This is a genomic window from Ornithinimicrobium sp. INDO-MA30-4 (assembly GCF_021535045.1).
Lineage (GTDB): Bacteria > Actinomycetota > Actinomycetes > Actinomycetales > Dermatophilaceae > Ornithinicoccus.
Genome location: NZ_CP091056.1, coordinates 799876 through 910334, shown reverse-complemented (window position 1 = coordinate 910334; position 110459 = coordinate 799876). Strand labels below are relative to the sequence as shown.

Annotated in this window: 120 protein-coding genes, 4 tRNA genes and 29 pseudogenes (1 of these 153 running past the window's edge); 103 read left to right on the top strand and 50 right to left on the bottom strand. The window is 62.2% G+C overall.

Annotated elements, in window-relative coordinates; all coding sequences use genetic code 11:
• The 3 genes and pseudogenes from L0A91_RS05320 to L0A91_RS17265 form a co-directional block, all read right to left on the bottom strand.
• Positions 1-688 (bottom strand): annotated as a pseudogene (locus tag L0A91_RS05320) (ABC transporter ATP-binding protein) (it extends 109 nt beyond the left edge of the window).
• Between the two features lie 110 nt (positions 689-798).
• Positions 799-1188, bottom strand: a complete 390-nt coding sequence (locus L0A91_RS17270; RefSeq protein WP_260115301.1) for an aldo/keto reductase — start codon at positions 1186-1188, stop codon at positions 799-801.
• 14 nt (positions 1189-1202) lie between these two features.
• Positions 1203-1772 carry an aldo/keto reductase gene (locus tag L0A91_RS17265; protein ID WP_260115300.1) on the bottom strand — a complete coding sequence of 190 codons (570 nt, stop codon included), beginning with the start codon at positions 1770-1772 and terminating at the stop codon, positions 1203-1205.
• Between the two features lie 70 nt (positions 1773-1842).
• Between L0A91_RS17265 and L0A91_RS05310 the strand changes: the two genes are divergently transcribed.
• The 7 genes from L0A91_RS05310 to L0A91_RS05290 all read left to right on the top strand — a co-directional run bounded on the left by L0A91_RS05310 (position 1843) and on the right by L0A91_RS05290 (position 5911).
• The gene (locus tag L0A91_RS05310; RefSeq protein WP_235246128.1) at positions 1843-2301 is read left to right on the top strand and encodes a DUF2231 domain-containing protein; all 459 of its coding nucleotides are present in this window, start codon (positions 1843-1845) and stop codon (positions 2299-2301) included.
• Between the two features lie 57 nt (positions 2302-2358).
• Positions 2359-3330, top strand: a complete 972-nt coding sequence (locus tag L0A91_RS05305; protein ID WP_311198029.1) for a carbon-nitrogen hydrolase family protein — start codon at positions 2359-2361, stop codon at positions 3328-3330.
• 94 nt (positions 3331-3424) lie between these two features.
• A complete protein-coding gene (locus L0A91_RS18445) occupies positions 3425-3706 on the top strand; it encodes a hypothetical protein (RefSeq protein WP_311198028.1) in 282 nt (93 codons plus the stop codon).
• On the top strand, positions 3658-4413 hold the full coding sequence (locus L0A91_RS18440; protein ID WP_311198027.1) for an FAD-dependent oxidoreductase: 756 nt from the start codon (positions 3658-3660) through the stop codon (positions 4411-4413). Before L0A91_RS18445 ends, L0A91_RS18440 begins: the two co-directional genes overlap by 49 nt.
• A complete protein-coding gene (locus L0A91_RS18435) occupies positions 4410-4862 on the top strand; it encodes an FAD-dependent oxidoreductase (RefSeq protein ID WP_311198026.1) in 453 nt (150 codons plus the stop codon). The genes L0A91_RS18440 and L0A91_RS18435 overlap by 4 nt, the downstream gene beginning before the upstream one ends.
• A 137-nt stretch (positions 4863-4999) precedes the next feature.
• Entirely contained in the window at positions 5000-5500 is a 501-nt protein-coding gene (locus tag L0A91_RS18430; RefSeq protein ID WP_311198141.1) for an inositol monophosphatase family protein, read from the top strand.
• A gap of 129 nt (positions 5501-5629) precedes the next feature.
• A complete protein-coding gene (locus tag L0A91_RS05290; protein ID WP_235246538.1) occupies positions 5630-5911 on the top strand; it encodes an inositol monophosphatase family protein in 282 nt (93 codons plus the stop codon).
• On the opposite strand, the gene L0A91_RS05285 is transcribed toward L0A91_RS05290, so the two are convergent.
• Positions 5826-6203 carry a DUF2304 domain-containing protein gene (locus tag L0A91_RS05285; protein WP_235246127.1) on the bottom strand — a complete coding sequence of 126 codons (378 nt, stop codon included), beginning with the start codon at positions 6201-6203 and terminating at the stop codon, positions 5826-5828. The genes L0A91_RS05290 and L0A91_RS05285 overlap by 86 nt on opposite strands.
• A gap of 13 nt (positions 6204-6216) precedes the next feature.
• Positions 6217-6898, bottom strand: a pseudogene (locus L0A91_RS05280) (glycosyltransferase family 2 protein).
• Here L0A91_RS05280 and L0A91_RS05275 point away from each other — a divergent pair.
• The 6 genes and pseudogenes from L0A91_RS05275 to L0A91_RS05255 all read left to right on the top strand — a co-directional run bounded on the left by L0A91_RS05275 (position 6897) and on the right by L0A91_RS05255 (position 10857).
• Positions 6897-7537 (top strand): annotated as a pseudogene (locus L0A91_RS05275) (acyltransferase). The pseudogenes L0A91_RS05280 and L0A91_RS05275 overlap by 2 nt on opposite strands.
• Positions 7538-7548: 11 nt before the next feature.
• A pseudogene (locus L0A91_RS05270) lies at positions 7549-8648 on the top strand (DegT/DnrJ/EryC1/StrS family aminotransferase).
• Positions 8645-9655, top strand: a pseudogene (locus tag L0A91_RS05265) (Gfo/Idh/MocA family protein). Before L0A91_RS05270 ends, L0A91_RS05265 begins: the two co-directional pseudogenes overlap by 4 nt.
• On the top strand, positions 9652-9894 hold the full coding sequence (locus L0A91_RS18425; protein WP_311198025.1) for a hypothetical protein: 243 nt from the start codon (positions 9652-9654) through the stop codon (positions 9892-9894). The pseudogene L0A91_RS05265 and the gene L0A91_RS18425 overlap by 4 nt, the downstream one beginning before the upstream one ends.
• Positions 9869-10537 (top strand): glycosyltransferase, encoded by a 669-nt coding sequence (locus tag L0A91_RS05260; protein WP_397333802.1) that lies wholly within the window; start codon positions 9869-9871, stop codon positions 10535-10537. The genes L0A91_RS18425 and L0A91_RS05260 overlap by 26 nt, the downstream gene beginning before the upstream one ends.
• A complete protein-coding gene (locus L0A91_RS05255; RefSeq protein ID WP_235246125.1) occupies positions 10534-10857 on the top strand; it encodes a hypothetical protein in 324 nt (107 codons plus the stop codon). The genes L0A91_RS05260 and L0A91_RS05255 overlap by 4 nt, the downstream gene beginning before the upstream one ends.
• Positions 10858-10880: 23 nt before the next feature.
• Here L0A91_RS05255 and L0A91_RS05250 read toward each other — a convergent pair whose 3' ends face one another.
• The gene (locus L0A91_RS05250) at positions 10881-11450 is read right to left on the bottom strand and encodes a dihydrofolate reductase family protein (protein ID WP_235246124.1); all 570 of its coding nucleotides are present in this window, start codon (positions 11448-11450) and stop codon (positions 10881-10883) included.
• A 109-nt stretch (positions 11451-11559) separates the two neighbouring features.
• Between L0A91_RS05250 and L0A91_RS05245 the strand changes: the two genes are divergently transcribed.
• Positions 11560-11910, top strand: coding sequence for a DnaJ family domain-containing protein (locus tag L0A91_RS05245; protein ID WP_235246123.1), 351 nt, complete (start codon positions 11560-11562; stop codon positions 11908-11910).
• Here the strand turns inward: L0A91_RS05245 and L0A91_RS17260 are convergent.
• Both L0A91_RS17260 and L0A91_RS05240 read right to left on the bottom strand, forming a co-directional pair.
• A complete protein-coding gene (locus L0A91_RS17260; protein ID WP_260115299.1) occupies positions 11900-12028 on the bottom strand; it encodes a hypothetical protein in 129 nt (42 codons plus the stop codon). The genes L0A91_RS05245 and L0A91_RS17260 overlap by 11 nt on opposite strands.
• Entirely contained in the window at positions 12025-13053 is a 1029-nt protein-coding gene (locus tag L0A91_RS05240; protein ID WP_235246122.1) for a hypothetical protein, read from the bottom strand. The genes L0A91_RS17260 and L0A91_RS05240 overlap by 4 nt, the downstream gene beginning before the upstream one ends.
• Positions 13054-13163: 110 nt before the next feature.
• On the opposite strand from L0A91_RS05240, the gene L0A91_RS05235 reads away from it, so the two are divergent.
• Positions 13164-13397 carry a hypothetical protein gene (locus L0A91_RS05235; protein WP_235246120.1) on the top strand — a complete coding sequence of 78 codons (234 nt, stop codon included), beginning with the start codon at positions 13164-13166 and terminating at the stop codon, positions 13395-13397.
• Positions 13394-15052 (top strand): ABC transporter ATP-binding protein, encoded by a 1659-nt coding sequence (locus L0A91_RS05230; protein ID WP_235246119.1) that lies wholly within the window; start codon positions 13394-13396, stop codon positions 15050-15052. Before L0A91_RS05235 ends, L0A91_RS05230 begins: the two co-directional genes overlap by 4 nt.
• On the opposite strand, the gene L0A91_RS05225 is transcribed toward L0A91_RS05230, so the two are convergent.
• A complete protein-coding gene (locus tag L0A91_RS05225; RefSeq protein ID WP_235246118.1) occupies positions 15032-15181 on the bottom strand; it encodes a hypothetical protein in 150 nt (49 codons plus the stop codon). The genes L0A91_RS05230 and L0A91_RS05225 overlap by 21 nt on opposite strands.
• Here L0A91_RS05225 and L0A91_RS05220 point away from each other — a divergent pair.
• From L0A91_RS05220 to L0A91_RS05200, 5 genes are read left to right on the top strand one after another with little or no spacing between them, the layout of a single operon-like run.
• Positions 15176-16036 (top strand): glycosyltransferase, encoded by an 861-nt coding sequence (locus L0A91_RS05220; RefSeq protein ID WP_235246117.1) that lies wholly within the window; start codon positions 15176-15178, stop codon positions 16034-16036. The genes L0A91_RS05225 and L0A91_RS05220 overlap by 6 nt on opposite strands.
• Positions 15918-16391, top strand: coding sequence for a glycosyltransferase (locus L0A91_RS05215; protein WP_311198023.1), 474 nt, complete (start codon positions 15918-15920; stop codon positions 16389-16391). The genes L0A91_RS05220 and L0A91_RS05215 overlap by 119 nt, the downstream gene beginning before the upstream one ends.
• Positions 16388-16861 carry a hypothetical protein gene (locus L0A91_RS05210; protein ID WP_235246115.1) on the top strand — a complete coding sequence of 158 codons (474 nt, stop codon included), beginning with the start codon at positions 16388-16390 and terminating at the stop codon, positions 16859-16861. Before L0A91_RS05215 ends, L0A91_RS05210 begins: the two co-directional genes overlap by 4 nt.
• An 8-nt stretch (positions 16862-16869) precedes the next feature.
• Positions 16870-17058, top strand: coding sequence for a hypothetical protein (locus L0A91_RS05205; RefSeq protein WP_235246114.1), 189 nt, complete (start codon positions 16870-16872; stop codon positions 17056-17058).
• Positions 17058-17561: a hypothetical protein gene (locus tag L0A91_RS05200; protein WP_235246113.1), complete on the top strand. Its 504-nt coding sequence runs from the start codon at positions 17058-17060 to the stop codon at positions 17559-17561. The genes L0A91_RS05205 and L0A91_RS05200 overlap by 1 nt, the downstream gene beginning before the upstream one ends.
• Here the strand turns inward: L0A91_RS05200 and L0A91_RS18420 are convergent.
• Genes L0A91_RS18420 through L0A91_RS18410 form a run of 3 tightly spaced genes read right to left on the bottom strand, consistent with a single transcriptional unit; the run spans position 17524 to position 18553 of the window.
• Positions 17524-17832 carry a UDP-N-acetylglucosamine 2-epimerase gene (locus tag L0A91_RS18420; protein WP_311198022.1) on the bottom strand — a complete coding sequence of 103 codons (309 nt, stop codon included), beginning with the start codon at positions 17830-17832 and terminating at the stop codon, positions 17524-17526. The two genes, L0A91_RS05200 and L0A91_RS18420, sit on opposite strands and share 38 nt — an antisense overlap.
• Positions 17802-18215 carry a UDP-N-acetylglucosamine 2-epimerase gene (locus L0A91_RS18415; RefSeq protein WP_311198140.1) on the bottom strand — a complete coding sequence of 138 codons (414 nt, stop codon included), beginning with the start codon at positions 18213-18215 and terminating at the stop codon, positions 17802-17804. Before L0A91_RS18415 ends, L0A91_RS18420 begins: the two co-directional genes overlap by 31 nt.
• Positions 18188-18553 (bottom strand): UDP-N-acetylglucosamine 2-epimerase, encoded by a 366-nt coding sequence (locus L0A91_RS18410; RefSeq protein WP_311198021.1) that lies wholly within the window; start codon positions 18551-18553, stop codon positions 18188-18190. Before L0A91_RS18410 ends, L0A91_RS18415 begins: the two co-directional genes overlap by 28 nt.
• Positions 18554-18938: 385 nt before the next feature.
• On the opposite strand from L0A91_RS18410, the gene L0A91_RS05185 reads away from it, so the two are divergent.
• The 6 genes and pseudogenes from L0A91_RS05185 (at position 18939) to L0A91_RS19605 (ending at position 24193) form a co-directional block, all read left to right on the top strand.
• Positions 18939-19541 (top strand): glycosyltransferase, encoded by a 603-nt coding sequence (locus L0A91_RS05185; RefSeq protein WP_397333801.1) that lies wholly within the window; start codon positions 18939-18941, stop codon positions 19539-19541.
• A 103-nt stretch (positions 19542-19644) separates the two neighbouring features.
• Positions 19645-19779 carry a hypothetical protein gene (locus L0A91_RS17255; protein WP_260115298.1) on the top strand — a complete coding sequence of 45 codons (135 nt, stop codon included), beginning with the start codon at positions 19645-19647 and terminating at the stop codon, positions 19777-19779.
• Complete coding sequence (locus tag L0A91_RS05180) at positions 19776-20060, top strand: hypothetical protein (RefSeq protein WP_235246112.1); 285 nt, start codon at positions 19776-19778, stop codon at positions 20058-20060. The genes L0A91_RS17255 and L0A91_RS05180 overlap by 4 nt, the downstream gene beginning before the upstream one ends.
• 28 nt (positions 20061-20088) lie before the next feature.
• Positions 20089-20847 carry a hypothetical protein gene (locus L0A91_RS05175; protein WP_235246111.1) on the top strand — a complete coding sequence of 253 codons (759 nt, stop codon included), beginning with the start codon at positions 20089-20091 and terminating at the stop codon, positions 20845-20847.
• A 71-nt stretch (positions 20848-20918) separates the two neighbouring features.
• Positions 20919-22228: pseudogene (locus L0A91_RS05170) on the top strand (nucleotide sugar dehydrogenase).
• Positions 22225-24193, top strand: a pseudogene (locus tag L0A91_RS19605) (DUF6541 family protein). The pseudogenes L0A91_RS05170 and L0A91_RS19605 overlap by 4 nt, the downstream one beginning before the upstream one ends.
• On the opposite strand, the gene L0A91_RS05150 reads toward L0A91_RS19605, so the two are convergent.
• The 5 genes and pseudogenes from L0A91_RS05150 to L0A91_RS05130 all read right to left on the bottom strand — a co-directional run bounded on the left by L0A91_RS05150 (position 24190) and on the right by L0A91_RS05130 (position 29463).
• A complete protein-coding gene (locus L0A91_RS05150) occupies positions 24190-24885 on the bottom strand; it encodes a glycerophosphodiester phosphodiesterase family protein (protein WP_235246106.1) in 696 nt (231 codons plus the stop codon). The pseudogene L0A91_RS19605 and the gene L0A91_RS05150 overlap by 4 nt on opposite strands.
• Before the next feature lie 100 nt (positions 24886-24985).
• Positions 24986-25774, bottom strand: a complete 789-nt coding sequence (locus tag L0A91_RS05145; RefSeq protein ID WP_235246105.1) for a spermidine synthase — start codon at positions 25772-25774, stop codon at positions 24986-24988.
• An 83-nt stretch (positions 25775-25857) separates the two neighbouring features.
• A pseudogene (locus tag L0A91_RS05140) lies at positions 25858-27385 on the bottom strand (helix-turn-helix domain-containing protein).
• Between the two features lie 137 nt (positions 27386-27522).
• Complete coding sequence (locus L0A91_RS05135; RefSeq protein ID WP_235246104.1) at positions 27523-28827, bottom strand: HRDC domain-containing protein; 1305 nt, start codon at positions 28825-28827, stop codon at positions 27523-27525.
• A 75-nt stretch (positions 28828-28902) separates the two neighbouring features.
• Positions 28903-29463: a DUF3000 domain-containing protein gene (locus tag L0A91_RS05130; RefSeq protein ID WP_311198020.1), complete on the bottom strand. Its 561-nt coding sequence runs from the start codon at positions 29461-29463 to the stop codon at positions 28903-28905.
• A gap of 157 nt (positions 29464-29620) precedes the next feature.
• Between L0A91_RS05130 and hemE the strand changes: the two are divergent.
• The 4 genes and pseudogenes from hemE to hemQ all read left to right on the top strand — a co-directional run bounded on the left by hemE (position 29621) and on the right by hemQ (position 32742).
• Positions 29621-30577, top strand: a pseudogene (hemE, locus tag L0A91_RS05125) (uroporphyrinogen decarboxylase).
• Complete coding sequence (gene hemG, locus L0A91_RS05120) at positions 30574-31245, top strand: protoporphyrinogen oxidase (RefSeq protein ID WP_235246103.1); 672 nt, start codon at positions 30574-30576, stop codon at positions 31243-31245. Before hemE ends, hemG begins: the two are co-directional and overlap by 4 nt.
• Positions 31191-32023 (top strand): annotated as a pseudogene (locus tag L0A91_RS05115) (FAD-dependent oxidoreductase). The gene hemG and the pseudogene L0A91_RS05115 overlap by 55 nt, the downstream one beginning before the upstream one ends.
• The gene (gene hemQ, locus L0A91_RS05105; protein WP_235246099.1) at positions 32020-32742 is read left to right on the top strand and encodes a hydrogen peroxide-dependent heme synthase; all 723 of its coding nucleotides are present in this window, start codon (positions 32020-32022) and stop codon (positions 32740-32742) included. The pseudogene L0A91_RS05115 and the gene hemQ overlap by 4 nt, the downstream one beginning before the upstream one ends.
• Before the next feature lie 39 nt (positions 32743-32781).
• On the opposite strand, the gene L0A91_RS05100 is transcribed toward hemQ, so the two are convergent.
• From L0A91_RS05100 to L0A91_RS05085, 4 genes and pseudogenes are all read right to left on the bottom strand, one after another.
• On the bottom strand, positions 32782-33132 hold the full coding sequence (locus L0A91_RS05100) for an SRPBCC family protein (RefSeq protein WP_235246536.1): 351 nt from the start codon (positions 33130-33132) through the stop codon (positions 32782-32784).
• Positions 33133-33260: 128 nt separating this feature from the next.
• Positions 33261-33685 (bottom strand): annotated as a pseudogene (gene msrB, locus L0A91_RS05095) (peptide-methionine (R)-S-oxide reductase MsrB).
• Positions 33686-34098: 413 nt separating this feature from the next.
• Positions 34099-34428, bottom strand: a complete 330-nt coding sequence (locus L0A91_RS05090; RefSeq protein WP_235246097.1) for a TfoX/Sxy family protein — start codon at positions 34426-34428, stop codon at positions 34099-34101.
• A gap of 234 nt (positions 34429-34662) precedes the next feature.
• Positions 34663-35229 carry a hypothetical protein gene (locus tag L0A91_RS05085; protein WP_235246096.1) on the bottom strand — a complete coding sequence of 189 codons (567 nt, stop codon included), beginning with the start codon at positions 35227-35229 and terminating at the stop codon, positions 34663-34665.
• 279 nt (positions 35230-35508) lie between these two features.
• On the opposite strand from L0A91_RS05085, the gene ligD reads away from it, so the two are divergent.
• The 5 genes from ligD (at position 35509) to L0A91_RS05060 (ending at position 39357) form a co-directional block, all read left to right on the top strand.
• Positions 35509-36546, top strand: a complete 1038-nt coding sequence (gene ligD, locus L0A91_RS05080; RefSeq protein ID WP_235246095.1) for a non-homologous end-joining DNA ligase — start codon at positions 35509-35511, stop codon at positions 36544-36546.
• Between the two features lie 52 nt (positions 36547-36598).
• Positions 36599-37495, top strand: a complete 897-nt coding sequence (locus tag L0A91_RS05075) for an ATP-dependent DNA ligase (protein ID WP_397333800.1) — start codon at positions 36599-36601, stop codon at positions 37493-37495.
• 164 nt (positions 37496-37659) lie between these two features.
• Positions 37660-38679 carry a S9 family peptidase gene (locus tag L0A91_RS05070; RefSeq protein WP_235246094.1) on the top strand — a complete coding sequence of 340 codons (1020 nt, stop codon included), beginning with the start codon at positions 37660-37662 and terminating at the stop codon, positions 38677-38679.
• Entirely contained in the window at positions 38673-38900 is a 228-nt protein-coding gene (locus L0A91_RS05065) for a lysophospholipase (protein ID WP_235246093.1), read from the top strand. The genes L0A91_RS05070 and L0A91_RS05065 overlap by 7 nt, the downstream gene beginning before the upstream one ends.
• Positions 38901-38955: 55 nt before the next feature.
• Complete coding sequence (locus L0A91_RS05060; RefSeq protein ID WP_235246092.1) at positions 38956-39357, top strand: VOC family protein; 402 nt, start codon at positions 38956-38958, stop codon at positions 39355-39357.
• Positions 39358-39525: 168 nt separating this feature from the next.
• Here L0A91_RS05060 and L0A91_RS05055 read toward each other — a convergent pair whose 3' ends face one another.
• Entirely contained in the window at positions 39526-40281 is a 756-nt protein-coding gene (locus L0A91_RS05055) for a dihydrofolate reductase family protein (RefSeq protein ID WP_235246091.1), read from the bottom strand.
• 45 nt (positions 40282-40326) lie between these two features.
• Between L0A91_RS05055 and L0A91_RS05050 the strand changes: the two are divergent.
• Positions 40327-41210, top strand: a pseudogene (locus tag L0A91_RS05050) (PPK2 family polyphosphate kinase).
• A gap of 73 nt (positions 41211-41283) precedes the next feature.
• Here L0A91_RS05050 and glgX read toward each other — a convergent pair.
• Positions 41284-43521, bottom strand: a pseudogene (gene glgX / locus L0A91_RS05045) (glycogen debranching protein GlgX).
• Between the two features lie 192 nt (positions 43522-43713).
• Here glgX and L0A91_RS05040 point away from each other — a divergent pair.
• The 4 genes from L0A91_RS05040 to L0A91_RS05025 all read left to right on the top strand — a co-directional run bounded on the left by L0A91_RS05040 (position 43714) and on the right by L0A91_RS05025 (position 44936).
• Positions 43714-43786 (top strand) — tRNA-Gly (locus tag L0A91_RS05040).
• Positions 43787-43810: 24 nt separating this feature from the next.
• Positions 43811-43881: transfer RNA gene (locus L0A91_RS05035), tRNA-Cys, on the top strand.
• Between the two features lie 26 nt (positions 43882-43907).
• Positions 43908-43982, top strand: a tRNA-Val gene (locus tag L0A91_RS05030).
• A gap of 207 nt (positions 43983-44189) precedes the next feature.
• Positions 44190-44936 carry an alpha/beta fold hydrolase gene (locus L0A91_RS05025; protein WP_235246090.1) on the top strand — a complete coding sequence of 249 codons (747 nt, stop codon included), beginning with the start codon at positions 44190-44192 and terminating at the stop codon, positions 44934-44936.
• Here L0A91_RS05025 and L0A91_RS17250 read toward each other — a convergent pair.
• Positions 44933-45064 carry a hypothetical protein gene (locus L0A91_RS17250; protein WP_260115297.1) on the bottom strand — a complete coding sequence of 44 codons (132 nt, stop codon included), beginning with the start codon at positions 45062-45064 and terminating at the stop codon, positions 44933-44935. The two genes, L0A91_RS05025 and L0A91_RS17250, sit on opposite strands and share 4 nt — an antisense overlap.
• Positions 45065-45198: 134 nt before the next feature.
• Entirely contained in the window at positions 45199-46560 is a 1362-nt protein-coding gene (gene gdhA, locus L0A91_RS05020) for an NADP-specific glutamate dehydrogenase (protein ID WP_235246089.1), read from the bottom strand.
• A 306-nt stretch (positions 46561-46866) separates the two neighbouring features.
• Between gdhA and L0A91_RS05015 the strand changes: the two genes are divergently transcribed.
• Positions 46867-47457, top strand: a complete 591-nt coding sequence (locus L0A91_RS05015; protein ID WP_235246088.1) for a TVP38/TMEM64 family protein — start codon at positions 46867-46869, stop codon at positions 47455-47457.
• A gap of 107 nt (positions 47458-47564) precedes the next feature.
• Here the strand turns inward: L0A91_RS05015 and L0A91_RS05010 are convergent, their stop codons facing one another.
• The 6 genes and pseudogenes from L0A91_RS05010 to L0A91_RS04990 form a co-directional block, all read right to left on the bottom strand.
• The gene (locus tag L0A91_RS05010; protein ID WP_397333850.1) at positions 47565-47984 is read right to left on the bottom strand and encodes a siderophore-interacting protein; all 420 of its coding nucleotides are present in this window, start codon (positions 47982-47984) and stop codon (positions 47565-47567) included.
• Positions 47985-48076: 92 nt separating this feature from the next.
• Positions 48077-48313: pseudogene (locus L0A91_RS05005) on the bottom strand (siderophore-interacting protein); the annotation flags it as partial.
• 553 nt (positions 48314-48866) lie between these two features.
• Positions 48867-49205 (bottom strand): Dyp-type peroxidase domain-containing protein, encoded by a 339-nt coding sequence (locus tag L0A91_RS17245; protein WP_260115296.1) that lies wholly within the window; start codon positions 49203-49205, stop codon positions 48867-48869.
• Positions 49206-49234: 29 nt separating this feature from the next.
• Complete coding sequence (locus tag L0A91_RS05000) at positions 49235-49939, bottom strand: Dyp-type peroxidase (RefSeq protein ID WP_260115295.1); 705 nt, start codon at positions 49937-49939, stop codon at positions 49235-49237.
• Between the two features lie 156 nt (positions 49940-50095).
• The gene (locus tag L0A91_RS04995) at positions 50096-50701 is read right to left on the bottom strand and encodes a copper chaperone PCu(A)C (RefSeq protein ID WP_235246087.1); all 606 of its coding nucleotides are present in this window, start codon (positions 50699-50701) and stop codon (positions 50096-50098) included.
• Positions 50702-50747: 46 nt separating this feature from the next.
• Complete coding sequence (locus L0A91_RS04990) at positions 50748-51326, bottom strand: hypothetical protein (protein WP_235246086.1); 579 nt, start codon at positions 51324-51326, stop codon at positions 50748-50750.
• A 180-nt stretch (positions 51327-51506) separates the two neighbouring features.
• On the opposite strand from L0A91_RS04990, the pseudogene L0A91_RS04985 reads away from it, so the two are divergent.
• Together L0A91_RS04985 and ctlX are read left to right on the top strand one after the other, a co-directional pair.
• Positions 51507-53035, top strand: a pseudogene (locus L0A91_RS04985) (peptide chain release factor 3).
• 153 nt (positions 53036-53188) lie between these two features.
• A complete protein-coding gene (gene ctlX / locus L0A91_RS04980) occupies positions 53189-54121 on the top strand; it encodes a citrulline utilization hydrolase CtlX (RefSeq protein WP_397333849.1) in 933 nt (310 codons plus the stop codon).
• 31 nt (positions 54122-54152) lie between these two features.
• Here the strand turns inward: ctlX and L0A91_RS04975 are convergent, their stop codons facing one another.
• Positions 54153-54458 carry a DUF427 domain-containing protein gene (locus L0A91_RS04975; RefSeq protein WP_235246084.1) on the bottom strand — a complete coding sequence of 102 codons (306 nt, stop codon included), beginning with the start codon at positions 54456-54458 and terminating at the stop codon, positions 54153-54155.
• Positions 54459-54532: 74 nt separating this feature from the next.
• Between L0A91_RS04975 and L0A91_RS04970 the strand changes: the two genes are divergently transcribed.
• The 3 genes from L0A91_RS04970 (at position 54533) to L0A91_RS04960 (ending at position 56255) form a co-directional block, all read left to right on the top strand.
• Positions 54533-54970: an alpha/beta fold hydrolase gene (locus L0A91_RS04970; protein ID WP_235246083.1), complete on the top strand. Its 438-nt coding sequence runs from the start codon at positions 54533-54535 to the stop codon at positions 54968-54970.
• Entirely contained in the window at positions 54922-55785 is an 864-nt protein-coding gene (locus tag L0A91_RS04965) for an OsmC family protein (RefSeq protein ID WP_235246082.1), read from the top strand. Before L0A91_RS04970 ends, L0A91_RS04965 begins: the two co-directional genes overlap by 49 nt.
• Positions 55786-55874: 89 nt before the next feature.
• Entirely contained in the window at positions 55875-56255 is a 381-nt protein-coding gene (locus L0A91_RS04960) for a universal stress protein (RefSeq protein ID WP_235246081.1), read from the top strand.
• 69 nt (positions 56256-56324) lie between these two features.
• On the opposite strand, the pseudogene L0A91_RS04955 reads toward L0A91_RS04960, so the two are convergent.
• Together L0A91_RS04955 and pta are read right to left on the bottom strand one after the other, a co-directional pair.
• Positions 56325-57521: pseudogene (locus tag L0A91_RS04955) on the bottom strand (acetate/propionate family kinase).
• A 4-nt stretch (positions 57522-57525) separates the two neighbouring features.
• A pseudogene (gene pta, locus L0A91_RS19600) lies at positions 57526-59585 on the bottom strand (phosphate acetyltransferase).
• A 170-nt stretch (positions 59586-59755) separates the two neighbouring features.
• Between pta and L0A91_RS04945 the strand changes: the two are divergent.
• From L0A91_RS04945 to L0A91_RS04935, 3 genes are all read left to right on the top strand, one after another.
• Positions 59756-60574, top strand: a complete 819-nt coding sequence (locus L0A91_RS04945; RefSeq protein ID WP_235246079.1) for an aminotransferase class IV — start codon at positions 59756-59758, stop codon at positions 60572-60574.
• 39 nt (positions 60575-60613) lie between these two features.
• Positions 60614-60687: transfer RNA gene (locus L0A91_RS04940), tRNA-Val, on the top strand.
• Positions 60688-60906: 219 nt separating this feature from the next.
• Positions 60907-61317, top strand: coding sequence for a hypothetical protein (locus L0A91_RS04935; protein ID WP_311198017.1), 411 nt, complete (start codon positions 60907-60909; stop codon positions 61315-61317).
• Between the two features lie 127 nt (positions 61318-61444).
• On the opposite strand, the gene L0A91_RS04930 is transcribed toward L0A91_RS04935, so the two are convergent.
• The 3 genes from L0A91_RS04930 to L0A91_RS04920 form a co-directional block, all read right to left on the bottom strand.
• Positions 61445-61843 (bottom strand): helix-turn-helix domain-containing protein, encoded by a 399-nt coding sequence (locus tag L0A91_RS04930; protein ID WP_235246078.1) that lies wholly within the window; start codon positions 61841-61843, stop codon positions 61445-61447.
• Positions 61844-61948: 105 nt separating this feature from the next.
• The gene (locus tag L0A91_RS04925) at positions 61949-62443 is read right to left on the bottom strand and encodes a carbonic anhydrase (RefSeq protein WP_235246077.1); all 495 of its coding nucleotides are present in this window, start codon (positions 62441-62443) and stop codon (positions 61949-61951) included.
• Positions 62444-62666: 223 nt separating this feature from the next.
• Positions 62667-63809 (bottom strand): N(5)-(carboxyethyl)ornithine synthase, encoded by a 1143-nt coding sequence (locus tag L0A91_RS04920; protein ID WP_235246076.1) that lies wholly within the window; start codon positions 63807-63809, stop codon positions 62667-62669.
• Between the two features lie 505 nt (positions 63810-64314).
• On the opposite strand from L0A91_RS04920, the gene L0A91_RS04915 reads away from it, so the two are divergent.
• Together L0A91_RS04915 and L0A91_RS04910 are read left to right on the top strand one after the other, a co-directional pair.
• Positions 64315-65610, top strand: coding sequence for a DUF6884 domain-containing protein (locus L0A91_RS04915; RefSeq protein ID WP_235246075.1), 1296 nt, complete (start codon positions 64315-64317; stop codon positions 65608-65610).
• Between the two features lie 453 nt (positions 65611-66063).
• Positions 66064-66753: a hypothetical protein gene (locus L0A91_RS04910; protein ID WP_235246074.1), complete on the top strand. Its 690-nt coding sequence runs from the start codon at positions 66064-66066 to the stop codon at positions 66751-66753.
• A gap of 114 nt (positions 66754-66867) precedes the next feature.
• On the opposite strand, the gene L0A91_RS04905 is transcribed toward L0A91_RS04910, so the two are convergent.
• Complete coding sequence (locus tag L0A91_RS04905) at positions 66868-67809, bottom strand: hypothetical protein (protein WP_235246073.1); 942 nt, start codon at positions 67807-67809, stop codon at positions 66868-66870.
• Positions 67810-67841: 32 nt separating this feature from the next.
• Between L0A91_RS04905 and L0A91_RS04900 the strand changes: the two are divergent.
• Positions 67842-68576, top strand: a pseudogene (locus tag L0A91_RS04900) (DUF3387 domain-containing protein); the annotation flags it as partial.
• A gap of 83 nt (positions 68577-68659) precedes the next feature.
• Here L0A91_RS04900 and L0A91_RS04895 read toward each other — a convergent pair.
• Genes L0A91_RS04895 through L0A91_RS19595 form a run of 4 tightly spaced genes read right to left on the bottom strand, consistent with a single transcriptional unit; the run spans position 68660 to position 70489 of the window.
• Positions 68660-69121 carry a hypothetical protein gene (locus L0A91_RS04895; RefSeq protein ID WP_235246072.1) on the bottom strand — a complete coding sequence of 154 codons (462 nt, stop codon included), beginning with the start codon at positions 69119-69121 and terminating at the stop codon, positions 68660-68662.
• Positions 69115-69774, bottom strand: coding sequence for a hypothetical protein (locus L0A91_RS04890; RefSeq protein ID WP_235246070.1), 660 nt, complete (start codon positions 69772-69774; stop codon positions 69115-69117). The genes L0A91_RS04895 and L0A91_RS04890 overlap by 7 nt, the downstream gene beginning before the upstream one ends.
• 2 nt (positions 69775-69776) lie before the next feature.
• The gene (locus tag L0A91_RS04885) at positions 69777-70166 is read right to left on the bottom strand and encodes a hypothetical protein (protein WP_235246069.1); all 390 of its coding nucleotides are present in this window, start codon (positions 70164-70166) and stop codon (positions 69777-69779) included.
• A gap of 8 nt (positions 70167-70174) precedes the next feature.
• Positions 70175-70489 (bottom strand): DUF262 domain-containing protein, encoded by a 315-nt coding sequence (locus tag L0A91_RS19595; RefSeq protein ID WP_397333799.1) that lies wholly within the window; start codon positions 70487-70489, stop codon positions 70175-70177.
• Between the two features lie 467 nt (positions 70490-70956).
• On the opposite strand from L0A91_RS19595, the gene L0A91_RS04880 reads away from it, so the two are divergent.
• The 3 genes from L0A91_RS04880 (at position 70957) to L0A91_RS04870 (ending at position 71987) form a co-directional block, all read left to right on the top strand.
• Positions 70957-71130 carry a hypothetical protein gene (locus L0A91_RS04880; RefSeq protein WP_235246068.1) on the top strand — a complete coding sequence of 58 codons (174 nt, stop codon included), beginning with the start codon at positions 70957-70959 and terminating at the stop codon, positions 71128-71130.
• A gap of 77 nt (positions 71131-71207) precedes the next feature.
• Positions 71208-71504 (top strand): hypothetical protein, encoded by a 297-nt coding sequence (locus tag L0A91_RS04875; protein WP_235246067.1) that lies wholly within the window; start codon positions 71208-71210, stop codon positions 71502-71504.
• A gap of 339 nt (positions 71505-71843) precedes the next feature.
• The gene (locus tag L0A91_RS04870) at positions 71844-71987 is read left to right on the top strand and encodes a hypothetical protein (protein WP_235246066.1); all 144 of its coding nucleotides are present in this window, start codon (positions 71844-71846) and stop codon (positions 71985-71987) included.
• A gap of 4 nt (positions 71988-71991) precedes the next feature.
• Here L0A91_RS04870 and L0A91_RS04865 read toward each other — a convergent pair whose 3' ends face one another.
• Both L0A91_RS04865 and L0A91_RS04860 read right to left on the bottom strand, forming a co-directional pair.
• Positions 71992-72660, bottom strand: a complete 669-nt coding sequence (locus L0A91_RS04865; protein WP_235246065.1) for a hypothetical protein — start codon at positions 72658-72660, stop codon at positions 71992-71994.
• Positions 72661-72665: 5 nt separating this feature from the next.
• Positions 72666-72791, bottom strand: a complete 126-nt coding sequence (locus L0A91_RS04860) for a hypothetical protein (protein WP_235246064.1) — start codon at positions 72789-72791, stop codon at positions 72666-72668.
• A gap of 606 nt (positions 72792-73397) precedes the next feature.
• Here L0A91_RS04860 and L0A91_RS04855 point away from each other — a divergent pair.
• The 6 genes and pseudogenes from L0A91_RS04855 to L0A91_RS04840 all read left to right on the top strand — a co-directional run bounded on the left by L0A91_RS04855 (position 73398) and on the right by L0A91_RS04840 (position 76595).
• Positions 73398-73673 carry a type II toxin-antitoxin system VapB family antitoxin gene (locus tag L0A91_RS04855; RefSeq protein ID WP_235246062.1) on the top strand — a complete coding sequence of 92 codons (276 nt, stop codon included), beginning with the start codon at positions 73398-73400 and terminating at the stop codon, positions 73671-73673.
• Complete coding sequence (locus L0A91_RS04850) at positions 73670-74152, top strand: type II toxin-antitoxin system VapC family toxin (protein ID WP_311198016.1); 483 nt, start codon at positions 73670-73672, stop codon at positions 74150-74152. The genes L0A91_RS04855 and L0A91_RS04850 overlap by 4 nt, the downstream gene beginning before the upstream one ends.
• Complete coding sequence (locus L0A91_RS19590; protein WP_397333798.1) at positions 74145-74606, top strand: hypothetical protein; 462 nt, start codon at positions 74145-74147, stop codon at positions 74604-74606. The genes L0A91_RS04850 and L0A91_RS19590 overlap by 8 nt, the downstream gene beginning before the upstream one ends.
• Positions 74576-75226, top strand: a complete 651-nt coding sequence (locus tag L0A91_RS19585; protein WP_397333797.1) for a hypothetical protein — start codon at positions 74576-74578, stop codon at positions 75224-75226. Before L0A91_RS19590 ends, L0A91_RS19585 begins: the two co-directional genes overlap by 31 nt.
• A pseudogene (locus tag L0A91_RS19580) lies at positions 75136-76146 on the top strand (aminoacyl--tRNA ligase-related protein). The gene L0A91_RS19585 and the pseudogene L0A91_RS19580 overlap by 91 nt, the downstream one beginning before the upstream one ends.
• 134 nt (positions 76147-76280) lie before the next feature.
• A complete protein-coding gene (locus L0A91_RS04840; protein WP_235246061.1) occupies positions 76281-76595 on the top strand; it encodes a hypothetical protein in 315 nt (104 codons plus the stop codon).
• 18 nt (positions 76596-76613) lie between these two features.
• On the opposite strand, the pseudogene L0A91_RS04835 reads toward L0A91_RS04840, so the two are convergent.
• Positions 76614-77044: pseudogene (locus L0A91_RS04835) on the bottom strand (nitroreductase family deazaflavin-dependent oxidoreductase).
• A gap of 53 nt (positions 77045-77097) precedes the next feature.
• On the opposite strand from L0A91_RS04835, the pseudogene L0A91_RS04830 reads away from it, so the two are divergent.
• From L0A91_RS04830 to L0A91_RS04735, 20 genes and pseudogenes are all read left to right on the top strand, one after another.
• Positions 77098-77660: pseudogene (locus tag L0A91_RS04830) on the top strand (HIT family protein).
• A complete protein-coding gene (gene pgsA / locus L0A91_RS04825) occupies positions 77654-78265 on the top strand; it encodes a phosphatidylinositol phosphate synthase (RefSeq protein ID WP_235246060.1) in 612 nt (203 codons plus the stop codon). Before L0A91_RS04830 ends, pgsA begins: the two are co-directional and overlap by 7 nt.
• Positions 78262-79086, top strand: a complete 825-nt coding sequence (locus L0A91_RS04820) for a phosphatidylinositol mannoside acyltransferase (protein WP_235246059.1) — start codon at positions 78262-78264, stop codon at positions 79084-79086. The genes pgsA and L0A91_RS04820 overlap by 4 nt, the downstream gene beginning before the upstream one ends.
• 220 nt (positions 79087-79306) lie before the next feature.
• Complete coding sequence (locus tag L0A91_RS19575) at positions 79307-80185, top strand: glycosyltransferase family 4 protein (RefSeq protein WP_397333848.1); 879 nt, start codon at positions 79307-79309, stop codon at positions 80183-80185.
• Between the two features lie 29 nt (positions 80186-80214).
• Positions 80215-80670: a hypothetical protein gene (locus L0A91_RS04800; protein ID WP_235246058.1), complete on the top strand. Its 456-nt coding sequence runs from the start codon at positions 80215-80217 to the stop codon at positions 80668-80670.
• Positions 80667-80831 carry a hypothetical protein gene (locus L0A91_RS04795; protein WP_235246057.1) on the top strand — a complete coding sequence of 55 codons (165 nt, stop codon included), beginning with the start codon at positions 80667-80669 and terminating at the stop codon, positions 80829-80831. Before L0A91_RS04800 ends, L0A91_RS04795 begins: the two co-directional genes overlap by 4 nt.
• 130 nt (positions 80832-80961) lie before the next feature.
• On the top strand, positions 80962-81810 hold the full coding sequence (gene pdxS, locus L0A91_RS04790; RefSeq protein ID WP_235246055.1) for a pyridoxal 5'-phosphate synthase lyase subunit PdxS: 849 nt from the start codon (positions 80962-80964) through the stop codon (positions 81808-81810).
• Positions 81804-82415, top strand: coding sequence for a pyridoxal 5'-phosphate synthase glutaminase subunit PdxT (gene pdxT, locus L0A91_RS04785; RefSeq protein ID WP_235246054.1), 612 nt, complete (start codon positions 81804-81806; stop codon positions 82413-82415). Before pdxS ends, pdxT begins: the two co-directional genes overlap by 7 nt.
• Before the next feature lie 71 nt (positions 82416-82486).
• Positions 82487-83256, top strand: a pseudogene (locus tag L0A91_RS04780) (YebC/PmpR family DNA-binding transcriptional regulator).
• Positions 83257-83324: 68 nt separating this feature from the next.
• The gene (ruvC, locus tag L0A91_RS18390; RefSeq protein ID WP_311198014.1) at positions 83325-84173 is read left to right on the top strand and encodes a crossover junction endodeoxyribonuclease RuvC; all 849 of its coding nucleotides are present in this window, start codon (positions 83325-83327) and stop codon (positions 84171-84173) included.
• The gene (locus L0A91_RS18385) at positions 84098-84349 is read left to right on the top strand and encodes an OB-fold domain-containing protein (protein WP_311198139.1); all 252 of its coding nucleotides are present in this window, start codon (positions 84098-84100) and stop codon (positions 84347-84349) included. The genes ruvC and L0A91_RS18385 overlap by 76 nt, the downstream gene beginning before the upstream one ends.
• Positions 84350-84387: 38 nt before the next feature.
• Positions 84388-84624, top strand: a complete 237-nt coding sequence (locus L0A91_RS18380) for a hypothetical protein (protein WP_311198013.1) — start codon at positions 84388-84390, stop codon at positions 84622-84624.
• A pseudogene (gene ruvB, locus L0A91_RS04765) lies at positions 84621-85704 on the top strand (Holliday junction branch migration DNA helicase RuvB). The gene L0A91_RS18380 and the pseudogene ruvB overlap by 4 nt, the downstream one beginning before the upstream one ends.
• Positions 85705-85831: 127 nt before the next feature.
• Positions 85832-86149 (top strand): preprotein translocase subunit YajC, encoded by a 318-nt coding sequence (gene yajC / locus L0A91_RS04760; protein WP_235246053.1) that lies wholly within the window; start codon positions 85832-85834, stop codon positions 86147-86149.
• A 7-nt stretch (positions 86150-86156) separates the two neighbouring features.
• Complete coding sequence (locus L0A91_RS04755) at positions 86157-87155, top strand: SecDF P1 head subdomain-containing protein (protein WP_235246052.1); 999 nt, start codon at positions 86157-86159, stop codon at positions 87153-87155.
• Positions 87152-87937: a preprotein translocase subunit SecD gene (gene secD, locus L0A91_RS04750; protein ID WP_235246051.1), complete on the top strand. Its 786-nt coding sequence runs from the start codon at positions 87152-87154 to the stop codon at positions 87935-87937. Before L0A91_RS04755 ends, secD begins: the two co-directional genes overlap by 4 nt.
• The gene (gene secF / locus L0A91_RS04745; RefSeq protein ID WP_235246050.1) at positions 87937-89112 is read left to right on the top strand and encodes a protein translocase subunit SecF; all 1176 of its coding nucleotides are present in this window, start codon (positions 87937-87939) and stop codon (positions 89110-89112) included. The genes secD and secF overlap by 1 nt, the downstream gene beginning before the upstream one ends.
• Positions 89109-89399 (top strand): phosphoribosyltransferase family protein, encoded by a 291-nt coding sequence (locus L0A91_RS18375; protein WP_311198012.1) that lies wholly within the window; start codon positions 89109-89111, stop codon positions 89397-89399. The genes secF and L0A91_RS18375 overlap by 4 nt, the downstream gene beginning before the upstream one ends.
• Complete coding sequence (locus L0A91_RS18370; protein ID WP_311198011.1) at positions 89396-89527, top strand: hypothetical protein; 132 nt, start codon at positions 89396-89398, stop codon at positions 89525-89527. The genes L0A91_RS18375 and L0A91_RS18370 overlap by 4 nt, the downstream gene beginning before the upstream one ends.
• A gap of 166 nt (positions 89528-89693) precedes the next feature.
• Positions 89694-92019: pseudogene (locus L0A91_RS04735) on the top strand (RelA/SpoT family protein).
• On the opposite strand, the gene L0A91_RS04730 reads toward L0A91_RS04735, so the two are convergent.
• The 4 genes from L0A91_RS04730 to L0A91_RS04720 are packed head-to-tail and all read right to left on the bottom strand — an operon-like array spanning position 91976 to position 95476.
• Complete coding sequence (locus L0A91_RS04730; RefSeq protein ID WP_311198138.1) at positions 91976-93175, bottom strand: M18 family aminopeptidase; 1200 nt, start codon at positions 93173-93175, stop codon at positions 91976-91978. The pseudogene L0A91_RS04735 and the gene L0A91_RS04730 sit on opposite strands and share 44 nt — an antisense overlap.
• 17 nt (positions 93176-93192) lie before the next feature.
• Complete coding sequence (locus L0A91_RS18365) at positions 93193-93669, bottom strand: hypothetical protein (RefSeq protein ID WP_311198010.1); 477 nt, start codon at positions 93667-93669, stop codon at positions 93193-93195.
• Positions 93579-94766, bottom strand: a complete 1188-nt coding sequence (locus tag L0A91_RS04725; RefSeq protein ID WP_235246049.1) for a DUF349 domain-containing protein — start codon at positions 94764-94766, stop codon at positions 93579-93581. Before L0A91_RS04725 ends, L0A91_RS18365 begins: the two co-directional genes overlap by 91 nt.
• Positions 94763-95476, bottom strand: coding sequence for a peptidylprolyl isomerase (locus tag L0A91_RS04720; protein ID WP_235246047.1), 714 nt, complete (start codon positions 95474-95476; stop codon positions 94763-94765). Before L0A91_RS04720 ends, L0A91_RS04725 begins: the two co-directional genes overlap by 4 nt.
• 160 nt (positions 95477-95636) lie before the next feature.
• On the opposite strand from L0A91_RS04720, the gene L0A91_RS04715 reads away from it, so the two are divergent.
• The 13 genes and pseudogenes from L0A91_RS04715 to hisE all read left to right on the top strand — a co-directional run bounded on the left by L0A91_RS04715 (position 95637) and on the right by hisE (position 105344).
• Positions 95637-96272: an MBL fold metallo-hydrolase gene (locus tag L0A91_RS04715; protein WP_311198009.1), complete on the top strand. Its 636-nt coding sequence runs from the start codon at positions 95637-95639 to the stop codon at positions 96270-96272.
• A 10-nt stretch (positions 96273-96282) separates the two neighbouring features.
• Positions 96283-97686: a histidine--tRNA ligase gene (gene hisS / locus L0A91_RS04710; protein ID WP_235246046.1), complete on the top strand. Its 1404-nt coding sequence runs from the start codon at positions 96283-96285 to the stop codon at positions 97684-97686.
• Between the two features lie 84 nt (positions 97687-97770).
• Positions 97771-98070: a YerC/YecD family TrpR-related protein gene (locus tag L0A91_RS04705; RefSeq protein WP_220122562.1), complete on the top strand. Its 300-nt coding sequence runs from the start codon at positions 97771-97773 to the stop codon at positions 98068-98070.
• A 48-nt stretch (positions 98071-98118) separates the two neighbouring features.
• Positions 98119-99027: an ATP phosphoribosyltransferase gene (gene hisG, locus L0A91_RS04700; protein ID WP_235246045.1), complete on the top strand. Its 909-nt coding sequence runs from the start codon at positions 98119-98121 to the stop codon at positions 99025-99027.
• Positions 99024-100328: a histidinol dehydrogenase gene (gene hisD / locus L0A91_RS04695; protein ID WP_235246044.1), complete on the top strand. Its 1305-nt coding sequence runs from the start codon at positions 99024-99026 to the stop codon at positions 100326-100328. The genes hisG and hisD overlap by 4 nt, the downstream gene beginning before the upstream one ends.
• The gene (gene hisC, locus L0A91_RS04690) at positions 100325-101458 is read left to right on the top strand and encodes a histidinol-phosphate transaminase (RefSeq protein ID WP_235246043.1); all 1134 of its coding nucleotides are present in this window, start codon (positions 100325-100327) and stop codon (positions 101456-101458) included. The genes hisD and hisC overlap by 4 nt, the downstream gene beginning before the upstream one ends.
• On the top strand, positions 101455-102561 hold the full coding sequence (gene hisB, locus L0A91_RS04685; RefSeq protein WP_235246042.1) for a bifunctional histidinol-phosphatase/imidazoleglycerol-phosphate dehydratase HisB: 1107 nt from the start codon (positions 101455-101457) through the stop codon (positions 102559-102561). The genes hisC and hisB overlap by 4 nt, the downstream gene beginning before the upstream one ends.
• 128 nt (positions 102562-102689) lie before the next feature.
• Positions 102690-103145 carry an imidazole glycerol phosphate synthase subunit HisH gene (hisH, locus tag L0A91_RS04680; RefSeq protein ID WP_235246041.1) on the top strand — a complete coding sequence of 152 codons (456 nt, stop codon included), beginning with the start codon at positions 102690-102692 and terminating at the stop codon, positions 103143-103145.
• A gap of 13 nt (positions 103146-103158) precedes the next feature.
• Positions 103159-103296, top strand: a pseudogene (locus tag L0A91_RS19570) (HisA/HisF-related TIM barrel protein); the annotation flags it as partial.
• A gap of 1 nt (position 103297) precedes the next feature.
• Positions 103298-104016 (top strand): annotated as a pseudogene (locus L0A91_RS04675) (HisA/HisF-related TIM barrel protein).
• Positions 103913-104705 (top strand): annotated as a pseudogene (hisF, locus tag L0A91_RS04670) (imidazole glycerol phosphate synthase subunit HisF). The pseudogenes L0A91_RS04675 and hisF overlap by 104 nt, the downstream one beginning before the upstream one ends.
• 226 nt (positions 104706-104931) lie before the next feature.
• The gene (locus tag L0A91_RS04665; RefSeq protein ID WP_235246530.1) at positions 104932-105087 is read left to right on the top strand and encodes a phosphoribosyl-AMP cyclohydrolase; all 156 of its coding nucleotides are present in this window, start codon (positions 104932-104934) and stop codon (positions 105085-105087) included.
• Positions 105027-105344: a phosphoribosyl-ATP diphosphatase gene (gene hisE / locus L0A91_RS04660; protein WP_235246038.1), complete on the top strand. Its 318-nt coding sequence runs from the start codon at positions 105027-105029 to the stop codon at positions 105342-105344. Before L0A91_RS04665 ends, hisE begins: the two co-directional genes overlap by 61 nt.
• A gap of 14 nt (positions 105345-105358) precedes the next feature.
• Here hisE and L0A91_RS04655 read toward each other — a convergent pair whose 3' ends face one another.
• Positions 105359-105973 carry a hypothetical protein gene (locus L0A91_RS04655; RefSeq protein ID WP_235246037.1) on the bottom strand — a complete coding sequence of 205 codons (615 nt, stop codon included), beginning with the start codon at positions 105971-105973 and terminating at the stop codon, positions 105359-105361.
• Between the two features lie 92 nt (positions 105974-106065).
• Here L0A91_RS04655 and xerD point away from each other — a divergent pair.
• The 8 genes and pseudogenes from xerD (at position 106066) to L0A91_RS19555 (ending at position 110458) form a co-directional block, all read left to right on the top strand.
• Positions 106066-107011, top strand: a pseudogene (gene xerD, locus L0A91_RS18360) (site-specific tyrosine recombinase XerD).
• Between the two features lie 167 nt (positions 107012-107178).
• Positions 107179-108012: pseudogene (locus L0A91_RS04635) on the top strand (ParA family protein).
• 17 nt (positions 108013-108029) lie between these two features.
• Positions 108030-108713, top strand: a complete 684-nt coding sequence (locus tag L0A91_RS04630) for a segregation/condensation protein A (RefSeq protein WP_311198008.1) — start codon at positions 108030-108032, stop codon at positions 108711-108713.
• Positions 108701-108859, top strand: coding sequence for a hypothetical protein (locus tag L0A91_RS18355; RefSeq protein ID WP_311198007.1), 159 nt, complete (start codon positions 108701-108703; stop codon positions 108857-108859). Before L0A91_RS04630 ends, L0A91_RS18355 begins: the two co-directional genes overlap by 13 nt.
• 102 nt (positions 108860-108961) lie before the next feature.
• Positions 108962-109477 carry an SMC-Scp complex subunit ScpB gene (gene scpB, locus L0A91_RS04625; protein ID WP_311198006.1) on the top strand — a complete coding sequence of 172 codons (516 nt, stop codon included), beginning with the start codon at positions 108962-108964 and terminating at the stop codon, positions 109475-109477.
• The gene (locus L0A91_RS19565; protein WP_397333794.1) at positions 109474-109806 is read left to right on the top strand and encodes a hypothetical protein; all 333 of its coding nucleotides are present in this window, start codon (positions 109474-109476) and stop codon (positions 109804-109806) included. The genes scpB and L0A91_RS19565 overlap by 4 nt, the downstream gene beginning before the upstream one ends.
• The gene (locus L0A91_RS19560; protein ID WP_397333793.1) at positions 109803-110282 is read left to right on the top strand and encodes a pseudouridine synthase; all 480 of its coding nucleotides are present in this window, start codon (positions 109803-109805) and stop codon (positions 110280-110282) included. Before L0A91_RS19565 ends, L0A91_RS19560 begins: the two co-directional genes overlap by 4 nt.
• Positions 110279-110458 (top strand): hypothetical protein, encoded by a 180-nt coding sequence (locus L0A91_RS19555; RefSeq protein ID WP_397333792.1) that lies wholly within the window; start codon positions 110279-110281, stop codon positions 110456-110458. The genes L0A91_RS19560 and L0A91_RS19555 overlap by 4 nt, the downstream gene beginning before the upstream one ends.
• Position 110459: the final 1 nt, after the last annotated feature.

Here is a 110459-nt window from a genome sequence, read left to right as displayed (position 1 = left end):
GCCACATGGGCTCCATGCGAGTTGGGCGCTGGCGCGAGCAGGGCAATGTCGTCCGCGAGGTAGAGGGCTTCCTCGACATCGTGGGTCACCATCACGATGGTGGCAGGCTCGGCAGCGTGGATATCCAGGAGCAGGTCTTGCATCCGCAGTCGAGTCAAAGCGTCGAGTGCGCCGAACGGCTCATCAAGCAGCAGCACCGCAGGATTGCGCGCTAAGGCTCGGGCTAGCGAGGCCCGTTGCGCCATCCCGCCGGAAATCTGCCGGGGGCGAAGGTTCGCGGCTTCGACCAGGCCAACCAGACTGATCAACTCTGCGACTCGTGCCTGACCAGTTTCCTTATCGACACCTGCCGGAAGGCCCAGCGCGATGTTTTCAGCGATCGTCCGCCAGGGGAGGAGGCGCGGCTCTTGAAAGGCGACGGCACAGCGGGGGTCGATCCCGGTGACGGGGAGTCGCCGATGAGGACGGCCCCGGCCTCGGGCGTGTTGAGCCCGCAGATTTCGCGCAGCAAGGTCGACTTGCCGCAGCCGGAAGCACCAATGAGCGCGACGATGCCGCCAGCGGGCACGTCAAGGCTGACGTTGCTCAGAACATGCTTCTCGCCTGCAGCGGTCGAGAAAGTGCGGTGAAGGCCGCGCACCTGGACGGCGGCGGCACGGGTCTGGACATCAAGTGAGGCTGGAGCCATGACCGAAACACTAATGAAGAGTCTTCGGAAACTGCAAAACGAGAATGCTCAGTAGTGAAGAATCTGCGAAACAGGAATTAGGGCAGTGAGCCCCCGCAAATCCGGGGTTGCTAACTCCAGGCCAATTCGCCGCGACGCTTCCAATAGTCAGTTGAGTCGACGCTTAGCTCGCTCAACGCCGACAACTCTTGCTCGCTCAGCGACACCTGGGTGGCCTGGAGGTTGGCGGTCAAGTGCTCGGTCACCGAGGCTCCGGACAACACCGTGGGGGTGAAGGGCTGAGCGGAGGCCGCGGCCATGGCTAGCGCGTCAATGCCGACCTGATGCTTGGCCGCCATCCGGGCCAGGACCTCAGGGGCATCGCCGCGGCTGGTCAGCAAGCCGTTGGCCAGCGCCTCCTTGATGATGACGCCCCACCCGGCCTCCTTTGCTGCCAGTAGCATTTCGCCAGCCGCAGTCTCATAGAGGTTCCAGGTGGCCTGGATGCTAGCGAATGGCACATCCCCAGCGGTGCTCAACTCCAGCGCTCGGCGGATGGCCTGACTCTGGCCCGGCCAGAAACGCTGAGCCCAATGACGACACCTTCTTCGGCTAACTCACTAAGCGCCGCCAGGGTGTCTCGGTCGTCAAAGATCCCGGAGTCCAGCGTGGCTGAGTGGACCTGATAAATGTGCGGATTGCCATCGAGGAATCTGCGGCTCTCGACGATCTGACGGCGGAAAGTGCCGACACTGTGATCCTTCACTTCGTGGACATCGGCGTCGACGGTCCAGTCGGCGGTGTAGGTGTAGCCCCATTTCGACGACACCAGGACGTCTTGATGCCCTTGCTCGCGCAGCCAGTCGCCGACAAATTCCTCGCCGCGACCATAGGACCGGGCGGTGTCGACGTGACGCACGCCCCCCGCATACGCCGAATTAAGGACCTCGAAGGCTCGGGCGCGCAGTGCCTCCACTGAGGTGTCGCCCAAATCGTCGTGATGCCCGACGTTGATGTAGCCCGGCCGGCCTAAGGCGGCCATGCCGAGTCCGATCGGTGTTGTGGTGAGACCAGTTGTGCCGTATTCGCGGGTTGGGAGCACCATAAGGTGAGGCTAGGCCACGTCGCTGACATAGTTGGGGGGAAGGACCATATTCAACTATTGAGGACGTGCCATGACAGATCTGCCCCTGCACCCGTTAGTCGTGCACTTCTCCGTCGTTGCAATCTTGGTCACGTCGCTAGCGCTGATCGTCGCTGTCGTTTTGCCGCGATTCCGCCTGTGGCTGGGCTGGGGCTTACCGCTGATGGGGGTGCTGAGCGCGATCGTTGCCTTTGTGACGGCTCAGGCAGGTGAAGACCTCTCCCATGAAAAGGCTCAGAGCTCGGATGTCCTCAATGGGCACATGGGGTGGGGGAGCCGGTTGGAGACCCTGACCTTTGGCCTCGCCGTGATGGCGATCCTCTTCCATCTGGGCACGCCTAAGCGCGATTCAGACAAGCCCCGCCTGGCGTTCCTCAGCCCCCAATGGGCCCAAATCACCATCAAAGTGCTGGCCATCGTTGTGGCCATTGCAGCGATCGTGCTGACCTACTTGGCAGGCGACTCTGGAGCACAATCGGTCTGGGGCTAAGCGAGCCAATCGAGAGGTAGACACGAGGCTCGTCTGGCGAGATATGGTGCCCAGAACATGGTTACCGAAGAACGAAGCCAGGCACAGCCGGTCCTACGTTTGAGCCTGCTCCAGATCGAGCCAGCCAACCGGGGGATCGCTGACTCGTTGGCCGCGCTGGACCGGGCCGCCGCCGAGGCCCAGAGCCAACAGGCGGACATCCTCATCACCCCGGAGATGTACCTCACCGGCTATAACATCGGGCGAAAAGCGGTCCGCGCAGCGGCCGAGCCTCTGACTGGCCCGACACTGGGCGCCGTCGCGAGGATCGCGGCTGAGCGAGGCTTAGCCATCGTTGTGGTTTTCCCAGAATTAGCGGGAGACGAAGTTTTCAACACGGCTGCCTTCATCACCCGCGACGGGGACTTGCTGTCCAGCTATCGCAAGACGCACCTCTATGGCGAAGTGGATGAGGCGCAGTTCAGCGCTGGGGACGCGCTAGGCGAGCCGTTTGACTACCTCGGTTGGCGTCTGGCGATGGCCATTTGCTTCGATATTGAGTTTCCCGAGGTCGCGAGGGCCCACGCATTGGCCGGGGTCGATGCGATCCTGACGCCGACCGCAAACATGCAGCCGTTCACGTCGGTGAGCACTCGACTGGTTCCAGCCCGGGCCGAAGAGAATGGCGTCTTCGTTGCCTACGCAAACTTCGTCGGAGACGAGAGTCGCTTTGAGTATTGCGGTAGTTCTTGCGTCGTAGGCCCGGATGGCGAAGACATCGCCCGGGCGGGGACGGATGCCGAGGTGCTGGCTGCAGATCTCCAGCATGCCGAGCTCGCCCGCGTCCGCGGCTTGTCGCCCTATTTGTCCAGCCTGCGCACTGACCTATACCCCGTCCGACCCGAAACTGAGGAGCCCATGAGCGCCCCAACCAGCAAGCCAGTTACAGCCTTTGGCCCCGACTTCCCCTTTGCTTACGACGAGTGGATCACCCACGAGGCGGGCTTGGTCAGATCCCGGAGTCGGCTCATGGCAAGAAGGTGGCAGTGATCGGCTCTGGAGCAGCCGCTATGACCGCTTCGTTTGAGCTGATGAAGATGGGCTTGCACCCAGTCATCTATGAGTCGGGCCAGTTGGTGGTCGATTGCGCTCACACGAGTTTGAAGGCAGTGGCGGCATTACGGCCGAGTTGGGTGGCATGCGCTTCCCCATCTCCTCAACCGGCTTCTATCACTACATCAACATGCTGGGCTTGGAGACTGAAGAGTTCCCTAACCCGCTGACCCCGGCGGCAGGCTCCACGGTGATCGACCTGGAGGGGAGACGCATTACGGCGAGACGCTGGCTGACCTGCCGGATGTTTATCACGAGGTCGCGATGGCCTACGACGAGGCACTCGAAGAAAGCGCGCACTTCTCGGCACTGAAAGATGCCATCCGCAACCGTGATGCCGGCCGGATCAAAGAGCTCTGGGACCCGATCGTTGAAGAATGGGACGAGCGGACCTTCTATGACTTCGTCGTCTCATCTAAGGCGTTCTCGCGACTGTCCTTCCGGCATCGCGAAGTCTTCGGCCAGGTCGGCTTCGGCACCGGTGGTTGGGACTCTGACTTCTCCAACACCATGTTGGAGATCCTGCGGGTCAACGTCTGCGAACTCGATGACCACCAGAGGTATGTCGTGGGCGGCGTGGAGCAGATGCCCAAGGGTTTGTGGCAGCGCGAGGTCGACGGCATGGCCCACTGGTCAGATGGCACCTCGCTGTCCAAGCTCAACAACGGTGGCACCCGTGCTGGAGTTCGCAAGATCAGCCGGCACAGCGACGGCCACCAGATGGAGATCACCGACGCCTGGGGCCGTGTCGACAGCTACGAAGCGGTGTTAGCCACCTGTCAGAGCCACCTGCTGACGACGTCGATCGAGACCGACGAAGACCTCTTTGAGCAAAAAATGTGGATGGCGCTTGACCGCACGCGCTATATGCAGTCGTCCAAGACGTTCGTGATGGTTGACCGCCCGTTTTGGAAGGACAAGGACCCAGAGACCGGCCGCGATGTCATGTCGATGACCCTGACCGACCGGCTCACCCGTGGGACGTATCTCTTTGACAACGGCCCAGGAAGCCTGCGGTGATCTGCCTGACCTATTCGTGGATGACGGATGCGTTGAAGATGCTGCCACTGAGCGTCGACGAACGAGTGAACTTGGCGCTCGCAGCCTTGAAGAAGATCTATCCCAAGGTCGATATTGCGCAGCACATCGTCGGTGACCCGGTGACGGTCAGCTGGGAAGATGACCCCAACTTCCTGGGCGCTTTCAAGGGCGCACTGCCGGGCCACTACCGCTACAACGCGCGGATGTATGGGCACTTCATCCAGGAGAAGTTGCCCGAGAAGCACCGCGGCATCTTCATGGCTGGCGATGGCGTGAGCTGGACTCCGGCTTGGGTCGAAGGCGCCGTGCAGACTGCGCTGAACTCGGTCTGGGGGATCATGACGCACTTTGGTGGCAGCACGCCTGAGGGCAATCCTGGCCCTGGTGACATGTACCCGTTGGTCGGGCCGGTCAACCTGGGCGAGTAGGCCCATGCTGCCTAGGACGGCCCGCTAGCCCTGCCGAAAGTGCGATTCGCAGAAATTCTCGCTGATCGCGTGTTTGGACACGCGAACAGAGCGCATTTATGCGATCCGCGAAGCCGTGAGCTTTACCGCCCGCTGCGATTGGGTCGATTCGCCTGCATCGTGTTTGCTTAAGGCGTGGAGACTCAAGCCGTTCTGGCCATGTTGCAGGATGTCGCCGAGCGCGTCATCAACCCTCGATTCCGTGCGTTAGCCGACGGTCAGATCATCGAGAAGAACCCTGGCGATTTGGTCACCGTGGCCGACCGGGAGGCCGAGGTGCTGATCACGGCGGAGTTGCGCGCCGCATACCCCGATGCAGTGATTTTGGGGAGGAAGCCCACTCGGCCAACTCGGCAATTATGGTGGAGTATCGCCAGGCTAAGCATGCTTTCACTGTCGACCCGGTCGATGGCACCAAGAACTTTGTCCGTGGCTCGAAGGATCACGCGGTCATGGTTGGTGAAGTCGTCGATGGTGAAACGACCGGGCCTGGATCTGGCAGCCACAACTCGAGTTGGCCTACATCGCCGAGCGTGGCCAGGAGTGACCCGCAATGGCGAGCAGTTGCACCGCGGCCCCGCGATGAAAGCCCTGGCTGACCTCAATGTGCACAGCTCAACTACCGCTGGAACGGCACGTCACCTGGCGGGTTGAGCCCGATCAAGCAGACTTGGACCTGCTGCGGCGTTGACTACCCGCAACTCATCCAAGGGGCGGCAGACGCGCTCATGTGGAACGGCACCCATCCTTGGGATCACGTGCCCGGTTCGTTGATGCTGCTAGAGGCCGGAGGCTCTATCGGTGACTTTGATGGCAATGCGTATCAGCCGCTCGTTCCGGCGCGCGGGCTGATTGGTGCAGCCGACGAAGACACCTATCGCGCCGTGTTGGCCGCGATGGCCGACGCCCCGCCCCTCAGGACGCCTAACTCTCGCTGTCCGGCTCGTCGTCGTGGTGCTCGTGTTGATGCACCGCGTGCCGCAGCGCCATCTCACGAGCCAGCGTCGTGACTTGCTGCTCCATTTGTCGCAGCCGTCGATAACTAGCCGCAACATACCCCAAAAAGACAACAGTCAAGCCATAAAGCAGCAGGTCAGCGCCTCGGCCAACGCCGACGGTCTGCGCGATGGTCGTCAGGAAGCGCGGGAAGATCACCGCGACCACGGCCAATGCGACGAACGCAATCAGCAGCAGCCGGCGGACGGCCTGGTGTCGGGCGCCAGACGTTGTGCGAGTCAGCATGACCGTGATGACGATGATGCCGGCGATCAGGATGAACTTGATCGGTGGTTGGTCTAGCACGCGATCACCGGCCTCATTTCAGAATCGAATCGATCAGGATGTTCACCGCATTGATCATCGACTGTCCCTTGGCCCGCGAATAGTCGGTGTAGAGAACGTGCACGGGGTGCTCAACCCATGGCAACTTGGTGCGGCTGAGCTGCAGCACGATCTCGGTCGCGTGCGCCATTCGGTTTTGCTTGAGGTCAAGACGTTCAAAGGCATCACGCCGGATCACCCGCAAACCGTTGTGCGCATCGGAGAGCCGCAAGCCCGTTTGCTGGTTGGTGATCCAGACCGCCGTCTTGAGCACTCGCTTCTTCAGCCAACCGGGCTTGGTGCGCTGATCCAGGAAGCGAGAGCCAAAAACAATGGCGACGTCTTCGTCAATGGCACGCTCCACCATGGCGCCCGCATCTTCCACCCGGTGCTGCCCATCGGCATCGAACGTGACGATAAAGCGAGCTTCTGTGGCTTCGGCGACATACCGCATACCCGTTTGGAGTGCGGCTCCTTGTCCCAGGTTGAAGGGTGCTGCACGACAACTGCACCCGCATCACTAGCGATCTGTGCGCTGTCATCAGTCGAGGCGTCGTCGACGCAAACGATGTTGGGGAACGTCGTGAGTGCAGCGGTAATGACCTCACCGATGACCTGAGCCTCATTAAAGAGGGGATCACAAGCCAGGCGTCGCTGGCTCGGGGCGATACAGTCATGACTGCATTCTGTCGCACAAAATGGCTAAGGAGAGTCGTGGGGACACGCATCGTGGATTCCGCCGATGTCTCACCGGAGGCAAATATCGGTGATGGCAGCTCGGTTTGGCACCTGGCGCAAGTGCGCGAGGGCGCAACTTTGGGGCAAGGCTGCGTCATTGGTCGCGGCGCCTATATCGGCACTGGCGTGCAGTTGGGCGATCACTGCAAGGTGCAAAACTACGCCTTGGTGTATGAGCCGGCTCGCCTTGGTGATGGCGTCTTTATCGGCCCTGCGGTGGTGCTGACGAACGACACTTTCCCGCGTGCCATTAATAGTGACGGCTCGCTGAAGTCGGCCGATGACTGGGAAGCAGTCGGCGTGACGATTGAGCGCGGCGCCTCGATCGGAGCCCGCGCGGTATGCGTCGCACCAGTGACGATTGGCGCGTGGGCCACCATCGCGGCCGGCGCCGTGGTCACCAAAGATGTCCCAGCCCACGCGCTAATGGCTGGAGTGCCAGCGCGGCAAAGGGCTGGGTGGGCACCGATGGTGTGCCGCTCGTGCAAGACACGGAAGATCCAACGCGATGGCAATGCCTCCGAACAGGCACAATGTATGTCGTCGAAGACACCACGATCAGGCAGGTAGAAAACTAGTGACGCAATCCATGATCCCCCCAGCCAAACCCATCATCGGTGACGACGAGCGCGAAGCCGTCGACCGGGTGATGCGCTCGGGCATGATTGCTCAAGGCCCTGAAGTGGCGACCTTCGAAAAGGAGTTCGCTGACCAGATGGTGGGCGGGCGTGTCTGCGTTGCAGTCAACTCTGGCACCTCCGGGCAGCACCTCGGCTTGATCGCCGCTGGCATTGGCGAAGGTGACGAGGTCATCGTACCGTCCTTCACTTTTGCCGCCACCGCCAACTCGGTCGCGCTAACGGGCGCTACCCCCGTGTTTGCTGACATTTCGCGCGACACCTTTAACCTGGACCCGGTCTCGGTCGCTGCTGCTGTCACGGAGCGGACCGTGGGCATCATGCCGGTCCACTTGTATGGCCACCCGGCCGACATGGACGCGCTGGGCGAGGTTGCTGACCGCGCTGGCGCCCAGATCTTCGAAGACGCAGCCCAGGCACACGGTGCTCAGTACAACGGCCAGCCGGTCGGTTCGTTGGCACGTTCGGCATGTTCAGCCTCTACCCGACGAAGAACATGACCTCCGGTGAGGGCGGCATGGTCGCCTGCGCTGATGAAGAGATGGCTCGCAGCATGCGCCTCCTTCGCAACCAGGGCATGGAAAAGCAATACGCCAACGAGGTCGTCGGCTTCAACAACCGGATGACCGACATTCACGCCGCGATCGGTCGCGTGCAGTTGACCAAGGTCGGCGCTTGGACTGAGCAGCGCCGGGCCAACGCGGCGTTCTTGGATGCGAACCTTTCCGGTGTCGTCACCCCACCGGTGCGCGACAACGCCACTCACGTCTATCACCAGTACACGATCCGCGTTGATGGCGCGACCGGCGAACAGCGTGACCGTTTCATGCAGGCGCTGAAGGAAGAGCACCAGGTTGGTTGCGGTGTTTATTACCCGATCCCCAACCACGAGTTGATCTCACTAGCCCGTTTTGCGCCGGATCACGAGTTAACCGAGACCGCCAAGGCCGCCCGTGAAGTGATCTCGCTGCCGGTCCACCCATCGCTGACCCAAGAAGACCTCGAGCGTATTGTCGAGGCCGTCAACACTGTGGCTAAGGCGGGCGCATGAGCGGCATCGAGCAGGGTAAAACTATCAAGATGGGTCTGATCGGCCTCGGCTCAATGGGGCGCCACCACGCCCGCGTCATCCGCGAAGTCGAAGGCATGGATCTGATCGCCGTTGCTGACCCGATGGGGGATAAGCACGGTGTGGCCCGCGAGCTCGAGGTCCTGCCCGACGTCCAAGCGCTGATTGATGCTGGCATCGACGCGGCCATGGTTGCCGTGCCGACCTTCTTGCACGAAGAGGTCGCCCTGGCGTTGGCGCAGGCTGGCGTGCACACGATGGTGGAGAAGCCGATCGCTGCCACCGTCGAGTCCGGTCGCAAGGTCGCGTCGGCGTTTGCGGATGCTGGGCTGGTTGGGGCGGTCGGTTATGTCGAGCGCTGCAACCCGGCACTGTTGGAGATGCGTCGTCGCATCGAGGCTGGCGAGCTCGGCCAGGTCTTCCAAATCACCACGTCGCGACAGGGTCCGTTCCCAGCGCGCATTGCCGATGTTGGTGTCGTCAAGGACTTGGCGACCCACGACATTGACTTGGCTTCCTGGATCGCCCAGTCGCCGTATGCGGTGGTCACCGGCCAGGTCGCCCACCGATCGGGGCGTGAGCACGAGGACATGGTCGTTGCGACCGGCCGCCTGGAGAACGGCATCATTGTCAGTCACACCGTCAACTGGCTGTCACCGCGCAAGGAGCGCGCCACTGTCGCCACCGGCGAAAAGGGCGCGTTTGTTGCCGACACACTGACCGGCGATCTGACTTTCTATGCCAATGGCGATGTCACCTCTGACTGGGATCAAGCTTCGGCCTTCCGCGGAGTCTCCGAGGGGACTCGACGCGCTTGCCTTGAGCCGCCGCGAGCCGTTGCGCGTTGAGCAGGAGAACTTCCGCGACGCGCTCTGGGGCCGCGATGGCGCGGATGCGCTCGTCGTCTCGATGAAGGAAGGCGTCCACACCCTGACAGTCGTTGAGGCTGTTTGGAGTCGGCCGCCACGGATCGAGCCATCACGCTGTGAGCCGAGTCGTCCTTGCCAGCCGGATCTTCGCACCAGAGTCAGCGGCCGCGACGTTCCGGCTTGGCGCGTTGACGAAGGCTCTGCGCGGGGCAGGACATCGCGTTGAGGTTTTGACTGCGACACCGCCTGCCGCCCTTGAATCGGCACTGGACGACGAAGCCGCCGAGGGCATCGAGGTGTCGCGATGGCCCGTGCTGCGCGACGATGCTGGGTATGTCCGGGGTACGTCCCCTACATGAGTTTCGACATACCCTGGCGTTGCGCTTGTTGTTGATGGACCACGCTGACGCTGTCGTCGTCGAACCGCCACCGACGACCGGTGCGGTGGTGCGGACAGCGTTGTGGCTGCGTGCGCTGATCAAGCAGGAGCCGCAGATCCCGTATATCTACTACGGCGCTGACGTGTGGTCGGATGCCTCCGAATCGACCGGTGCACCCGAGTGGGTCGTTCGCGTGGTTCGAGCCCTTGAGGGCTATGCGCTGCGGGGAGCTGCTGAGACGATTGCGGTGTCTGACGGAGTAGCCGACCGGGTTAAAGAACTCGGCGCGCTTTCGGTCACGGTCGTCCCTAACGGGATCAACACCGATATCTTCGACACCGCCGCCGACGGGGGAGTCACCGGCAAGACGAACCCCTATTTTGTGTATGCGGGGACTGCCAGCGAATGGCAGGGCGCCGAGGTTTTTGCCCAGGCCATGAGCCAGGTGTTGGAAACACACCCCGGCGCGCGATTGGTGTTTTTAGGGCAGGGAGTTCCTGGCCGGAGTTGCTGCGACTGCAAGGTGAATTGCCCGAAGGCGCTCTCGAATTGCGACCCCTGGTGCCTGCTGCCGAAGCCGCCGTCTGGCAACGGGATGCGGTTGGCGCGCTGGTCAGCGTGAAGCCTGGGCTGGGCTACGACTTTGCCTATCCGACCAAGGTGCTCGCAGCGCTTGCTTGTGGCACGCCTGTGGTCTTTGCCGGGCCCGGACCTGCGGCTGCCGACGTGGCCGCCCTCGAGCTGGGGAAGGCCGTTGAGCACGACGCTAACGCTGTCGCCCAGGCGATGATCGACGTGTTGGATGAGCACTCGAGCCAAGGCGACGAGCAAGCCCTCGCGCATAACCAACGCCGTCGGCAATGGGTGCTTGACCATCGCTCACTTGCTGCGACCGGACGCGGGGCCGTTGAGGTTGTTAACCGCGTTCTGCGTCGCCGCTAGCTTCTCTGGCCTCGCTGGAAAGGCTAGTTCGCGACCCGATAGCGGGTGTTGGTCATGCCCGAGTCAGTCGTGGACGTGCCCAGGTGAATGAGCCGGGTTTGGGCCGGCAGCGAGTGGAAGAGCGGAAGCCCCGAGCCGAGGATCACCGGTGCTCGCGAAATCGTGAGCTCATCAATCAACCCGCGCTTGAGAAATTCGGTGATCACCTGGCCACCGTCGAGGTAGGCGGTGGACGCATTCTCTTCAGCCAACAGGTCACAGGCACGTTCGACCGAGTCAACGACGATGACGCGTTCATCGTCGCCTGGCCTGAGCTGAGTGCTGATGACGATGACCCGAAACTTGTCGTAGGGCCAGAAGCCAAACGTCATGACTTTCTCGTAGGTGCCTCGGCCCATGACGAGATGGCTTACATTGGCCGTGAAGCCATCCCAGTCGGGCGGTGCGTCGTCGCCCTCGTGTGCCGAGACATGTCGAGGTTCAGCGGGTGGGTCCGTCAGCCACTCGAGGTTGCCGTCGAGGTCCGAGATGAAACCATCGACGCTGGTGGCGATGAACACCCGGCCACTCCACGTGCGATCTGTGTTGCTCATGGTTTCAGCCTCCCACTGCCCTCTGACATACCCACTGTTGTGCGACCGGCACGACCGCTCGCTTGGCAAACATTGGCATTGGTGAATTGGAACATGTTGATGTGACCTATTGTTGCGTCGCGGCGATTTCAATAACCTGCCAGGCGCAGGCAAACCACTCAAGGATCTAGACAAGCCGCACGACACCAACTGGTGGGTCAACCAAATGGTCCGCCGGGAAAAGGTCGATCCGACCACGCTGATGCATCCGGCGATGGGGCTTCGTCGTGAGCGTTCGACCTTCCCTGAGTCGTTGGCGCATCTCGGCGATGAAGCCGATGTGCGGGCAGCCCTGGTCGACTTCAATGACCGCGTGATTGCTGACCGCAAGAAGCCCTACTTCGGCAACGGTATGCCGCCAGTCGTGGGCCGCGTCGATGTTGAGGAAATGCTGCAGCGCTGGCGCGACCTTAAGCGCTGAGGAAGTCAGCTAACACTGCGGCGCTGCGAGTGCCGTCATGGTTGCGAGTTGCCCAGGCTGGCCCGCGCGCAGCTAACTCTTGAGAGCCTTCTCGATCGCCGAGCAACCCGGCAATCACCTCACGCAGGTTGTCGGGGGTTGCCTCAGTGACCGGGGAGCCTCGCCTTGGGGGTCATTGCGCTGCATCCTCATCCGCACCTCATCTCGCAGATGAGCCACCGCAATGCGACCGGCAGCCATCGACTCTGCCAGCAAGACTCCTGGGTTCGAGAGCACAATCTGATCGATGACGATGTCGGCGGCGGCGATAGTGGCTGCCATCTGAGCGTGCGGGACACCGACGAGGCGTCGATAGGTCAGGAGCCCTTCGTCTTCCATCTGCTGGAGCACAGAGTCGATCTCAGCGCTGCCCTTGAGCAACGGATTGGATGGCGCATGCAGCACGGTGGGGACATCGCGGCTCAACGGGGCAACAGACGGAGCGGCCTGCATCTTGGCTACATCAGCGACGACCGGGAGCAAAGTCGCCTCGGGCACGTCATCGAGCAGGTCGGCTGTCGTCACGAAGACTGGGCCGGTCCATGCGGCCAGGATCTCGCGAGTTGCCTCAACATTGCTTTGCATGGACTGCCACCGATCTGACCACTCACCGCGGAACGGCGAAGACAGGTCACGCTCGGCGTGAGCATGCAGGTCGCGGATCTCAGAGCCATGCAACACCAGGGCAACCTCAACGTCAGCACCTCGCAAGGCTTCGGCGTCATCAAGCAGGGTGTTGGCGAAGTATTCGCCCAGCACCGGGCGGCCAGATTCCACCAAGGCGTGGGTGGCGCCGGGAGCACTCAGCACAACGTCCCGTAGAGCAGCCTGACCATGCAGCTGCATCGGCAACGTGAGAGTTGCGTCCACCGCATAGGCCGTCACTGGGGCAGCAGAGCGGCGCATCGCTGCAACGCTGACCGCCTGCGTTGAGCCACCTGCGCCGAGGTGCTGATTGATGGCGCCAGCCCAAGCGCTCGCTTGCCCTGCCGTGTTGAGCGGACCCACCCATACGTTGGTCGTTGCTGTTTCTGACCACCACGGCAGCGTCCGGACTTCGCCCTCAGCGCGGCGCTGCTGAGCGCGAACGCCCGCGCCTTTCAACGGTGCGGGGAGGGATTGATAGGCCCGGTACGCCCATTTCGCTGGTCCTTTGGTGCAGCCACGCCTCTGACTTTAGTGGTCATAGGCAGCGCCCCCGATAGGCTGAGGCAATGCCCACCCTCCTGCGCACCGTCCGAGAATTGCTGACGGTGCTCCCGCCAGGCACTCGTGGGTTCATGATCTGGTTTGCCGTGCTGCAAAGTGCGCTGGCTGTGCTCGATGTCGCAGCGCTTGGCATCTTGGCCATCATCATGCCGCCGATGTTGGCTGGCGAAGCGACTGTCGCGCTGCCCATCGTTGGATCGCTCAGCGAGCCACGTCAGTTGGCATCGCGCTCGGCATGATCGGCGGGCTGATTATCAGCAAGAGTGTGCTGGCGATCCTGCTGCAATATTGGGCCACTCGCCGGTTTGCCCGTTTTGAGCAAGTTCTCGGCGCTCGCCTTCTGGAGACCACCTTCCGCGCGCCGTGGACCGAGCGGCTGCAGCGACACTCGACCGACTTGGTGCGCTCCACCGATGTCGGGGTCGGCGCCACCGTCGCAGGCGTGCTGATCCCGTTTGCCCAACTCTCCGGCGAAATCTTCACCTTTGTCGCCGTGCTCGTGGTGCTCGTCTTGGCCCAACCATTGTTGGCGACCGTGACGATCATCTACTTCGGTCTCGTCGGAACGCTGCTCTACACCTGGGTGCTGCAACGTGCCGTCCAAGCGGGACGCGACAACCGCAACTACTCAACCCAAGCCGTGCGACTCGTCTCTGAGATGGTGCATTCGCTCAAGGAAATCACCCTGCGCAACAAGTCGGGTGAAGTTGCTGAGGTCGTGCTCGAGGTGCGCAAGAAGTCCTCGCACGCGAGGGCCAACCAGTCGTTCCTGGGGGCAATCCCGAGGTATGTCTTGGAAGCCGCCCTGATCGGTGGCCTCGGTATCGGCGGAGCTATCGGCTACGCCCAAGATGGCCCCACCGGAGCGCTCGCGGCCGTCGCACTGTTTGGCGTGGCGGGCTTCCGCATCGTCCCTTCGCTCACCCGATTCCAGACGATCATGGCTCAGACCGGCGCCAACATGCCGTTTGCTCAGCAGGTGTTGGCCGAGATCGAGCGAGGCAAGCAATACCTGGTGCCGCCCAAGCGCGATGATGACGTCACGTTGCCGCCGGATGCTCGCTCGCTGCGCCTGGATGATGTTTCGTTCACCTATCCCGGTGGCGCTGTTCCGGCAGTGCACGATGTCAGCCTGACGTTGCCGTTTGGCGAGACCTTGGCCCTGGTTGGTGCGTCTGGCTCGGGCAAATCGACCCTGGTCGACGTGATTCTTGGCCTGCTGGAGCCCAGCGATGGGCAGGTCTTAGTGGGGGAGAAGCCGCTCACCGAGGTCCTCCCAGCGTGGCGGGCAAGGGTTGGCTATGTGCCACAGGACGTGTCGCTGTTTGACGCTTCGGTGGCCCGCAACGTCGCTCTGACCTGGAAAGACTCTGAGGTCGATGAGGAGCGGGTGCGGCGCGCACTCAAGCGGGCTCAATTGCTCGACACTATTGAGGCGCGTCCCGATGGCATCCACGGCAAAGTGGGCGAGCGTGGGTTGAACCTCTCCGGCGGTCAGCGGCAGCGTCTCGGCGTTGCCCGTGCGCTCTACACCGACCCGTTGGTCTTGGTGATGGACGAGGCCACCTCAGCCCTCGACACCTCCACCGAAGCAGACGTCACCGCAGCCATCCGCGAGTTGGCCGGTGAGGTCAGCGTGATCGTGGTGGCTCACCGCCTCGCGACGATTCGGCATAGCGAACAGGTTTGCTTCATGCGTGATGGCCAGATGGTCGTGAGCGGCACCTTGATGAGGTGGTCGCGGCCGAACCAGACTTTGCCTTGCAAGCCGCGTTGGCTGGCCTTGGCCCGCAGGCTTCACGAGAGGACAACACATGACCAATCCCACGTTGCCGCAGATCAACGGCCGTGCGCCCAGGGTCGCCCTGCTCGTCTACAACGATGCGCACGCTGATTCTCGGGTGCTCAAGACGGCAGCATCGCTGCGCAGCGCTGGGGCCGAGGTTCGGATTTCGCTGTCGCTCGGGAGCGTGCCGGGTATGTCGAGGGCAACGACATTGTCGGTGACAACATCCCGGTGCACCGCTCTCCAGAGTTTTCACTGCAGCGTTATGCGCCGTGGGCTCTCGCGCTTGCTCGCCGGGCCACGGGGCGGACGGCTCCCGAAGTTGCCCAAGCCGTGAAGGCTGATGCGACACCGGCCGGCGCTGCTGCTCCGGCTCCGGCGAAGTCTGCGACCACTTCGGCCGCTGCCCCGGAGGCGGCGAACAGCCTGGCGACCACCACCAAGGCGGTGGTTAACGATGTCTGGCTCCGGACATACCGGACCGTGAGTTTGAGTGTATTGGGCGACGATGGCGGGGAGGCCATCGCGTGGAAGCCCGACGTCATCCACGCTAACGACGGCAACACGCTGGCTCCGGCCTGGTGGATCGCCCAGCGCACCGGCGCCAATGTCATCTATGACGCGCATGAGTTGTGGCGGCACCGCAATGTGCGTCAAGACCGTCCCCTCGCGCCCTTGGTTGAGTCCGCGATTGAGGCGTTTGTGATCGGGTCGGCCAACGGCGTCATCACCGTGAGCCCATCGATTGCGACCTGGCTGCAGGACACCTACGACCTGCCCGAGTTGCCGACCCTGGTCCGCAACATTCCGCGGCGGACCAAGGGCAAGGCCAAAGCTGCCGCGGCGAATGTGCCCCAACTTCGGGGCGTGCCGGTCTGCAGGCGAGTGACCAGGTCATTGCGTACGGCGGGCGCATCACCACTTCGCGAGGCATCGAAGAAACCCTGCGGGCGTTGGCGCTTTGCCGGAGCATGTGCAGTTTGTGCTGTTGGGCTATGGCGAAGCGGGCTACCTCGCCGAGTTACACGCACTGGCCACCGAGCTGGGAGTCACCGACCGCGTCCACTACGTGGGTGCCGTCGCGCCGCATGAAGTCTCCGATGCGCTGCGGGATGCCGATGTCTCGGTCGTCTTCGTGCGCCCGATCTGTTTGAGCTACGAATACAGCCTGCCCAACAAGCTGTTTGAGTCGATCCACGCGGGGCTGCCGATCGTGGCGGCGAACCTGCGCGACACGGCGGCAATCGTCCGAGAACACGGCGTGGGCGAGATTTTTGAGCTGACGGAGCCCGCTGATTTGGCCGAGACGATCTCAGAAGTCCTTGCAGACCCGGAGGCCTACCGCACGGCGGCTCGAGCAGCGGCGAAGAAGTTGGATTGGACGCATGAAGCGGATGCGCTGGTGGCTCTGTATGCCGATGTCTTGTATGCAGATGGCGGCCAGTGAGCGAGGGCACGGGCTCGGCGCCCATCGATGACCGGCGCAGCCTGCTGATCATCACCTTCAGCCCGCTGAAGTCTGACGCCCGATTGCTGCGACAACTGCGCCTGCTGAGCCCCCGGTATGCGGTCACCACCGTTGGTTACGGTGAGGCACCCGATGGCGACGGGATCGAGTTGGCTGGGCATGTTCGCATCCCACACTCCATCGTCGCGTGGCACAAGGACCGCAAACAGGTGATCGCGCGGCGCTATCAACGGGCCTATGACACCTCGCCGGTGATCTCGCACTTGCGGGGCACCCTCAGGCCAGGCACCTGGGATCTGATCCTGGCCAACGACGTTGAGACCGTGCCGCTCGCGATGACTTTGGGTGCTCAGGGGTTCACGCGGATCTGCACGAGTATGCACCGAGGCAAAACGAGGAGTCTTGGCGCTGGCGGCTGTTCATCGCTCCCTACAACCGCTGGATCGTGAAGCGCTGGGTGACTAAGGCGGATTCAACCTCGACGGTTGGCGCCGAGTTGGCTCGCGAATACGAGCGCGAGTTTGGGATCGCGCCCGACGTGGTGGTCAATGCCGCTCCCTATGTCGACCGCGAACCGACACTTGTCGGGGATCCGTTGCGGCTAGTCCATTCGGGTCAGCCCGCCGCAACCGAAGCCTCGATGTGATGATCGACGCGGTCCGTTTGGCCAACCGAGAGACAACCCTCGACCTGTACTTGATGCCGAACGATCCGGCCTATCTGGCTGAGTTGAAGGCGAGCGCTCAAGACTTACCGCAGGTCACCTTTCACGAGCCCGTTGCTCCGCACGAGCTTGGCGATCGACTAGCGCAGGCTGACCTGGGGATATTCGTTCTCCCGCCCCTCACCTTTAACTATAGGTTTACCCTTCCGAACAAGTTCTTCGACTTCATCCAGGCGAGATTGGGCATCATCGTTGGGCCGAGTCCCGAGATGGCAGGCCTCATTGAGCAGCACGGACTGGGCGCTGTGACCGAGGACTTCACCGCGCAGAGCCTGGCAGCCGCTCTGGACAGGCTCAGCGATGAGCAGGTCGCCGGCTTCAAGTCGGCTAGCCATGCGGTCGCTTATCAATTGAGCGCTGAAGAGCAGATCCAGGGCTGGGCGAGGGCTATTGACGCTCTAGGCGGGCAAGCAACGCGTCGGTGACGGCTGACGCGGCCTGCCCCACGCCATACGGCGCAGCATCAGTTGCTTGCGGTCGTGGCCGGGACGCCGCAGCAGCCAAGGCTTGCCCTGGCTCAACAAGGACATTCCAGTCGCCGTCGAGGGTTTCAACCCATTCAGTTTCGGTGCGCACCGTGGTGCCGGGCACCCGCAGCACGAAAGCTTCCTTCTGCAGACCGCCGGAGTCAGTGACGACGCCGCGAGCCTGAGAGACCGCAGCGATCAGGTCGGGATAGCCCAACGGGTCGTGCACCGACAACGACCCGCCAGCAAGGAGATCCCGTGCAATTCGGCCTTGGCCCGCAACCGTGGGTGGGCCAGCAACGCGACATGGTGATCGACCTCGTGCAGCGCCGAAACAATTGCAGCCAGCCGCGCCGGGTCATCCGTGTTTTCTGCTCGGTGGATCGTCGCCACTGAAAACTCACCGGCGCTCACGCCCAACCGGGCAAGCACTGCAGCGTGGTCAGCCAGTGAATCGCGGACGGTCATCAGCACGTCGACCATGACATCGCCGACCACTTCGGTGCGGTCGCTCAGACCTTCGTTGGCCAGGTGCTGGGCGGCCACCGAAGTCGGAGCAAGCAAGAGATCAGCAGCATGATCGGTCAAAACCCGGTTGTGCTCCTCGGGCATCCGACGGTTAAACGATCGCAAGCCTGCCTCAAGGTGGGCCACTCGGGGTGCATCTTCACCGCAGACAGCGCAGCGGCCAACGTTGAGTTGGTATCGCCATAGACCAGCACCCAGTCCGGCTGATGGTGCGCCAAGACCTCTTCGAGGGCGCCCAGGATGGCGCCGGTCTGCTGTCCATGCGATCCGCTGCCCACGCCAAGGTGGGTGTCCGGCGCAGGAATCCCCAGGTCAGCAAAGAACACATCAGAGAGTATCGGGTCGTAGTGCTGACCGGTGTGCACAATCACGTGCTCGACGCCACGACGGGCGAACTCGGCAGCAATAGGGGCAAGTTTCACAAACTGGGGCGCGCGCCCACCACGCTGAGGACCTTCACAGCCTCAACCCTAGGCCAACGGGTAGTTTTGGGGGTATGCGCGTTCTTGCCGTCACCACATGGCTGCCCACCAAGAGTCATCCCTCAACGGGTGCTTTTGTCGTCAAAGATGCGTTGGCTTTGGCCTCGCTCGGGCATGAGGTGGCGCTGATCCACTTGTCGCCACCGGAGCAGTTGGCCAAGCTCGAGGCGCATGACAAGGGCCGGCCGGGCACCTATGGCGAAGCAGCCACGATCGAGGGCATCCCGGTGCTGCGGATTCCGATGAAGACCACGGACGTTTTCTCGGTCCTGCGTGCCAGCAAGCAGCTCCAAAGCTCGCAGCGAAGGCCGACGTCGTCCACTCAATGGCGTTTTCATCACTGCTCGCGATGGCGTCCTGGCGACCCAAGGCCAGTTGGATTCACACCGAGCACTGGTCGGGCATCACCGCTCCACAGACACTTCCCGACATCTGGCAGGCCGCGCTGCCTGGCCTGATGCAACTGCTCAAACGTCCCGATGTCGTCACCGCTGTCTGCGGCTATCTGGCTGAGCCGATTCGTGAAGTCCGTGGCACCGCGCCGACATTGGTTATCCCATGCATCGTGCCCGCACCGTTCCCGAGTCCGCGGCGAACGGCCGCTGACATCGCCAAAGAGTTGCGGCTCGTCAGCGTCGGTGGCCTCATCGCACGCAAAGACCCCGTCCTCGCGGTTGATGTCGTCGCTGAGCTGATCCGGCGCGGTCAACCGGCCAGCATTCGGTTCGTCGGTGACGGCGATCTCGCTCCAGACGTCATCGCTCGTGCTGCCGCGCTCGAGATCGGCGACAAGGTCACCTTGGTTGGCACCTTAGACCGCGAAGGGGTGCTGCGTGAGTATGCCGACGCGGACCTTTCCTTGGCCCCACCCGGGGCGACAACTTCTTTGTCTCTTGCGCCGAGGCCATTCTGTCGGGCCGCCCGGTGATTGTCGGCTCAACCGGTGGCCAGGGGAGTACATCGACTCCACTGTCGGTCGCACCGTTTCACAGCAAAATGCCGCTGCCTACGCAGACGCGATCGAGCAGGTCTTGAGCACGGCAACAAACCTGAGTGCGGGTCAAATCAGCGACACCATTGGTGATCAGTTCGCCGCAGCGACGGTCGCTGACTCCTACGACCAGGCCTATCTCGTCGCTGAGCAGATGCGGGGCCACCTGCGGTGAAGCCTGTTGAGGTGATCATCGCCGTTCACACACCCACCCGGCCCATCGCCCGCGCTGTCGCGAGCGTGCTCGACGGCAATGCTGTCAACGCATCCGTCGCGGTGGTCTGCCACAACGTAGAACCAGACGTCATCGCAGCCGAGTTGCCCCAGGCACACCGTGACCAAGTCGCGTTCTTGGCGCATACCGATGAATATCGCAGTGCTTCGGCCCGTTCAACGCAGGGATGCGGGCGAGCAACGCCCAGTTCGTCTCGATCATGGGCTCAGATGACACTTTGAGCCCTGGCGCTATCGACTCCTGGCTGGGGTGGCCCGCAAGACCGGCGCGGAGAGCGTGCTGACCAGGCTCAGCCTCGGCCAGCCTGGCAGAGCTGTGCCGACACCACCTGCTCGGCATTGGCATAGCGGCCTTGCCGACCCCATCAAGGACCGGCTGAGCTATCGCAGCGCGCCGTTGGGTTTGGTGTCTAACGCTGCACGTCAGCGTCTCGGGGCAGAGCTTGTTGAGGGTATGCGGGTCGGCGGCGATGTGTCGTATGTGACCCGACTCTGGTGTGAGACCAAAGTGGCGATCGACCGCCATGGCCCCGCCTATGTGATCGGCGAAGATGCCACCGATCGGGTGACTCTCGACCCGCGCAGCATCACCGAAGAGTTCACCTTCCTGCGGCACTTGCTCGCTCAAGACTGGTTCGCCGGCTACCCAGAGGAACTGCGCACGGCCATCGTCACCAAGTTGGTGCGCATCCACGTTTTTGGCGCCATTTGGTATCGCCAAGACCCAGGCTGGTGGACGGCCGACGAGCGTGTGGCCCTCGCCCAGATGTTGGAGCAATTCGCCCAGGCCGCCCCGGATTTTGCCAAACCACTGTCCCGCGCTGACCATGCGCTCCTCCAGGCGGCCAGCGATCCGAGCATCGAAGCCCAGACGCTTCTGAACGCAGCGAAAGCGCGACGTCGTCATGGCCGCCCACGCACCCTCATACCGGCTCAGATGAGTCAGTTGTTGCACCCAGAAGCGCCGCCGCGCTTCATGGCTGCCTCGTGGCTGGCCACACGCAACTGAGTGCCAGCAGAAGTCCAGCACGAGGCCGTATCCTCGTGGGGTACTGATGTCACCACGAGGGGTAGGACTCAATGCAGATCGCTGTTGTCGCGCTAGGCAAGATCGGGTTGCCACTTGCCGTGCAATTCGCCGACGCAGGTCACGACGTGGTTGGCGTCGATGTCAATCAAGCGGTCGTGGACATCATCAATGCTGGTCAAGAGCCCTTTCCGGGGAGGCGCACCTGGCCGAAAAGCTGGCCGGGTTGGTGCCCGCCGGCAAGTTGCGCGCCACCACCGACTACGCCGACGCCATCCCGAATGCAGATGCCGTCGTGCTCGTTGTCCCACTGTTTGTTGACGCTGAGAGCAAGCCCGACTTTGGCTGGATGGATGGCGCGACCCGTTCGCTCGCCGAGCACCTCACCCCCGGCACGCTGATCTCGTATGAAACAACCCTGCCGGTTGGCACCACCCGTGGCCGCTGGAAGCCGATGATCGAAGAGATCTCCGGCCTGGCCGAAGGTAGCGACGAAGGCTTCCACCTGGTATTTAGCCCCGAGCGGGTGCTCACCGGCCGCGTCTTCGAAGACCTGCGTCGCTACCCCAAACTCGTCGGCGGGCTCACCGAAGCCGGCACGGCCAAGGCCATCGACTTCTACGAGCAAGTGTTGACCTTCGACGAGCGAACCGACCTGCCTCGCCCTAACGGTGTGTGGGACATGGGCAGCGCCGAGGCCTCCGAGATGGCCAAACTTGCCGAGACGACCTATCGCGACGTCAACATTGGCCTGGCCAACCAGTTCGCTCGCTACGCCGACATCGTGGGCATCGACGTGCAGCGCGTCATCGAAGCCTGCAACTCCCAGCCCTTCAGCCACATCCACCAACCCGGTATTGCCGTCGGCGGTCACTGCATCCCGGTCTACCCACGCCTCTACCTCTCGACTGACCCCGACGCGAGCATCGTCAGCACCGCTCGTGCCGCTAACGCCGCGATGCCTGAGTATGCGGTGGCTCGCGCCGAAGCGTTGTTGGGCTCACTCGCGGGCCTGCGCGTCGTCGTTTTGGGCGCCGCCTACCGGGGCAAGGTCAAGGAGACCGCCTTCTCTGGCGTCTTCGCGACCGTTGACTCTTTGCTGGCACGTGGTGCCATCGTCACCGTTCACGACCCGATGTACTCCGCCGATGAGTTGGCCGGATTCGGCTGGACCGCGCACGAGTTGGGTGCTGAGGTTGATGTCGCCATCGTGCAGGCTGACCACCCCGAATACGCCGACCTGACGACCTCAGACCTGCCTGGCGTGCGCCTGCTTCTCGATGGCCGCCGCATCACCCGGGCCAGCAACTTCACTGGTGTGCCGAGTCTGACGATTGGTGGAGGCGAGAGCCTCACCGCATGAGTTGGCTCGCCGTCGCGCCGGGCCTGCTGGCCATGGCGCTGCTCTGGGTGCTGCCGGGCTATGGGGTCTTGCGGTTGCTCGGTGTCCGGGGCCTCGTTGCCCTCGGCGCTGGAGCCGCAGTGACCTCTGGGTATGCCGGGGTCGTGGCCGTCTTGATGGACTGGCTCGGCGTGCCCTGGGCCTTGACCTCTTTCGCGCTGGCTGTCGGGTTGGCGTGGCTGATCGCAGCCGGGTTTGGCCTTGCACTCGGCACGCTGACCAGTGGCAAGACGGCACGGGTCGCTGGGCAAAAGCGTCTCGCGCCTCGCGAGCAGGGTTGGCTCGTCGCCGCTTGGGCCTTGGGTGGTGGCGTCCTGGCGCTGGCCATGATGGTCGGTATGGGCGGCGCTAACATGCCTGGTCAGGCCTGGGACGCGGTTTATCACGTCAACGCGGTCTGGTTTATCGATGACACTGGCAACGCCTCCAGTCTGGGCGGGCTCGCCCCGATGTATGCCGACACGATCGCTCCGTACTATCCCTCGGTCTGGCACGGATTGGTCGCCATCGCTCCCGGCTTTGGCACGGTGACCGAAGCTGCCAACGGATCTTCCATCATCATTGGCTCGATCATCTGGATCGCTGGTCTGATTGCCCTGGCCCGCGTGGTGTGGCCGCGCCGCGCCTTGCCTGTGGTCATGGTGCCCGTCATCGCCGCTACCTTCGTGACGTTCCCGGCCATCGCTGTCTCGATGCTGGGCGTTTGGCCCTTGCGCTGAGCGTGGCCTGCATCCCCGGCACTCTGGCGCTGCTGATCTCTACGCTCAGGCGTGATCTCGGCTGGCGGGTGCACACCGCATACGGATTGGGCTTGGCGTGGGCGCTTGCCGGTGTGGTGCTCTCGCACGGTTCGGGCCTGTTCTCCCTCGCCCTGCTGGCCGGCCCTGTGCTCGTGGTGCTGCTCGTCAGGGTTGCCGTGCGTTGGTGGAAGCGTGGTCATCAACTCGCCGTTGGCCTCTGGGTGGCGTTGGGGTCAACCGCTGCACTGTTTGTCTCGATCATGGTGCTGACCAGCGAACCGGTGAGCTCGATCGTGTCGTATGAACGGGGCGGCCAATCGTCCTATCTGCCGGGGATTGGGTCGCTGCTGATCGATCACCCCCTCATTTACGTTTACCCCATCACCTCGGTTAACGTCGTGATCACCATCTTGGCCGCGATTGGCATCGTGTTGTCCTGGCGGTTGAAGAAGTCACGCTGGCTGATCGTGGCGCTGATCCTTGCGGCCATCCTGACCCTGCTGGCTGCTGGCCCGCCCGAGAACCCGTTGCGGATTTTGGCCGGCTTTGGTACACCCAAGCCTCGCGGATTAACCAGTTGCTGGTGATCCCGGCGGTGATGCTGGCTGCCGCGGGTGCGGCGTGGGTCGCCGACCGATTGGCCGCCTGGCGACACTGGCCCACCGGCAAAGCCGCTCTGGCCGTCGTTGGCATCATCGCGGTGGCTACCTTTGGCTTCCGCTGGAACACGCAGACGACCATCATGTCTTCCACCTACAACACCTGGCCGATCGCCTGGGGCACGATGCTGGAAGAAGACGAGATCGCCATGGTTGACCGGGCAGCGCAAACCTTGCCCGACGACGCCTTGGTGTTGGGGGAAGCCAGCGCCGGGTCGCCCTACCTCTTGGCTCGCAGCGGTGTCGATGTCGTCTACCCACAACTCACCCCGATTGCTGGGTCTCCCGAGCGGTTGCTGCTGGCGCAGGACTTCAGCCACTGGCGCACCAACCCTGAGGTCTGTGAGGCCATTCGCACGCTTGGCGTGACACACGTCTATGGCGACACGTTGTCTTTTGCCGAGGGTGCCAAATACGAAGAGGCCACGCCGGGGCTGCGGTCGTTCAACACCAATCTGCCGGAGTTTGAGTTGATCGACTCAGGCGGCCAAGCGTCGATTTATCGCTTCACCGGTTGTGATCTTTAGCTCCACTGCCCGCGCTCAATCAGGACTTCTTTCAGCAGGTCAGCGCGGTCACTGACTAAGCCATCGACGCCTTGGTCGAGCAGGTGCCGCATCTCATCAGCGTCGTTGATGGTCCAGACGTGCACGAAAGCTCCGGCCTGATGGGCTGAGGCCAGGCTGCTGGGCGTCACCAGGGGGACACCGCGGTGGCTAACCGGGATCTGCAGACCATCCACCGTGGCTAGGCTCCGCTTGACCACACCGGCGCGCCACATCGAAGGGGTTGTCGCCGCAGCCCGAAACATGGCGCCAACGCTCTGGCCAGCAGAGGTCGCGACTGGCCGGCTCAAACGGCGCTGAGCGGCGAGGCGACGTTTGTCGGAGAACGACGCAAGGCATACCCGATCATGGGCTTTGGCCCGTTCGATCACGCGGACGGTCGGGGTGATCGCGTGCTGGGACTTGATGTCGATATTGACTCGCAGGTCAGGCCAAGCGTCCAGCAACTCCTCGAGAGTGGGGACGTGCTCGGTGTCGCCAATCTTGGCCTGGCGGACCTCTTCGTAGGGCATCACCATGATGGCGCCGGTGCGATCGGTGACGCGGTCGAGGCGCTCATCGTGGAAGGCGACGACGACATCGTCGCTGGTCGCGTGCACATCAGTCTCGACATACCGGAAGCCCATGTCGACCGCCGCGCCAAAGGCGGACATCGTGTTTTCCAAACCTTCCAGGAAAAGCCACGGTGAGCCAGCGGGATAGGGCCGTCATGATCCAGGTATGCGGTGCGAGCCATGTCTTGAATCTAACGCGTTAGCGCACTCGCCACGATCCGGCGTCTGGTGCCAGCGGAGACGCGGCGCCCTGCGCGGGCAGCGGCTTGGCCGTCCCGGCTGATTTGGCGGCCGAACGTTCGCCGCGAAAGGTGGTGGGGAAGTCTGTGCGAGCGACAGCCCGAGCCAACTCGATTTCCGGAAGTGGGGAAGCGCTAGCAACCAGCACCACATTGCCAAATCGGCGGCCCTTGATCGTTTCTGTCAATGCCAGATAGCCAACGTGTGGCCACCACTGGCGCAAGGTGGTCACTACTGAGGCGATAAATCGCAGGCCAGGCTCATCCGGGACATTGGCCAGGAATATCCCACCTGGCGTCAAGGCACGAGCGACATGCCCCAGCGATTCAGCGCTCAGCAGATCGGCCGGCACTGAGCCATCTGCAAACGCATCGAGGATGATGGCATCTGCCGAGCTGTTAGCCAGCTTGGGCAGCCCATGCGCACCAGTCTGTGGGCGCACCCGGATCCGGTGACGGCGCGGCAAGGGCGCGTCACGACGTACCAGCGCTGTGAGTGCCTCATCCGGCTCCATCACGATCTGTGGAGACTCGGGGCGGGTGTGGTTGATGTAGCGGGGGAGCGTGAGCCCAGCCCCGCCGATGTGGGTCACCCGCAACGGGCCAGTCGGCATGACGTCGATAACCATGGCGAGGTGCTGGATGTATTCAAAGACCAGCAACTCGGGGTCATCGAGATCGATGTAGGACTGCGGGTGGCCATCGCGCATTACCGTCAAGCCACCGCGCTCGTCGGTCACAATCTCCACGTCAGGGCCTTCCGATGGGGTAGCGAAAAACAATGGTGGTGCCCCAGCCCGAAGGCCGAAGCACCACCATTACGGCGTCTAGTTCAGATGTCGCGGAAGGTCTGGATGCCTGCGCCCAGAGCGTTCAAGCGAGCAGCCAAGTCTTCGTAGCCACGGTTGATGACGTAGACGTTGCGCAACACCGAGACGCCCGGTGCAGCCAACATGGCCAACAAGATGACGACGCCAGGGCGAAGTGCCGGTGGGCACATGATCTCGCCGGCACGCCACTTGGTCGGACCTTCAATCATCACGCGGTGCGGGTCCATCAAGTGGACCTTGGCGCCGAGCGTGGTGAGCTCCGTCAAGTAGATCGCGCGGTTTTCGTAAACCCAGTCGTGAATCATCGTGCTGCCCTTGGCGCAGGCAGCGATGATCGCGAAGAACGGCAGGTTGTCGATGTTGAGGCCGGGGAAGGGCAAGGGGTGAATCTTGTCCAACGGAGCCTTCAGCGGGCCCGGATGGTGCGCAGGTCAACGAGGCGGGTGACGCCGTTGTCCGACTTGTACTCCTCCGAGAGCTCGTACTGCAGGCCCATCGTGTCGAGCACAGCAAGCTCGATCTCCATGAACTCAATCGGCACGCGCTTGATGGTGATCTCGGAGTCCGTGACGACACCAGCGGCCAGCAGGCTCATGGCTTCGATCGGGTCTTCCGAGGGTGGTACTCGATGTCCATGTCGATGTGCTCGACACCGCGCACGGTCAGCGTGGTGGTGCCCAAGCCCTCGATCTGGACGCCAAGCTTCATCAAGAAGACGCATAGGTCTTGGACCATGTAGTTGCTTGAGGCATTGCGGATGACCGTTTCGCGCGGGTTGCGGGCGGCGGCCAGCAGGACGTTTTCGGTCACGGTGTCACCGCGCTCGGTGAGCACGATCGGCTTGGTCGGCCAACGGTTCTCGTCCACAGTCGCGTGGTAGGAGCCGGTTGTGGCCGTGACGTCAATGCCGAAGTGACGCAGCGAGATCATGTGCGGCTCGACGGTGCGCGTGCCGAGGTCGCAACCACCGGCGTACGGCAGCTCGAAGTCGTCGAATTCGTGCATCAACGGGCCGAGGAACATGATGATGGTGCGCGTGCGGCGGGCCGCGTTTTCGTCCATTGAGTCCAGGTCGACCTTGGCCGGCGGGACGATCTCCAAGTCGGAGGAGTCCGGCAGCCAACGGATCTTGAAGCCAATAGAGGTCAGCACCTCAGTGATGCGGTTGACCTCTTCGATACGAGCCAGGTTGCGCAGCGTGGTGCGGCCCTTGTTGAGCATCGAGGCACACAGCAGCGCAACGGCAGCGTTCTTTGACGTCCGAACGTTGATCTCACCGGACAACTTCACGCCGCCAGTGATGCGCAGGTTCTGCGGAACAGCGCTGCCGACCGAAACGATTTCTGAGTCCAGGGATTCGCCGATGCGGGCTAGCATCTCCAAAGAGAGGTTCTGCTTGCCTTGTTCAATACGCGCGACGGCACTTTGACTGGTGCCCAACAGGTTTGCCAACTCGCTTTGGGTCAAAGCCTTGTGGCGGCGAGCATCGCGGATTAACGCGCCGATGCGGGACAGATATGGCTCGGTCATGGTTCCTATCGTAGATCATATGTGAGATATCAGCCACTGAAATCTCGTGAATTGTTAGATGATTTACCTCACTGGGTGCAACGCCGCAGGCCGCGCGCTATTCCAGTGATATGCCCCACTGTGGGGGTGTGACAACGCTAGGCGTCGGACGCAGCAGCCTCGTGGCCAGTGATGTCGTTAACCGCACGGGCGATGACTGGGCTTGCCAAATCGGCTTGCCAGGGGCGTGCGCCCAGCGAAGTCAGCAACTCGTGCACCGCCTCGTCGCTGGTGGCACCGTCATCATCGACCGGGGGCCGCCACACGGCGCGGCGCAGCACGTCGGGGGTCAACAGATTTTCCAGAGGTATGTCGTAATGCTCGGACAGCGCAGTCATATCGGCGCGCACTTGGCCCAACCGGTCTGCAGCCACCTCATCGCGGTCACTCCACGATCGGGCTGGGGGCGGGGTGTCCGACTGCGCGGGGATCTCAGGCAGATCAGCGTTGTCGAGGGCTGCCGCACGCTCAATGGCCGCGATCCACTCGGCTTCATGGGTAGCGAGGCCTTGGCTGGCTCGCCGCTGACGCGAGGGAGTCTTTTCGGCGCGACTCTTGTGCACATTCTTAGCCGAGCCGGGGGCCTTGGCCGCCAAGTCGACGATGGTGGCGTCAGGCAGCACCCGAGTAGTGGTCACATCAAGTCGGCGAGCAATGCTGTCGCGAGTGAGCCACAACTCGCGCACTGTCGCCAAGCCGCGTGGGCTGCGCACTCGGTGCATCCCTGAGGTGCGACGCCACGGGTCCGGTCGGTGCTCTGGACCGACGAAGTGAGTGAGTGCTTCAAACTCTTGGGCGGCGAACTCCCACTTGTGTTGCTCGCGCAGATCCCGCTCCATCCGGTCGCGCAACTCCACGAGCAATTCAACGTCGAGCGCTGCATACCGAAGCCAGGGCTCGGGTAGTGGCCGAGTGGACCAGTCGACCGCTGAATGTTCTTTGGCCAGCGTGATGCCGAGGTAATACTCCAGGACAGCCGCCAAGCCAACGCGGTGCACGCCGGCCAGGCGGGCGCCCAACTCGGTGTCGAATAGGTTGCGGGGTCGCATGCCCAGCTCAGCCAGGCACGGGATGTCTTGAGTGGCGGCGTGCAGCACCCATTCGGCGTCAGCCAACGCCTCGTCTAGCTCAGTGAGGTCGTCAAACGGGATGGGGTCGATGAGCCAACTGCCGCTGCCCTCGCGACGGATCTGGATGAGGTAGGCGCGTTGGCCGTAGCGATAACCAGAAGCGCGCTCGGCGTCGATGGCGACTGGGCCAGTGCCCGCGCGTAGGGCTTCGATCGCCCGTTGCAGCCCAGCAGCGTCTTCGACGACATCAGGAACTCCCTCAGCGGGCGCGTCGAGATGTCGGTAATCGCTGGCCTCGTCTTGCGCTTCGGGTGTGGAGGTTTGTTTGGCCATTCCGGCGCTACCGCCTGATCCCAGGAAGCGCGACGACTCCCTCAGGAAGCGGCGGCAAACCAGCCAGGGTGCACATCAGATCAGCCCAGGCTTGGAGTGGTCGGCGAGCTCGGTCGACTTCGACATGACAGGAGACCACGAAGCACGAATCTCTAACTCGACGGTCGACTCACGCTCAGCCAACGCGCCAAAACTCTGCGAGGAGACAGCGGTGACAGTGCCAGCCTCGGCAGCCCACGAGAGGCCACGCTCTTCCAAAGCCTCCGTCAGCCAGGACCAACCGACCTCACCGGCCAACGGGTCAGCGCCAACTTCGGGCTCCATGTTGGCCTTGGCATAGGTGACGAGGCGCCACTGGCCTTCCCACGGCTCTGGGCTCTCTGGGTCAAAGAGCACCACAAAGCGGCCGGTCGCAATGGCGTCGTCGTCTTCGTCATGGTGGTGCGGGATCACCTCGCCAGCGATAGCGACGGCGTGTGGAGCCAGGCGTGTGGGCGCGGGAACTTCCTCGATAGCGAGCTCAGGGCGTAGTCCAACTCCGCGCATCGCTGCAAGCGCTGCAGCGAACACGGCAGCGTCTCCCGCGAGGGGAGTGTCGGTGCCCTGGTTCTTGCCAGGGGAGATGCGGCTGACCACACAGGCAGCCTACGACTGAGTGGGCCGATAGTCGGGTACCGCAACGCCGGAGGCCGCATGACAAGATCGAAGGGTGAGCCAAGGCAATACACCGCAAGACAGCGCCCTAGTCCGAGCAGCACGAGGACTTGAGGTGGCGCATACCCCGGTCTGGTTTATGCGCCAGGCTGGGCGATCGCTGCCTGAGTATCGGGAGTTGCGCAAAGGCACGCAGATGCTGGAAGCCTGCCGCACCTCCGATTTGGTCACCGAGATCACCATGCAGCCGGTGCGCCGGCATGGAGTCGATGCCGCCATCTTCTTCTCCGACATCGTCGTGCCCATCAAGCCGTCGGTGTCGATGTCGAGATCAAGCCCGGCGTCGGCCCAGTCATCGAGGAGCCGTTCCGCACACGCGCTGACCTCGACCGGTTGCCGATGCTCACGCCAGACATGGTTACTGACATCACCGAGTCGGTCTCGCGGTTGACTGACGAGTTGGGCAACACCCCGTTGATCGGATTTGCCGGTGCTCCGTTCACCGTCGCGTCCTACCTGGTCGAGGGCGGGCCGTCCAAGAACCATGAAAAGACCAAAGCGCTGATGCACGGCGACCCACAGTTGTGGAATGACCTGTGCTCTCGGTTGGCAGACATCGCCAGCAGTTTCTTGCAGGTGCAAGTAGCCGCCGGGGCTAGCGCCGTCCAACTCTTTGACTCTTGGGCTGGCTTTTTGTCCAAGGCGGATTACCGCGAGTTTGTGGAGCCACACTCGTCGCGTGCTGACTGAGCTGCGAGACAGCGGCGTCCCGCGCATCCACTTTGGTGTGGGCACCGGCGAACTGCTGCCTGACATGGCAGCGGCCGGAGCTGACGTCATTGGGGTGGACTACCGCGTCAACCTTGCCGATGGGATCGCCCGGACCGGTGCCCGTATGCCGGTGCAGGGCAACCTTGATCCCGCGCTGCTCTTCGCTCCGTGGGAAGTGCTGGACAAGCAGATTCGCCGCATTCTTGATGAAGGCAAGCAAGCGCCGGGGCACATCTTCAACTTGGGGCACGGCGTCTTGCCAAGCACTGACCCGGCTGTGCTCACCCGAGTCGTTGAGCTGGTGCATGAGGTCTCAGCTCGTTGAGTGACGCTGACCAACGGCACATCGTCGTGATCGGTGCCGGGATCAGCGGCCTGGCGGCGGCGTGGCGGCTGCTCGGTCGATGGCCCGACGCGGCGATCACCGTGTTGGAGGGCCAGCCTGAAGTGGGCGGCAAGCTGCGCGGTGGCCAGATCGCTGGTGTGCAGGTCGACTTGGGTGCTGAGTCGCTATTGGCGCGACGGCCCGAGGGTTTGGCGTTGATGCGCGAGGCGGGCCTGGCTGAGCACATCGTGCACCCCAACAAGGTCAGTGCCTCGATTTACAGCCGCGGCGAAATGCACCAGATGCCGCCGCGAACGCTGATGGGTGTCCCCAGCGACCCAGCAACGCTGAAGGGCCTGCTTAACGACAGCGAGTTGCAGCGGGTCGAGCAAGAGACCGAACACCTGCAGACCGGCTCGCATGGAGACGACATCTCGATTGGCGATTTCGTCAGCCAACGCCTGGGCCGGGCTGTCGTCGATCGCCTCATCGAGCCGTTGCTCGGTGGTGTTTATGCCGGTCACGCCGACAACATTTCGACCGCAGCGGCCCTGCCACCCCTGGCCGCGGCATACCGAGATGGTGAGTCGGTGCTGGCCGTCGCGGCCAGGCCATGCCCAGTCCGCAGGCGACCGACCAGCCTGTCCCGCCTGTCTTTGCTGGCCTGACCGGGGGCATCCACACCCTCACGCTGCGGCTGGCCCACAAGCTCACCGAGGCTGGCGTCGATGTGCAGCGCAACGTCACCGCTCGTGAGTTGTCCCAGCGCGCTGATGGCCGTTTCGAGATCATCACCGGGCCAGTCCCAGACCCCAGCCTGCTCATCGCTAACGATGTTGTGGTCGCCGTGCCGCCTCCGGCCGCTGCCCGGCTGCTGGGCCGTGTCGCTCCCGAGGCAGCCTTCCAACTTGCCGCGATCGAGATGGCGTCTATGGCGATTGTCACGTTGGCTTTCCCCGCAGCAGTCTTGGCTGACCTGCCTAGTTCGGGTTTTTGGTGCCGCCTGCTGAGGGATTGCGCATCAAGGCTGCGACCTACAGCGTGCACAAGTGGGAGTGGGTCGCTGCAGCCGGACGAGGGCAAGGCGATGACGGCAGCGATGTTGCGATCATGCGTGTTTCTCTGGGGCGCCACCGCGAAGTCGGCACTCTGCAGCGAAGCGACGTGGAGATCGTCGAGATGGCGCTGACCGATTTGCAACGGGTGCGCCGAGAAGGTTTGTCCGAGCCAATTGACGCCGTGGTGACGCGCTGGGGTGGCGGACTGCCGCAGTATGCCGTGGGCCACCTGGAGCGAATCAAGACCGTTCGTGCCTCGATTGCGCAGGTGCCAGGGCTGGTGATCTGCGGAGCCGTGATGGAGGGCGTGGGCATCCCGGCGTGCATCGCCTCAGCGACCAGGGCGGTGAGCGAGTTGCCAGCCTCGCCTGTGAGAATGGGCCCATGACGCAGACGCATCACTCTGAGCACACCGAGCCAAGTCTTGAGCAAGCCGAGGAGATCAACGCTGGGATCCAGTACGCCTTGTATTCAGTCTTTCGGGTGGCCTCGCCGCTGCCTGATGAGCGCGAGGGGTTAGCCGCTCAAATCCAGAAGGTGTTAGACGATGCTGCGCGTGACGGCGTGACGGTTCGCGGCATCTATGACGTGTCCGGTTTCCGCGCCGACGCAGACTTCATGATCTGGTGGCACGCGCCGCGCGTCGAGGCACTGCAGGCTGCCTACCAGGCTGTTCGCCGCACCGAGGTAGGCCGTCGTCTCGAGCCCGTATGGTCGCAAATGGCAATCCACCGTCCGGCAGAGTTCAACCGCGGCCACGTCCCGGCGTTCCTCTCGGGAGAGCCAGCCCAGACATACATCTGCGTCTATCCGTTTGTCCGCTCGTATGAGTGGTACCTCATGGACGAGGGCGACCGGCGTGACATGCTGCGCGAGCACGGGATGGCAGCCAAAGACTACAAAGACGTCCGCGCCAACACCTTGGCGTCGTTCGCACTGGGTGATTACGAGTGGATCTTGGCATTCGAAGCCGCCGACTTGCACCGGATCGTCGACCTGATGCGCGAGTTGCGCAACACTCGCGCCCGACTACACGTGCGCGAAGAACTGCCGTTTTATACCGGGCCACTGGTTAGCGTCGAGAAACTAGTCGCCACACTGCCCTAGGGTCAGCCTCGGCAGCTGGACTACGGAGCGCACGTAATTTTAACCGTGCTTCGCCTCCGCAACTTGCTTGATGCCCTCAGCGGTGCGCTGCACTCCCGCCTCTACGTCATCACTTTGTGCTCGTTCACTGTTGATCCGCACGGTCAGTTGGCAGACGGAATCGCTGACCGCATCAATGTCGAGTTGCCCGCCATAGTTGTTCGGTCCCTCCGAACCCCAAGTCAGAGTCTTGCCCTCATCTTTGACGGGGAACCACGCCTTTCCTTCAACCTCACGCGCCGGTTGATCCGACGGATCGATCTTGGCGGTGACCTGCACTTTGTCGCCGGTGGTCCGGTGTGCGGAGGTCATTTGCGGCAGATACTCGGGCAGGTTTTCGACGTCGGACAGGTAACTCCACAGGTGCTCGGCGGAGACGTTGATCTGAACGCTGCTGGTGTGTAGTCATACTTTGAAGGTAGACCGAATTTGTTGGGTTCGCACCGCGAGTTGCCGCGCACCCACGTTGGTCCTGATGGCTACTCGGCTGGCCGTAGCTTCATGCTGACCGAGTTGATGCAATAGCGCAGGTCAGTGGGGGTGTCATATCCCTCACCGTCAAAGACGTGACCCATATGTGAGCCACAGTTGGCACAGCGCACCTCGGTGCGAACGATGCCAAACGAACGGTCCTTGATGTACTGCACGTTGTCCTCCGCGAGCGGCGCGAAGAAGGAGGGCCACCCGCAGTGACTGTCGAACTTCTGGTCGCTGCGAAACAGTTCATGGCCGCAGGCGCGGCACTCGTAGACACCCTCAGTCTTGGTGTCGTTGTACTCACCCGTGCCAGCACGCTCGGTGCCAGCCTTGCGAAGAACTTTGAACTCTTGGGGCTCAATTGAGCCTTCCACTCGGCGTCGGACTTAGTCACGGCATAATGTGCGTTTGAGTCTTTGGCGTTCATGTCTGAGTAACAGCGTGCTGTGACAATTTAATCCACAACGTTTTGCCGGACCGGGATGTTTATGGCGTCGAGGGGCTACTCAAGGCCATGGCACTACTAGCGCAGATGTTCGACTCAATCGTATTTGAAATTGAGGTCGGTCCTATCAGCGACGTCGATATGGTGGCTGGTCGTTGGAGAAGCAAGGAAGTGGCCCTGATGGCGAATCGTCATTCATCGGCAACGACCGGTTACGCATCGTTGACGGCAAGTTCGTTAAATACTGGGTTGCGACTCAGCCCGTATAACGATCGGCTAGTGGGGCGCTGCCTTATAGAACAGTTCGGGGTCTGCATCATCGAGCCCGTAGACGATACCCACGGATTCCCACCTCAGCCAACACCGTGGTCCGATCTTCCTATCCTTTGGAAACACTACGGACGAGGTTTGGGTGGGTTCGCGGCGAGACCGCGTTCGACCCACGAGCGCAGGGCGCGTTCGTCGGTCAGGGCTTGGTCGCCGACGTGGACCCAGGAGTCCGAGACTGTGTCGGCCATTGTCATCGGTTCGATCTGGTCGAGCTTGACCAGCTCGGGGAACGCATCGCGCCCGACCTTGACCAACAGCCCACCCTGGCCACTCACGCAGCAGGCCATCCGGCCCTCCACCATGAAGGCTAGGCCGCCGAACATCTTCTTTTCCGCCTCAATCCGACCGCTGAGAAGGTCGCGAACCCGCACTGCCAAGTGTTCTTCGTGTGCCATGTACTCATTCTGAACCGTGTCGTCGGCACGCGGCTAGTCAGTTCAGTGCACGGCCTCGACATCGGCTGGCCCCTGAATATCGACCGACAGATCCCGGTCCTAGCGAAGCGGTGGGGCGAAGCTCTGACGTTCTAACGACCCTGCCGCGCCGAACTGAACCGCTTGTCGCTGGAGCAGTCACCATCACCGAAGGTGTTTACCTAACGGGGCGGCTGACCGTTCACCGGTGACATCTCAGAAGGGCACCGGGCTGTAATCGGGCGGGACGATCAAGAGGCCCACCACTCGCTGCTGGTCATCGATGGCCACGCGGCCCATTATCTCGCCAGCTTCGCAGTTCAGGGTGGTGACTCCTACGACGGTCCCCATGATCTGATCGTCTTCCCCAATCCGTTCTCCTGCGGGCATCACGACGTGAGTGTCCACGTAGGACTCTTTGGCGCCGACCTCGGTCAGGACCCGGGTCCAGGTCTCTGCGATCAGCGATGCTGGTAGTTCGCTTCTGACCTGAGGGTGGATAAGTTGCTCAAGTTGGTCATACTCACCTGCACTGATGAGGTCGAAGACCTGTTCGGTTGTTCCTCGAATCTGATCGATAGACATGTGTGCTCCCGTAATCTTCTGGTCATTGACCGGGTTGGTTACTTCTCCGAATCGTTTGAAAGCGGCTTGCCGGCTCATGCCCAAGACGTCCCCGATCGCTGCCCAGGTTTGTCCCTGGGCTCGGGCCTCTTGCACGGTTGCTCTCAGCTGATCCTTAGCGCGGTCCAGAGCCTGTTGCGCTTCCCTAATCGCTTCCATAACTTTAGTAAACCGATGGTTGACACAGTTGTCAACCATCGGTTTACACGTTGCTGGGCCGACTCACCTGAAGTACGAGTTCAGAGCGTGCGGACCAGCCGCGGATGCGAGTGCGGGCATTGGCGTTCGGTGCGTTGGTGTAACGAGATCATGCGGCCCACACGTCAGCACCTGTTCGTTCCAGCCGATCAGGGATGCGACAAGGTCAGCCGGCCCAAAGACGATCGCGCCCGATAAGCATGCGAGTGCTCTGTCGTAGGTGCGCGGTAGGTTGCCGGTATGGCCAGTGCGACGACGATTCCAATCCCGACCCCTGATGGTTCGGAGCGCAAATTTCGGGTGAGTAGCCCCGATCGGGTGCTGTATCCCGCCTCAGAGTCTGGCCCTGAGCTCAGCAAACTTGACGTCGTCAAATATCTTGTCGCGGTCGGTGAGCCGTTGATGCGTTCGCTGCAGGATCGGCCGGTGACGTTGCAGCGTTTCCCGACAGGGATCGAGGGGGAGGAGTTCTACTCCAAGAACCCGCCGCGAGGTGTGCCTGAGTGGGCGCGATCGGTGATGGTGACCTATCCCTCGGGCCGGCAGCACAAGCAACTCGTGATTGATGAGATCGCCACGGCCGCTTGGGCTGCGCAGATGAATACGTTGACCTTTCACCCGTGGCCGGTGCGCACCAGCAATGTGGATAATCCGGATGAAATCCGTCTCGACCTTGACCCGCAACCTGGGCGGCCGTTTAGCGACATCGTGAAGGTGGCGCGTGCATTGGCTAATGTGATGCGACCGCTGGGGCTGACGCCGATGGTGAAGACGACGGGCAACCGTGGGCTCCATGTGTTTGCGCCCATTAAGGCGGATTGGGAGTTCCTGGAGGTCCGGCACGCGGTGATCGCGATTGCCCGTGAAGTTGAGCGGTCGATGCCCGATGTGGCGACCACGGCCTGGTGGAAGGAAGAGCGCGGCGACAAAGTGTTTTTGGACTTTAACCAAGCCTGTCGAGACCGGACGCTCGCTGCTGCCTGGAGTCCAAGACCGCGGCCCGGTGCGCCGGTGTCGATGCCGGTTTCTTGGGACGAGTTGGACGGCGTGTCGCCCGAGGGGTTCAGCATTTACAACGCAGTCGACCGGTTGAATGAGGTGGGGGATGCCTGGGCTGACCTGCACGCCGAGGGACGTGCCGGAGATCTGACTGAGCCACTGAAGTGGTGGGACCGCGACCTGGACAACGGACTAACCGAAATGCCGTTCCCGCCCGACTATCCGAAGATGCCCGGGGAGCCGCGACGAGTGCAGCCCAGCCGCAAGAAGCAAGACTGATGGTTGCACGTCCGGTGTCGCCGCCGTTCCGCGACTGAGGCAGGATGAGAACGTGAGCCTGCCGATTGAGCAACCCATCAAGCCGATGCTGGCCAAACCAGCAAAGAAGATCCCGGCTGGGGCGATGTATGAGCCCAAGTGGGATGGCTTTCGCTCCATCATCTTCCGCGACGGCGATGACGTCGTGATCGGCAGTCGCAACGAGAAGCCGCTGACCCGCTATTTCCCCGAAGTCGTGGCCGCGGTCAAAGATTTGTTGCCTGGGCGGTGCGTGGTTGACGGCGAGATCATTTTGGCCAATGTCGATGCCAATCGCCTCGACTTTGAGGCCCTGCAGCAGCGGATTCACCCAGCCGATAGCCGGGTGCAGATGTTGGCGGAAAAGACTCCGGCAAGCTTTGTGGCCTTTGACCTGTTAGCCCTGGATGACCGGGACTTAATGGGTGAGCCGTTTGAGGTGCGCCGGGCGCTGTTGGAAGAGCACATTGGCTCGGTTGGTGCTCCGATCTATGTGACGCCGCTGACCCGCGACGAAGATTTGGCTGCCGACTGGTTCACGACTTTTGAGGGCGCTGGTCTGGATGGCTTGATGGCTAAGGCTCCCGATCTGACCTATCAGCCCAACAAGCGGGTGATGACCAAGATCAAGCATGAGCGCACCGCGGATTGTGTTGTCGCTGGGTTTCGGCCGCACAAGGCTGATGCTGAGGCAGTTGGATCGTTGCTGTTGGGTCTCTATGAGCCCGGCGGGCAGTTGGCCAGTGTTGGGGTCGCTAGTTCGTTCACGATGGCTCGCCGCAAAGAATTGTTTGAAGAGATGCAGGCCCATGTGACCGAGTGGGATGAGCACCCGTGGAACTGGGCCGCAGATTCTGAGGGGGAGCGGACGCCACAAAGAACGCCGGCTCCCGCTGGAACGCTGGCAAAGACCTGTCGTTTGTCCCGCTAGCGCCCACTCAAGTGGTTGAAGTCCGCTACGACTACATGGAGGGCGCTCGGTTTGAGACACGACACACTTCGTGCGCTGGCGCCCGGATCGCGAGCCTGAGTCGTGCACCTATGACCAACTCGAGCAGCCGGTCGACTTTGATTTGGGCAAGGTCTTGAGTCAGGTTGCCGTATGAAGCGCACGCTGACGCATACCGCGATTGCCACGATGGTGGGGGCTGGCCTCGGGCTGGTTTCGGCGGTGACTTCCTGGGGATTGCCACCTTCTTTGCGCGCAAAATCATCACGCCTGAGCACGAAAAAGAAGACGACGTCGAGATCACAGCGGTCGATTTGGACGCCATGACGGTCACGTTTGCGGCAAACCCAGACTCGCTAGCTCCCGGTCGGTATGGCGTGTGGACCGATCGGGGAGCCGGGCACTTCCGCGTGGGTGAAGTAGTCGGCACTGATGCCTCATCGAAGCGGATGCAGGACCACCGCGTGACCCGTGAGTTGCTGGGCGTTGACGCGGGTGAAGTCGAGGTCGGAACGGCGCGCTGGAACGCCTATTTCTACGCTGGTGATCCGCGCTCTTCCCTTGGCCTTGATTATGAAAACGTGCTGATTGCCAGCGAGGTGGGTGGTCTGCCGACCTGGCACATCAAGCCGGTTGAGGTCACGGAGCACAACGGCACCTGGGCGATCTTGGTGCATGGCCGAAGCGCCCGTCGGGAAGAGACGCTGCGCGCCGTGCCGGTGCTGCATGGCGACGGCTTCAACATCTTGGCGCCGATGTATCGCAATGACCTCGGGGCACCCTCAAGCGTTGATGGCCGCTACAACCTTGGCCTCTCTGAATGGCGCGATGTTGAAGCGGCGATGAAGTATGCGCTGACTCAGGGTGCCAAAGAGATCATCCTGTTTGGCTGGTCTATGGGTGGCGCAACAGTGCTGCAGACGCTTGACCGGTCGCAACTCTCCGGGCACGTCAGCGCTGCCGTGCTGGATGGCCCAGTGATCGACTGGGGCGATGTGATCACCTTCCAGGCACAGACCAATCGGCTGCCCTGGCCTGCCGACAGCCTCGCCAAGATGTTGCTCAGCCAAAACTTCAGCCGTTCACTGGTGGGTGTCGCTGAGCCGATCGACATCGGTGTGACGAACTGGGTGCGGAGGTCAGGGAGTTGCGACACCCGATGCTGATCATTCACTCCAGCGCCGATCACGTCGTGCCGTGTGCGCCCTCGCGAGCTTTGGCCAACAAACGGCCCGACTTGGTGACGTTTGCCGAATGGGAGCACGCGCTGCACTGCCGAGAGTGGAATGTTGACTCGGCTCGCTGGGAGCGCGTCGTGTGTGACTTCTTGGGCTCTCAGCGTTCGCTGTTGGGCTCGGGCAGTGCCGCCTCGGGCCATGTCTCCTAGTCGCTAGCCAGGGCATCACCACCAGCAACGCTCCCGCTAAAGAGGAATGCCGCCGATGACTCTCCGCCCGAGTTCCCTGCACATTGCCCCCGTTATTGCTGTCACCGATCTAAGCCGCGCCCGTACGTTTTACGAAGACAAACTTGGCTTAACCGGGTCTGCGACACCAGGTGGATGGGCTGTCGCCGGTGACTATGGAACCCTCATCAATCTGTTGCCCGACGTCCCCGACGCAGGCTCGGCCAGTTGGCCGGCTGCGACAATCAGAGTCGAGGACATCTACGCCACGGTGCGTGACCTGCGTTCACGCGACGTGCCGTTCCTCGGCGACGACGACCTGCCGTTTGCCCTCGACGAAGACGGCATCTCAACCCAGCAAGACGGCATACTCGTTGCCTGGATTCGCGACCCCGACGGCTCAGTCCTCACGATCTACTCACTGACCCCTGACGGGTAGCGGGCGCACACCTTCGCTTGGGGACCTGCCAGGCCCAGGCGTGCCGCTTCGGGCGCTGCAAAAGTTGACGCTGTCTCCTAGTGGAGGATTAGGAGCCAAAACGGGCGATTTTCGCCCTTAATCCTCCACCAGGAAGCATCGGACGGTCGGGCAGGGAGCCTATCTGGCTTAGGTGTCGCGGGACAGTTGGTAGCGCAACATCAGGTCGTGCTCAACACTCAGCACGCTGAGCAGTTGCCCTTCACGCAACGCCTCGCTCGATCCGGTCAAGATGCTGGGGCCTTCGCCGCCGAGGGCCAATGGCCGGACCGTCAGATCGATCTCGTCGATGACACCCGAGTCGACCCAGGCGCCCAGCAGCGATGGGCCGCCCTCGGTCAACACCTGAGTCCAGCCGCGCTCACGCAGTTTGGCCAACAGAGTGGCAGCATCGACTCGATCTTTGCCTGCCACGATGATGTTGTCCGTGCCAATGCGCGCGGTGAGTCGGTCAACAGCGTCCTGGCTGGTCTGCTCCGTCAAAGCCACCAACACATCGCCAAAGTCCGGCCCTTCCTCGAGGACACGATCAGGAACATCGCCCGACCCGGTCACGACCACCAGCGGCGGGTGAACGGCTCGACCAGCGGCGGTGCGCATCTCCACCCACTCATCCGGCGTGTTCAACCGGGTGTAGTCCTCCGCGCGGATCGTCCCTGAAGCGACCACGACCACGTCGCTAAACGCGCGCAGAGCATCGAAAACAGCCTTGTCACCTGGGCTGTTGATGCTGCCAGAGAGGCCGTCGGGCCCGGTGGCTCGTCCGTCCATCGTGCTGACGAAGTTGGCGCGCACCCACGAGTCTTTGGGCGGCGCATACAGGTCCATCAGTGCCTGTTGCGAGAGTGGGCCACGGGTTAGTGCGGGGGCGCGATCAGATGACATGCCCACATCGTGACTCATCGGCCTCTGGCGTGCCAATATGTCCAAATGGGCAAATCAAAGAAGGACAAGAAGTCCAAGAAGACAAAGAAGTCGAAGGCCATCTCGTTCAGTGAGGCTTTGCGCTTCACCGAGGGCGATGCGCTGAGCGACATCGACCCAGGCTCCAAGCCAAACTTCGATGGCAAAAAGAAGGATGGCAAGAAGGCGCTGGCCGCGTTCGACGACGAGCTCGATGGCCTGCAGGAGAAGTTGTTCGCTGATGGCCGCACCGGTGGCAATAAGCGGATCCTGCTGGTCATCCAGGGTATGGATACCGCTGGCAAGGGCGGCATCATGCGCCACGTGGTGGGCCTGGTTGACCCTCAGGGCGTGGAGTTGACGGCGTTTAAGGCACCGACGGATGAGGAGAAAGAGCACCCCTTCCTCTGGCGCATCCGCAACGCCCTGCCTGAGGCCGGCATGATCGGCGTCTTTGACCGCTCGCACTACGAAGACGTGCTGATCGTTCGTGTCCACGACCTGGTGCCGGAGGCCCAGTGGGCCCGTCGCTACACGACCATCAACGAGTTTGAGGCAGGTCTGGCCGAAGACGACGTGACGATCATCAAGGTGATGATGCACGTGTCCAAGAAGGAGCAAAGGAGCGTCTGACGGAGCGCCTGGATCGCCCGGACAAGCACTGGAAGTACAACCCCGGTGATGTGACCGAGCGTGGCTACTGGGATGACTACCAAGAGGCATACCAGGTGGCGCTCGACAAGACCTCGACCGATGAGGCTCCGTGGTTTGTCGTGCCCGCAGACCGCAAGTGGTATGCGCGGCTCGCCGTTCAGCGCTTGTTGCTGGAGCACCTGCGCGAGATGGATTTGGCCTGGCCTAAGGCCGACTTTGATGTTGCCGAAGAGAAGGCTCGTCTGAAGAAGAGTTAGCCCGCGCCATCCCACTAACCCGAGAGACCCCCAACAGTCCTGAACTGTCGGGGGTTTTCTCGCGTTGTAGGTGCTACTTCTTGCTTGAAGAGTCCTTGGTCGACTTCTTCGGTGCGGCCTTTTTGGCGTTCGCTTCAACCTTGCCGTCAGCCTTAGCCTTGACCGGCTTCGACATCGGCAGCGATCCGATCAGCGGCTCTTCGGTCTCAACGGGCTCAGCCGTCAACACCAACGAGGCGCGAGCAGGCACAACATGCGTGGAGCCTGCCTCCCATACCTCGCCCTTTTCGATCTCGGTGTCGCTGGTCAACACGACATCCCAGGCGTTAGCGCCAATGTGCTCAGGCACCGTGAACTCAACCGGCTCGTGGTAGGCGTTGAACATCAGCAAGAAGTGATCGTCAACGACGGGGCGGCCCTTGTCATCAACCGATGAGATCGCGAGACCGTTGAGGAACACCATGATCGAGCTGCGGCTGTTGGCCCACGCGTCGTCGGTCATCTCGTTGCAGCTAGGGCTGAACCAGATGATGTCGCCGAGTTCGCTCTGACCACCGTGGCTGGCATCTCCAGCGAAGAACCGGCGACGACGGAACACGGGGTGGTCGCGCCGCAGGTGGATGAGGTCCGTGGTGAACTCCATCAACTCCTGCTGGCTGTCGTTGAGCTCCCAATCGACCCAGGACAGTTCGTTGTCTTGGGCGTAGACGTTGTTGTTGCCCTGCTGGTGTGCGGCCCAACTCGTCCCCGTGCAGCATCATCGGGACACCCTGGCTGAGCAGCAGCGTCGTCAAGAAGTTCTTGTGGCGCTTGAGGCGCAGCTCTTGCACCTCGACCTCATCGGTGGGGCCTTCAGCGCCGCTGTTCCACGAACGGTTGTGCTCTTCGCCATCGTTGCCACCCTCGCCGTTAGCGTCGTTGTGCTTCTCGTTGTAAGAAACCAAGTCGCGCAGCGGAAGCCATCGTGAGCGGTGATGAAGTTAATCGAGGCGTATGGGCGGCGTCCGGAGTGCTCATAGAGGTCCGATGAGCCGGTGATCCGGGAAGCGAACTCGCCCAGCGAGCCGGGAGCGCCGCGCCAGAAGTCGCGCACGGTGTCGCGGTATTGGCCGTTCCATTCGGTCCACAGGGAGGAAGTTGCCGACCTGGTAGCCACCATCGCCGAGGTCCCAGGGCTCAGCAATGAGCTTGACCTGCGAAACCACCGGGTCCTGCTGAATGATGTCGAAGAACGCAGACAACTTGTCGACTTCGTGGAACTGACGGGCCAGTGTGGCTGCCAGGTCGAAGCGGAAGCCGTCAACGTGCATCTCGGTGACCCAGTAGCGCAGCGAGTCCATGATGATCTGCAGCACGTGTGGGCTGCGCATCAACAGGCTGTTGCCGGTGCCAGTGGTGTCGTAGTAGTGCTCCTTCTCGTCTTCGACGAGCCGGTAATACGAAGCGTTGTCGATGCCTCGGAAGCACATCGTGGGGCCCATGTGGCTGCCCTCAGCGGTGTGGTTGTAGACGACATCGAGGATGACCTCAATGCCAGCCTCGTGCATGGCCTTGACCATCGACTTGAACTCGGTGACCTGCTGGCCCTGCGTGCCATAAGCGGCATAGCCGTTGTGTGGGGCCAAGAAGCCGATGGTGTTGTAGCCCCAGTAGTTGGACAGGCCCTTGTCGAGCAGGTGGGAGTCCTGGACGTATTGGTGGACAGGGAGCAACTCGATCGCCGTGATCCCCAAGTCCTTCAGGTGATCGATGATCGCCGGGTGCGCCAAGCCAGCGTATGTCCCGCGGATCTCTTCGGGGATGTCTGGGTGGGTCATCGTGAGGCCCTTGACGTGAGCCTCGTAGATCACCGTGTCGTGGTATTCGTGACGTGGGGGGCGGTCGTCACCCCAGTGGAAGAACGGGTTAACCACGATGGAGTACATCGTGTGCCCCAGGAGTCTTCCTCGTTGAATGAGTCGGGGTCGCCAAAGTCATAACTGAAGAGCGCTTGGCCGCCGTCGCCCTTGCCCTCCATCGCCTTGGCGTAGGGGTCGAGGAGCAGTTTGGCCGGGTTACAGCGGTGTCCGTGCTCGGGCGCGTATGGCCCGTGCACGCGGAAGCCATAGCGCTGTCCGGGCTGCAGGTTGGGGAGGTAGGCGTGCCAGACGTGGGCATCGACCTCGGTCAACTCAATGCGCTGCTCGTTGTGCTCGTCGTCAACAAGGCAGAGCTCAACCTTCTCGGCAATTTCGGAGAACAACGCGAAGTTGACTCCACTGCCGTCATACGTGGCACCCAAGGGGTAGGACTGGCCAGGCCAGATGTCCATAGAAGATCTCTCTGTTGCTCGCTGTCTGTCTAACGACGGCGCTGTCGGTCTCTCATTGTGTCGTACCTGGGACCAAATGGCCGACAGGCCCCGAGTCACTCGTGTCACATAAGTCTTTGACCTGCGGATTTGGCGTCTGGGGCAGCGTTGATCTAATGTTTCATATCGCACCGAGGGAAACCCCGGAGCAACGCGGACATAGCTCAGTTGGTAGAGCGCAACCTTGCCAAGGTTGAGGTCGCCGGTTCGAGCCCGGTTGTCCGCTCGGAGGCAGCAACATTTGTCTCACGGTGGAGTGGCCGAGAGGCGAGGCAACGGCCTGCAAAGCCGTCTACACGGGTTCAAATCCCGTCTCCACCTCGCTTCAAGGCTGGTCCACCGTAGATGGGCGATTGGCGCAGCGGTAGCGCGCTTCCCTGACACGGAAGAGGTCACTGGTTCGATCCCAGTATCGCCCACCAGCGAAACCCCCTGAACAGCAGAAATGCTGAGCAGGGGTTTTCTCTTGTGCCCGCGCCCTCCAGACACCTGGCCTGCAACTTAACGCAATTGAAGCTCAGCCGTGCTTGAATTCCGGCTACTACGCGATCAGGATCACCGACGCTCTATCGATTCGTGCACACGAACGTCGCCGTTCGTGTTGCTGGCAGGCGGTGAACACCCACCCGATGAGCATCCTCACCTATACCCCTTGGTGGGAAAGGCTGAGCGAGCGCCTCGACGTAGTGGCCGTTGATCTGCCGAATCACGGTGGATCCGACGCTGACAGCTCCATCACCACCGTCTCGGAGCAGGCCCAGTTCTTCGGGAGGATTCTCGATCACTTCGGTCTTGAGCAGCCGCACTATGTCGGCCCAGACGTTGGCACGCCACTGGCTGTCCGGTTCATGGCCGACAACCCGGGTCGCTTGCGCTCCGCTGTCATCGGTGACGCGGGCGTGATCGGAGAGATCGAGGGCGAGCTATTGTTTCGACTGGCGACCAGCAATCGGCTCGCTCGCTTAGCACTGCTTGCGCCCGGCGGCCCAATCGGCGGGCGAATCTACAGCCGTATCGGCAACAGCGTTGGCTATCGGCGCACCAAGCATCCCGACAAAGCGCGTCTGCTCGACTACCAGCGGAGATCAACAAACTTCGCCAAACTCCGTAGCCAGACTGGCTTTCTCCTGAGCCACAAGCAGGAGGCACCAAAGTTGTCTCAGGTGGTCGGGACAATCAACACCCCTGTGCTCGTGCTGCACGGCGAGCATGACACCTTCATCGGCATGGGCAACTCGCGTCGTCTCGCCGAGGCGCTGCCCAACAGCGAATTTGGCGTCATCCCCGAGGCTGGGCACTACAGCTGGGAAGACAATCCAGAGCCATACCTAGATCACGTGCTTCGGTGGATCGACAAAGCAGAGTCGGACAACTAGCCGCGAGACTCCTCGACTGCAGCCCAGTGGTCGAGGAGCTCCTGGTGGCCGTCAGCCAATTCGAGTGCTATTTCTCTGCCGCCAGACCGCCAGGTGCTGATGGCGTGAATGGCGAAATGCGCAGACATGCCGATAAAGGCGATGCCTAGAAACGTCCGGAGCAGTGACTCCGGAGGCCAGGGGAAGAGGTTGAAGGCAGCGTTGAGGAGGAAGAGCCCGGAGCCGAGGCCCCGGAAGATCGTCCAAATCGTGGTCCCCTTTCTCAGATGACACCCATGGCGAGCATCGCGTCCGCCACGCGGGTGAAGCCGGCAGCGTTGGCACCGAACACGTAGTCGCCGGGGCGGTCGTAGTCTTCGGCAGTCGTCACGACGCTTTCGTGGATATTGCGCATGATTTCGCCAAGCCGCTCGTCGGTCCGCTCAAACGACCAACTGTCGCGCGAGGCATTTTGCTGCATCTCCAGCGAAGAAGTGGCCACGCCACCGGCATTGGCGGCCTTGCCTGGCCCGAAAAGCACCCCAGCCTGTTGAAACGCCCGAACCGCGCCTTGAGTTGATGGCATGTTGGCGCCCTCGGCCACAATCTGCACCCCATTGCGTATGAGGGTTGTCGCCGCGGCTTCATCGAGTTCATTTTGCGTGGCGCACGGCATGGCCACGTCACACGGCACGTCCCAGACGCTGCCTCGCTCAACGAAAGACACGTTGCCAGCCCGAGCCTCCGCGTACTCAATGATGCGGCCGCGGCGGACCTCCTTGATGTCGCGCAACAACTGCACGTCGATGCCCGCTTCGTCCACGACATACCCAGAGGAGTCGGAGCACGCGACGACCGTGCCGCCCATCTCGCTAGCCTTTTCGATTGCGTAGATGGCGACGTTGCCGGATCCCGAAACGACGACTCGCTGGCCATCCAGGGAGCGGTCGACGTGCTTGGCCATCTCATTGGCGAAATAGACGGTGCCGTAGCCGGTCGCCTCAGTGCGTGCCTGCGAGCCACCCCACGTCAAGCCTTTGCCGGTGAGGACTCCAGCCTCATAGCGGTTGGTGATCCGCTTGTATTGCCCGAACAGATAGCCAATTTCACGGCCACCAACTCCAATATCGCCTGCTGGCACATCGGTGTATTCGCCAAGGTGGCGGTAGAGCTCGGTCATAAAGGACTGGCAGAAGCGCATCACCTCGGCGTCAGAGCGCCCCTTGGGGTCGAAGTCAGAGCCGCCCTTGCCGCCGCCGATCGGCAGGCCGGTGAGCGCGTTCTTGAAGATCTGCTCAAAACCGAGGAACTTCACCGTGCCCAGCAAGACGCTGGGGTGAAAGCGAAGCCCGCCCTTATACGGCCCGAGCGCAGAGGAGTATTCGACCCGGAAACCCCGGTTGATCTGTACTTTTCCTGAGTCATCAGTCCACGGCACCCGGAAGATGATCTGGCGCTCCGGCTCGCACAGCCGCTCAATGACCCGCTCGTCGACATAGTGCGGGTGCCTCTCGACTACCGGGCCGAGGCTGCCCAGAACTTCATCGACCGATTGGTGAAACTCGTGTTCGCCCGGATTGCGGCGCAGCACATCTTCGTATGCGCCTTTGAGCGTGGAGCTGATTCGGGCAGAGTGCGATGACAACAGAGGACCTCCGTGGTGGCTGAGCCACCCAGGCTACGGGGCTTTGAGGTTCCGCGGACAAACTGCGTCGGGTTTGCTCCCCGTCCTTCTGTTTCTTGAGACATTCCTTGGTGACCGAGCGGAGACCTTCCTGGCAACGCACGGGGAAGGATTGCGGGCGGCAAGGCGTTCCCTCCGTATGGATCCCCACGAGACGTCAGCGACTGATGCAGTGCCAGTTGTGCCGGCCCAGCAATTCGATCGAGGGGCGCTGCTTCGACCAGGTGGTCTAGTGCTGGCTTTGCAGCGGCATCGGTCGCGCTGCACTTGAGCGGCTGGAACGGTCCTGAGCAGTTGCAAGAGTGGGTGCGTTCTGCAGGATGGGCTGGCGCCCTCGTCTTTGTGGTGGGATACGCCGTACTCGTCTTGGTTCCAACCCCTTCCTCGGTTCTGACCATCCTCGGTGGCGCCCTTTTTGGGCTGTGGTGGGGAACCGTGCTGGTGTGGAGCGGGGCGGTGCTGGGCGCCATCGGTGGCTATCTCATTGGGCGCCGCGTTGGCCGTCCCGCTGTTGACCGCCTCCTTTCGGGCCGCCTGCGTGAAGCCGATGCTTTCCTCACACAGCACGGACTACTGGCGGTCCTGGCTGTGCGGCTCATACCCCTTTTCCCGTTCACCCCGGTCAACTACGCGTCCGGACTACTCGGCGTGCGTTGGCGGGACTACCTTGTGGGCACAACGCTCGGCATCGTGCCCGGCGCCCTGGCTTACGCGTCGTTGGGTGCTTCTGGTGCGGACCCCGTTGGCATTGTCATCGGCGTGGGGGCGTTAGTCGTCCTGCTCGTCCTTGGTGGAGCGGTGGCTCAGCGGTTGCGGAGTCGCAACTCGACGGCTGCCCAGAGATCGAGCAAATCCTGATGTCCTTCGGCCAGCTCAATAAGGCGAAAGCCATGAACCATCGAAACAGAGACCCCGTTAGTCAGGGCACATCTCAAATAGCCTGGTGACGGGGCTGTGCGCTGACCTCAGAGCGGAGCGTCAAATTGCTCGGCGTCCTTTTGCTTCTTTAGCCATTCCTTTTTCACCGATCGCCAGGCTTCATCGGTGTGGCCGGTGCGCCAGTAGGGCGTCGCCGAGAGCGCTGACGCGTCTACGCCACGCTCCTTGATGAGGTGAAATCTAATGTCGCGGACCATGGCTGCTTCACCGTGGATGAAGCCATGCAGTTTCCCGCTGGGCAGGGCAGCCTTGCGGACCGCGTCGACCAGGACAGCGCCATCCACCGATGTCGGCACCCAGATGACCTGCACGTCGGCTGGGCTGGCAAGGTCGATCTCGTCCTCGATCGCGTCGGCCTCAAGGAAGACGAATGCCGTTGCGTCCGGGGCGAGTCGCTCCAGCGCGACTGAGATGGCCGGGATTGCGGAGCCATCGCCAACCAGCAGGTGCCAGTCGGCAGCCGGGTCGGGGAGTAGCCGCCACCGGGACCCTGGAACTGCAGCACGTCGCCGGGTTTGGCCTTGGCTGCCCAGGGGCCGGCTACGCCTTCGTCGCTATGAACGACGAAGTCGATGCTCATGTGGCGAGTCTCGGCGTCCCAAGCGCGAACTGTGTAGCGGCGACGCACCGGCTGTTGCGCACGAGGCAAGTCACGTGTCGCCTTGAGGTCACAGGGCATTTCGTACGGAGCATCGGGGCCAGGGAAGGCGAGATTCACATAGCTGTCTGCGTCTTTGCAGGGCTCGAAGTCAGCTAGTCCGGGGCCACCAAGCACCACGCGGACAAGGTGGGGGCTCACGCGGTGGACTGACTCGACAATTCCGTGCACAACTAACTCCTGAGATGGCGGGATGGCAACGACACATTGACCATGTTCGTTAGGTAACCCTAACTTGGGTTTGAGTATTCCAGGTCGCGGCTGCGCTACTTCTGAGTAGCGCCCGCCCCGCGGCGTAACCAGTTACCACGAGCAGACGCCGACAGCGTCCCTCGACTCGCTGGCTATGGATCACTGAATGCTCCTATCGCCCACTCACCACGCGCCGCTCAATTTCCTAGTGCGGCATGGGCGCTGCTGCCAGCTACGACGACGCCGTCGTTCACACCCGTGATTTACATCCCACGTGGAAACACGCAGGAGGCTCAACATGAAGTTCAAGGCTGCTTTCAAGAACCTCGACAAGGTTTCGACCGGTTGGTTCATCGGTCTGCTGATCGTTTTGACCGTGGCTGTCACCGCCACCTGAGTCATTGAGAACCATCGAAACCCGCCCGGCGCATCAGCGTCGGGCGGGTTTTCTTTCTGCCAGGCATTGACGGGCGGGGGATTAGGCCCCGATGAACTGGCTGCCCAGATAGTCGCCAGCGTGCACGCCGGGCAGGATCGCAAACACCGCTGACCCGACGGTTTGCGTCCAGATGTTGAGCAGGTCCGCCTCATCGAGCCGTTGTTGCACCGGGACAAACTGGCGCACCGGGTCGGTCGACAAGGCAATGAAGATCAGCCCAGTTTGGGAGCCCTTTCCGACAGCATCGTGATATTGGTACGGGCGGCGCAGGAACCGCTGATGAGGCTCCACGGCGGCAGCGCGCCGGATGTGAGCCGCTGGGTTAATCACCCGCAAGCCGAGGTCATTGGTGGCATCAAGGTCAGCATCAGCCTGCACGCCGCCTCCAGTGATCGGTGCGCCATCGGTTAGGTTGCGGCCGATGGCGTTCTCCAGGCCGGGCGATCAGCCCGCTCCCATGAGGCCATATCCATCGAGATTCGTCGCACCACCATGGCGGTTGCGTTGTCCCAGCCCGGTTCTTGCCCTTCCTCTTGCCAAACCAGCCCGGAGTCCATGCCGTCGATCACCGGCTGGACGGTGCCATCGACTTGGCCAAACAGATTGCGCATCGACCAACCGTTGTGCTCCATCGGCTCGCGGAAGCCGGTCTGGAGCCAGCGAACTTCGACAAGGTCATCGACTCCGCTGACCAGTTCTTGTTGAGCGTGTGCCACAGTCATCGGGCTATGCGCCGCGATCTGAAGGACGAGGTCGCCCCCAACAAACGCAGGGTCCAACTCATCTTGGTCGAACGCTGGCAACGGCTTGGCCCAACTGGGCTGGGCCTCTTCCAGCCCAGCCTTGGCAAAGACTGTTGGGCCCCAACCCACTGTGATGGTCAGCCCGGATGTGCGCGCGGCCAACTCTGGTTCTTGATCGGTCAGTGGGCCGACGCCAGACATGAGCCGGGCGGAATCGTCGGTCCAGATGCGCATGAGGCGCTGCAACTCGTCGCGGCCATGGCCATCGAGTAAATCGAGGGCGATCAGGGTGGCGTAGGGCTGAGGTGGCTCGGCGACACCAGCTTGGCGAGCGCCGTAGAAGTCATACTTCAACTCACCTGCCGGCACGGGGGAGTCGCTGCTGGGTTGGGCGCAGCAGTTTGGGCGTCAACAGTTTCGCGCCCCACCGCAACCCCTGCACCGGCGGCGGCCAGAGAGGCCAAGCCGCCGCCGATGAGAGTGCGCCGCCCAGGCCTGGAAACAGGTGATTCGGGACGGCTAGGGTCACTGGTCAGCGGTCTCTTCGTCAGAGCCCATGTCCATTTCAGAGTCCGTGTCCATCTCAGACTGGCCCTCGTCATAGGTCTCTTCTGCTCCGTCAAACTCACGAACGGGCAGCGCCAAGACCCACTCGGTGCCATCAGCCGACACCAGGGTGACATCTGCGGAGGTGCCGCTTTCGACTGGCTCGTTAAGCCCCATCAGCATGAGGTGGTCGGCCCCAGGTGCCAGCTCATAGGTGCCTTCGGCAGGCACGACAAAGCCGGAGACTTGCTGCATCTCGCTCGCACCGGAAGAGTCTGTGACGGTTTCGTGCAATTGCGGCATGTCGGCGAAATCTGCCTCGACCGACACGATCTCGATGTCCTTGTCGGTGTGATTGGTCAGGGTGCCGAACGCCGACGTCATGCCTTCGTCGGCGGACTTGACCCAGCCGTCCTCGAAGGTGATAGCGGCCATGTCGGGTGTCATTTCCGAGTCGTCGGCCATGCTGTCGTCGGTGGCAGCGGTCGCAGCGGCCGTGTCGACAGCCTCATCGTCGGTGCCGCAGGCAGCCAATGGCAACGCAAGCAGGAGGGCAGCGGTCAGCGAAGTGATACGAGCGTTCATGATGATCCTTTGAGAGAGAAAGTAGCCGCTGTGCGGCGGGGAATTGCTAACTCACAAGGACGGGAGGCCCGCGTGCTGGAGCCCAGCGGCAGACCTCTTGGCTGCGCAGGGTCGAGGCGGGGGAAATGACCACGGCATCGACCGAAGCCACGGTGATCGGCTGGGCGAGGACATGAGACAGCCAGCGATCGAGGGCTACAGCTGCAGCGTCGGCGGCTGACCAGAGGGCCACCACGCAGAGTGCGGCCACCACGTGAGTCGCGACCATCCCTGGTGAGGCCGATGCCAGTAGCGAGGTGCCCAGCGACGGGGAGGCAGACGGTCCAGACAACGCCAGCTCATGGTGGCTACCGCCCAGCGATGCTCCAGCGGCCATGAGTGGCACGAGAGCAAACACGATGTGAGAGGCAACTTGCAGGCCCAGCACTGACAACACGCCGGTGCCAAACCTCAAAGGGTGCCCCACGGCATACCAAGCGGGGGCGGCCAATGCCACGATTGCCACGATGATGCTGGACCACGAAATGTCGTGGTGGGCTCCGGCAAGGCCGTGACCAGCAGCGGCGAAACCGACGCTCAGACTCAAAATCAGCCATGTGCGAAGCGCACGCTGGGTTGAGGTCATGCAGGGAGAATAGAGCCTCGGGGTGAGCGTCCATCCGTGGGGATCGGAGTCAGTTTGCAGAACGGATATATCCTAGAAGTGGTATGTCGACTACTCGAAACTAACGCCCCCGCCCGTCCCGCCGCCAAGGCCGGTAAGGGTGGATCCAGCGCTGCCGCCCCGCGCCGCACTTTCGCCGTCATCAGCCACCCCGATGCTGGTAAATCCACGTTGACCGAGGCTCTTGCGTTGCACGCCCACGTCCTCTCTGAGGCCGGCGCGGTGCACGGCAAGGCTGGTCGCAAGAGCACCGTCTCTGACTGGATGGACATCGAGCGCGACCGTGGCATCTCGATTGCTTCGACGGCTTTGCAGTTCCACTACAACGACCACGTTGTGAACTTGGTCGATACCCTGGCCACGCCGACTTCTCCGAAGACACCTACCGCGTGCTCTCGGCTGTCGACTGCGCCGTCATGTTGGTTGACGCAGCCAAGGGCCTGGAGCCACAAACCCTCAAACTTTTCCGGGTATGCCGTCACCACGGTCTCCCGGTCATCACCGTCATCAACAAGTGGGACCGGCCTGGTCGCGACCCACTGGAGTTGTTTGATGAGATCGAAGAGCAGATTGGCCTGCGGCCCACCCCGCTGACCTGGCCGGTCGGTATTGCTGGCGACTTCCGCGGTGTGCTGGATCGCGAAACGGGTGACTTTGTTGAGTTCACCCGCACCGCCGGTGGCACCACGCGTGCCCCCGAGCGCCACGTGCCCGCGGCTCAGGCTGCGATTGACCAGGGTGATGAGTGGGCGACCGCTGTCGACGAGCACGAGTTGCTCGCCGCTGATGGCGCCAACCACGACCAAGAGTTGTTTCTCGGCGGCATCACCACGCCCGTTGTCTTCGCGTCGGCCAAACTCAACTTTGGCGTTGCCCAGCTGCTTGCCACCTTGCTCGAGTTGGCTCCGGCGCCCGGTGCTCGGCCCGACGTTGAGGGCACCCCGCGCCCGCTCAACGACGACTTCAGCGCGCTGATCTTCAAGGTGCAGTCCGGGATGGATCAGGCCCACCGCGACCGGTTGGCCTACGCCCGCGTCTGCTCTGGGGTGTTTGAGCGCGGCATGGTCGTTACGCACGCAGCGACCGGCAAGCCGTTCACCACGAAGTATGCCCAAGCAGTGTTTGGACGTGAGCGCGTCTCGGTCGACACCGCATACCCCGGAGATGTGATTGGTCTGGTGAATGCTCAGGCGCTCACTGTTGGTGACACGATCCACACCGGCGATCGCGTCGAGTTCCCGGCGATGGAGCGCTTCGCCCCGGAGTTCTTCTCGGTGATGCGGGCCAAGGACGCCGGCCGCTACAAGCAGTTCCGCCGCGGCGTGGAGCAACTCGAAGAAGAAGGCGTTGTTCAGGTGCTGCGCTCGGATCTGCGTGGCGATCAGGCACCCGTTTTGGCGGCTGTCGGGATTATGCAGTTTGAGGTCGTTGAGCAGCGGATGAAGTCTGAGTTCAGCTGCCCGGTCACCCTGGAGCGCCTGGAATACAACTTGGCCCGGCGGACCAGCGCCGAAGACGCACCGATCATTAACGCAGCCTCCCGTGTTGAGGTGCTGCAGCGGGGCGACGGTGTCTATTTGGCGCTGTTCCCGGATCGCTGGCGTGCTGACTCGGTGGCTCGCAATAACCCGGACGCACTGTTGGCTGAGCTGCCAGCGGGCGGCATGTAATTCGGGAGTTGCGCGCACCTGCATAATCGAAGGTATGTCTGCTCAAGCGCCGTCGGCCGTGATCCTGATCCGGCCGCACCACTTTTCACCTAACCCTGCGACGGCTGCTGATAACACCTTCCAAACTAGCCCGGGGAGTCCGACCCGGAGACCCTGGCTAAAGCCGCCTTCGACGAAGTCACCGCTGTAGCAACGGCACTGACGAAAGTGGGCGTGCGGGTGCATCTGTTCGAAAATGAGGACAGCACGCGCTATGACAGCGTCTTTCCCAACAACTGGGTCTCGACCCACACCGGTGGGCGCATCGCTGTCTATCCGATGTTTTCGCCATCGCGCCGTGAAGAGCGTCGCAGCGATGTGATCGAGATGCTCAAGCGCAGCTACCGAGTGCACGACATCGTCGACTACTCCGGCCTCGAATACGACGACATGTTTCTCGAAGGCACCGGCGCGATGGTCATCGACCACGAGAGCCGCGTCGCTTATGCCGCTCGCTCCAACCGCGCGAACCCCATCGCGCTTGAGCGATTCTGCGCCAACTTTGGCTATGAGCCGATGGTCTTCGACGCCTATGACGAAGACGGCGTGCCGCTCTATCACACCAACGTCATGATGTGCATCGGCTCGCAGTATGCGCTGATCGGCCTCGAGATGATCAGTGACCCCGGCCGCCGCGAAGAAGTGCGTGAAGCCCTCGAGCTGAGCGGTCTCACGGTGTTGCCGCTGAGCCACCAGCAGATCCGTGACTTTGCTGGCAATGCCATCGAGTTGCAGACCCCCAACGGTCGCGTCTTGGCGCTGTCGGCTCGCGCGGAGGCTTCGCTGACCGCCGAGCAGCGTGAAGTTATCGAGCAGTCGGCAACCTTGTTGCCGCTGGATGTCTCGACGATCGAGATGGCTGGCGGATCGGTGCGCTGCATGATTGCCGGTGTGCACCTGTCACCGAGACGCACCTCACTGGCCACCACACATCAACCCGCGCCGAGTGGGGAGGACCCTCGCGAGCGTTGGATGCTGGCGATGGAAGGCCTCGTGGCGCGGGATGACGGTGGAGTTGACGATACCGACTATGTGCAGACGCCCTGACTAAAGGCCCTCTAGCCGGCGGACCTGGCGATCAGGCAGGGGAGACGGTGACATCGCGGCCAAACGCGACGTGTCCCCTGATGTTTTCCGCTGCCGACTTCGGGTCGAGGTAGGCCCAGGCAGCATCGGTTGCCGTGGTGCCGTCTGCGGTGAGCGAGTAATACGTCGAGCCGCCCTTCCATGGGCATACCGTCGTGGTTGCGGTCTGGCTGAAGAACTCCTGCTTCAGCGACGTGGCCGGGAAGTAGTGGTTGCCCTCAACGACTTCAGTCTGGTCGGACTCAGCCACGACATGGCCATTCCAGGTTGCCTGCATCAGAGTGTTTGAAGATGTCATGTGATGTGAACCACACGCAGGGTTGGTTTCATTCCGATCGCAGCGATCGGCCGTGACATCGTCAGGAGCTCGGTATGGCGTCAGATAAGTCCGCAAACAGGGTCACCTTCCCGGGGTCGATGGGGCAAGAGTTGCGGGGCGATCTGCACCTGCCAGCCGGTGAGCCACGGGCGTTTGCGATCGTTGCCCACTGCTTCACCTGCAGCAAGGACTCGCACGCGGCGTCCCGCATTTCGGCCGCGCTGACCGGTGCCGGGTTTGCCGTGCTGCGGTTTGATTTCACTGGCCTTGGCGCCTCCGACGGCGACTTCGCCGACACCACCTTTGGCAGCAATATCGAAGACCTGGAGGCCGCTGCCGCCTGGCTGGCCGACAACTACGAAGGCCCCCAACTGCTGGTGGGCCACTCATTGGGCGGCGCCGCGGCGATGCCGCCGGTGGCCGACTTGAATCAGTGCGGGCTGTGGCGACCATCGGCGCTCCGTCATCGCCCGATCACGTCATGCACTTGATGGATGGCGACATGGACGCCGATGCCGGTTCGCCTGAAGACATGCTCGAGGTCAACATCGGTGGTCGCCCCTTCAACATCCGTCGCAGCTTCATCGCTGAACTCAACTCTCAGCCACACTGCGAGCGCCTGGGCAGCCTGGGCAAGGCGCTGCTGGTGATGCACTCGCCAACCGACCAGACCGTCGGCGTTGACGAAGCCCGGGTCATCTTTGAGTCGGCCCGACACCCCAAGTCGTTCGTTGCCCTCGATGGCGCCGACCACCTGCTGTCCAACCGAGCCGATTCGGTCTTTGCCGCCTCGATCATCGCGTCCTGGGCCGACCGGTATCTCGGCCAAGAAGACCCAGCAGCCAAGGCCAGCCAGCCAGAGTCAGGCGACGAAGAGCCCGCGACGCTCACGGTTGCCGAGATGGACGTCGAGGGCTTCCTGCACCAGGCCCAAGTTCGCCACCATCGCTGGGCCATCGACGAGCCAGTGTCGGTCGGCGGCGATGATGCTGGCCCCACGCCATACGAGGTGTTGCTCTCGGGTTTGGGTGCGTGCACCTCCATGACGATGCGGATGTATGCGCGGCGCAAGGGCTGGGAGTTTGGTGCCACGACGGTGACGCTTGAGCACGCGCGGGTGCACGCTCGCGATATCGAAGACTGCGAATCGGCGAAGGGGATGGTCGACAAGATCACCCGCACCATCAACTTTGCTGAGGGCATCCCAGAAGATCAGCAGAAGGCACTGCTGGCAATCGCGGACAAGTGTCCAGTGCACCGCACGCTTGAAGGCGAAATTGTCGTGGTGACAGAAACCGCAGTGTGACCAGTCAGACAGTCTCGTTGGTAGCGTTTGCAGGGGCATAGCCACTACGTTTGAAATTGCCAGACACACTCGACCAGAAAGTCCCTCACGTGACTATCGTTGTTGGCTATATCCCTAGCCCCGAAGGCCTCTCGGCCCTGGACCGCGCCATTGCACGCGCTCAGCGCGACGACGCCAAACTTGTGGTCGTCAACACTGGACACCGCAACAACACTGCTCACCCCAACTACGCCTCAGACCAAGACCTGGATGCCCTCGTCGAACGTTTGCAGGGTTTGGGTGTTGAGCACGAGATTCGCCAGCAGGACATGGCCACGGACGCTGCGGACGAGATCTTGACCGCGGCTGAGGAGGTCGACGCTAGCCTGATCGTGATAGGCGTTCGTCGTCGCTCCGCGATGGGCAAGCTGATCGCTGGCAGCACCGCGCAAAGGTGCTTCTTGAGGCTAGCTGTGACGTCTTGGCCGTGAAGGACGAGAGCGCAGACGCTAAGTAACGCCGCTCAGCGCTAAGCCCGTTGGGCTGATCAGCCGCCCCAGCTATGACGCTACGAGGGTGGCTGATTGCTGTGCGATCTCGCCTTCTTCGTTGGTCGGGATCACCCACACCTGGGTATGGCTGGAGTCGGCGCTGATCAGCGCTTCACCCCGTGCGCTGTTGTTGGCTGCTTCGTCGGCCACGACGCCTAGGATGCCCAGGCGCAGCATCACCAGTTCTCGCAAGACGGCGTTGTTTTCGCCGATGCCGGCGGTGAAGGCGATGGCGTCGACTCGGCCCAGCACTGCGGCCAGCGCGCCGACGTGGCGAACGATGCGATGCACGACAGCCTCAACGGCCAGTTGGGCCTCGGGCTCACCTGCTTGATAACCGGTCATCACCTCTCGGAAGTCGGCGCTGCCGGTCAGTCCCTGCAGGCCCGACTGTTTGGCCAGGGCTTTGTCATAGTCCTCTAGCGAGAGCCCGGCCACCCGGGACAGGTGACCCGGAAGCGACGGGTCAAGGTCACCGGGGCGGGTGCCCATATTAGGCCATCCATCGGGGTCAGGCCCATAGAGGTGTCGACGGAGTTGCCGCCTTCGACGGCACACGCTGAAGCGCCATTGCCGAGGTGCAGGACGATCACGTTGGCTTCGCTGGCTGGCAGTTCCATCAGGGCCGCCGCCCGCCGGGACACGTAGGCGTGGGAGGTGCCGTGGAAACCATATTTGCGCACGCCGTGCTCTTCGCGCCAGGCCTTCGGCACTGCATACGTGCTGGCGGCGGGTGACATCGTGGCGTGGAAGGCGGTGTCGAACACAGCAACCTGCGGCACGCTGGGGAAGGCGAGGCGGGCTTGCTCGATGCCAGCCAGATTGCCGGGGTTGTGCAGCGGGGCCAGCGGGATGAGGTCGGTGATGGCGGCGATCACGTCATCGTCGATCACGACGGGGTGGCGAACGTCGCGCCGCCGTGCACGACGCGGTGGCCAACGGCGATCAGCGACTCGGCAGTGACTTTCGGGCCATGCTCATCAAAGGCGTCCGCGAGGATCTGCATCGCTTGGCCGTGATCGAGGCATTCGAGGTCTTGGTTGTGCTGGGCACCCGCGACGCTGTGGTGGGCGACGGCGTCGGGGAGCCGATGCGCTCGATCAGACCGCTCGCCAAACTCTCATCGGTGGCGGTGTCGATCAGTTGATATTTGAGCGATGACGAGCCGGCGTTGATCACGAGCACATGGGGGTTGCGAGCGGTCATGGCTTCAGCCCTTCGCCTGGATCGCGGTGATGGAGATGGTGTTGACGATGTCTTGCACGGTCGAGCCGCGCGAAAGGTCGTTGACCGGCATGTTAAGGCCCTGCAAAACTGGGCCAATCGCGACAGCTGAGGCGCTGCGTTGCACGGCCTTATAAGTGTTGTTGCCAGTGTTGAGGTCGGGGAAGATCAACACCGAAGCCTTGCCAGCGACAGCTGATTCCTTCAACTTGGTGGCGGCCACCGATGGATCGACAGCGGCGTCGTATTGGATCGGGCCTTCGACGGCCAGGTCACTTGCGCGCTCCTTGACCAGGGTGGTGGCTTCGCGGACCTTTTCGACATCAGCGCCGGAGCCCGAGCCGCCCGTGGAGTAGGACAACATCGCGACCAACGGGTCGACCCCAAACTGCTCGGCGGTTGCAGCGGAGGTGACGGCAATGTCGGCCAGTTGCTCGGCATTCGGGTCGGGGTTGATCGCGCAATCGCCATAGACCAGCACCTTGTCGGCTGAGACACATGAAGAACACGCTGGAGACGACGCTGACGCCCGGTTTGGTGCGGATGATCTCCAGCGCCGGGCGGATGGTGGCGGCCGTGGTGGTGATCGAGCCGCTGACCATCCCGTCGGCTTCACCAGTCAGCACCATCAACGTGCCAAAGTATGCCGAGTCCGTCACCGTGTCCTGTGCTTGCTCAACGGTGACGCCCTTATGCGCCCGCAACTCTGCATACTTTTCGGCGAAGCCGGGCAGTCGTTCGTCGGTGGTGGGGTCGATGACTCTTGCTTCGCTGAGATCCAGACCCAAGGTCGAGGCGCGGGCCCGGATGCTCTCTTCGTCGCCGAGCAGGATGATCTTGGCAATGCCGCGACGCAGCACGATGTCGGCGGCCCGCAGGATGCGATCTTCGCTGCCTTCGGGCAAGACGACGGTTGCTCCGGTGGCGCGAGCCCGGGCGGTGAGTTGGTGCTCAAACATGAGGGGAGTCATCGCGGATGGGGTCTTGCTGGCACCCTCGGGCAGGATCGCGGCGAGGTCGAGTTGGTCGGCGACGATCGCGCGGGCCCGTTCGATCTTGCTATCGCTGGTGGGGGTGATGCGCCCGAGTGCCCGACCGGCAGCGCCAGCGGTCTCCATGGTGCCGCCCTGGGCCAACATGATCGGCATCTGGACTTCCAGCCCATCGATGAGTTGCTGCACCTGTTGGCTGGGGCGGAAGCCGCCATTCAGGATCAGGCCGGCCATCGTCGGGAAGGTGCTCGACTGGTGGGCCAAGACGGCGGCGAGCATGATCTCTTCGCGGTCGCCGGGGCAGATGACGACGCATCCTTCGGTGAGGCGATCCAGCACGTTGGGCATCGTCATGGCAGCGACCACAATGTTGGGGGTTTCGCGGTCAAGCAGGGCGTCGTCGCCCGCGATGAGCTCGCTGTCGGTGGCAGCCAGGACATCACGAACGGTTGGCGCTTGGAGCAGCTCGTCCGACTCCAGCGCTTGGACGAAGACGTCGGGGTGCTGCGCGGCGAGGGCTTCGCGGGTGGTGTCGACGTCATCGGAGGCGACGCGGTTGGCGATAACCCCGGCCACTCGGGCATGCCTGGCGGAGGCCTCGGCCATCACGATGTCGGCCGTGGTGGAGATCTGCTCGGGGGAGCGGTCCACCCTGGGACGACCAGCAGCATCGGAGCACCGATATTGGCGGCCACGGCTGCGTTGAGGCTGAACTCGTTGGGGCTGGCAATGCCAGAGAAGTCACTGCCGACGACCAACACCATGTCGTGCTCATTGGCATAGGCGTGGAAGCGATCGACGATCTCGGCGACCGCACGCTTCTCGTCACTGTGTAGGGAGTCGCTCGTGACGCCATACGCGGCGCTGGGCTTGGCACTTGACGTGCCCATCGGCAACAGGAGGTCCAAGATGGGGTCGCTGTCGGGGTCCATGACGATGGGCCTGAACACGCCAACCCGCCCGGCGGTGCGACTCAACTCGGTGATCAGGCCCACGGCAAGGGCCGATTGCCCGACGCGGACTCAGCGGATGCGAGATACAAGGCGTTAGTCACGTTGCCACCCTAGTGACTTCACGGGGCGCATGGCAGAGTACGGCTATGGCAAACGGCAATGTAGATGACATTCGGGTCTGGGTTAATGGCGAACGAGTGGACGCGGGCCCGGCGCTCGCCGCCCTCGATCACGGTGTGACGGTCGGTGATGGGGTTTTGAGACCGCCAAGGTGCTGGGCACTGAGGTTTTTGCGCTGACCCGCCACCACGACCGGATGGACCGCTCGCTGCGCGGTTTGGGTTTGCCGCGCCTTGATCGCGGGCGCATTCAAGAAGGCATTGACGCGGTGTTGGCTGATGGGCCGATCGACTTTGGCCGGCTGCGCTACACCGTCACCGCGGGGCCTGGCCCGATGGGCTCGGACCGTTATGACCCGCAGATGACCTACATCGTGGGTGCTTCTCCCGCGCCGCTGCCCGCTGAGAGCACTTCGGTGACCGTGGTGCCGTGGACGCGCAATGAGAAGTCGGCTGTCGTTGGTTTGAAGACGACCTCGTATGCCGAGAATGTCGTCGCGCTCGCAGCGGCCAAGGACCTGGGTGGCAGCGAAGCGATCTTTGCCAACAGTGTTGGAGCGTTGTGCGAGGGCACTGGCTCGAACATCTTTGTCGTGCTCGATGGCACGGTGCTGACCCCGGCGCTGCCGAGCGGCCCGCTGGCAGGCATCACCCGGGCGTTGACGATCGAGTGGCTGACCGAGGCCGGCATCGAAGTCCACGAAGACGAATTGCCACTCTCGATCCTGGCTGAAGCTGACGAAGCCTGGTTGACCTCCAGCACCCGCGACATCCAGGCGATCAGCCAGGTTCGGGTTGCTGGCTCGAGCTCTTCGCTGGCTGGCCAGATCGCTGCGGCGAATATCCCAGAGCGCACTTTGGCACTGCGCCGGGGGAGATCACCCAGCGCGCCCAGGAGATCTGGGCCAAGTTCAGCGCCGAGCGGATGGACCCGTGATTGGTTGATTTTTGAGCCTGATTGGCTCGATTAGGAAGTAGCCCACGAATCCGGATATTGTTCGTGGGCGCAAGGACGTATAGCTCAGTTGGTTAGAGCGTTCGCTTCACACGCGAGAGGTCATGGGTTCGAGTCCCTTTACGTCCACTTTTTGTAGCACTATTTGTGTTGAGCCCGGCCATGGTGCCGGGCTCTCGTGCGTTCGGGGTATGCCGACTTTAGGGTGGTGGCTCAAGACATCGAGGAGGCATGCGTGATCGTTGGTCTGATTCTGGCCTGTGAGATTGGCTTTGGGTTGTCATCATTGCGGGACTGACTACCAGGTATGCGCTTGGTGCCAAGCGACTCGGTGCGCTGCTGCTGGCATTGGCTCCGGTCATCGACGTGGTGCTGTTGGCGGCGGTGGTCGTTGACCTATCGCGCGGCTCAACGGCCTCGTGGCCGCATGGCCTGGCCGCCGTTTACATCGGGCTCTCGGTGGCCTACGGGCATCGGATGATCGGTTGGGCAGATGTCAGGTTCGCCCACCTGATGGGACGTGGGTCTGCGCCGGTGAAACCGACGGGGCATGACTACACGTTGCACTGCTGGGCTGATGTTGCTCGGACTCTGCTGGCGGGCGCTATTGCGGCGGGCATCATCGTTGGGATCGGCTGGTGGATCGACGACCCGAGCCGGACTCGAGCCTTGAGCGATTGGCTGCCGATTTTGGGGATCATTGTGGCGATCGATGTCCTGTGGGCCGTCAGCTACACAGTTTGGCCGCGCAAGGCCTAGTCGTTTACCGCGCGATTGTTGTAGGGCGTAGTGGGGGTGGTCATCGAGCCAGTTCAAGATTTCAGTGTTGGCGCCATCGGCTAGGGGCCAGTGGGTGAACTCTGATTGCCAGGTTTCATTCGGTTGCTCAGCCTCGAAGCGGCGTAGGGATGATTCGGGCGTTTACGTGACGCTGGGGTGACCAGGCCAGCGTTGGTGATGATGCGTCTGATCGTGGAGACCGCGGGCGCGGGTGTAAGACTTTGTGTTCCAAATGCCAGGCGATAGTCACTGGCCCGTTATCAAGCCCGTTGGCATGGAGTTGAGTGCGTAGCTCCAGGATGCGGGCTTTGACAGGTTCCGGGGTGGCGCGGGAGTTCCTTCGCGGTGCTCTGGAGCGGGGTTCTAGCCCGTGCAGGCCGTGTTGTTCATAGCGTTTAACCAGGGTGTGAACCCACCGCCAGGACACGTCATATTTTCGGGCGGTTTCGGCCTTGGTCAGGCCTTGCTCAATAACGGACAACACGATGACCCTGGCCTTGGACATGACCCATCGTCGCGGTCACCCTGACTATGAACGATGTCATGAACCACAACACCTTTACGTCCACTTTTGTGACCTGTCCGGACCTACCGGACAGGTCAAACCCACTTATTTCGCCAACACTTCGTGAAGCCGTCCGGTGGCGACGTCGAAGACGAAGCCGCGAACCGACTCTTTGTGGGGGATGAAGGGGCTACTACGCACTCGGGCCAGCGACTGGCGAGTATCCTCCTGCGCGTCGGGGAACGACTCAGCCGCCCAAGGCGGGCGCAGACCGGTATCCGCGAGGATGGATTCTTTGAACTCGTCGTCGGTGAACGTGAGCATCCCGCAGTCGGTGTGGTGGATGAGGATGATCTCGGTAGTACCCAGGAGGCGTTGGCTGATGGCCAGGGAACGGATCTCGTCCTCGGTGACGACGCCGCCGGCGTTGCGGATGACGTGCGCTTCACCTTCGTTCAACCCCAGAACCCGGTAGACGTCGAGACGCGCGTCCATACAGGCGAGGACGGCCACATGTTTTGAGGGCGGCAGCGGGAGCGGACCGCTGAAGTGTGATGCATACGCCTCGTTGTTGGCGAGCAGGGTGTCGGTAACGGTCATCGCTTCTCCTTGAGTGGGGCCTGGCTTGGCGTCGAGGGCTCATCTGAGGGAGCGAGCAGGCCGTCGCTGGCTCCACCAGAAACCGTGCAACACATTGACATCTGCATAAGTGATAATTATGTCACGCACAAGGCCCTCCCCACCAGTCAGGTCCCTGGGCCGGCCGCGGGGTCAACCCATGAACGAAGGCGGAGACTCTTCGGTGGAGTGTCGTATCGCACGATTAGGTAGTGGCGCGGTGCGGATACTCCGCCGCTCGGGACTGGAAAGCCAAGATGCTCGGGTTGATGATTTTCCCGTCACGGATCTCGATGGCCCGGCGGATGGTTTCGTCGGCCTCCCACGCGGCCGGGCCCCCGAGCACCGTGCCCAGGTAGGGCAGCAGGGCTTCGCTGACCTCCCAGGTCGCCGAGTCCCATAGGTAGGAGGGGCTGTGGTCCACCCCGTAGTACCGGACGTGGTCGCCGACCTCGAACATCGGGTCCTCGAAGGAGGTGGGCCTTGCCCAACTGAACCCCATCCCCAAGTCGCACGAGACGTCTACGATCAGTGTTCCTGGTCGCAGCGTCGCCAGGTCTTGCGCGTCCATGAAAGTCATCGGCGAGTTGGGGTCCTGGAGGACGCAGTTGACGATGATGTCGCGCTCGGCGAGGAAGCTCGGCAACGGCTCGGTGTCCCTCTCGGTCTCGACCATCCCGCCGAGACCGTCCTCGCCGGGATCGAACTGCCGGATGTTGGCGGAGTGAATGGGCGAAGCGACCGCCGTGCGGCCGCGCTGGGTGAGCACATCGACTTGGCCGATGCCCAGGGCGGCCAGTGCGGTTACCGCGCCACGGGCCGTGGCCCCAAAGCCGATCACCGCGGCGGTACGTCTGCGTCCGTAGTCGCCGGTGGCCCCGACCAACGACATCGCGTGCAACACCGAGGCGTAGCCAGCTAACTCGTTATTCTTGTGCAGTACATGCAGGTTGAAGGAGCCGTCGCGGTGCCAGTAGTTCATCGCCTCGAAGGCGATCAGGGTCAACTTCTTGTCGATTGCCAACTGGGTGATTACTGGATCCTGGACACAGTGCGGCCATCCCCACAGGACCGCCCCGTCGGGCAACTCGGCAACCTCGGCGGCCGTCGGCTTGGGCAGCACCACCACCTCGCAGGAGGAGATCAGCTCAGCGCGCGGCAGCATCCCTGCGACCTGTGGCTCCAACTGCTCGTCAGTGAAGCCAAAGGCCTCGCCGTACCCGGTCTCCAGACAGAGCTGCGCGCGCAGCTCTGTTGGGATCCGATGCAGGTGCAGCGGGTGGATCGGCAGACGGTGCTCGTTCTCTTTGCGCGACGTCGCGACTAATCCGACCTTGTGCTGTTCCATGGCTGACCTTCCGGTGGCGACCCCTACGACGATTTCCTTTCTAGCACAGTGCGCCCCGTTCGAAGGGGTAGGTCGGTAAGGGCTTTGCGACAGTAGGGCGGCAGTGGCTTGGTGCAACGCGGTCCTTGCCGAGGCTGAGGGCGTAAGCAAACAAAAGGCTACTGTGCGTGCGATTCGAGGGGCCGCGGCGCGTCGTGGCCACGAGGATCGCGTCCGCGAGTTGTCCGCCCGCGGTCATGAACGGTATGCCGATCTGCTCGAGCGGCTCGGTCACTGATTCTTGGATACTTGACCACCGAGGACTTGCTGGCTCTGGCGGCTGGCTTGGGCGTCGGGCCGGTCCAGGATCTCGGTCTTTGGACTCTGCCGCCCACCGGCCGCGCGCCAGCGTCTTGGGTCGCGAGGCCTACCCCGCTTGCCCCGCAAGGGCGTTCGATTCTCAGCGAGTGTCAGTGCTCGTGGATAGATTGACAGTGTCCAGTATCCAACGCTCAAAGGCCGGTCCATGGAGTCCATCTCGTTCACGATCAATGGCCACGGGTATGTCTTGTCTGCCGCCGATGTGAAGCTGCGGCTTGCACAAGAAACACCTGACCGGATCTACCAATACTGGGTTAAAGCTATTGGGCAGAGATGGCCGGTCAAGCAGGCGTTCAGTCTGGCTATAGGGGTGTCAGCCAGTGACTTCACTTCCCAGACGGCACGGCGTCACCTCGGCAGTCTCGGCTTTCCGCTCGGCAAGGGTGCTCAGTCCATTGCCGCCCCTGGCAAGCCGAAGCCAGTGCCGAAAGCGGCAAGATTGTCTGCTCACCAAGTGCACGCGGCATCAAGAGCGGATGTAGTGCTCATCAGTTGTGTGAAATCCAAGAGAGCCGAAGGCGCTCAGGCGAAAGACCTATATGTCTCGTCCTACTTCAGCAAAATGCGGACCTATGCGGAGTCAACAGGCCTGCCGTGGTTCATCCTGTCCGCCGAGCACGGGCTTGTCCGGCCCGACGAATGGGTCGAGCCGTATGAAAAATACCTTCCGGAAACCTCCAGCAAATATCAAACTGCGTGGGGCCAGAAGGTTGTGCGCCAACTTGAATCCGCCGTCGGACCGGTGACCGGGGTGACCTTTGACCTGCACGCTGGAGCGAACTATGTAGATTCCGTTGGCGCTTCACTGGAGACTGCCGGGGCTAGCGTGGTTGATCAACTTCACGGCCTATCGCTCGGACGCCGACTCGCTTGGTACAACGAGCGCACTGGTGGACTCGACTCGTCTGTCGAAACAATGATTGCCCAACTCCGCGATCAGGAACTCGCCATGTCGGTGCCGGATTTCATCGCCGCACGGGGTGCCGTTTTCCGCTCCGCAGGGATGTACAACTTCTGGGTCGACAGAGCGGGTGCGCGTGACTTATCTGCCGGTCTTGGCTATCCGATCGAACCAGGACTCATCTACGCGGGCCTTGCGGGCGCGACCCGCACGGGTGGTTCCACATCAAAGAACACGCTCTGGAGCAGAATCGCCACGATGCACCTCGGCAAGACCCACCGACTGTCAACTCTCCGGCTCAGCCTGGGGTCAATCCTCTCTCAAACTCACGATTGGCCCGCCATCGACGAGGGTCAGGTGACTTCGTGGATGAAGACTCATTTGCGCGTTGTGGCGCTACCAGTGGCTGACGCAGACACACTGGGTGACCTAGAGACGAAAATACTCATCGAGCTGGATCCTCCGTTAAACCTTGCCAAAGTCGGCAGTAACGACATCAGGCTCCGGCTCTCGTCGCTCCGCAAGCTTTACGCGCAGTGACGTCCTGAGTTGTCGCGACGATGGCAACGACAAATCGAGGAAACCTACTGAACGTGCGGGTTTGACGAGCCGTCTTCACAGCACTTGGGTAGATTGCACCAACACAGCGAATCAACGGTCTGGAGAATTTGAAGTGACAAGTCAAGAATCGTCTGTGCCTGAAGAGGTCACAGTCAGGCGCTTTGACACCGACGGGTCTGAGATGGCGGTCTTCGAGTTCCAGGAGCCCTGCGTGAGGTGATGATTTCAAGTCTCCAGAGCAACTACCTTGCGACGGGAAACTATGCATCTGATGCAAAATCACTCTCGTCGCAAACTGCCTTGTCCATGGTTGTTGGTGGTGCCGCTCTCGGAGCAGGAGCTCTGTCAGCGGCGCTTTCGTCGACGCTGTTTATGGCCACTGCTAATCCAGCGACCCTGATGCCCCTAGGCGCGGGGGTTGGAAGCGCAGTGATGGGGGTCGGAGGGATTGTTGGACAGGCAGCCTTCATCCCCGTCGCGAGTTCGATGTCCGTCGTGGCTCCCATTCTGGCGATTCAGGCGCTAGGCACTGCTGTGACTCTGCATCAATTCAAGCAAGTGGATCAGAAGCTGGATGCCGTTAAGGACGCCGTTGATACCGCCATCGCCAGGAACGAAGCAACACACGCGGGTGAGTTGTTGGCAGGCTCGCGAATTGTTGATGAGGTCTACCAGCAGTACCAAGAAGCTGGAGAATTCTCGAACGACATGCTGGTGCGCTTGGCATTGGCCGAGCGAGAGGTTCGACGTCTTGCAGAACGGTTTCGATTCTTGGTAGATGCTCACGCTGTTGGTTCAGTCGATGTCATCAGTGATGTACGGCGGGCCAACTACGACGTGCACAGCTCGTTGCTTGCCTCGTTCTTGGGCCTTCGCATTGCTTACTTGCGGGTCTGCGTAGACATGCAGGAGAACCCCAAGTCTGTGGCCACCTCGGTTCAGCGATTGAAGGACGAGATCTCGGCCGATGTTGATTTTGGCACGAAGCGAGCAACAGGTCCGCCAAACTGCGCGAGGCGATTACGCAGCGCGAGGAGCAGCTTAGCGACATGCACTGGGCGAAGGCGGCGATTCCGAAGTTCGCAGGAGGCGGAGGTGCAGCAACACACCAGCAGCTCCTAGAACTGAAGGATGCATACACAGCGACGCTGGAGAGCGAAAAGGAGATTATGGAGAACTTCGGTTCTTTCATCGACTCAGCAGAGCGCACTCTCGCTGACCTAAATCAGCCTCAAGCTAGTGCGGATCAATTGCCAACCTTGGTCTACTGGCGCGACGAAACCGGCGAACATTCGTTCTATACGGACAAGTTGCGAGTGTCGTAAGGCGCGACGCGATCCAGAATGGCCGTAGAACGCCGCACCGACCCAACGCAGCCAATGGCTTCCCGATTCGTACCAAGCACCTGGTTGTCTGGCTCGGGGCGGAACACCTAACTGTCCCGCCCCGAGACCGCTCCGATTGCGCAGCGGACTGATCTGCCACTGGATCAGCCCGATCACGCACCAGGGCTGCATACGCCATGTTCGATAGGAACGCCGGCGGTTCGCCCGCTCCGATGGCCTCGCTCAGGACCTGTTCGGCCATCTCGACACGAGCCTGAGCACCAGGCAGTCGCCTTCGCAACATCGCGATCTCTTCTATCATTAGGCGGTCGACTAAACGCTGGGAGACAGTGAGCCTTTCCGCGAGCAACACTTCGTGATGAGACCACCGCCAGATCTGGAGGCGGGCGAGCTCGACGGTGCCGATATCCTCCACGTGGCCATCGATCACCACGGCAGCCTGCCCGCCAAACCAAGCGGTGAGGTAGCGCAACGACACCCTGATGTTTCTGCGCAGACCGGATAGCGTCGGGTTGCCCGCCAGTGAGGTGGTGTCGGTCATCCGCATCTGCGGGATCGGAGCGGTGGTTGTTGGCCTGACCGCGCGGGCGACCTCGCTAAACGCTGCTCGGGCCACCGGGACCAGCGCGGGATGCAACACCCAGGCTCCGCCAAAACCTTCGCGCGCCTCTCGAGCCTTATCGCGACTGACCCGCTTCTGCGCCCGAGTGCTGGGGTCGTCGTGCAGACCACTAGGCACTTCGGCAACGGGACCACCGATCGCCTGGGCTTCGCGGCGTCGGCAGGTGTGCACCAGCACCTCGGTGTAAGCCCGCAGAAACCGGGTGGACATCGTGAAGGGGTCACGATCAGGCAGCACGTGGTCGGAACCCCGATTCCGGCCGGGGCGGTTCAGGCGCAGTAGAGATCGAGAGTGCGTTAGCGCAACTCCTCAATGAAGCGGTTGTGGCTGACCAAGTCGTTGACGTGTATCAGTTGGCTGGTGTCGAGACCCCGGAACTCTCAATTCTGAGCGATCAGTTCCTGGACTCCCTAGCCACCAAGGACAAGCCGAATCTTCAGATGGGAATGCTCCGCCGGCTCCTGAACGATCAGATCCGCACAGTTTAGCGCAAGAACATCGTGCAGGGACGCAAATTCTCCGAAATGCTCGATGAAGCAGTCAACCGGTACACCAACCGCTCCCTGTCGACCGCTGAGATCATCGCTGAACTGGTCAAGCTCGCCAAGGAGATGCGCGACGCACAGCAGCGGCACGAAGAACTCGGCCTTCGCGATGATGAAGTTGCGTTCTACGACGCCGTGTTCCAGAACGACTCCGCCGTGCTAGAACTCGGGGATGAGACGCTCAAGGCCATCGCCAGAGACCTCGTGAAATCAATCAGGGAATCAGCCACGATCGATTGGAACGTTAAAGACTCGGTCCTAGCGGCGATGCGGTCCAAGGTGCGACGGATCTTGGCTCGGTACGACTATCCGCCGGACGCTGAAGCTAAGGCTATCGAGCTGGTGCTGGAACAGGCGGAACTGTTCGCTGGTGAGGCTGGCCAGCCACGGGCTGACCATCATTGGCGCCCCAACATCCCCTACCGACATTAAGAGTGAGCACGGCCGCCTCAGTTGCTCAACTGAGGCGGCCGGAGGCACTGCCCTTCTAGCGGCTGGTGTCCACTAGGGACGCCTTAGTCGCCCTCTTCAATCTCCCACTCGCCGAACTGAGCAGAGTCCTCTTCGCCGTGCCCATCCTCAACGTCGCGAGGCACTGACTTGCCCATCGCTGACTCGATGAGGACGCAGAGATTCTCCCGTCGTCGAGCAAAAAATACATCAAATTGATCGTTTCTCAGGTCTTCGGCCGACACTAAGTGAGCCTCGAGGAGGTCGTCTAGTTGGGCCGATGCGATCTGCGCCCTGTTTTGAATGGCCACTAGATATGACGAAGGCGCGGCGCCTCCGATGGTGCGATTCGTCTTCGCTGAAATGGCAGTCTTGTTCACGATGCTCTCCCGTCGCTCTATGTCAATGTTGTTGTCTAAGCACCACTTCTTTGGAAAAATATGGTGAATATCAACGGCCATGTTCACGTATTGGACCTGGTCAAGTGCCTTGTCTTCCATCCAATCCCGTGCCCGATTGCTCAGCAAGAGTGCATAGATACCCTTGTAGGCCGCAGCATTGCGGGTGCGCAGGAGTGAAGTCGCGACTCAACGAACGTCGCGTCGTTGACGGTATTGGGCGTGGTGGCTCGGGGCTTGTCCAGCGACCAGTCGGGCACTTGCTCCAGGTCCCGTACGAAGCGAGTTTCAATGGCGCTGCCGTACAGTTCGCCGAGAATGCCGCACCAGTACCACCGAACGAGGTTCTTCCTCGGGCCCAGCAAGTCAGCGGCATCACCCATCACGGCTCTGATTGCGGCGAGCGGAACGACCTGCTTAGGGTACGGAAGAAATCGAGTGTCAAAAATATGCCGGTCCGCGAGAAAGTCTGCTGCCCATTTGAAGGCGAGGCGAACTGGGTCAACCCACTCTAGGTAGTCGTCCAGGCTAAGTTTGAGAATGTCCTCGCGCTTGGCGCTTACAGCAGGAGGCCGCGAACCCGAGTGCGCCATATTCCGCTTGCGCGTGGCCAGGAGGGTGACCGCCTGAAGAAAATCTGTGCTCTCAAGACCATTTAGGCTGGGATATCCAGAGAACTGTTGCTGTGTTTCCTTCCAATCCTCATTGAGCCTGAAATCCGTCGCGTGCTGGTCGAAGTAGGACTTGTCCCCGGCAAATGTTGCTGTGAGGAGTTCGAACACATTTAGGGCAAGCCCCCAGTGTTGACTTTTTCGAACACGGTGGCCACCGCACTCTTTGTTGAGTCCCTATCGAGCTCAATTGCGGGAATGTTGTAGGACCGGACAGGAACCACTACAGCCGCATTGAACTCACTTGCTAGTGCGCGATCTGGGAAGTCGAATAGCCAAGACATGACGTGGTCGCCGAACAGCAGGCTCACTGGGAATAGGCCCTCCGCGCGCTCCTTAACCGGAGTAGTCAGGTCCCTGACCACACCTTTTCCGAAGTTCGAGCGCACGTAGCCATCACCTGGAATGGAGACCACAGCGTCGTCGATTCGGTCCTCTCCCTGCACGGCTAGCGCCATATCGATGTAGTAACGCCTTGTCATGAGTTTTCCCCGGCTGTCCATGGTGTGGACTAAGCCATCGCCGGTAAGGACTGAGTCAGGGAAGTCAGGCGTTGCTGACCATCGAGAAGGAGAGAGTCGGGCACGGCTCCATTGGGGACGCCTGCGCCCTCGATTGCCCTAGGTTTGAATCGAATCTGGTCGTTTCCGCCTTTTAGTAGCATCAAAACGCCAAGCGGGTGACCCCGCAAGATTGTTACGAGAAGCTGCCGGATCCGCTCGTCCTCCCACTTGTACCCGCGCTGGAAATCAGGGAGCTGAATCTTGCCAGTGGTCGTTTTTCGCAGATAGTCACTCAATTGGTACAGCGGCGTCTGAAAGCCCATTGTGTGTTCTCCGGATGCTAGGTGTGACCGGGAAACCCGGCGCAGCGAATTCTGTTCATCATGTGTTTATCACGTGATCAAGCGCATCTGATCACCTGAGCCGCGCTCGACTCGCTCGCGTGACGGCGAAGGCAAGTTCCGCGGTACCGCTACGGGCCCCGTGGAGCCCGTAGCGGGCTCCTCTATTTCTAGCTGAGAAAGTGCCGTGTCAAAATCGACGGATGACCGCCGTGATGCCTGACATATCAGCCGCCATACGAACTCGTCACCTCAGTTTGCGTCTCTCCTCTGCATTCGTGCTAACGCCCGACGACGATGCGGGCATTAGCGATGCAGCCCTGGCGAAGAGATTTTGACGCGGCACCGGTCATGGAGGGCAAGGTGCCGATTGGCATTTTGAGGCCACCGATGAGCGTCTACCTGGCGTATCCGTGGGGTCGGAGATGCGGCCGATTGAAGCAAGACACGTGGTCTCCAGCGAAACGTCCCTCTCTGCCTTGATGCGGCGGCTGAGCCTGGAGCCTTTTGTCTTCACCGTGGACGGCCCAGACATGGCGGGATTCGTGACGGCTGCAGATGTCGGTGCCGTTGCGGTCAAAACTCACTTTACCTGCGGATTGCCTACCTGGAAGGGCTTCTGAGCAGTTACCTGCGGGAGACATACTCGGACCAGAGTGCCGCGATCGGGTTTCTGTCGGAGCCGCGTCGTGAGAGCTGTTTGAAAGTCGCTCAAGACCTTCAGTCCAAGGACAAGTTCATCGACTACATCTCCTGTACTAGCCTGACCGATATTTTGGCCCTCTGCTCATCTGTCGGGCCATACAAGAAGCTACTCCGGGACAAGGGCCATTCCTTCCGGAAAGCAACAAAGGGCCTGGGCGACTTCCGCAATGAGGTAATGCACCCATCCCGGAAGGCGACGGTCTTGAAGAACGCCCGCCCGGCAAAGCTTGTTGGTTGGGAGGACCGTTTGGACGCACTGATTAGCGCAGCGGAAGAGCTCAAGGTGGGCTGATTCAGACGGTGTGCTATCTCTCACCTGCACCGCGGCCATGCAGAAGTAGCCTCACTGCGAAAGCTAGCTGCGGTCCTGACGGGGGAGCCGAGCCGTCGCTGGCTCGCCAAACACCCCGCCTCGACGCAGCGGACCCAGAACCCAGCCGGTGGTGACCGGTTCCATCACCAAACCCGAACGTCCACGGCAAGCCAGACCAGACATACCTCGAGGTGTTGTTGGTCGACGCGATTCACCAGGGCCGCAAGATGCCGTACCGGCCCAACGCCGCCAATGGGTTCTTGATCCGTAGCAACGACTTGGTGGTCTGGTTCGCGGGGACACCGAGTTGTTCGACACATGGCAGACCTGCCCGCTGGCGACGAACGCGCGATTACCTGGGCTCGCTGCGCGATGCCGACGCACTATGCCACCCACGCGCCGGAAGCCCTGTTGTTCGCGCCGAAGCCGGACGAAACCTTTGTGGTCCCGCCCGGCTTCTGATCGCCTAAGCAGCCGACTGCTCGGCCACCGGGCTAACCTGCTCACCCATCAGCGCTGCATACGCCCTGCTTGAGATGAACGCCGGTGGTTCACCTGGCCCGACCGCTTCACGCAACAGCTGCGCGGCCAGCTCGATCCGTTCCCGTGCCGCAGGTTGGCGCCGGAGCAACATCGAGACTTCTTCATTCATCAATCGGTCAACCAACCGTTCAGAAACGGTCAGACCCTCGGCCAGCCGCACCTGGTGATGCGCCCACTGCCACATCTGCAGCCGGGCTAGCTCGACGGTGCCGAAGTCTTCGACCTGGCCATCGATCACCATCGAAGCCTGGCCTTCAAACCAGGCCGTCAGGTAGCGCAACGACACCCGCAAGTTGCCGCGCAGCCCCGACAGCGTCGGCGCTTCAACCAGCGAAGTCGTGTCGGCCAACCGCTGCGGGTCGACCAGCGCCGTGGTCGTCGGCCGGTCCCGCTGCATACTCTCAGGGCCCCCGAGCGAAGTCATGCTGAAAGCCGCCCGCGCCACCGGCACCAGGGCCGGGTGCAGCACCCAGGCTCCACAGAAACCGTCGCTGGCTTCGCGAGCCTTGTCGCGGCGGACCCGTTGCTGCGCCCGCGTGCTGGAGTCGTCATTCAGACCACTGGGCACCTCAGCGACCGGGCCGCCAGTCAACCCTGTCACCCGCCGCGCAGTGCGTGCACGATCTCCTCCATTTGGTATGCAGCGTGCACCGTCTCCAGCAAAACGCTCACCCGGATGCTGTTGGCTGGCAGTGAGCATTGCTGCTCAATTGCGCTCGACACATCCCTGTACCAACAGCCTGAGTCATGCCCGCTGGCCTGACCGTTTGCGTCAAAAACCTGATTGCTTGGCCGCCACCCCAAGTGCGACGCCCACGGCCGTGCCGATTCCCAGGCCGAGCGCCAACAGAAGTGCGCCGACTGCAAACAAGCCGCTGTCATCGGTCATCGCCGCCTGGATGGTCCAGGCCAGCCAAAAACCGATACTTGAGGCACAGCCCACGCTCAGTGACGTGAGGAACTTGAGCGGGCTGAAGAGTAACGATAGGCGAGCGCAGCGGTGAGCACGAGGAAGGTGATGCCACAGCCCACGACCTGCCAGGTCGTGAAGGCGCACCACTACCTTCGGGGTAGTACGTGGTGTCGAAACCACACCAGATCATCCAGGTGGCCGCCCCCAGCAGTGGCGCGACGATTGACCCAATAGCCACGCTCTTCTTCGACATATCAGGCCCCTGACCCAAGGGGCCCTACTCAATGAGGGGCCGCTGCTCGGATACTACGTCCGCGAACCGCGCGTGGCATGCGCTGAGACCTCATCTGCTTCTCCCGGGAGGGAGATCTCGCTAGAGTCTACCTTTCTACCAAGCAGGATGGTAGACTCGTGCCATGAGCCTCAACATCAAAAACCCTCGCACCCACGAGTTGGTGCGCGAGCTGGCCCGCCGCACCGGGCAGAGCCAGACGAGCGCAGTTGAAGATGCTGTCGCTCGGCGCCTCGCTGAGTTGGGGAGTGCGGACGTGGAAGCCCCCTGGGCTCACCAGCGCAGGGCAGCGATGGAGAAGGTGGTCCGGGCTTGCGACGCTGGCCTGACCGATGAAGATCGAGAGCGCATCCGGGCGGCACAGGAGGACATGTATGACGACTTGGGGTTGCCCAAGTGATCGTTGACAGCTCTGCGCTCGTGGCGATCGTGACCGCTGAAAGTGACAGGGCACGCTTCCTGCACGCGCTGGAGGAGGACCCTGCACCCAAAGTGTCCGCAGCTACCTTGCTTGAGGCCAGCATCGTGTTAGGTCAACGAGTCCCCGTGCATCTGAGACGCCAGCTCGATGACTTGGTGCGCGGGGCCAGTATCGCGGTGGTCCCCTTTAATGAGGAGCAGTACACGATCGCTCGGCAGGCGTACATCGACTTCGGGAAAGGCAGTGGCCACTCCGCTGGTCTGAACCTCGGCGACTGTTTCGCCTACGCCCTCCATCGAGTGACAGGCGAACCACTGCTGTTTAAGGGCGAAGACTTCGCGGCTGCGGGGTGCCTTCGGCGTCGTGAAGGCACGGCTGATGGTGTCGATGCAGACCACGTTTGGCATACGCTGAGACCTCACCTGTTTCACCATGCAAGGAGCTCACGTCGTGTCTGAACTAATCCGCATCACCGTCGATGGTCAAGAGCGATCGGTGGACGCGGGCACGACGAGCACAGACTTGTTCAGCGATGACAAGTTGATCGTGGTCGCACGCCGCAACGGTGACCTCGTTGACCTGGTCGCCCCGCTGAGCGACGGCGACGTTGTCGAGGGTGTCTCGATTGAGTCTGAAGATGGCCTCAACGTGTTGCGTCACTCGACCGCGCACGTCTTGGCTCAAGCGGTGCAGCAGACTTTCCCGGCTGCGAAGTTGGGCATTGGCCCGTTCATCCGTGACGGCTTCTACTACGACTTCGACGTCGAAGAGCCCTTTACCCCCGATGACCTGAAGCGCCTCGAAAAGGCCATGCAAAGATCATCAACACCGGCCAGACCTTCCACCGTCGCGCGATCAGCGACGACGAGGCTCGTGTCGAGTTGGCCGATGAGCCGTACAAGATGGAGCTGATCTCCCTCAAAGGCGGCGCCGAAGAAGCAGCCGAAGGCGCATCAGTCGAGGTTGGTGGCGCTGAGTTGACGATGTATGACAACAAGGGCCGCACCGGCGATGTCATCTGGTCAGACCTGTGCCGCGGGCCGCACTTGCCCAACACTAAGTTGATCAGCAACGCTTTCAAGATCATGCGCTCGGCCGCTGCCTATTGGCGCGGCAACGAAAACAACAAGCAGTTGCAGCGCATCTATGGCACCGCATGGCCCACGAAGCCCGAGCTGACCGCATACCTGGATCGTCTTGCGGAGGCTGAAAAGCGCGACCACCGCAAGTTGGGCGTCGAGCTTGACCTGTTTTCCTTCCCCGACCAGTTGGGCTCGGGCCTGCCCGTCTTCCACCCCAAGGGCGGCACCGTGCGCCGGTTGATGGAGGACTATTCGCGGCAGCGGCACGAGCAGGCTGGCTATGAGTTCGTGAACTCCCCGCACATCACCAAGTCCAACCTCTTTGAGACCTCGGCCACCTCGACTGGTATGCCGATGGCATGTTCCCGCCCATGCACGTGGATGAGGAGCGCGACCCCGAGACCGGCGAGGTCCGCAAGGCCGGCCAGGACTACTACCTCAAGCCGATGAACTGCCCGTTCCACTGCTTGATCTTCGACGCACGTGGTCGCTCCTACCGCGAGTTGCCGCTGCGGATGTTTGAGTTTGGCTCGGTCTATCGCTACGAAAAGTCTGGCGTCGTGCACGGACTGACCCGAGTGCGCGGTATGACCAAGACGACGCGCACATCTATGTTGCGCGCGATCAGGTCGAGTCTGAGCTCAAGAGCCTTCTGGGCTTTGTGCTGCAGCTGCTGGCGGACTACGGCCTCGACGACTATTACCTCGAGCTCTCGACCCGCAACCCGGAGAAGTATGTCGGTGATCTCGACGTCTGGGACGAAGCCACTGAGACGCTGCGCCGGGTGGCCACCGAGTCTGGCCTGGAGTTGGTCGATGACCCGAACGGTGCCGCGTTCTATGGCCCCAAGATTTCGGTGCAGGCCCGTGACGCGATTGGTCGAACCTGGCAGATGTCGACCATTCAGTTGGACTTCAACCTGCCCGAGCGTTTCGACCTTGAATATCAGGCCAACGACGGCACCCGTCAGCGCCCGATCATGATCCACCGCGCGCTGTTTGGCTCGATTGAGCGCTTCTTCGGCGTATTGGTTGAGCACTACGCCGGAGCGTTCCCACCCTGGTTGGCCCCGGTCACGGTCACCGCGATCCCGGTCGCGGAGCCGTTCGTCGAATACCTTGACGGTGTCGCCGCGCAACTGCGTGAGCACGGCATTCGCGTTGAGGTTGACGCGAGCGACGAGCGCTTCCCAAAAGATCCGCACGGCGCAAAAATCCAAGGTGCCGTTCATGCTGATCGCTGGGGGAGAGGATATGGAGGCTGGCGCGGTGTCGTTCCGCTATCGCGACGGCACGCAGCGCAACGGTGTCCCCGTCGCCGAATCGATCGATGAGATCGTCACGGCTGTGCGTGACCGGGTGCAGGTCTAGAGTCCAAGCATGAACATGCGGGCGCGGCGGCTAAGCAGGGATGAGTCCTTGCTGGCCGCCGCTCTGCATACCCAGGCTCTGCGGGCGGCTGGAACCGCACCTGCGCCTGGTTTTCTCGATGAGTATGCGCGGGCGTGGCTGGCCGCGGGGACTCAGTTGCCCAGTGGGTCGCCGAAGTTGAGGGCCAGCACGCAGGGACGATAACGCTGTCGCTCCCGCCGATATTGCCGATTATCTCAGCCAAGCCGCCGCATGCTGAGATCCTGGCGATCTTTGCCCGCGACAATTCGGCGGGCGCGCTCTTGGGGATGCTGCGGCGGGCCACCGCCGACGCCAAAGCCCTGGGCTACGCCGGATGCCAATGGCCAAACACGCTCAAACTGCCCCAAGAGGTCCTGGATGCGAGCGGCGCATGGGCGAGCCAAGTGACGGTGTTTCGGCTGAGCTAGCCGAAACACCTCATCGACTCAGACCGGGTCAATCACAAACACCGGGATCTCACGCAGGCCCTCAGTCTTCGCCTCATACTCTGCGTAGGTCGGAAAGGCCTCAACCGAGCGCTCCCACCACTGCGCACGCTCTTCGCCCTCAACGATCCGCGCCCGCCCCTTGATGTGCTGCTTACCGTCTTGCACGGTGACTTCTGGGTCAGCAACGAGGTTGTGGAACCACTCGGGGTGCTCGAGTGCCCGCCCTTGCTGGCGACCGCCGCATACGAACCGTCGTGCTCAACGCGCATTAGCGGAACCCGACGCAACGCCCCGGTCTTGCGACCACGCATTGAATACACCACGATGTCGCGGCCTTGGATGTCGACGCTGGCGGTGTCGCCGGTGCGGTCAATCTCAGCCAACTGGTCGCGGACCCAGGACGATGCGGGCAAAATCTCGTCTTCCATATCCATGTGATGTTCAACTCTCGAGGGCGGTTATTCCTTCCCCGCCCTTTAAGATGACAGGCATGCAGGCGGACTCCGACAACACCGAACCGGCTGAGGACCTCGTGGGAGTCCCAGATGGCTTTGAGCGACTCTGGACCCGCACCGGATGGCCTACGTCAAGGGCGAGCGGCCATCCAAGGACGCAGGGAGGGTTGCCCGTTTGCGCGGCCCCACTCAAGAGCGACGCCGACGGCCTCATCGTGCACCGCGGCGAGCACTGCTACGTGGTGCTCAACCTCTTCCCCTACAACCCCGGGCACCTGCTGATCGTCCCCTACCGTCACGTCGCGGCCTACATCGATTTGGACGACGACGAGACCGCTGAGTTCACCGCGTTTACTAGCAAGCCGTGCGCGCACTCAAAGCCTCCAGCAACCCGGCGGGCTTCAATATCGGGATGAACCAGGGTGATGTCGCGGGCGCTGGCGTGGCCGCTCACCTGCACCAACACATTGTTCCCCGATGGGGTGGCGACATGAACTTCCTGCCGATCATTGGTCAGACCAAGGCGCTGCCAGTGCTGCTCGAGGATGTCAGACAGCAACTGAGCGACGTATGGGAGAGCGCATGCTGAACAAATACGCGCGCGCCTTCTTCACCGGACTCTTCACCCCGCTGGCTCGCTTCTTCCTTCGCTACAACATCACGCCCGACATGGTCACCGTGTTTGGCACCATCGGCGTCGTCCTCGGCGCAATGATCTTCTATCCGCTCGGATACCTCTGGTGGGGCAGCGTCTTCATCACCTGCTTCATCTTCACCGATCTCATTGACGGCACGATGGCCCGCCTGGCGGGCACCACCTCGCGCTGGGGAGCCTTCCTGGACTCCACGATGGACCGCGTTGGCGACGGAGCCATTTTTGGCGGTCTGGTCATCTATTTCATGGGCCGTGGCGACGACCCCATCACCGCCTACCTCGCGCTCTTGTGCCTGATCCTTGGCTTCACTGTGAGCTATGCCAAAGCACGAGCAGAAGGCCTGGGTATGACGGCAAGCGGCGGCATCGCCGAGCGCGCTGATCGTTTGGTCATCGTCTTGGTTGCCACCGGTTTCGTTGGATTGTTCCTGCCGGTGTGGGTCTTGACGGTCACGCTGATTGCGCTCGCGCTAGCCAGTTCGCTGACGGTCTGGCAGCGGATGGCGCAGGTGCGTGAGCAGACGCGCATGGACGGGTGAGTCGCACCAGCGAGCGCCTGTCGCTCCTAGCCTTTCGCGCCGGTTGGAAACTCGTCCGGGTAGCCCCCGAGCGCCTGGCCTACGGCGCCTTCGACCTCGGCGCGCGCATCACCACCCGTCGCAATGGGCGCGATGTGCAGCGAATGCGCGGCAACTATGCCCGCGTTCACCCTTCGATGCCCTCTGCTGCCCTGGAACGGATGGTCTCTGACGGCATCGCCTCCTATCTGCGCTATTGGTGCGACGCCTTTCGCTTGGCTGACCGCACCCCGGATGATCTGGCTCAGCGAGTCCGCACCGTCAACGACGAGTCAGTCCGTGAGTCGCTGGCTGCAGGCGACGGGCACATCATCTTCCTCGGACACCTCGGCAACTGGGACACCGCTGGCGGGTGGGCCACCAATCACATGGCCCCGGTCACCACGGTCGCTGAGCGGCTCAAACCTGAAGAGCTATTTCAAGAGTTCGTGGCCTTCCGCGAAGCGCTCGGCATGACGATCTATCCGCTGACCGGTCGCGAAGGCGTCTTTCGCGAGTTGATCTCGACGGTCAAAGCGGGCGGCTTCGTGCCATTGCTGGCCGATCGCGATCTCACCGATTCAGGGGTGCGCGTCAACTTCCTCGGCGGCACCGCGGCGATGGCGGCAGGCCCGGCCGCGCTGGCTGTTGCCACCGGAGCACCCTTGCGCGCGGCCTCAGTGCACTACGAGCTGCGTGAGGACCTGTTACCCGGACCGGCGGCATACCGGATTGTGATTAGTTTGGGCCACTGGTTATTGACCCAGGCGAGGGCACTAAGACCGAGCGCATCCAAGCGATGACTCAACAATGCGCCGACTTCATTGGTGCCGCCGTGCGAGAGCACACCCACGACTGGCACATGATGCAGCGCGTCTTTGTCGAGGACAGCGTGAGAGTCGGACTCGTCAGCCCCTACGCCATTGACGTGCCTGGCGGAGTCCAGCAGCACGTCCTCGAGCTGGCCCACTGGCTGCGCGGACACGGCCACCAAGTCAGCGTTTTGGCACCCGCCGATGACGAATCAGCTTTGCCAGAGGGCGTGACCTCGGCTGGTGGGACGGTGTCCGTCCGCTACAACGGCTCAGTCGCCCGCCTCGCTTTTGGCCCGCTGGCTTCCGCGCGCACTCGGCGCTGGGTCACCGGGGTGGCTTTGATGTCGTGCACATCCACGAACCCGCTAGCCCCAGCGTGTCCCTGTTGGCACTCTGGGCGGTGACCGGCCCCGTTGTCGCAACCTTCCACTCCTCGCAAATCAAGTCACGCGCATTGCGGCTGGCCGGCCCCATGCTGCAACCGGGCCTGGACAAAATCTCGGCGCGCATCGCCGTCTCCGAAGAGGCTGCGCGCACCGTCAGCGAACAACTCGGCGGGCCCAGCGTGGTGATCCCCAACGGATTGAACACCACGCCCTTCACCGGGTTGCGGGACGCAGAGGTCCGCCGCACCGGTGGGCCCAACGTGCTCTTCCTGGGACGATTCACCGAGCCACGCAAGGGACTGGCAGTGCTGCTCAAGGCGTGGCCGTCAATCTTGGCGCAGCACCCAGCAGCTTGCCTCGACATCGCAGGGCCAGGAGCGATCGAGACATTCCTGCACGGACTGACTCCCGCTGTCCGAGACTCGATCCGTCTGCACGGCCCCGTCTCGGCGCACGACAAAGAAGCCCTGCTGGCTGGCACCGACATCTACATCGCGCCCAACACCGGCGGCGAAAGTTTCGGCATCATCCTCACCGAAGCTCTAGCAGCGGGAGCCCCGATCATGGCCAGCGACCTCGTGGCCTTCGGTGATGTCTTGGACCCACCGCTCGGTGGCCAGACCTTCCCCATGGTGACTCCGACGCCCTCGCCGCAGCGATCGATGACCTCTGGTGCGACCCCGCCGAGCGCCAACGCTTAGCGATGCAGGGCCGCACCGAGCCAGACAGTATGACTGGGCTCCAGTGGGCGAGCGGATCGTCGCTGTCTATGACTCCGTCCGAGGCGATGGCGCTGAAGTCACTCGGTATGTGCCAGTCGCCCGACGCAAGAGAGTCAGGCGCAGTCTTGGGCTCCGTTGAACTCTGGCTGGCCATTGTCGCGATTTTGGCCCTGCTGTTGGCCCTGGGCTGGTGGCTGTCGTTCACGGCCGTGCGGCTGGACCGACTGCATACCCGCAATGAAGCCACCGAGGCAGCCCTTGATGCCCAGGTTGTCCGCCGAGCCGAAGCCGCCGTCGAAGACGCCTACAGCGGTGAGCTCAACCCGGCCAGCGCCGAGTTGTTGCTCGACGCGGCCACCCATGCTCTGCAGCAACAGGGGAGTGGACGCAGGAACGCTGCGATGCCGAATCTGAGCTCACCCACATGCTCGCCGTGGTTGTTGACACTCCTAGCCCTGCGTTGAGCGCTACCGCGGAGCGGGTTGCCCTAGCCCGGCGTTTCCACAACGAAGCGATCGGCCAGACCTTGACCGTTCGCCGCCGCAGAGCGGTGCGGCTATTGCACCTGGCCGGGCATACCCCCATGCCTGCCGCTGTTGTCTTCGATGACCAAACGCTCAGTTGACCGGCCACTGTCCCTGACCAACAGACCCGCGCCGTACCATAGAACGTTGCATTCAGCGCACGCTTCGAAAGGCTTTGATGACCACCCCCCTAACTCCGCCAACGTTGCCACCGACCGCGTCAAGCGCGGCATGGCTGACATGCTTAAAGGCGGAGTCATCATGGACGTTGTGACCGCCGAGCAGGCCAAGATCGCTCAAGATGCTGGCGCCGTTGCCGTCATGGCACTCGAGCGCGTCCCCGCGGACATCCGCGCACAGGGCGGCGTCTCGCGGATGAGTGACCCGGACATGATCCAGAGCATCATCGAGTCGGTCTCGATCCCGGTGATGGCCAAGGCGCGGATCGGCCACTTCGTCGAGGCCCAGGTCTTGCAGAGCCTCGGTGTCGACTACATCGATGAGTCTGAGGTCTTGACCCCAGCCGACTACAAGAACCACATCGACAAGTGGGCCTTCGACGCTCCCTTCGTCTGTGGCGCGACGAACCTCGGCGAAGCACTGCGTCGCATCACCGAAGGCGCGGCCATGATCCGCTCCAAGGGTGAGGCCGGCACCGGCGATGTCTCCAACGCCACCATGCACATGCGCACCATCAGCGGCGAGATCCGCCGGTTGAGCAGCATGGCCCCCGATGAGTTGTATGTCGCCGCGAAGGAACTGCAGGCACCGTACGAGCTCGTCGCTGAGGTCGCTCGCACCGGCTACCTGCCCGTCGTCATGTTCACCGCCGGCGGCATCGCGACCCCGGCCGACGCAGCGATGATGATGCAGTTGGGCGCCCAGGGCGTCTTCGTCGGATCAGGCATCTTCAAGTCTGGCAACCCCGAGCAGCGCGCTGCCGCGATCGTCAAGGCCACCACGTTCTACGACGACCCGGACACCATCGCCAACGTGTCGCGTGGTCTGGGTGAAGCGATGGTTGGCATCAACGTCGACGACATCCCGCAGCCCCACCGGTTGGCTGAGCGCGGTTGGTAAAGCCACGCATTGGGGTGCTCGCCGTCCAAGGTGACTTCCGCGAGCACCTGGCGGCGCTGACTCGTCTCGGAGCTGAGGCTGTCTCGGTCCGCCGTGCCAGTGAGATCGAATCGCTCGACGGGTTGATCTTGCCTGGCGGAGAGTCGACCACCATCGATCGCCTCAGCCGCGTCTTTGAACTGCGCGAGCCAATCCAAACCGCGATCGCTAACGGACTGCCGGTGTATGGCTCGTGCGCCGGCATGATCATGCTCGCCGACAACATCGTGGACCCGCACCGCGGGCAGCGAACCTTCGGCGGGCTCGACATCACCGTGCGCCGCAATGCCTTTGGCCGCCAAGTCAGCTCGTTTGAGAGCGACCTTGAGGTCAACGGATTGCCCGAAGAAGGTGGCCCGTATCGAGCCGTCTTTATTCGCGCGCCGTGGGTTGAGCAGCTTGGCGACGACGTCGAGACGCTGGCCACCGTTGACTACGACGGCGAAACCCGGATCGTTGCGGTGCGTCAAGGCAACCTGATGGCGACCTCGTTCCACCCCGAAATCACCGGGGACGACCGCATACACGAGCATTTCGTTTCGATCGTGAGCGCAGCCGCCCGCTAAGATGGGCCGCTGACTCACCAGCGATGACCGGTGGACCCAGCGCGGTCCACCCACAGAGGGAAGGGATGCGCATGAGTGGACACTCTAGTGGGCAACCACCAAGCACAAGAAAGCCGCGATCGACGCCAAGCGCGGCAAGCTCTTTGCCAAGCTGATCAAGAACATTGAAGTGGCCGCCCGCACTGGTGGCGCTGACATGGCTGGCAACCCGACGCTGTATGACGCGGTCCAGAAGGCCAAGAAGTCATCCGTCCCCAACGACAACATTGAGCGCGCACTCAAGCGCGGCTCCGGTGCTGAAGCCGGCGGCGCCAGCTATGAGGCGCTGACCTACGAGGGCTATGCCCCCGGTGGCGTCGCCCTGCTCATCGAGTGCCTGACCGACAATAAAAACCGTGCCGTCATGGAGGTCCGCACCTCGTTGACCCGCAACGGCGCCTCCATGGCTGACTCCGGCTCGGTCGCGTACTTGTTTAACCGCAAGGGCATTGTCACGGTGGCCAAGGCCCAGGAGAAGGGCGAAATCACCGAGGACAGCCTCCTGGAGATCGTGCTCGACGCTGGCGCCGAAGATGTCAACGATCAGGGCGACACGTTCGAAATCGTCTCGGAAGCCGCAGACATGTTGGCCGTGCGTACCGCAATTCAAGAAGCGGGCCTGGACTACGAGTCGGCCGATGCTTCGTTCGTGCCAAGCATGAATGTCGAGTTGGACGCTGACGGAGCCCGCAAAATGATCCGTGTGATCGACGCGCTCGAAGACTGCGACGACGTGCAGAACGTCTACTCCAACAGCGACGTCTCCGAAGACGTGATGGCTGAGCTGGAAAACGACGAGTAACCACCTGCGGAAGTCCGGGGCGGCGCGTCGCCGACGAGCCAGCCCGCTTTAAGCCGTAACCTGAGGGCATGCGTACACATGTACGCATGCCCTCAGTGTGTCGAGGCCTCATCGGTGGCAAGGAGACGAACGTGCGAGTTCTTGGGGTGGACCCCGGCCTCACGCGTTGCGGGCTCGGTGTCGTCGAAGGCTTCCCTGGTCGACAACTCAGCATGGTCGCGGTCGGTGTCGTCCGGACACCAGTGACAGATGATCCGCAAGAGCGTTTATTGACGCTGCAAACCGAGATTGACCAGTGGCTGCACGACTATCAGCCCGATGCTGTCGCGGTGGAACGAGTGTTCGCTAAAGCCAACATCAAGGGCATCATGGGCACTGCACAAGCCTCGGCGGTCCCTATGCTGGCTGCCGCGCGACTTGGTCTCCCGTTGCAACTGCATACCCCGACCGAAGTGAAGGCCGCCGTCACGGGCAGCGGCCGCGCTGAAAAGGCTCAGGTCACCCACATGGTCACGCGCATCCTCAAGCTTGAGGTTGCTCCCAAACCTGCTGATGCGGCTGACGCCCTGGCGCTGGCCATTTGCCATATTGGCGCTCGGGTGGTCAGGCCAAGATCGATCAGGCCGTCGTCAGTTCCAAAATGCAACAGGCTGAACGCCAAGCGGCAGCGGCCCCACCCAACCGACTCGCCCAACTGCACGCACAACAACGACGCACCGGCACCAAACGCTGGCCCACTAGGGCCGGCCAAGACCCAGGACTCCTCGATGATCGCAACCCTCGCCGGCACCATCGCCCACGTTGGCCTCGACCATCTCGTCGTGGAGACCGGGGAGTCGGCCTGCACGTCCTCACGACGCCAGCCATCGCCGCCGAGCACCGCACTGGCCAGCACGCCGCTCTGCACACCACGCTGATCGTCCGCGAAGAGTCACTCACTCTCTATGGTTTCAGCGACGCAGACGGCAAGGCTCTGTTTGAGCAGGTTCAGACAGTGTCTGGCGTCGGGCCACGGTTGGCGATGGCAATGCTGTCGGTGCTGGCTCCAGCGGATGTCCGCCGAGCGTTGTCCCAAGGTGATGTCCGCCTCTGACCAAGGTCCCTGGCATCGGCAAAAAGGGTGCCGAGCGGATGATTCTCGAATTGCGCGACAAGATGGCTGCGTTTGCTGCCACCGCCGAAGCCCCCGAGGTGGCCGCCACCGTCAACCAAGACGCAGTTGTCGAGCAGGTCACGTCGGCGTTGGTTGGACTTGGTTGGAGCACGAAGCAGGCCGGTGACGCCGTCGCGAAGGTGACCGGCCAGCCCGACAGTCCGACCGTGGTCTCTGAGATTCTGCGCGCATCGCTGAAGGAGTTGGGCCGATGAGCACGGATGATCCAGAACGCCTGGTTGATAGCGACGCGGGGGATGAGGAGCGCCGGATAGAAAGCGCGTTGCGCCCGCGACGCCTAGAAGATTTCCCGGTCAGACACGAGTGCGTGACCAACTCAGCTTGGTCCTTGAGGCCGCTCGTCGCCGGCAGGCTCCGCCAGATCACGTGTTGCTCTCGGGCCCGCCAGGTCTGGGCAAGACGACGCTGGCCATGATCATCGCGGCTGAGTTAGAGCAGCCGATCCGCATCACCAGCGGTCCAGCCATTCAGCATGCGGGCGATCTGGCTTCGATCTTGTCCTCGCTAGCCGAGGGCGAGGTGCTGTTCCTGGATGAAATTCACCGGATGGCGCGGCCCGCCGAAGAGATGCTCTATCTAGCGATGGAGGATTTCCGCGTCGACGTGATCGTCGGCAAAGGCCCGGGCGCCACCGCCATACCCTTGAATTGCCGCCATTCACTGTCGTGGGGGCAACCACGCGTTCAGGTCTCTTGCCTGCCCCTCTGCGAGACCGGTTCGGCTTCACGGGGCACCTTGACTTCTATAAAACCGAAGACCTCGTCACGATCCTGACCAAAAACGCACGACTGCTGGAGATCGACGCTGACCGCGAAGGAATCGAACACATCGCCAGTCGCTCACGGGGCACCCCGCGAATAGCCAACCGGTTGCTGCGCCGTGTCCGGGACTGGGCTCAGGTCTATGGCAAACAAAGCGTTGACCTGGAGTCCGCCAACGCCGCGCTGACCCTGTTCGATGTCGATGACCAAGGGTTGGACCGCCTTGACCGGGCCGTTCTTGAAGCGCTGTGTCGCAGGTTTGGCGGAGGACCGGTGGGTCTAAGCACGCTGGCAGTAGCCGTGGGTGAAGAGCCAGACACCGTGGAGACTGTCGCCGAACCCTTCTTAGTGCGAGAAGGCTTCATGATCCGCACACCCAGGGGCCGTGCCGCATCTCCAGCAGCCTGGACACACTTGGGATTGACCCCACCGCGGCCGACTAAGGGCGGTCAAGGTAGCGCCAGCCAGGACTCCCTGCCCCTTGATAATCAAGGCGGTCGGCTCGGGAACTGAGTCGGTCTTTGGTTGGTGTCCCGCCCTCACCTAGACTGCCCTTTGGCCCGGCACGGGCAAACGCGCCAGGAAGACGACGCCTTCTCGGTGTGCCGAAGAGTACAACGCGAGGATTGTTATGACGCTCATGACCGCTGCAACCACTACGGGTGGAACGGGCAGCTTGTTGATCCTGCTAGTGCCAATCGTGCTCTTGGGCTTCCTCTTCTTTTCGCAGCGTCGCCGCGCACAGAAGTTGGCCGCCCACCAACAGGCACTCAAGGTCGGCGATGAGGTCATCACCGCCGCTGGTGCCTACGCCACCATCAAGGGCGAAGACGGGGACATTCTCTTCCTCGAGTTGGCACCCGGCATGGTCGTGCGCTGGCAGCGTCGAATGATCATGAACTCCGTGCGACCCAACAGCGAAGCGGATGTAGCCCCCGACTCCGAATCCGGCGAGTGAGAAGCACGTGGCACTGAACCCTCGCAACCGCGGACCCGTCCGCACCCTGACGGCCCTGGCCGCCATCTTGATCGTCCTCTTTGGTGGCATCGGCGCAGCACGGCTGTTCGCCGACCCCGCCCAACTGACCCCGCTGCTTGGTCTAGACCTCGCTGGTGGACGTCAGATTGTTTTGGAGCCGGTGGTTGAAGGCTCGGCCGAAGTGGGCGAAGAGCAGGTTGACCAAGCCGTCGACATCATTCGTCGCCGCATTGACGGTGGCGGCGTCGGCGAAGCCGAGGTCTCACGCCTAGGCGACACGAACATTTCTGTCGCAATCCCGGGCACCCCGACCGCTGACCAGTTGGACTCGTTGAGCCGCTCGTCGCAGTTGAGCTTCCGGTCAGTCCTAGTCTCCGGACTGGGCACCGGCACACCAGAGCCCACCCCAGTCTTGCCGCTGCCAGCCAGTGAAAACGAGCGATTGCTCGAAGAAATGGAGCAGTTGACAGACGAGGCCGCGAGCACGTCAGCACCCGAGGAGGGCGTTTACCCCGCTGAAGCACTCAGCGCGCAAGACGACACTTCATCGACAACAGATGCCCCAGACGTTGCCCCTGATGTGGTCAGCACGGAAAACCCTTCAGACCTGAACCAAATCACCCCTGAGCTGCAGGAAGAGTTCATTGACCTCGACTGCACCACAGGAGACTCAGGCGACGCGGTAGCTGCGGCTCCTTCGGACCAGGCCATTGTGGCCTGCTCCGATGACGGCATCGAGAAGTACATTCTTGGCCCGGTTGAGCTCACCGGTGGTGAAGTCAGCGATGCGAACGCTGGTCTCGTGCAGGGCCAGGGTGGCCCCACCGGCCAGGTCCAGGTCCAACTGACATTCAACGACGAAGGCACCTCGACGTTCTCCAGCATCACCCAGCGGCTCATGGGCTTCGCTCCCGGCGAAGACCAAAACCGATTTGCCATCCTGCTGGATGGGGCCGTCATCACGGCCCCGGCAACCCAAAAGTGATCAGCACAGGCACCGCGAGCATCACCGGTGACTTTGACATCGTCGAGGCTGAGACCCTGGCCAATCAGTTGAAGTTCGGTGCGTTGCCCATCTCGTTCGAAACCCTCACCAGCGAGCAGATTTCACCGACCTTGGGCGGCGAGCAACTACGCATTGGCATCATCGCCGGCGTTATCGGTTTGCTGTTGGTGTTCTTCTACTCCGTGATCCAATACCGAGCACTCGGGTTGGTGACAATCGGTTCACTCGTCGTCGCTGGGCTAATGGCCTACGGCGCGGTGACCTTCTTGGGTTGGTCGAGCAACTTCCGCCTCACGATGGCTGGAGTGACTGGTTTGATCGTGGCCATCGGTATTACGGCGGACAGCTTCATCGTCTACTTCGAGCGAATCAGAGACGAGGTCCGCGCCGGCCGACCGTTGCGCTTCGCTGTTGACACTGGTTGGGAGCGTGCTCGCCGCACGATTCTGATCTCGGATGCGGTGAACCTGATCGCGGCCGCAGTGCTGTACTTCCTGTCCGAGTCCAGCGTGAAGTCGTTCGCCTTCGCTCTTGGCCTCACCACCGTGATCGACTTGATCGTGGTCATGATGTTCACCCACCCCGTCGTCAGCATCTTGGCCAACACCAAGTTCTTCGGCGAGGGACACCGATGGTCGGGTATGGATCCAGAACGGTTGGGTGCTAAGCGCTCGACCTACTTGGGTCGCGGAAAGTTCACCCCGCCGCTGACGAAGAAGTCTGGCCCCTCTCGGGCAGAACTCGAAGGAGGCATCGTCTGATGTCTAGTTTTGCTGAATTGGGAAATGACCTCTATTCGGGCCGCCGCTCTTTCGACATCGTCGGTAAGCGCAGGGTTTGGTACATCACCTCCGCGGTGCTGATCGTGCTCTCGCTGATCGGTCTCTTTGGCCGCGGCTTGAACTTCGGCATTGAGTTCAGCGGTGGCTCGGAGTTCCGAATCTCGTCGGTGAATATCCTCGATAACTACGACGACCGCGCTTCCGAGGCATTGGCTAAGGCCTCGCCCGACGCCGTCGCATCGGTGACCCTAGTCGGCAACGACACCGTCCGCCTGCAGACTGGCCAATTGACCAACGACGTCGCTGAAGAGGCACGCGTTGATCTGGCGGACGCTTTTGGTGTTGAAGCCTCCGAGGTGACGAGTTCGTTCGTTGGCCCGTCGTGGGGCCAGACCGTCACCAATAAGGCGCTGCAGGCTTTGGTTGCCTTCCTGGTGCTGGTCTCGATCGTGTTGGCCCTCTACTTCCGCACCTGGAAGATGGCTGCTGCCGCGATGGTCGCTCTGCTGCACGACGTTGTCTTCACCGTCGGCACCTATGCGCTTTTGGGCATTGAGGTCTCACCGGCCTCCATGATCGGCTTCCTGACCATCCTTGGTTACTCGATCTACGACACGATCGTGGTGTTCGACAAGGTCAAGGAAAACACCGACTATGCGATCTCCAGCAAGCGGATGACGTATGCCGAGGGCGCCAATCTGGCGGTCAACCAAACGTTGGTGCGCTCGATCAATACCTCTGTTGTGGCGCTGCTGCCCGTCGCCACCATCGTGGTGATTGGCATCCTGTTTATCGGTCCGGGCACCTTGCTTGACCTCGCGATTGCCCTGTTGATCGGTATCGCGATCGGAACATTCTCCTCGATCTTTATCGCCACGCCTTTGCTGGTGCACTTGCGTGAGTCTGAGCCGGAGATGAAGGCCTTAGCCAAGGGCGTCGCCAAGCGGGAGAAGTCCGCTCCAGTGGTTGAGCAGAGTGATGATGCAGACGACGATGACGTTCATGACGTTGATGACGACGCGGATGCCGCAACCCAGGGTGGCAACGAAAACACCAGTGCGACACGGGAATCCGTTGCCGGTCGCACCGTTCACCCCTACGCGGAGCGGGGACCGCGCAATCAACCGAAGCGAACCCGGAGATCACGACGATGAGCAACCGTGAAGAGCTAGCCCGCGACGTCAGCGACGCGCTGCGCGATATCCCCGACTTCCCGGAGGAGGGCGTGGTCTTCAAGGACTTCACCCCTTTGCTGGCAAATCCAGAGCTTAGTGCTCGGGTTGTTGCTGACGTGGTTGATCGCCGCCGGGGCGAAGTAGATGTTGTCGTCGGTATCGAGGCTCGCGGTTTTATCTTCGGCTCAGTCATGGCTCACCAGTTGGGTGTGCCGTTCATCCCCATCCGCAAGGCTGGCAAGTTGCCGGCCGAGTGCTTCCAGTGAGTTACGAACTGGAGTACGGATCTGCCGTGGTGGAGATGCACAAGGACGCCATCGAGCCAGGCACCCGCGCCTTGCTCATTGATGATGTGCTCGCCACCGGCGGACTGCTTGCGCAGCGGCCGAGTTGATTGCTGCAGCGCAGGGAGTGTGGCTGGCTTAGAAGTCATCCTGGAGCTAACCTTCCTCAACGGGCGGGATCGCCTGTCCGGGATGGACGTTGTCACTCTGCTCACTGATTGAGAAAACGCTTGCGTCAGGTTCGAAGTAGCCTCGCGAGCGGATTACACTCTGTCTATGAGTGAGGATGTTGGAACCCAAGCAACCTCGACCACGCCCGTGGTCAATGGGGTTCGGTCCCGCTGGGCGCGCCTTGGTGGCGGACGCCCAACGAGTTCACCTGAGTTGGATCCACTCTTGCGCGCGGTGCGGGCCACCCACCCCAAGGCAGACATTTCGGTCATTGAGCGTGCCTACGCCGTGGCTGAGCGTGCCCACAAGGGCCAGATGCGCAAGAGCGGTGATGAGTACATCACTCACCCGCTTGCGGTCGCAGTCATCCTCGCTGAATTGGGCATGACATCCTCCACGATCGCCGCAGCCCTCTTGCACGACACAGTCGAAGACACCGACTACTCGCTAGAAGAGCTCACTGAGGACTTCGGCTCCGAGGTCGCGCACCTCGTGGATGGGGTGACAAAGCTCGACAAGGTTGTCTACGGCGACGACGCTCAGGCCGAAACAGTCCGCAAAATGGTCATCGCCATGTCACGCGATATCCGCGTCTTGCTGATTAAGTTGGCCGACCGACTGCACAACGCCCGCACGTGGCGCTATGTGTCTCAAGCCTCGGCTCAGCGCAAAGCCACCGAGACCTTGGCGATCTATGCACCGCTGGCTCACCGACTAGGGATGAACACGATCAAGTGGGAGTTGGAGGACCTGTCGTTCGCGGTTCTCTACCCCAAGGTCTACGACCAAATCGTGAAGATGGTGGCCGAGCGCGCACCTGCCCGCGAGGACTATCTGGCTGAGGTTCGTAGCGGCATCCAAAACGAGCTCAAGACGATGAAGATCAAGGCCACCGTCACCGGCCGGCCCAAGCACTACTACTCGGTCTATCAAAAGATGGTCGTCCGAGGCCGTGACTTTGAGCAGATTGATGACCTGGTCGCGGTCCGTGTGCTGGTGGAGTCCATCCCTGAGTGTTATGCCGTCCTCGGTGCCATGCACGCCCTCTGGACGCCGCTGCCTGGCCGCTTCAAGGACTACATCGCAGCGCCAAAGTTCAATATGTACGAGTCGCTGCACACCACCGTCCGCGGCCCTGACAATCGGCCCGTCGAGATCCAGATCCGCACCAAGCAAATGCACCGCCGAGCTGAGTATGGCGTCGCTGCCCACTGGAAGTACAAGGACACCGCGCGAGCCGGGGCAAGGCCACCACGTCGCGGGCGACCGGGTCACAGGCCACCGATCCGCTGCAGGACTTCAGTTGGCTGCGCCAATTGCTGGATTGGCAGAAGGAAACGTCGGACCCGCAGGAGTTCTTGGAGTCGCTGACGTACGAAATGAGCGCCAGCGAGATCTACGTCTATACGCCCAAGGGCGACGTGATGGCGCTACCCACTGGATCAACCCCCGTTGACTTCGCGTATGCAGTGCACACCGAGGTGGGGCACCGCACCGTCGGCGCCAAAGTCAATGGCGCGATTGCCCCTCTGGACGCCACGCTCAACAGTGGCGATGAGATCGAAGTGGTCACGACCAAGGCCGAGCAGGCGGGCCCCAGCCAAGACTGGCTCAAATTCGTCAAGAGTGGTCGGGCGCGTAACAAGATCCGCCAATGGTTCACCAAGGAGCGACGCGAAGGCGCCATCATCGCCGGCCGCGAACAGATCGCCAAGGTGCTGCGCAAAAGAACCAGCCTCTGCAGCGGTTGATGTCTCACGACTCGATGACCTCTGTTGCCGGTGATCTGCGACTGCCCAACGTTGAGTCCGTGTTCGCAGCTGTCGGCGAAGGCAACGTGTCCGCCGATCGTGTGGTGGCTCAACTCGTTGCCACTTTAGGCGGCGAAGACGGTGCCACCGAGGACCTGGCTGAAGCAACGGTGCCGCGCACTGGTCGACGTCGGGCCACCGATCCAGGAGTCACCGTCGTCGGCGCTGACGACGTGCTGGTCAAGATTGCCAAGTGCTGCACCCCCGTGCCTGGCGATGACATCCTCGGCTTCGTCACGCACGGCAAGGGTGTCTCCGTGCACCGGGTGGACTGCACCAACGCAGCCCGACTGCGAGACAACCCCGAGCGCATCATTGAGGTCGCCTGGGCACCATCATCCTCTAGCCTGTTTATGGTCAACATGCAGGTGGAGGCTCTTGACCGGCCGGGTCTGCTCAACGACATCACCAAGGCGCTGTCCGAGCAGCGAGTCAACATCCTGTCGGCCTCGGTGCAGACCTCGCGAGATCGTGTCGCCCTATCGCGTTTCACCTTTGAGATGGCTGACCCCAGCCACCTCGACAGCGTGCTGCGCGGAGTTAACCGGGTCCCAGCAGTCCTCGATGCTTATCGCGTTACGGGCACTGTCGGCACGGACCCACACCGCCGCGACAACTAGTCAGCAAACTGCCCGCCGCCACTGATCGAAGGATCGTGACCGCGGGCAGTGTTTGTTTGTTAGGAGTGCTGAGGCGCCAAGAAGGCATGCAACGCAGCGCTGTAGCCAACCTGGTCATCCAAGCCACACCTTCGCGCGCCGAGTGCATCGACAACGTGGGTGCGCCAAAGTCAACGGTCGTCACGCCAGTCATCGCTGCCGTCATCGGCCCGATGGTCGAACCGCTCGGCAGGTCAGTCCGCGTCACAAACGTCTGCATCGGGACACCAGCCTGCTCACACGCCAAAGTAAAGCTGGCAGCGCCCACTGAGTCCGTGGCATACCGGAGGTTGGCGTTGACCTTCAGGACCGGTCCGCCATTCATCGCGATGTTGTGCTGCGGCTCGTGCCGGTCTGGATAGTGCGGGTGTGTCGCATGGGTGACATCGCCTGACGCGATCACGCTGCCAGCCAATAGTGCAAAGTATTCGTCGCGAGACGCGCCATTGGCGCTAGCAATCCGCTCAAGCCAGGTCGGCAAGAAGGTCGAGCCAGCGCCACGCTCGGAAACGCTGCCGATCTCTTCGTGGTCGAACATCACGATCAACGGGATGATGCCGTCGGTCGGGGCAGCAACGGCGCGCTCCATGGCTACCAATGAGGCGTAGCAGGTGGCGAGGTTGTCGAGTCGCCCAGAGCCCAACAAGTCGCTGTCGCGACCGAGGCGACGCGCTGGCGTGAGGTCATAGGCCATCGCCTCCCAGCCCAGCAAATCTTTGGTGGCAATGCCAAGTTCGTTGCAAAGCCATTCAAGGAAGGTTGGACCGCCTGGACCAAGAGCCCAATGCGGCGCCATGTGCTGCTGTGGGTTGAGGTTGAGCCCGTTGGTCGCCACTTCACGGTCAAGGTGGATCGCCAACTGCGAAACCCGCAGCAGCGCCTCATCAAAGTTAAACAATTGCTCGATGATGCGACCGTGTGAGGTGCGAATCACGGCGCGCCCAGCGATGCCCAAGTCTCGGTCTAGCCACGAGTTCAGCAGGGCCCCGCCGTAGCGCTCAACGCCCAGCGTGTGCCACCCCGACTTCATGGCGTCGGCGGCAGGCTTGATCCGCAAGTTGGGCGAGTCTGTGTGAGCACCCACCACGCGGAACCCGCTCGGACGCTCGTCGCCCAGGTGCTCGGTGCTCCACGCTAAAATCGACCCACCACGCGCAACGAAGTAGCGCCCAGGGGCCGGGGAGTCGGGCCAGCTTCATCGACCTCAACAAACCCGATTGCCTTGAGCCGGTTGGCCGACTCAGACACCGCGTGGAAAGGAGTCGGGGAGGCATCAAGAAATGCACTCAACCCGGCTGCCGTCTGCGCGACGTCGTCGGCGCTGTGTTGCCACGACATACTCAGGCCCTCAGTTAGAAAGGCTCGAGCGGGCCGCCTGCAGCAGCATGTTGCTGGATGCGAGCGACTCTTCGGCCTTGGCCAAAGCCTTTTGTCGCCAGCCGCACGGGCCTTGTCAGCATCTGCCTGCGCGTCAGCGACGGCCTTCTCTAACTGCGTGACGAACGACGACGCGCGAGCGTTCAACTCCGGGTTGCTGTTGGTCCACTTGCTGTCTTGCTCGTCGCGAATCGACTGCTCGACCTTGCGCAAACGGGCTTCGACGCGCTGCATGTCGGCTCGGGGGACCTTGCCTGCTTCGTCCCAGCGATCCTGGATGCCGCGCAATTCGCGCTTGGCGTCTTCCAGTTTTTAATCGGCAGCAGTGCCTCTGCCTCGACCAACAAAGCTTCCTTGACTACCAAGTTTTTGGTGAACTCAGCCTCTTCGGCTGCAACAACCTCATCCTTGGCCGCGAAGAAGCTGTCCTGGGCTGCCTTGAAGCGGGCCCACAACTCATCATCAGCGGAACGACGGGCGCGACCAGCGTTACGCCACTGCTGCATCAGCCGCTTGAACTCACCAGCAGTCGACCCCCAGTCGTCGCTCTTGGCCAGCGTCTCAGCCTGCTCAACCAGGGCTTCCTTGGTGCTGCGAGCCTGGTCTTGCTCTTGATCAAGCCGGGCAAACCATGCCTTCCGAGTCTTGTCGAATCCATTGCGTGCCGCGGCAAACCGCTGCCACAGTGAGTGCTCAACGTCCTTGTCCAAGCGGGCGCCTGAGCGCTGCTGGGCCTTCCACTCATCAAAGAGCTCGCGCATCCGGGCGCTGGCGGCCTTCCACTGCATCTTCTCTGGCTCGGTCTCGGCGATGCCCTCTGCCTCACCTACCAGGGTCTCGCGGACACCAGATGCTTCGGCCTTGGCCTGCGCCCGGGCCTTCGTCTCCACGCTCTGTCGCTCGGCAATCGCTGCCTCGATCGCAGTGACCTGAGCCTCTAACGCGGCAAGGTCGCCAACCACATTGGCTTCGCCGATCTGCGACTTGAGCGTCTTCAGCGAGTCGCGCGCGTCATGTGCGCTGACATCTGTGCGCTCGAGGCGCTGCGTCAGCAAGCCGGCCGTCGCGGCCAACTCGTCATATTTGCGAGCGAAATATGACAAGGCCTCTTCGGGGGTGGCGTCGGGGTATGAGCCAATGGCGCGTTCGCCATCGTCGGTCTTGACGTAGACGGTGCCGTCTTCTCCAACGCGACCAAAAGCGAGTGCTTCCTTGCTGGCCACAGGCGTGGGCGCGGCCGGAGCAGCGGGCACTGCGGGCTTGCGCGCTGCCATCTGAGCCGGTGATGGGGGGCGGGGCACGGCCTTCGGTGTGGGGGGCTGCTCACTCACGTCTCTGACGCCTCTTCCTCAACGGTGACATTCAAGATACTGATGGGCTGCGAGGGGACTCCGTCTCCGCCGCCGCCATCGATACCTTCATTGGCCACATAATCGACAACATCCATTCCACCCGTGACCTTACCGAAGATCGTGTACCCGCCCGTATCCCCGTTGATCGTCGACTCGCGTGTCACGAAGAAAAACTGTCCGCCGTTGGTGTCTGGGTCGCTGGTTCGCGCCATGGCCACCGTGCCGCGTGGGTAGGTGTCGTTGTCGGGAGCGTTCTCCAAGCCGAACGTATACCCAGGGCCGCCGCGGCCAGTTCCGGTCGGGTCGCCACATTGCAAAACATGGATCGAGCCGGAGGCCAATCGGTGACATGGGCTGTCAGCCCAGTAGCCCTGAGTGGCCAGGAAGTCGAAAGAGGCCACGGTCTGAGGTGCAGCCGAGGCCTCCAGCTCGACGGTGATGTCGCCGCAGTTGGTCTGGATGGTGGCCGTCATGGATTCTGAGGTGGTGGGCGTCGGCAGGTCAACAGGCGTAAAGCTGGGTGCATCGCTGGGCACTGGGGGAGCCTCATCGCAGGAGACCGAGCCGGTGCTGGACGAGTCATCTGTGCCGAGTGCGGTCTCGTTTCCATCAGTTGTGGCGCTGCAGGCAGCAAGTCCCAGGAAGACTGCAGCGGACCAGGGCGCCAAGGATCGGCGTCGGGGCAACATGAGCGAGCCTCCAGGAGGGTAGGAATGGGTTGGAAGGCCAGCGTAAGTACGCAATCTGCGCTATTGGTCACGACAGGATGACGAATTGGATACGACTAGGCTTCATCAAATGTTCGTTCGATCTGTGACCGCATCCGCCTTTGGCACCCAGTGTTACGTCGTGGCTGCGGGCCCCGGCGAAGAGGCGCTCATCGTCGACCCCGGGTTTGGAGTTGCCGACCAAGTCCGTGAGGTCTTGGCCGCAGAAGGTCTGCGACCAGCCGCGATCTTGTTGACCCACGGTCACTACGACCACATCGCCTCGGTGACGCCATTGTGCTCGCCAGGTATGGCCGTGCACATCCACCCCGACGACCGATATCGGCTCGCCGATCCAAAGACATCCCTGGGTCCGGGCATGGTCGAAATGTTGGAGCGTCAATTCGGTGTGGACCATGTATGGCAGGAGCCCACGGACGTGGTTGACCTGGCCTCTGCGGGCCAGTTGGAGATCGCCGGGCTCACTATCGGTCTGCTGGCGGCGCCTGGGCACACCGAAGGCTCGGTGATGTTTTCCGTTCAGGGGTGCCGGTCGGCATACCTGACGTCCTTGATCAGACGGTGTTTTCTGGCGACGTCTTGTTTGCCGGGTCGATTGGTCGCACAGACCTTCCCGGCGGTGATGGTGCCTCTATGCAGCGATCTCTGCGTGATGTCGTGTTGCCACTATCTGATTCTGCGCTGGTCTTGCCCGGACACGGGCCGGCCACCACGATCGGGCGCGAGCGAAGCACTAACCCCTACCTCACGCAGTTAGACTCGCCCCTGTGATCACGCCCCGGACCCCGTCAGGAACCCTGGAACTGCTGCCCTCGGAGCAGATCGCCTTTCAACGGATGTTGGACACGATCCGCTCGGGCTATGAGCGGTTTGGCTTCTTGCCCATTGAAACGCCCGCCTTTGAAGTCAGCGATGTTTTGCTGACCAAAAATGGGGGAGAGACCGAAAACCAGGTCTACTTTGTCCAGTCCACTGGCAGTCTGCAAAAGGCTGCCAAGAGCGATGACGACAAACTTCCCGAGCTAGCGCTGCGGTTCGACCTGACGGTGCCCTTGGCGCGGTATGTCGCTCAGCACGAGCACCGGTTGACGTTCCCGTTCCGTCGCTACCAGATGCAGCGGGTCTACCGAGGTGAGCGTCCACAGCGCGGACGCTTCCGCGAGTTTTATCAGTGCGATGTCGACATTATTGGCAAGGATGCGTTGAGCGTCCGGCACGATGCGGAGTGCCCGGCCATCATTCACTCGATCTTTAACGACCTCGACATCGGCGCGTTCACCATTCAGTTGAACAACCGCAAGTTGATGCGCGGCTTCTTTGAAGACCTCGGCGTCACCGACGCCGATAACCAAGCCGCCGTGTTGCGCGAGGTCGACAAACTCGACAAGCGCGGCGCTGAGTTCGTCTCTAACTCGATCCAAGAGTTGGGCCTGAGCGCGGACGCGGCAGCAAATGTCTTGGACTTCGTGGCGGCCCGCAGCACGTCACACGATGACGCCATCGCCCTGCTGGACCGAGTTGTTGAGCAGAGCGCTGGCAGCGAGTCGCTGGCGCAAGGCGTAGATGAGTTGCGCGAAGTGTTCCGACTGGTCAAGGCCATGGGTGTTCCCGAGGCCGACTACCGGCTGAACCTCTCGATCGCTCGCGGACTCGACTACTACACCGGCACGGTTTACGAAACGACGCTTGATGACCACCCCGGCATTGGCTCAATCTGCTCCGGTGGTCGGTATGACGATCTGGCCGGTCACTATTCGAAGTCCAGGTTGCCCGGTGTCGGCATCTCCATTGGCCTCACGCGACTCTTTTGGCAGTTGCGTGAAGCAGGTTTGGTCAATGCAGCCGACAGCACCGTGCAGGTCCTCGTCCCGCAGGTTGCCCCAGAGTTTGCCGAGGAAGCGCTGGCCCTAGCGACCACGCTGCGGCACGCTGGCATCAACACTGAGGTTGTCCTCGACAGCACCAAGTTGGCCAAGCAACTCAAATACGCAGACCGAGCCGGGATCCGTTTCGTTGCCATGCTCGGCGGCAACGAGTTGGAGCAAGGCAATGTCACCGTCAAGGACCTGCGCCGAGGCGCGCAGTTCACGGTCGATCGCGCTGACATTGCTCGGGCGCTGCGTGTCGAGATCGCCCAACCGCTCATCTCGCCCGACTCGGTTTCCGACTGACTGTCATAGCGTGTTAGCGTGTTATCACGTTAATGCACAGGCGGGCTTCGGCCTCCCACCTATGAACTAGAGCGAGGCAGGCAAATGAAGCGGCGCACGAGCACTGAAGATGTTGCGATGACGGATGTCGCTCAGGTGTTGGCCGCGATCACCGATCCTGACCTCATCGCACGATTTTTGATTGACCTGTGCACCCCCGCTGAAGTGGAAGCACTCGTTGACCGTTGGGCAGTCGTCCCATTGCTGGCAGACGGGATGTCCTATCGGGCTATCCACGATCAGACCGGCGTCAGTGTCACCACCATCGGGCGGGTCGCCCGCTGTCTGGATCATGGCACGGGTGGCTACGCCGCTGGCTTGGCTCATCGCCGGCCAACCGCTTAAGCCCAACACCACACCGCTTGCACCACACTGAGAACGCAAAGGTTTTTGATGACACCCCCAGCCGTGACGCGCGACCGCCTGCGCGTAGCCATCCAAAAGTCCGGGCGACTCTCCCAGCCGGCCCGTGACTTGTTGGCTGCCATTGGCCTCACCTGGCGTGAGAGCCGCGACAAGCTGTTTTGCTATGGCGAATCGCTGCCGGTTGACCTGCTCCTGGTGCGCGATGACGACATCCCCGGTCTCATCGCCGACGGCGTGTGCGACCTGGGCATTGTCGGGCGCAACGTGCTCGTTGAGCATGGCCTCGAGCGTGAAGCCGCCGGTGCCTCCAGCGACCTGCGCGAGTTCCGCGAGTTGGGCTGGGGTGCCTGCCGCCTGGATATCGCGATTAGCGAGGACCAGGAGTGGAGTGGCCCAGAGGACCTTGAAGGCTTGCGCATCGCCACGTCATACCCCCAGATTTTGGGTAAGTGGCTCAAGGACCAGCAGGTCAAGGCTGACGTCGTGACTTTGGCTGGGTCGGTAGAGATCGCCCCACGATTGGGTCAAGCCGAAGCCATCTGTGACCTGGTGCAGTCCGGTGGCACGTTGGTAGCCAACCAACTCAAGCCGGTCCAGACCCTGTTGCACTCAGAGGCCGTCTTGGCTGGCTCAGGAACCCCACCTGAGGGTGCCCGTGGCGAGTTGGTTGAGTTGCTGCTGCGCCGTCTTGATGGTGCGATGCGCCTCAAAGAAACGCGCCTGCTGATGCTGCGCTCGGCTCGCGAGCAAATGTCCGAAGTGCTGACCAAGCTGCCCGACGGCCACGAGCCCACGATCATGGGCATTGAGGGGAGCGACGAGGTCAGCGTGCAAATGCTGTGTCACGCCGCTGTGCCGTGGCAGCAATTAGAAGAGTTGAAGCGTGCCGGAGCCCGCCAGATCATGGTGCTCCCGGTGGAAGGAATGTTGGCGTGAACGTGGTGAAGTGGAACGAGTTGGACAGCGCAGCCCAGAGTGCGGCCATCGCTCGCGGCACGGTAGCCGCCGGACCAGAAGTGCGTTCTTCGGTTGAGCAAACCTTGGTATTGGTGAAGACCGGTGGCGACGCCGCCGTCCGTGATCTGACCGAGCGCTTTGACGGTGTGCGCCGTGAGTCGCTGAGTGTCAGCGCTGACGAGGTGTGGCCGCGATTGAGTCGCTGCGCCCAGAGTTGCGGGCCGCGATCACCGAGGCTGCTGGACGGATCCGCACATTCCACGAGGCTGGCATGGTTAAGGACTACGCCGTTGAGACGGCTCCCGGCGTGGTGTGAGCGCGTCGTTCGGCCGATCCCGAGGGTTGGTTTGTATGTGCCAGCTGGCTCGGCTCCGTTGCCCTCAACCGCTCTGATGCTCGGCATCCCGGCCCAGTTGGCTGGTTGCCCCGAGGTCGTGTTGATCACTCCTCCCGGTCCCTGCGGTGCACCCGACGCAGCCGTCCTGGCTGCAGCCGCTGAGTGTGGCATCACCGAGATCGTGGTGGCTGGTGGCGCACAAGCTATCGCCGCGTTGGCCTATGGCACCGAGACGGTCCCGCGCTGCGACAAGATCTATGGCCCCGGCAACGCCTGGGTCACCGAGGCCAAGCGTCAGGTGAGCACTGCTGAAGGCGGCCCCGGCATTGACATGCCTGCGGGCCCCAGCGAAGTCGTGGTCATTGCTGACGCTGGAGCAACTGCTGAGTTTGTTGCCGCCGACCTGCTCAGCCAAGCCGAACACGGCCCCGACTCCCAGGTCATCTTGTTTACCAACGATGACGACCTGGCTGGCGCAGTTATCGATGAGGTTTTGACGCAGGTGGAGGAGTTGCCGCGAGCCGATATCGCACGCAAGGCCCTGGCCAGCAGCCGTGTCATTGTGACGCGCGACTTGGCGCAGGCCTTCGAGATCAGCAATGAGTACGGCCCCGAACACTTGATTTTGTCGCTGCGCGAGCCGCGTGACTGGTTGGCTCATGTCCGCACCGCGGGCTCGGTCTTCCTGGGTGATTGGGCTCCCGAGACGCTGGGCGACTACTGCAGCGGCACCAACCACGTGCTGCCCACCGCAGGGGCTGCTCGCTACACCGGCGGCGTCAATGTGGCGAGTTTCCAGATCGCGATGACGGTGCAGTCGGTGACTCCCGCTGGTCTGCAGGAAGTCGGACCGTGTGCTGTTGAACTCTCCGAGGCAGAGCAGTTGCACGCCCACCAACGCGCTGTCACCAAGCGTCTAGCCCGGCTTGAGTCTGAGTCATGAAGCCCCACTTTTCCCCAGCCTTGGTGCGCGAAGATCTGCGCGACTTTGCTGGGTACTCTTCCGCGCGTACCAGCCACACTGGCGCACCGGCGCGCATCTGGCTCAACGCCAACGAAGCAGCCAGCGCAAGCGCCATCGACCCAGAGGGCCAACAACGCCGCTACCCGCAGCCACAACCGCGTGATCTCGTTGAGGCTTTAGCCAGTTGCTACGGCGTTAACCCAGCCATGGTGATCACCGGCCGGGGGAGCGATGAGGTCATTGACGTGATCGTTCGTGCCGTGTGTCTGCCAGGCGCCGACGGCATCGTGATCAGTTCACCCACCTTCGGGATGTATGCGGTGAGCGCCCGCCTGCACGGTGTGCCCGTGCACGATGTGCCCCAGACCGACCTCGGTGACCGCTGGAGTGTCGACGTGGCGGCGATCGCTCACACCGTGCGTGAGACCAAGTCAAAGATCGTCTTCCTTGCCAGTCCCGGCAATCCCACCGGTTCGGTGATCCCGACCGCCGATCTGTTGTGGCTAGCCACCGAGCTCAGTGACGCCGCAGTGCTGGTGGTGGACGAGGCATACCAAGAGTTTTCGGACCAGCCCAGCGTGGCCGACCAGATCAGCGACCAGCCCAACATCGCCGTGCTGCGAACGTTGTCTAAGGCGCACGGCCTAGCTGGAGCACGGGTCGGCACCGGCATCGTGCACCCGCAGTTTGCGCAGGTGCTCTTGCGCGTGCAAGCGCCTTACCCCGTCCCAGAGCCAGTCCGCGCCATTGCGGTCGCGGCGCTCGGCGAAGTTGCGAGGGCAGCGACGGCGGAGCGAATCCAGACGACCATCAAGCTGCGCAGCGAATTGGCACAGATTTTAGCTGGCCTTTCATCGGTCACCGCGATCTATGCAGGACAAGCAAACTTTGTCCTGGTGCGGTCCACAGGTCCCGACGCCTTGCTGCGATTGCTGGCTGACCATGGGATCGTAGTTCGAGACATGCGTCACCTGCCCGGGTTGCAGGACGCGGTCCGAGTGACCGTCGGCACCGCCGCCGACCTTGAAGCCATCCGGGCTGCCTGCACCGAATCTGGTGCGTGGATATCGCCGACTGACGTTGAACAAGCCAAGCAGAGGATTACATGAGTGCCGTTCCAGCCCCCGTCCTATTCGTTGACCGTGACGGGACCCTGATCGAGGAGCCGGCTGACTTCCAGATCGACTCCTACGACAAGTTGTCGCTGGTCGAAGGCACGATCCCGGCTTTGCTGCGGTTGCGCGACGCCGGTTGGCAGTTCGTCATGGTGACCAACCAAGACGGCCTGGGCACTGAGGCGTTCCCGCAGGCTGACTTCGACGGCCCGCACAACTTGATGATGCAGATCTTCGCGAGCCAGGGCATCACCTTCAAGGACGTGTTGATCGATGCCTCCACCCCGGAGCAGAACGCGCCCACCCGCAAGCCCGGCACGGCACTGATGACCGAGCTGCTCAAGGACCGCAGCGTCGATTGGGACCGCAGCGTCATGGTCGGTGACCGTCACACCGATGTCGAGTTTGCCGACAACCTGGGCATTCGCTCGTTCGTGGTGGCCGCATCGAACCCGGAGACAGCCGGGGTGGACACCTCGCAGATCGTTGACTGGGACACCATCGCGCACCAACTGGTCAACGAGCCACGCACCGCGACGATTAAGCGCAAGACGTCCGAGACGGCTATCACTGTGACGGTCGACCTCGACCGCGCTGGTCACAGCAAGATCGACACCGGGGTTGGCTTCCTGGACCACATGCTTGACCAGTTGGCCAAGCACGGCGGCTTCAGCATGATCGTGTCCTGCCACGGTGACCTGCACATCGACGAGCACCACAGCGTCGAAGACGTCGCGATTGCCGTCGGCGAAGCAATCCGCACGGCTCTTGGCGATAAGCGCGGCATTGCCCGCTACGGTTTCACCGCGCCCATGGACGAGGCACAGGCAACTGCAGCCCTTGACCTCTCGGGCCGTCCATTCTTCGTCTTTGAGGCTGATTTTGACCGCGAGCAGGTCGGCGACCTGCCCACCGAGATGGTCGAGCACTTTTGGCGCTCCTTCGCCGACGCGATGCGATGCACGCTGCACTTGAGCATCGGGCCGGGCAACACCCACCACCAAGTCGAGGTTGGCTTCAAAGCCGTTGCTCGTGCCCTGCGGATGGCTCTGCCACGCACTGGCAACGACCTGCCCAGCACCAAGGGAATGCTCTAAATGAAGGTCGCACTGGTTGACTCTGGTGGCACCAACATTGGCTCCGTCAGTTATGCCTTGTCCCGTCTTGGCGCTGAGTCGTCTCTGACCAGCAACGCCGATGAGATCTTGTCGGCGGACCGGTCATTTTGCCCGGTGTCGGGGCTGCTGCTGCCGGTATGGCACGGCTGCACGAATTGGGCCTTGTCGACGTCTTGCGCGAGGTGCAACAGCCACTGCTCGGGGTATGCCTGGGCATGCAGTTGCTCTTTGAGCACAGTGACGAAGACGGCGGGGTGGACTGCCTCGGATTGCTGCCCGGCCAAGTCATCGCCATCCCCGCCTCAGCCTCGGCGCGAGTGCCGCACATGGGCTGGAACACCCTGCAACACCGCAAGTCAGATCCGCTCACCGCTGGCATTGTCGACACCGATCGTGCCTACTTTGTGCACTCCTACGCTGCTCCCGTCAGTGACGTCACGTTGCTGTCGACCCAGCATGGCCAGCCATGGAGCGCCGCCGTGCGCTCGGCCAACGCTGGGGCGCACAATTCCACCCAGAAAAATCCGCCGATGTGGGATCGCGCATCTTGCGCAATTTCCTAGCTGAGGACCTGTCATGACAGACCACCACACCCAAGAGTTCACCGTCTATCCCGCCATCGATGTGCTGGACGGGAATGTCGTGCGCCTACACAAGGGCGACTACGACAAAGAGACTCGCTATGCCGACAAGCCGATTGCCGTAGCTCAGAGTTATGCCCGAGCCGGTGCTCGCTGGCTGCACCTCGTTGACCTCGATGCCGCGCGGGCTGGCGGCTACCGCTGGCCCTGTGCTGGAAGAAGTAGCCACCTCGACAGGTCTGCAGATCCAGACCGGTGGCGGTGTGCGATCCGCGGACGACGTGCAGCGGTTGCTCGACTTGGGGCAACCCGCGTCGTGGTGGGCTCAATGGCCGTCACCCAGCCTGACGAAGTGATGAGCTGGATTGAGCGCTTTGGCCCCGAAAGCATCACCGTTGCCCTCGACACCAAGGTCTCCGAAGAGGGCACCTGGTTGCTGCCGGTTTCTGGGTGGACCAGCGTTTCCGACACTGATCTGCCGACGATGCTGGCTGGTTATGCCAAGTCTGGGCTCAAACACGTGCTCTGCACGGACATCGGTCGCGATGGAACCCTCAGTGGGCCCAACACCAACCTTTACACCTACTTGACGCATTCAAACCCGTCCTTGCACTTCCAGGCCTCTGGTGGTGCCCGCGATGCTGCTGACGTCCGTGGTGCTCGCAAGGTCGGGTGCGCCGGAATCGTGCTGGGTAAGGCGTTGTTGGAGGGACGGGTCACCGTTCCGAAGCCGTCGAAGAGGAGCGCACATGAGCGTGGCACGGCGCATCATCCCGTGCTTGGACGTTCGCGATGGACGCGTGGTCAAGGGCACCAAGTTTCGCGATCACATCGACATGGGCGACATCGTTGAGCTGGCTGCCCGCTATCGGGATGAGGGCGCAGACGAGTTGGTGTTTTATGACATCACCGCCAGCCCGGAAGGCCGAAGCGTCGACATCGACTGGGTCCGCCGTGTCGCCCAAGAGATCGACATCCCTTTTGTGTCGCCGGTGGCATCTCCTCCGTTGAGAGCGCCCGCGCGGTCTTGCACGCCGGGGCAGACAAGATCTCGATCAACACCCCAGCCACCCAGCGCCCCGAGTTGATCTCGGAGTTAGCAGCCGCTTTGGGGTGCAATGTGTGGTTGTCGGCGTTGACTCGCTGCGCGACGAAGACGGCACCTGGCGCATCCGTGCGATGACCGGAAACCCCAATCAGACGACTGCGCTCGAGACCACCACCGTGGAGTGGGTCAAGCGGGTCCAAGAGTTGGGTGCCGGCGAAATCGTCCTCAACTGCATGGGCAGTGATGGCGTGCGCCGGGGGTATGACGTGGAGCAGCTAGCCGCTGTCCGCGCGGTATGCGACGTCCCACTCATCGCCTCGGGCGGGGCTGGCGAGATGGACCACTTCATTGACGTGTTCGCCGAAGCCGACGTCGATGGGGCATTGGCCGCCAGCGTGTTCCACTCAGGTGCGGTGTCGATCCCGGAGTTGAAGGACCGCCTCGCCTCTGAGGGAGTTGTGGTCCGCCGCGCCGAGAAGGAGCAGGAAGTCTGATGACGACATTATCTTTGCCGAATGGTTTGGCCCTCGAGGACCTGGCCTTTGACAAGCAGGATGGACTCTTGCCGGGCGTCGTCCAGCACGCCGACACGGGCGATGTGTTGATGGTTGGCTATCTCGACCGCAATGCGGTCCAGCAGACCCTTGAGACGGGCTTGGCGAGCTTTACAGCCGGAGTCGACAGACCTCGTGGGTTAAGGGCGAGACAAGCGGCAACACGCTGTCGGTGCGCAGTGTCGCTGTCGATTGCGACAACGACACGTTGTTGCTGGTCAGTGAGCCTGCTGGCCCGACCTGCCACACTGGCGCCCACAGTTGCTTGGTGAGGCCGCTTCCACCGCGACAGCAGGTCACGAGTCTTTCGTCTCCGAGCTGAACGACGTGGTCAAGGGGCGGCACGAGCAACGACCAGCCGGGTCATACACGACCTCGCTGTTTGACTCTGGCGTGCGCCGGATCGCCCAAAAGGTTGGCGAAGAAGGTGTCGAAACAGCCCTCGCTGGCGTCGTCCAAGATGACGAAGCTTTGCTGGGGGAGTCAGCGGACTTGATCTATCACTTGCTGGTGCTGCTGCGTGAGCGCGGCTCAGGTCTCGAAGACGTAGAGGCCGTGCTGCGAGCAAGGCACAGCTGAAGAGGATCTGGTCTTTAGCGCCACAGACGTGCGGGGCGCAACCCCACTCGGCGCAACTCATGCGCAGCCAGGTGTTCTTGCACGGCTGGGTCTCCTGCGCGCCAGCCCTGGATCAGCCCGGGGCTCATCTTGCTCAACTTGTCGACTTTGGTGTTGACCAACCCGCGCAGAGCTAACAACTCCAAGAAATCAGGGTTGTCGCGAACATGGGCGACCCGGGCGGCTCGGCGAGCGAACCGGACCCGCAGCGTCAGCCAGAGCGCAAAGACCACCACGATTGGCACGCCGGCGATAGCTAGTCCAGTCCAAAGGGCCACCTGGTCGACGGAAGATTGCAGATTGTCTCCGGCCGCAACCAAGTTGTCGCCAACGCCGGCCGCCCCGGTGAAGGGGCCGGTCAGATCGTTGCCCACCAAGGGCACTTCGCCGATCGTGCCGGCAACATCGTTCATTCGATCGGAGAGTGACGTGCCAGCATCTCGTAACGGATCGGCGGGACGAGCTAGGGCACCAAGTTGGTCCTGAGCCCACAAACCGATCCGAACCCACCCGTAGACCCACAAGGCCATAGCTAGATCACCAACAATTTGCACCATGCGGCGGCGGCGAGTCTCGGCATACCAGATCATCCCGTCATCTTGTCAGCGCCGATGAAGCGGCAGGCACCGACTCTCCGACCCATCTCCACGTCTCGTCATTGCCTTCTGGGCACAATGGGCGGGTGACCCAGACCGCAGCAGACCCCAGCAGCCCGGTGCGGGTCTTGGCTCAAGGCTGGCTGGATCACCTCCGGGTGGAGCGCGGTCTCTCAGCCAACACACTCTGCGCCTATCGCCGAGACATTGGCCACTACGTTGACTTTTGGACCGCTCTGGGGTCACTGCGCTCGGCGACGTTCGGGGCAAGCATGTGGAGGAGTTCCTCACCGAGTTGCGGACCGGCAGAGAAGAGCGTGCTGCCCTGACCGCCACGTCAGCCGCGCGCAGCATCGTGGCAGTGCGGGGCTTCCACAAGTTCTTGGCTCTTGAGGGGAGAGCGCGCTGGATCCAGCCCAGCGTGTCGCACCGCCGACTCCACCACGCTCGTTGCCCAAGGCGCTGCGGATCGATCAGGTCGAGGCGTTGCTGCAGGCTGCCTCGGTTGGAGACACCCCGGCGGCGCTACGCGATCGGGCCTTGCTGGAGGTTTGTATGCCAGTGGTGCGCGGGTGAGTGAGCTAACGGCTTTAGATGTGGACGACCTTCCCGCATTGGCGGGGGAGGCTGCGGTGCGGGTCTGGGGCAAGGGCGGCAAGGAACGTTTTGTCCCACTGGGCTCCTTCGCCGTTGAAGCTTTAGAGGCTTACCTCGTGCGTGGGCGCCCGGCACTGCTTGGCGCGGGCAAAGGACGCACGCGCTATGGGTTAATCAACGAGGAGGGCGGCTCTCGCGACAGAGTGCGTGGACGGTGCTCAAAGGCGCAGCTGCCCGAGCCAACTTGGCGCAGGAGGTGAGCCCGCATACGCTTCGGCACTCATTCGCCACACATTTGTTGGACGGGGAGCAGACATTCGAGTGGTGCAAGAACTGCTCGGGCATGCGTCAGTGACGACGACGCAGATCTACACTCACGTGTCGACGCAACGCCTGCGAGAGGTTTACGCGCAGGCGCATCCGCGGGCGCGTTAGCCGCATGCGCAATTGCGGGCTAGGGTCTTCATGGATTGGCGTGACGCTAACCAAGACGGGAAGTAAGGGCTGACAAGGTGACATCGCAAGAGTCCACCCCACGTGGTGGCAGCAATCGGACCGAGCACGAACGCCTACCGGGGACCGAAACTGCTGGTTCGGGGCAGATCGGTCCGACTGGCCGACCCTGCCGGACTTCCCAGAGCCGATGCCGTTGGAGTCGCATGGCCCGGCCCGCATCATCGCAATGTGCAACCAAAGGGCGGGGTTGGCAAGACCACAACCACGATCAACCTGGGCGCAGCGTTGGCCGAATATGGCCGTCGCGTGTTGCTGGTCGACTTTGACCCTCAGGGGCACTGTCTGTCGGTCTGGGTGTGCGCACGCACGAGTTGGACAAGACGGTCTACAACTTGTTGGTTGAGCGTGGACACGACGTCAAAGATCTGATCAAGACGACTCGGGTCAACAACCTGGACCTGATCCCGGCCAACATTGATCTCTCGGCTGCCGAAGTGCAGTTGGTCGGCGAAGTTGCCCGCGAGCAGGTGTTGAGCCGTGTCTTGCGACCGGTCTTAGACGACTACGACGTGATCCTGATCGACTGCCAGCCCTCTCTGGGTTTGCTCACGGTCAACGCGTTGACGGCGGCCCACGGTGTGATGATTCCGCTGGAGTGCGAGTTCTTTGCGATGCGCGGTGTCGCGTTGTTGATCGAGACGATCGAAAAGATCACCGACCGCCTCAACCCACGTCTGGAGATGGATGGCATCTTGGCCACCATGTATGACGGCCGCACGCTGCACTCGCGTGAGGTCGTCAAGAGCGTGGTCGACCACTTCCAGGACGACGTCTTCCACACGGTGATCAGCCGCACCGTGAAGTTCCCGGACGCCACGCTGGCAGCCGAGCCCATCACCTCCTACGCCAGCACGCACAGTGGCGCCGAAGCCTACCGTCAACTGGCTCGGGAGCTCATCTCTCGCGGAGACGCACCCTGAGCGAGGCACCAGGCGGTGTGCTGACTAATCGCAGGGCAGCCACACCGTTTGAAGTTCACCTCGACGCGTTTTCGGGGCCATTCGAGTTGCTCCTGGGCTTGATTTCCAAGCACAAACTCGACGTCACCGAGATTGCTCTGGCGCACATCACCGACGAGTTCGTTGCTCATATGCGGGCTGCTCAAGCCAAGGGCGATCTCTGGGATTTGTCTCAGGCCTCAGAGTTTGTGCTGATCGCGGCGACACTGCTGGACATCAAAGCCAGCCGGTTGCTGCCGGGGAGTCGCGAAGAAGACGAAGAAGATCTGGCGCTGATTGAGGCGCGAGATCTGCTCTTTGCCCGACTGCTGCAATATCGAGCGTTCAAAGAGGTCGCGGCTGAGTTGGACGATCGACTAACCAAGCACGGCCGCATCTGGCCACGCGATGTCGGCATCGAAGAGCGTTTCGCCAAGTTGTTGCCCGAGGTTCAACTGAAGGTGACCGGCGAGCAGTTGGCGATGATCGCGGTTGGGGCGATGTTGCCCAAACCGGAGCCTGTCGTGGGCCTGGAGCACCTGCATACCTCGACGGTGTCGGTGCGCGAGCAGACGGCTCTGGTGGCGGGCCGATTGCAAGAGCACGGCGCATCGACGTTTGCAGAGTTGATTGCGGATGCTGACTCGACGTTGGTGGTGGTGGCCCGCTTTTGGCTTTGCTAGAGCTGTTCCGAGAGTCGTTGGTGGAGTTGGACCAGGCCGATGCACTCGGCGCGTTGACCGCTACCTGGATTGGGGCTGCGATGGATGGCGGCGCTGTTGCCACCCATGTCGGTGCAGAATTCGACGAAGGAGATGTCGATGAGTGACGCAGGTAACGACGCCGCGCTCGGCACGGCCCTGGAGGAGAGCGGGACCTCGCACACGACAGCACGCCCGGTGGCCTGCGCGCCGCCCTAGAAGCGGTGCTGATGGTGATCGATGAACCAGCGCAGGAGTCTGCTTTGGCTGCGGCTCTCGATGTCGCACCCGATGAGGTTGCGCAGTTGCTGCAGGACCTCTCGGCCTCCTATGAACAGCAAGAACGTGGATTTATGCTGCGCCGGTTCGCCGGGGGTTGGCGGATCTATTCGCGCCCTGAGTATGCGTCGGCAGTGGAAAAGTTCCTGCTCGGCGGTGCGCAAGGGCGGCTCAGCCAAGCAGCTTTGGAGACACTTGCAGTCGTCGCGTATCGGCAACCGATATCGCGGGCCCGGATCGCCGCAATCCGTGGCGTCAGCGTCGATGGTGTCACCCGCACCCTGGTCGCACGTGGATTGATCCGTGAAATAGGGCAAGATGGGTCAACGAGTGCCCTGCTATATGGCACAACTGATTACTTTCTCCAGCGAATGGGTCTGGAGAGCCTCGACGAATTGCCAGCCCTGGCTCCTTATCTTCCCTCTGCGGAAATGTTGGACGAGTTGGCAGCGGAAGGACTGGCATGACCCCCAAACCACCGAACTCAGGACGCTCCGGCGGGCCTAACCGAGGCTCGGGCGGGCCCCAGCGCGGATCAGGTGGACCTCAACGAGGTTCAGGCGGAGCTCAACGAGGCTCCGGTAGTTCGCGCAACTCCGGCCCCGGCGGTGTTCGCTCCGGTGGCGGACGTGTTAAGGGCAGTGGGCCAGTCCCCAAGAGCCGCGACAACACACCTCAGCAAGCGATGAAGGCCAAGCCCGAGCCGTCGTTTGACGTGCACGACCCGGCTGGCACTCGACTGCAGAAGCTCCTGGCGTCAGCTGGATTGGCTCGCGTCGTGCCTGCGAAAAGTTGATTGAGCAGGGGCGAGTGACCGTCGATGGCGTTCGCACCAAGGAGCTGGGCACCCGCGTGGACCCGGTCAATCAGATTGTCCACGTCGATGGCACCCGTGTGGTCTTTGACGACACCAAAGTCTATCTCGCGTTCAACAAGCCACTTGGTGTGGTGTCGACGATGAACGACGACCTTGGTCGCGTCTCGTTGTCTGACTATGTCGGTCAGCGCAATGAGCGGTTGTTCCACGTCGGCCGTTTGGACGCTGACACCGAGGGCTTGCTGTTGCTCACCAACGATGGGGACCTGGCTCACCAGCTGCAGCACCCGGCATTCGGCGTCCCTAAGACGTATGTCGCTCAGGTGCGCGGCCCCGTCGGTCGCGACGTGGGTGCTCAATTGCGCTCTGGCGTTGAACTCGAAGATGGCAAAGCCAGCGTTGACAGTTCAAGCTGGTCGACTCGCTGCCCGGCAAGGCCATTGTTGAGTTGGTGATCCACGAGGGTCGCAACCACGTCGTTCGACGCATGCTCGATGCGGTGGGGTATCCGGTGCTGGCACTTGCCCGCACCCAGGTTGGCCCAGTGCGCCTCGGCGAGTTGAAGCCTGGCCGCAGTCGTGCGTTGACGAAGGAAGAAGTCGGCGGACTGCACCGCGCTGCCGGTATGTGAG

Excerpts from the sequence above, each read along its gene's own strand:
- ligD (WP_235246095.1), top strand. The coding sequence starts at position 35,509 with ATGGCCAGTGCGACGACGATTCCAATCCCGACCCCTGATGGTTCGGAG.
- hisB (WP_235246042.1), top strand. The coding sequence starts at position 101,455 with ATGAGTGCCGTTCCAGCCCCCGTCCTATTCGTTGACCGTGACGGGACC.
- L0A91_RS04995 (WP_235246087.1), bottom strand. The coding sequence starts at position 50,701 with ATGAACGCTCGTATCACTTCGCTGACCGCTGCCCTCCTGCTTGCGTTG.
- L0A91_RS04930 (WP_235246078.1), bottom strand. The coding sequence starts at position 61,843 with ATGTCCAAGGCCAGGGTCATCGTGTTGTCCGTTATTGAGCAAGGCCTG.
- hemQ (WP_235246099.1), top strand. The coding sequence starts at position 32,020 with ATGACGCAGACGCATCACTCTGAGCACACCGAGCCAAGTCTTGAGCAA.
- L0A91_RS05135 (WP_235246104.1), bottom strand. The coding sequence starts at position 28,827 with ATGGCCAAACAAACCTCCACACCCGAAGCGCAAGACGAGGCCAGCGAT.
- L0A91_RS04705 (WP_220122562.1), top strand. The coding sequence starts at position 97,771 with ATGAAGCGGCGCACGAGCACTGAAGATGTTGCGATGACGGATGTCGCT.
- L0A91_RS05200 (WP_235246113.1), top strand. The coding sequence starts at position 17,058 with ATGATCGACGCGGTCCGTTTGGCCAACCGAGAGACAACCCTCGACCTG.
- L0A91_RS05055 (WP_235246091.1), bottom strand. The coding sequence starts at position 40,281 with ATGTCATCTGATCGCGCCCCCGCACTAACCCGTGGCCCACTCTCGCAA.
- L0A91_RS05310 (WP_235246128.1), top strand. The coding sequence starts at position 1,843 with ATGACAGATCTGCCCCTGCACCCGTTAGTCGTGCACTTCTCCGTCGTT.
- L0A91_RS05060 (WP_235246092.1), top strand. The coding sequence starts at position 38,956 with ATGACTCTCCGCCCGAGTTCCCTGCACATTGCCCCCGTTATTGCTGTC.
- L0A91_RS05235 (WP_235246120.1), top strand. The coding sequence starts at position 13,164 with ATGCCCACCCTCCTGCGCACCGTCCGAGAATTGCTGACGGTGCTCCCG.
- L0A91_RS05185 (WP_397333801.1), top strand. The coding sequence starts at position 18,939 with ATGGCGTTTTCATCACTGCTCGCGATGGCGTCCTGGCGACCCAAGGCC.
- L0A91_RS04855 (WP_235246062.1), top strand. The coding sequence starts at position 73,398 with ATGAGCCTCAACATCAAAAACCCTCGCACCCACGAGTTGGTGCGCGAG.
- L0A91_RS05065 (WP_235246093.1), top strand. The coding sequence starts at position 38,673 with ATGCTGATCATTCACTCCAGCGCCGATCACGTCGTGCCGTGTGCGCCC.
- L0A91_RS04910 (WP_235246074.1), top strand. The coding sequence starts at position 66,064 with ATGGGGGTCGGAGGGATTGTTGGACAGGCAGCCTTCATCCCCGTCGCG.
- L0A91_RS04920 (WP_235246076.1), bottom strand. The coding sequence starts at position 63,809 with ATGGAACAGCACAAGGTCGGATTAGTCGCGACGTCGCGCAAAGAGAAC.
- L0A91_RS05290 (WP_235246538.1), top strand. The coding sequence starts at position 5,630 with ATGTGGAACGGCACCCATCCTTGGGATCACGTGCCCGGTTCGTTGATG.
- L0A91_RS04655 (WP_235246037.1), bottom strand. The coding sequence starts at position 105,973 with ATGATCTGGTATGCCGAGACTCGCCGCCGCCGCATGGTGCAAATTGTT.
- L0A91_RS19565 (WP_397333794.1), top strand. The coding sequence starts at position 109,474 with ATGACCCCCAAACCACCGAACTCAGGACGCTCCGGCGGGCCTAACCGA.
- pgsA (WP_235246060.1), top strand. The coding sequence starts at position 77,654 with ATGCTGAACAAATACGCGCGCGCCTTCTTCACCGGACTCTTCACCCCG.
- L0A91_RS04970 (WP_235246083.1), top strand. The coding sequence starts at position 54,533 with ATGGCGTCAGATAAGTCCGCAAACAGGGTCACCTTCCCGGGGTCGATG.
- hisG (WP_235246045.1), top strand. The coding sequence starts at position 98,119 with ATGACACCCCCAGCCGTGACGCGCGACCGCCTGCGCGTAGCCATCCAA.
- L0A91_RS05090 (WP_235246097.1), bottom strand. The coding sequence starts at position 34,428 with ATGGCACACGAAGAACACTTGGCAGTGCGGGTTCGCGACCTTCTCAGC.
- L0A91_RS05085 (WP_235246096.1), bottom strand. The coding sequence starts at position 35,229 with ATGGAAGCGATTAGGGAAGCGCAACAGGCTCTGGACCGCGCTAAGGAT.
- L0A91_RS04870 (WP_235246066.1), top strand. The coding sequence starts at position 71,844 with ATGGCAGACCTGCCCGCTGGCGACGAACGCGCGATTACCTGGGCTCGC.
- hisC (WP_235246043.1), top strand. The coding sequence starts at position 100,325 with ATGAAGCCCCACTTTTCCCCAGCCTTGGTGCGCGAAGATCTGCGCGAC.
- L0A91_RS05025 (WP_235246090.1), top strand. The coding sequence starts at position 44,190 with ATGAGCATCCTCACCTATACCCCTTGGTGGGAAAGGCTGAGCGAGCGC.
- L0A91_RS04925 (WP_235246077.1), bottom strand. The coding sequence starts at position 62,443 with ATGACCGTTACCGACACCCTGCTCGCCAACAACGAGGCGTATGCATCA.
- L0A91_RS05260 (WP_397333802.1), top strand. The coding sequence starts at position 9,869 with ATGTCCGGGGTACGTCCCCTACATGAGTTTCGACATACCCTGGCGTTG.
- L0A91_RS05250 (WP_235246124.1), bottom strand. The coding sequence starts at position 11,450 with ATGAGCAACACAGATCGCACGTGGAGTGGCCGGGTGTTCATCGCCACC.
- L0A91_RS18380 (WP_311198013.1), top strand. The coding sequence starts at position 84,388 with ATGATTCTCGAATTGCGCGACAAGATGGCTGCGTTTGCTGCCACCGCC.
- pdxS (WP_235246055.1), top strand. The coding sequence starts at position 80,962 with ATGGCTGACATGCTTAAAGGCGGAGTCATCATGGACGTTGTGACCGCC.
- L0A91_RS05305 (WP_311198029.1), top strand. The coding sequence starts at position 2,359 with ATGGTTACCGAAGAACGAAGCCAGGCACAGCCGGTCCTACGTTTGAGC.
- L0A91_RS17250 (WP_260115297.1), bottom strand. The coding sequence starts at position 45,064 with ATGTCTGCGCATTTCGCCATTCACGCCATCAGCACCTGGCGGTCTGGC.
- L0A91_RS04990 (WP_235246086.1), bottom strand. The coding sequence starts at position 51,326 with ATGACCTCAACCCAGCGTGCGCTTCGCACATGGCTGATTTTGAGTCTG.
- L0A91_RS04915 (WP_235246075.1), top strand. The coding sequence starts at position 64,315 with ATGGAGTCCATCTCGTTCACGATCAATGGCCACGGGTATGTCTTGTCT.
- L0A91_RS17265 (WP_260115300.1), bottom strand. The coding sequence starts at position 1,772 with ATGGTGCTCCCAACCCGCGAATACGGCACAACTGGTCTCACCACAACA.
- L0A91_RS04720 (WP_235246047.1), bottom strand. The coding sequence starts at position 95,476 with ATGTTGCCCCGACGCCGATCCTTGGCGCCCTGGTCCGCTGCAGTCTTC.
- ruvC (WP_311198014.1), top strand. The coding sequence starts at position 83,325 with ATGCGTACACATGTACGCATGCCCTCAGTGTGTCGAGGCCTCATCGGT.
- L0A91_RS05230 (WP_235246119.1), top strand. The coding sequence starts at position 13,394 with ATGATCGGCGGGCTGATTATCAGCAAGAGTGTGCTGGCGATCCTGCTG.
- L0A91_RS18375 (WP_311198012.1), top strand. The coding sequence starts at position 89,109 with ATGAGCAACCGTGAAGAGCTAGCCCGCGACGTCAGCGACGCGCTGCGC.
- L0A91_RS18440 (WP_311198027.1), top strand. The coding sequence starts at position 3,658 with ATGGCCTACGACGAGGCACTCGAAGAAAGCGCGCACTTCTCGGCACTG.
- L0A91_RS18415 (WP_311198140.1), bottom strand. The coding sequence starts at position 18,215 with ATGCCCGAGGAGCACAACCGGGTTTTGACCGATCATGCTGCTGATCTC.
- L0A91_RS04975 (WP_235246084.1), bottom strand. The coding sequence starts at position 54,458 with ATGACATCTTCAAACACTCTGATGCAGGCAACCTGGAATGGCCATGTC.
- L0A91_RS04800 (WP_235246058.1), top strand. The coding sequence starts at position 80,215 with ATGACTGGGCTCCAGTGGGCGAGCGGATCGTCGCTGTCTATGACTCCG.
- L0A91_RS04885 (WP_235246069.1), bottom strand. The coding sequence starts at position 70,166 with ATGGACAGCCGGGGAAAACTCATGACAAGGCGTTACTACATCGATATG.
- secF (WP_235246050.1), top strand. The coding sequence starts at position 87,937 with ATGTCTAGTTTTGCTGAATTGGGAAATGACCTCTATTCGGGCCGCCGC.
- L0A91_RS04905 (WP_235246073.1), bottom strand. The coding sequence starts at position 67,809 with ATGTCCACCCGGTTTCTGCGGGCTTACACCGAGGTGCTGGTGCACACC.
- L0A91_RS18365 (WP_311198010.1), bottom strand. The coding sequence starts at position 93,669 with ATGCAGCGCGTCGAAGCCCGTTTGCGCAAGGTCGAGCAGTCGATTCGC.
- L0A91_RS19595 (WP_397333799.1), bottom strand. The coding sequence starts at position 70,489 with ATGGGCTTTCAGACGCCGCTGTACCAATTGAGTGACTATCTGCGAAAA.
- L0A91_RS05150 (WP_235246106.1), bottom strand. The coding sequence starts at position 24,885 with ATGTCCGCCTTTGGCGCGGCGGTCGACATGGGCTTCCGGTATGTCGAG.
- yajC (WP_235246053.1), top strand. The coding sequence starts at position 85,832 with ATGACCGCTGCAACCACTACGGGTGGAACGGGCAGCTTGTTGATCCTG.
- scpB (WP_311198006.1), top strand. The coding sequence starts at position 108,962 with ATGGTGATCGATGAACCAGCGCAGGAGTCTGCTTTGGCTGCGGCTCTC.